General features: G+C 60.3%; 108 protein-coding genes, 1 tRNA gene and 1 riboswitch (1 of these 110 running past the window's edge). Of the genes, 75 read left to right on the top strand and 34 right to left on the bottom strand.

Annotation, left to right across the window (positions count from 1 at the left end):
- The 3 genes from C5P05_RS05310 to C5P05_RS05300 all read right to left on the bottom strand — a co-directional run.
- Positions 1-1,476: the 5' portion of a PhoH family protein gene (locus tag C5P05_RS05310; RefSeq protein WP_114968808.1), read on the bottom strand. It extends 222 nt beyond the left edge of the window; 1,476 of the gene's 1,698 nt are visible here — the first part of the coding sequence; the start codon lies at positions 1,474-1,476; the stop codon falls past the left edge of the window.
- Between the two features lie 175 nt (positions 1,477-1,651).
- Positions 1,652-2,137, bottom strand: a complete 486-nt coding sequence (locus tag C5P05_RS05305) for a peroxiredoxin (protein ID WP_114968807.1) — start codon at positions 2,135-2,137, stop codon at positions 1,652-1,654.
- A 132-nt stretch (positions 2,138-2,269) separates the two neighbouring features.
- Positions 2,270-2,656 carry an Mth938-like domain-containing protein gene (locus C5P05_RS05300; RefSeq protein ID WP_114968806.1) on the bottom strand — a complete coding sequence of 129 codons (387 nt, stop codon included), beginning with the start codon at positions 2,654-2,656 and terminating at the stop codon, positions 2,270-2,272.
- A 109-nt stretch (positions 2,657-2,765) separates the two neighbouring features.
- On the opposite strand from C5P05_RS05300, the gene C5P05_RS05295 reads away from it, so the two are divergent.
- The 6 genes from C5P05_RS05295 (at position 2,766) to C5P05_RS05270 (ending at position 8,839) form a co-directional block, all read left to right on the top strand.
- Positions 2,766-3,992 carry a pyridoxal phosphate-dependent aminotransferase gene (locus C5P05_RS05295; protein WP_114968805.1) on the top strand — a complete coding sequence of 409 codons (1,227 nt, stop codon included), beginning with the start codon at positions 2,766-2,768 and terminating at the stop codon, positions 3,990-3,992.
- A 72-nt stretch (positions 3,993-4,064) separates the two neighbouring features.
- Positions 4,065-5,387, top strand: a complete 1,323-nt coding sequence (locus tag C5P05_RS05290) for a homoserine dehydrogenase (protein ID WP_114968804.1) — start codon at positions 4,065-4,067, stop codon at positions 5,385-5,387.
- Entirely contained in the window at positions 5,387-6,823 is a 1,437-nt protein-coding gene (gene thrC / locus C5P05_RS05285) for a threonine synthase (protein ID WP_114968803.1), read from the top strand. Before C5P05_RS05290 ends, thrC begins: the two co-directional genes overlap by 1 nt.
- Positions 6,820-7,353, top strand: coding sequence for a molybdopterin-guanine dinucleotide biosynthesis protein B (gene mobB / locus C5P05_RS05280; RefSeq protein WP_114968802.1), 534 nt, complete (start codon positions 6,820-6,822; stop codon positions 7,351-7,353). The genes thrC and mobB overlap by 4 nt, the downstream gene beginning before the upstream one ends.
- Positions 7,350-8,591: a gephyrin-like molybdotransferase Glp gene (gene glp / locus C5P05_RS05275; protein WP_114968801.1), complete on the top strand. Its 1,242-nt coding sequence runs from the start codon at positions 7,350-7,352 to the stop codon at positions 8,589-8,591. The genes mobB and glp overlap by 4 nt, the downstream gene beginning before the upstream one ends.
- On the top strand, positions 8,588-8,839 hold the full coding sequence (locus C5P05_RS05270; protein WP_114968800.1) for a MoaD/ThiS family protein: 252 nt from the start codon (positions 8,588-8,590) through the stop codon (positions 8,837-8,839). Before glp ends, C5P05_RS05270 begins: the two co-directional genes overlap by 4 nt.
- Before the next feature lie 19 nt (positions 8,840-8,858).
- Here C5P05_RS05270 and dapA read toward each other — a convergent pair whose 3' ends face one another.
- Entirely contained in the window at positions 8,859-9,740 is an 882-nt protein-coding gene (dapA, locus tag C5P05_RS05265) for a 4-hydroxy-tetrahydrodipicolinate synthase (RefSeq protein WP_232834352.1), read from the bottom strand.
- Positions 9,741-10,005: 265 nt separating this feature from the next.
- On the opposite strand from dapA, the gene C5P05_RS05260 reads away from it, so the two are divergent.
- The 3 genes from C5P05_RS05260 to C5P05_RS05250 all read left to right on the top strand — a co-directional run bounded on the left by C5P05_RS05260 (position 10,006) and on the right by C5P05_RS05250 (position 13,737).
- Entirely contained in the window at positions 10,006-10,503 is a 498-nt protein-coding gene (locus tag C5P05_RS05260) for a molybdenum cofactor biosynthesis protein MoaE (protein ID WP_114968798.1), read from the top strand.
- Between the two features lie 115 nt (positions 10,504-10,618).
- Positions 10,619-13,219, top strand: a complete 2,601-nt coding sequence (clpB, locus tag C5P05_RS05255; RefSeq protein ID WP_114968797.1) for an ATP-dependent chaperone ClpB — start codon at positions 10,619-10,621, stop codon at positions 13,217-13,219.
- Positions 13,220-13,299: 80 nt separating this feature from the next.
- A complete protein-coding gene (locus C5P05_RS05250; RefSeq protein WP_114968796.1) occupies positions 13,300-13,737 on the top strand; it encodes a universal stress protein in 438 nt (145 codons plus the stop codon).
- Positions 13,738-13,778: 41 nt separating this feature from the next.
- Here C5P05_RS05250 and hutH read toward each other — a convergent pair whose 3' ends face one another.
- Positions 13,779-15,329 carry a histidine ammonia-lyase gene (gene hutH / locus C5P05_RS05245; RefSeq protein ID WP_114968795.1) on the bottom strand — a complete coding sequence of 517 codons (1,551 nt, stop codon included), beginning with the start codon at positions 15,327-15,329 and terminating at the stop codon, positions 13,779-13,781.
- Between the two features lie 137 nt (positions 15,330-15,466).
- On the opposite strand from hutH, the gene hutC reads away from it, so the two are divergent.
- Positions 15,467-16,177 (top strand): histidine utilization repressor, encoded by a 711-nt coding sequence (gene hutC, locus C5P05_RS05240; protein ID WP_114968794.1) that lies wholly within the window; start codon positions 15,467-15,469, stop codon positions 16,175-16,177.
- Positions 16,178-16,257: 80 nt separating this feature from the next.
- Here hutC and C5P05_RS05235 read toward each other — a convergent pair whose 3' ends face one another.
- Positions 16,258-17,064: an AraC family transcriptional regulator gene (locus C5P05_RS05235; RefSeq protein WP_114968793.1), complete on the bottom strand. Its 807-nt coding sequence runs from the start codon at positions 17,062-17,064 to the stop codon at positions 16,258-16,260.
- An 86-nt stretch (positions 17,065-17,150) separates the two neighbouring features.
- On the opposite strand from C5P05_RS05235, the gene C5P05_RS05230 reads away from it, so the two are divergent.
- Entirely contained in the window at positions 17,151-18,395 is a 1,245-nt protein-coding gene (locus tag C5P05_RS05230; RefSeq protein ID WP_114968792.1) for an MFS transporter, read from the top strand.
- Between the two features lie 58 nt (positions 18,396-18,453).
- Positions 18,454-20,175 carry a thiamine pyrophosphate-binding protein gene (locus C5P05_RS05225; protein WP_114968791.1) on the top strand — a complete coding sequence of 574 codons (1,722 nt, stop codon included), beginning with the start codon at positions 18,454-18,456 and terminating at the stop codon, positions 20,173-20,175.
- Positions 20,176-20,402: 227 nt separating this feature from the next.
- Here C5P05_RS05225 and C5P05_RS05220 read toward each other — a convergent pair whose 3' ends face one another.
- From C5P05_RS05220 to C5P05_RS05195, 6 genes are all read right to left on the bottom strand, one after another.
- Complete coding sequence (locus C5P05_RS05220; protein WP_114968790.1) at positions 20,403-22,037, bottom strand: ABC transporter substrate-binding protein; 1,635 nt, start codon at positions 22,035-22,037, stop codon at positions 20,403-20,405.
- Between the two features lie 20 nt (positions 22,038-22,057).
- Complete coding sequence (locus C5P05_RS05215; RefSeq protein WP_269813898.1) at positions 22,058-23,083, bottom strand: peptide ABC transporter ATP-binding protein; 1,026 nt, start codon at positions 23,081-23,083, stop codon at positions 22,058-22,060.
- Positions 23,080-24,096 (bottom strand): ABC transporter ATP-binding protein, encoded by a 1,017-nt coding sequence (locus C5P05_RS05210; RefSeq protein ID WP_114968789.1) that lies wholly within the window; start codon positions 24,094-24,096, stop codon positions 23,080-23,082. Before C5P05_RS05210 ends, C5P05_RS05215 begins: the two co-directional genes overlap by 4 nt.
- Before the next feature lie 12 nt (positions 24,097-24,108).
- Positions 24,109-25,002 (bottom strand): ABC transporter permease subunit, encoded by an 894-nt coding sequence (locus C5P05_RS05205; RefSeq protein ID WP_114968788.1) that lies wholly within the window; start codon positions 25,000-25,002, stop codon positions 24,109-24,111.
- Between the two features lie 2 nt (positions 25,003-25,004).
- The gene (locus C5P05_RS05200) at positions 25,005-26,009 is read right to left on the bottom strand and encodes an ABC transporter permease subunit (RefSeq protein ID WP_114968787.1); all 1,005 of its coding nucleotides are present in this window, start codon (positions 26,007-26,009) and stop codon (positions 25,005-25,007) included.
- A 235-nt stretch (positions 26,010-26,244) separates the two neighbouring features.
- Positions 26,245-26,709 (bottom strand): SWIB/MDM2 domain-containing protein, encoded by a 465-nt coding sequence (locus C5P05_RS05195; RefSeq protein ID WP_114968786.1) that lies wholly within the window; start codon positions 26,707-26,709, stop codon positions 26,245-26,247.
- Between the two features lie 321 nt (positions 26,710-27,030).
- Here C5P05_RS05195 and rraA point away from each other — a divergent pair, with 321 nt between their 5' ends.
- Complete coding sequence (gene rraA, locus C5P05_RS05190; RefSeq protein ID WP_114968785.1) at positions 27,031-27,552, top strand: ribonuclease E activity regulator RraA; 522 nt, start codon at positions 27,031-27,033, stop codon at positions 27,550-27,552.
- On the opposite strand, the gene C5P05_RS05185 is transcribed toward rraA, so the two are convergent.
- Positions 27,530-28,516: a DMT family transporter gene (locus C5P05_RS05185; protein ID WP_114968784.1), complete on the bottom strand. Its 987-nt coding sequence runs from the start codon at positions 28,514-28,516 to the stop codon at positions 27,530-27,532. The two genes, rraA and C5P05_RS05185, sit on opposite strands and share 23 nt — an antisense overlap.
- A gap of 172 nt (positions 28,517-28,688) precedes the next feature.
- On the opposite strand from C5P05_RS05185, the gene C5P05_RS05180 reads away from it, so the two are divergent.
- A complete protein-coding gene (locus C5P05_RS05180) occupies positions 28,689-29,990 on the top strand; it encodes an NAD(P)/FAD-dependent oxidoreductase (protein ID WP_114968845.1) in 1,302 nt (433 codons plus the stop codon).
- On the opposite strand, the gene C5P05_RS05175 is transcribed toward C5P05_RS05180, so the two are convergent.
- Positions 29,987-31,453, bottom strand: coding sequence for a PLP-dependent aminotransferase family protein (locus C5P05_RS05175; RefSeq protein ID WP_114968783.1), 1,467 nt, complete (start codon positions 31,451-31,453; stop codon positions 29,987-29,989). The two genes, C5P05_RS05180 and C5P05_RS05175, sit on opposite strands and share 4 nt — an antisense overlap.
- A 404-nt stretch (positions 31,454-31,857) precedes the next feature.
- Between C5P05_RS05175 and C5P05_RS05170 the strand changes: the two genes are divergently transcribed.
- From C5P05_RS05170 to C5P05_RS05080, 19 genes are all read left to right on the top strand, one after another.
- Positions 31,858-33,225 carry a glutamine synthetase family protein gene (locus C5P05_RS05170; RefSeq protein ID WP_114968782.1) on the top strand — a complete coding sequence of 456 codons (1,368 nt, stop codon included), beginning with the start codon at positions 31,858-31,860 and terminating at the stop codon, positions 33,223-33,225.
- A gap of 38 nt (positions 33,226-33,263) precedes the next feature.
- Positions 33,264-34,676: an aspartate aminotransferase family protein gene (locus C5P05_RS05165; RefSeq protein ID WP_198674630.1), complete on the top strand. Its 1,413-nt coding sequence runs from the start codon at positions 33,264-33,266 to the stop codon at positions 34,674-34,676.
- A gap of 85 nt (positions 34,677-34,761) precedes the next feature.
- A complete protein-coding gene (locus tag C5P05_RS05160; protein WP_114968781.1) occupies positions 34,762-35,928 on the top strand; it encodes an extracellular solute-binding protein in 1,167 nt (388 codons plus the stop codon).
- Positions 35,929-35,998: 70 nt separating this feature from the next.
- Positions 35,999-37,120: an ABC transporter ATP-binding protein gene (locus C5P05_RS05155; protein ID WP_420130723.1), complete on the top strand. Its 1,122-nt coding sequence runs from the start codon at positions 35,999-36,001 to the stop codon at positions 37,118-37,120.
- 10 nt (positions 37,121-37,130) lie between these two features.
- The gene (locus tag C5P05_RS05150; protein WP_114968779.1) at positions 37,131-38,048 is read left to right on the top strand and encodes an ABC transporter permease; all 918 of its coding nucleotides are present in this window, start codon (positions 37,131-37,133) and stop codon (positions 38,046-38,048) included.
- A 10-nt stretch (positions 38,049-38,058) separates the two neighbouring features.
- Positions 38,059-38,940: an ABC transporter permease gene (locus C5P05_RS05145; RefSeq protein WP_114968778.1), complete on the top strand. Its 882-nt coding sequence runs from the start codon at positions 38,059-38,061 to the stop codon at positions 38,938-38,940.
- Positions 38,941-38,991: 51 nt separating this feature from the next.
- The gene (locus C5P05_RS05140; protein WP_114968777.1) at positions 38,992-40,461 is read left to right on the top strand and encodes an aldehyde dehydrogenase; all 1,470 of its coding nucleotides are present in this window, start codon (positions 38,992-38,994) and stop codon (positions 40,459-40,461) included.
- Between the two features lie 312 nt (positions 40,462-40,773).
- A complete protein-coding gene (gene aceA, locus C5P05_RS05135; RefSeq protein WP_114968776.1) occupies positions 40,774-42,093 on the top strand; it encodes an isocitrate lyase in 1,320 nt (439 codons plus the stop codon).
- A gap of 264 nt (positions 42,094-42,357) precedes the next feature.
- Positions 42,358-44,283, top strand: a complete 1,926-nt coding sequence (gene thrS, locus C5P05_RS05130; RefSeq protein WP_114968843.1) for a threonine--tRNA ligase — start codon at positions 42,358-42,360, stop codon at positions 44,281-44,283.
- Positions 44,284-44,372: 89 nt separating this feature from the next.
- A complete protein-coding gene (gene infC, locus C5P05_RS05125) occupies positions 44,373-44,966 on the top strand; it encodes a translation initiation factor IF-3 (RefSeq protein WP_114968775.1) in 594 nt (197 codons plus the stop codon).
- 171 nt (positions 44,967-45,137) lie between these two features.
- The gene (gene rpmI / locus C5P05_RS05120) at positions 45,138-45,341 is read left to right on the top strand and encodes a 50S ribosomal protein L35 (RefSeq protein ID WP_114968842.1); all 204 of its coding nucleotides are present in this window, start codon (positions 45,138-45,140) and stop codon (positions 45,339-45,341) included.
- A gap of 25 nt (positions 45,342-45,366) precedes the next feature.
- Positions 45,367-45,726 (top strand): 50S ribosomal protein L20, encoded by a 360-nt coding sequence (rplT, locus tag C5P05_RS05115; protein ID WP_114968774.1) that lies wholly within the window; start codon positions 45,367-45,369, stop codon positions 45,724-45,726.
- Positions 45,727-45,878: 152 nt separating this feature from the next.
- Positions 45,879-46,955, top strand: a complete 1,077-nt coding sequence (gene pheS / locus C5P05_RS05110) for a phenylalanine--tRNA ligase subunit alpha (RefSeq protein WP_114968773.1) — start codon at positions 45,879-45,881, stop codon at positions 46,953-46,955.
- A 21-nt stretch (positions 46,956-46,976) separates the two neighbouring features.
- Positions 46,977-49,415 (top strand): phenylalanine--tRNA ligase subunit beta, encoded by a 2,439-nt coding sequence (gene pheT / locus C5P05_RS05105; protein WP_114968772.1) that lies wholly within the window; start codon positions 46,977-46,979, stop codon positions 49,413-49,415.
- A 35-nt stretch (positions 49,416-49,450) separates the two neighbouring features.
- On the top strand, positions 49,451-49,786 hold the full coding sequence (locus C5P05_RS05100) for an integration host factor subunit alpha (protein WP_114968771.1): 336 nt from the start codon (positions 49,451-49,453) through the stop codon (positions 49,784-49,786).
- Between the two features lie 102 nt (positions 49,787-49,888).
- Positions 49,889-50,338 carry a MerR family transcriptional regulator gene (locus tag C5P05_RS05095; protein ID WP_114968841.1) on the top strand — a complete coding sequence of 150 codons (450 nt, stop codon included), beginning with the start codon at positions 49,889-49,891 and terminating at the stop codon, positions 50,336-50,338.
- 38 nt (positions 50,339-50,376) lie between these two features.
- A tRNA-Pro gene (locus tag C5P05_RS05090) sits at positions 50,377-50,453 on the top strand.
- Between the two features lie 227 nt (positions 50,454-50,680).
- Positions 50,681-51,991 (top strand): HD-GYP domain-containing protein, encoded by a 1,311-nt coding sequence (locus C5P05_RS05085; protein ID WP_114968770.1) that lies wholly within the window; start codon positions 50,681-50,683, stop codon positions 51,989-51,991.
- Positions 51,988-54,396, top strand: coding sequence for an EAL and GGDEF domain-containing protein (locus C5P05_RS05080; protein WP_114968769.1), 2,409 nt, complete (start codon positions 51,988-51,990; stop codon positions 54,394-54,396). Before C5P05_RS05085 ends, C5P05_RS05080 begins: the two co-directional genes overlap by 4 nt.
- Before the next feature lie 3 nt (positions 54,397-54,399).
- Here the strand turns inward: C5P05_RS05080 and C5P05_RS05075 are convergent, their stop codons facing one another.
- The 3 genes from C5P05_RS05075 to C5P05_RS05065 all read right to left on the bottom strand — a co-directional run bounded on the left by C5P05_RS05075 (position 54,400) and on the right by C5P05_RS05065 (position 56,038).
- Positions 54,400-55,218: a sulfite exporter TauE/SafE family protein gene (locus C5P05_RS05075; RefSeq protein ID WP_114968768.1), complete on the bottom strand. Its 819-nt coding sequence runs from the start codon at positions 55,216-55,218 to the stop codon at positions 54,400-54,402.
- A 239-nt stretch (positions 55,219-55,457) separates the two neighbouring features.
- Complete coding sequence (locus tag C5P05_RS05070) at positions 55,458-55,811, bottom strand: cell division protein ZapA (RefSeq protein ID WP_114968767.1); 354 nt, start codon at positions 55,809-55,811, stop codon at positions 55,458-55,460.
- Positions 55,808-56,038: a DUF904 domain-containing protein gene (locus tag C5P05_RS05065; RefSeq protein WP_114968766.1), complete on the bottom strand. Its 231-nt coding sequence runs from the start codon at positions 56,036-56,038 to the stop codon at positions 55,808-55,810. The genes C5P05_RS05070 and C5P05_RS05065 overlap by 4 nt, the downstream gene beginning before the upstream one ends.
- Before the next feature lie 34 nt (positions 56,039-56,072).
- Positions 56,073-56,312: riboswitch (cobalamin riboswitch) on the top strand.
- Between the two features lie 69 nt (positions 56,313-56,381).
- Here C5P05_RS05065 and C5P05_RS05060 point away from each other — a divergent pair.
- The 31 genes from C5P05_RS05060 to C5P05_RS04910 all read left to right on the top strand — a co-directional run bounded on the left by C5P05_RS05060 (position 56,382) and on the right by C5P05_RS04910 (position 83,136).
- Positions 56,382-58,223, top strand: coding sequence for a TonB-dependent receptor domain-containing protein (locus tag C5P05_RS05060; protein ID WP_114968765.1), 1,842 nt, complete (start codon positions 56,382-56,384; stop codon positions 58,221-58,223).
- A gap of 10 nt (positions 58,224-58,233) precedes the next feature.
- Positions 58,234-59,643: a cobyrinate a,c-diamide synthase gene (locus tag C5P05_RS05055; RefSeq protein ID WP_114968764.1), complete on the top strand. Its 1,410-nt coding sequence runs from the start codon at positions 58,234-58,236 to the stop codon at positions 59,641-59,643.
- Positions 59,636-60,541 (top strand): ABC transporter substrate-binding protein, encoded by a 906-nt coding sequence (locus C5P05_RS05050; RefSeq protein ID WP_232834350.1) that lies wholly within the window; start codon positions 59,636-59,638, stop codon positions 60,539-60,541. Before C5P05_RS05055 ends, C5P05_RS05050 begins: the two co-directional genes overlap by 8 nt.
- On the top strand, positions 60,538-61,128 hold the full coding sequence (locus C5P05_RS05045; protein WP_114968763.1) for a bifunctional adenosylcobinamide kinase/adenosylcobinamide-phosphate guanylyltransferase: 591 nt from the start codon (positions 60,538-60,540) through the stop codon (positions 61,126-61,128). Before C5P05_RS05050 ends, C5P05_RS05045 begins: the two co-directional genes overlap by 4 nt.
- Positions 61,125-62,009 (top strand): ABC transporter substrate-binding protein, encoded by an 885-nt coding sequence (locus C5P05_RS05040; protein WP_198674629.1) that lies wholly within the window; start codon positions 61,125-61,127, stop codon positions 62,007-62,009. The genes C5P05_RS05045 and C5P05_RS05040 overlap by 4 nt, the downstream gene beginning before the upstream one ends.
- Positions 62,006-63,028 carry a FecCD family ABC transporter permease gene (locus C5P05_RS05035; protein WP_198674628.1) on the top strand — a complete coding sequence of 341 codons (1,023 nt, stop codon included), beginning with the start codon at positions 62,006-62,008 and terminating at the stop codon, positions 63,026-63,028. The genes C5P05_RS05040 and C5P05_RS05035 overlap by 4 nt, the downstream gene beginning before the upstream one ends.
- 8 nt (positions 63,029-63,036) lie before the next feature.
- Positions 63,037-63,825 (top strand): ABC transporter ATP-binding protein, encoded by a 789-nt coding sequence (locus C5P05_RS05030; protein WP_114968838.1) that lies wholly within the window; start codon positions 63,037-63,039, stop codon positions 63,823-63,825.
- 32 nt (positions 63,826-63,857) lie between these two features.
- A complete protein-coding gene (cobM, locus tag C5P05_RS05025) occupies positions 63,858-64,688 on the top strand; it encodes a precorrin-4 C(11)-methyltransferase (protein ID WP_114968837.1) in 831 nt (276 codons plus the stop codon).
- The gene (locus C5P05_RS05020) at positions 64,685-65,686 is read left to right on the top strand and encodes a sirohydrochlorin chelatase (protein ID WP_114968761.1); all 1,002 of its coding nucleotides are present in this window, start codon (positions 64,685-64,687) and stop codon (positions 65,684-65,686) included. The genes cobM and C5P05_RS05020 overlap by 4 nt, the downstream gene beginning before the upstream one ends.
- A complete protein-coding gene (locus tag C5P05_RS05015; protein WP_114968760.1) occupies positions 65,683-66,363 on the top strand; it encodes a precorrin-8X methylmutase in 681 nt (226 codons plus the stop codon). The genes C5P05_RS05020 and C5P05_RS05015 overlap by 4 nt, the downstream gene beginning before the upstream one ends.
- Entirely contained in the window at positions 66,360-67,457 is a 1,098-nt protein-coding gene (locus C5P05_RS05010) for a cobalt-precorrin-5B (C(1))-methyltransferase (protein ID WP_114968759.1), read from the top strand. The genes C5P05_RS05015 and C5P05_RS05010 overlap by 4 nt, the downstream gene beginning before the upstream one ends.
- The gene (gene cbiE, locus C5P05_RS05005; RefSeq protein WP_114968758.1) at positions 67,454-68,782 is read left to right on the top strand and encodes a precorrin-6y C5,15-methyltransferase (decarboxylating) subunit CbiE; all 1,329 of its coding nucleotides are present in this window, start codon (positions 67,454-67,456) and stop codon (positions 68,780-68,782) included. Before C5P05_RS05010 ends, cbiE begins: the two co-directional genes overlap by 4 nt.
- A complete protein-coding gene (cobI, locus tag C5P05_RS05000; protein WP_232834349.1) occupies positions 68,775-69,641 on the top strand; it encodes a precorrin-2 C(20)-methyltransferase in 867 nt (288 codons plus the stop codon). Before cbiE ends, cobI begins: the two co-directional genes overlap by 8 nt.
- Positions 69,638-70,441: a cobalamin biosynthesis central domain-containing protein gene (locus C5P05_RS04995; protein WP_114968757.1), complete on the top strand. Its 804-nt coding sequence runs from the start codon at positions 69,638-69,640 to the stop codon at positions 70,439-70,441. The genes cobI and C5P05_RS04995 overlap by 4 nt, the downstream gene beginning before the upstream one ends.
- Entirely contained in the window at positions 70,438-70,875 is a 438-nt protein-coding gene (locus tag C5P05_RS04990; RefSeq protein WP_114968756.1) for a cobalamin biosynthesis protein, read from the top strand. The genes C5P05_RS04995 and C5P05_RS04990 overlap by 4 nt, the downstream gene beginning before the upstream one ends.
- Before the next feature lie 38 nt (positions 70,876-70,913).
- On the top strand, positions 70,914-71,105 hold the full coding sequence (locus tag C5P05_RS04985) for a CbtB domain-containing protein (RefSeq protein WP_114968755.1): 192 nt from the start codon (positions 70,914-70,916) through the stop codon (positions 71,103-71,105).
- A gap of 14 nt (positions 71,106-71,119) precedes the next feature.
- Positions 71,120-71,947 (top strand): CbtA family protein, encoded by an 828-nt coding sequence (locus C5P05_RS04980; RefSeq protein ID WP_114968754.1) that lies wholly within the window; start codon positions 71,120-71,122, stop codon positions 71,945-71,947.
- On the top strand, positions 71,944-72,924 hold the full coding sequence (gene cobJ / locus C5P05_RS04975; protein ID WP_114968753.1) for a precorrin-3B C(17)-methyltransferase: 981 nt from the start codon (positions 71,944-71,946) through the stop codon (positions 72,922-72,924). Before C5P05_RS04980 ends, cobJ begins: the two co-directional genes overlap by 4 nt.
- On the top strand, positions 72,921-73,268 hold the full coding sequence (locus C5P05_RS04970; RefSeq protein WP_114968752.1) for a (2Fe-2S) ferredoxin domain-containing protein: 348 nt from the start codon (positions 72,921-72,923) through the stop codon (positions 73,266-73,268). The genes cobJ and C5P05_RS04970 overlap by 4 nt, the downstream gene beginning before the upstream one ends.
- A complete protein-coding gene (cobA, locus tag C5P05_RS04965; RefSeq protein ID WP_114968751.1) occupies positions 73,261-74,016 on the top strand; it encodes a uroporphyrinogen-III C-methyltransferase in 756 nt (251 codons plus the stop codon). Before C5P05_RS04970 ends, cobA begins: the two co-directional genes overlap by 8 nt.
- On the top strand, positions 74,006-74,575 hold the full coding sequence (cobO, locus tag C5P05_RS04960; protein WP_114968750.1) for a cob(I)yrinic acid a,c-diamide adenosyltransferase: 570 nt from the start codon (positions 74,006-74,008) through the stop codon (positions 74,573-74,575). The genes cobA and cobO overlap by 11 nt, the downstream gene beginning before the upstream one ends.
- Positions 74,576-74,656: 81 nt before the next feature.
- Positions 74,657-75,352 (top strand): 5,6-dimethylbenzimidazole synthase, encoded by a 696-nt coding sequence (bluB, locus tag C5P05_RS04955; RefSeq protein WP_114968835.1) that lies wholly within the window; start codon positions 74,657-74,659, stop codon positions 75,350-75,352.
- Positions 75,349-76,446, top strand: a complete 1,098-nt coding sequence (gene cbiB, locus C5P05_RS04950; protein WP_114968749.1) for an adenosylcobinamide-phosphate synthase CbiB — start codon at positions 75,349-75,351, stop codon at positions 76,444-76,446. Before bluB ends, cbiB begins: the two co-directional genes overlap by 4 nt.
- The gene (locus C5P05_RS04945; protein ID WP_114968748.1) at positions 76,443-77,504 is read left to right on the top strand and encodes an aminotransferase class I/II-fold pyridoxal phosphate-dependent enzyme; all 1,062 of its coding nucleotides are present in this window, start codon (positions 76,443-76,445) and stop codon (positions 77,502-77,504) included. The genes cbiB and C5P05_RS04945 overlap by 4 nt, the downstream gene beginning before the upstream one ends.
- A gap of 68 nt (positions 77,505-77,572) precedes the next feature.
- The gene (locus C5P05_RS04940) at positions 77,573-77,770 is read left to right on the top strand and encodes a type II toxin-antitoxin system VapB family antitoxin (protein ID WP_114968834.1); all 198 of its coding nucleotides are present in this window, start codon (positions 77,573-77,575) and stop codon (positions 77,768-77,770) included.
- Entirely contained in the window at positions 77,767-78,138 is a 372-nt protein-coding gene (locus tag C5P05_RS04935) for a type II toxin-antitoxin system VapC family toxin (RefSeq protein WP_114968747.1), read from the top strand. Before C5P05_RS04940 ends, C5P05_RS04935 begins: the two co-directional genes overlap by 4 nt.
- Before the next feature lie 75 nt (positions 78,139-78,213).
- Positions 78,214-78,657, top strand: coding sequence for a 6-carboxytetrahydropterin synthase QueD (gene queD / locus C5P05_RS04930; RefSeq protein WP_114968746.1), 444 nt, complete (start codon positions 78,214-78,216; stop codon positions 78,655-78,657).
- A 54-nt stretch (positions 78,658-78,711) separates the two neighbouring features.
- Positions 78,712-80,373 carry a cobyric acid synthase gene (locus C5P05_RS04925; RefSeq protein WP_114968745.1) on the top strand — a complete coding sequence of 554 codons (1,662 nt, stop codon included), beginning with the start codon at positions 78,712-78,714 and terminating at the stop codon, positions 80,371-80,373.
- Positions 80,374-80,589: 216 nt separating this feature from the next.
- Positions 80,590-81,678 (top strand): nicotinate-nucleotide--dimethylbenzimidazole phosphoribosyltransferase, encoded by a 1,089-nt coding sequence (cobT, locus tag C5P05_RS04920; RefSeq protein ID WP_114968744.1) that lies wholly within the window; start codon positions 80,590-80,592, stop codon positions 81,676-81,678.
- Positions 81,679-81,743: 65 nt separating this feature from the next.
- Entirely contained in the window at positions 81,744-82,586 is an 843-nt protein-coding gene (locus C5P05_RS04915; protein ID WP_114968743.1) for an adenosylcobinamide-GDP ribazoletransferase, read from the top strand.
- 4 nt (positions 82,587-82,590) lie between these two features.
- Complete coding sequence (locus C5P05_RS04910) at positions 82,591-83,136, top strand: histidine phosphatase family protein (protein ID WP_114968742.1); 546 nt, start codon at positions 82,591-82,593, stop codon at positions 83,134-83,136.
- Between the two features lie 10 nt (positions 83,137-83,146).
- Here C5P05_RS04910 and C5P05_RS04905 read toward each other — a convergent pair whose 3' ends face one another.
- Genes C5P05_RS04905 through C5P05_RS04895 form a run of 3 tightly spaced genes read right to left on the bottom strand, consistent with a single transcriptional unit; the run spans position 83,147 to position 85,742 of the window.
- Entirely contained in the window at positions 83,147-84,283 is a 1,137-nt protein-coding gene (locus tag C5P05_RS04905) for a GGDEF domain-containing protein (protein ID WP_114968741.1), read from the bottom strand.
- A gap of 14 nt (positions 84,284-84,297) precedes the next feature.
- On the bottom strand, positions 84,298-84,939 hold the full coding sequence (nth, locus tag C5P05_RS04900; RefSeq protein WP_114968740.1) for an endonuclease III: 642 nt from the start codon (positions 84,937-84,939) through the stop codon (positions 84,298-84,300).
- The gene (locus tag C5P05_RS04895; RefSeq protein WP_114968833.1) at positions 84,936-85,742 is read right to left on the bottom strand and encodes an HDOD domain-containing protein; all 807 of its coding nucleotides are present in this window, start codon (positions 85,740-85,742) and stop codon (positions 84,936-84,938) included. The genes nth and C5P05_RS04895 overlap by 4 nt, the downstream gene beginning before the upstream one ends.
- 486 nt (positions 85,743-86,228) lie before the next feature.
- Between C5P05_RS04895 and C5P05_RS33990 the strand changes: the two genes are divergently transcribed.
- Both C5P05_RS33990 and C5P05_RS04885 read left to right on the top strand, forming a co-directional pair.
- A complete protein-coding gene (locus C5P05_RS33990) occupies positions 86,229-87,407 on the top strand; it encodes an ice-binding family protein (protein ID WP_198674627.1) in 1,179 nt (392 codons plus the stop codon).
- Between the two features lie 148 nt (positions 87,408-87,555).
- Positions 87,556-88,743, top strand: a complete 1,188-nt coding sequence (locus tag C5P05_RS04885; protein WP_114968739.1) for a PLP-dependent aminotransferase family protein — start codon at positions 87,556-87,558, stop codon at positions 88,741-88,743.
- 15 nt (positions 88,744-88,758) lie between these two features.
- Here C5P05_RS04885 and C5P05_RS04880 read toward each other — a convergent pair whose 3' ends face one another.
- Complete coding sequence (locus tag C5P05_RS04880; protein ID WP_114968738.1) at positions 88,759-89,067, bottom strand: EthD family reductase; 309 nt, start codon at positions 89,065-89,067, stop codon at positions 88,759-88,761.
- Between the two features lie 130 nt (positions 89,068-89,197).
- Here C5P05_RS04880 and C5P05_RS04875 point away from each other — a divergent pair, with 130 nt between their 5' ends.
- Positions 89,198-89,803 carry a hypothetical protein gene (locus C5P05_RS04875; protein WP_114968737.1) on the top strand — a complete coding sequence of 202 codons (606 nt, stop codon included), beginning with the start codon at positions 89,198-89,200 and terminating at the stop codon, positions 89,801-89,803.
- 61 nt (positions 89,804-89,864) lie between these two features.
- Here C5P05_RS04875 and C5P05_RS04870 read toward each other — a convergent pair whose 3' ends face one another.
- The gene (locus C5P05_RS04870) at positions 89,865-90,545 is read right to left on the bottom strand and encodes a DNA alkylation repair protein (protein WP_114968736.1); all 681 of its coding nucleotides are present in this window, start codon (positions 90,543-90,545) and stop codon (positions 89,865-89,867) included.
- 70 nt (positions 90,546-90,615) lie between these two features.
- Between C5P05_RS04870 and C5P05_RS04865 the strand changes: the two genes are divergently transcribed.
- The 3 genes from C5P05_RS04865 (at position 90,616) to C5P05_RS04855 (ending at position 93,805) form a co-directional block, all read left to right on the top strand.
- Positions 90,616-91,110 carry a hypothetical protein gene (locus tag C5P05_RS04865; protein WP_157979223.1) on the top strand — a complete coding sequence of 165 codons (495 nt, stop codon included), beginning with the start codon at positions 90,616-90,618 and terminating at the stop codon, positions 91,108-91,110.
- Positions 91,111-91,341: 231 nt separating this feature from the next.
- Positions 91,342-92,724 (top strand): NAD-dependent succinate-semialdehyde dehydrogenase, encoded by a 1,383-nt coding sequence (locus C5P05_RS04860; RefSeq protein WP_114968734.1) that lies wholly within the window; start codon positions 91,342-91,344, stop codon positions 92,722-92,724.
- A gap of 46 nt (positions 92,725-92,770) precedes the next feature.
- Complete coding sequence (locus tag C5P05_RS04855) at positions 92,771-93,805, top strand: zinc-dependent alcohol dehydrogenase (protein ID WP_114968733.1); 1,035 nt, start codon at positions 92,771-92,773, stop codon at positions 93,803-93,805.
- Positions 93,806-93,869: 64 nt separating this feature from the next.
- Here the strand turns inward: C5P05_RS04855 and C5P05_RS04850 are convergent, their stop codons facing one another.
- Both C5P05_RS04850 and C5P05_RS04845 read right to left on the bottom strand, forming a co-directional pair.
- Entirely contained in the window at positions 93,870-94,148 is a 279-nt protein-coding gene (locus tag C5P05_RS04850) for a DUF4389 domain-containing protein (RefSeq protein ID WP_114968732.1), read from the bottom strand.
- Positions 94,149-94,159: 11 nt separating this feature from the next.
- On the bottom strand, positions 94,160-95,161 hold the full coding sequence (locus tag C5P05_RS04845) for an LLM class flavin-dependent oxidoreductase (protein ID WP_114968831.1): 1,002 nt from the start codon (positions 95,159-95,161) through the stop codon (positions 94,160-94,162).
- 131 nt (positions 95,162-95,292) lie between these two features.
- Here C5P05_RS04845 and C5P05_RS04840 point away from each other — a divergent pair, with 131 nt between their 5' ends.
- Positions 95,293-97,716: a Lon protease family protein gene (locus tag C5P05_RS04840; protein ID WP_114968731.1), complete on the top strand. Its 2,424-nt coding sequence runs from the start codon at positions 95,293-95,295 to the stop codon at positions 97,714-97,716.
- A gap of 11 nt (positions 97,717-97,727) precedes the next feature.
- On the opposite strand, the gene C5P05_RS04835 is transcribed toward C5P05_RS04840, so the two are convergent.
- Positions 97,728-98,621, bottom strand: a complete 894-nt coding sequence (locus tag C5P05_RS04835; RefSeq protein ID WP_114968730.1) for a dienelactone hydrolase family protein — start codon at positions 98,619-98,621, stop codon at positions 97,728-97,730.
- Between the two features lie 100 nt (positions 98,622-98,721).
- On the opposite strand from C5P05_RS04835, the gene C5P05_RS04830 reads away from it, so the two are divergent.
- A complete protein-coding gene (locus C5P05_RS04830) occupies positions 98,722-99,894 on the top strand; it encodes an FAD-dependent monooxygenase (RefSeq protein WP_114968729.1) in 1,173 nt (390 codons plus the stop codon).
- Positions 99,895-99,962: 68 nt separating this feature from the next.
- Here C5P05_RS04830 and kynA read toward each other — a convergent pair whose 3' ends face one another.
- The 7 genes from kynA to C5P05_RS04795 all read right to left on the bottom strand — a co-directional run bounded on the left by kynA (position 99,963) and on the right by C5P05_RS04795 (position 106,550).
- Entirely contained in the window at positions 99,963-100,814 is an 852-nt protein-coding gene (gene kynA, locus C5P05_RS04825) for a tryptophan 2,3-dioxygenase (RefSeq protein ID WP_198674626.1), read from the bottom strand.
- A gap of 20 nt (positions 100,815-100,834) precedes the next feature.
- Positions 100,835-102,130: a kynureninase gene (gene kynU, locus C5P05_RS04820; protein ID WP_114968727.1), complete on the bottom strand. Its 1,296-nt coding sequence runs from the start codon at positions 102,128-102,130 to the stop codon at positions 100,835-100,837.
- 7 nt (positions 102,131-102,137) lie between these two features.
- On the bottom strand, positions 102,138-102,758 hold the full coding sequence (gene kynB, locus C5P05_RS04815; protein ID WP_114968726.1) for an arylformamidase: 621 nt from the start codon (positions 102,756-102,758) through the stop codon (positions 102,138-102,140).
- Positions 102,759-102,825: 67 nt separating this feature from the next.
- Positions 102,826-103,671, bottom strand: a complete 846-nt coding sequence (locus tag C5P05_RS04810) for an AraC family transcriptional regulator (protein ID WP_114968725.1) — start codon at positions 103,669-103,671, stop codon at positions 102,826-102,828.
- Between the two features lie 25 nt (positions 103,672-103,696).
- A complete protein-coding gene (locus tag C5P05_RS04805; RefSeq protein ID WP_114968724.1) occupies positions 103,697-104,299 on the bottom strand; it encodes a LysE family translocator in 603 nt (200 codons plus the stop codon).
- Between the two features lie 92 nt (positions 104,300-104,391).
- A complete protein-coding gene (gene argF / locus C5P05_RS04800) occupies positions 104,392-105,336 on the bottom strand; it encodes an ornithine carbamoyltransferase (protein ID WP_114968723.1) in 945 nt (314 codons plus the stop codon).
- Positions 105,333-106,550, bottom strand: a complete 1,218-nt coding sequence (locus tag C5P05_RS04795; protein WP_114968722.1) for an aspartate aminotransferase family protein — start codon at positions 106,548-106,550, stop codon at positions 105,333-105,335. Before C5P05_RS04795 ends, argF begins: the two co-directional genes overlap by 4 nt.
- Before the next feature lie 225 nt (positions 106,551-106,775).
- Between C5P05_RS04795 and C5P05_RS04790 the strand changes: the two genes are divergently transcribed.
- Complete coding sequence (locus tag C5P05_RS04790) at positions 106,776-107,087, top strand: DUF3579 domain-containing protein (protein WP_114968721.1); 312 nt, start codon at positions 106,776-106,778, stop codon at positions 107,085-107,087.
- Between the two features lie 129 nt (positions 107,088-107,216).
- Here the strand turns inward: C5P05_RS04790 and rpsT are convergent, their stop codons facing one another.
- The gene (gene rpsT / locus C5P05_RS04785; RefSeq protein WP_114968720.1) at positions 107,217-107,519 is read right to left on the bottom strand and encodes a 30S ribosomal protein S20; all 303 of its coding nucleotides are present in this window, start codon (positions 107,517-107,519) and stop codon (positions 107,217-107,219) included.
- On the bottom strand, positions 107,467-110,448 hold the full coding sequence (locus C5P05_RS04780) for a PAS-domain containing protein (protein ID WP_198674625.1): 2,982 nt from the start codon (positions 110,446-110,448) through the stop codon (positions 107,467-107,469). Before C5P05_RS04780 ends, rpsT begins: the two co-directional genes overlap by 53 nt.
- Positions 110,449-110,539: 91 nt before the next feature.
- Here C5P05_RS04780 and murJ point away from each other — a divergent pair, with 91 nt between their 5' ends.
- On the top strand, positions 110,540-112,105 hold the full coding sequence (gene murJ, locus C5P05_RS04775) for a murein biosynthesis integral membrane protein MurJ (protein ID WP_114968830.1): 1,566 nt from the start codon (positions 110,540-110,542) through the stop codon (positions 112,103-112,105).
- Positions 112,106-112,143: 38 nt separating this feature from the next.
- Entirely contained in the window at positions 112,144-112,995 is an 852-nt protein-coding gene (locus tag C5P05_RS04770) for a SirB1 family protein (RefSeq protein WP_114968718.1), read from the top strand.
- The last annotated feature ends 269 nt before the right edge of the window (positions 112,996-113,264 follow it).

The raw sequence follows: 113,264 nt of genomic DNA, 5'->3' as shown, positions 1-113,264 counted from the left end.
CAGATTCTGCGCTTCATCGATGATGACGTACTTGTTCAGAAAGGTGCGTCCCCGCATGAAGTTCATGCTCTTGATCTTGATGCGACTGCGAATAAGTTCACTGGTCGCGGCGCGGCCCCATTCGCCGGCGCTGGTGTCGGTCTTGCCCAAGACTTCGAGGTTGTCATCCAGCGCGCCCATCCAGGGGCCCATCTTTTCCTCTTCCGTGCCGGGCAGAAAGCCGATGTCCTCGCCAACGCTTACGGTGGCGCGCGTCACGATGATTTCGGTATAGCGCCGATCGTCCAGGACCTGAGTCAGGCCGGAGGCCAGTGCCATCAGCGTTTTACCGGTGCCCGCCGTGCCCGTCAAAGTGACAAAGTCAATTTCTGGATCCATCAGCAGGTTCATGGCAAAGTTTTGCTCACGGTTTCGCGTGGTGATGCCCCAAACCGAGTTCTTCAGGTGGGTGAAATCCTTCAGTGTTTTGAACACGGCGGTTTTGCCACGAATTTCCGTCACACGGGCATACAGGCTGGGCTCACCGGGGGACTCGAAATAGACAAACTGGTTGATCAGCAGGTTGGGGACGATGGGGCCGGTGATGCGGTAAAAAGTATGTGCCCCTTGCTGCCAGCTTTCCACCGTTTTTCCGTGTGTCGTCCAAAAATTCCCGGGCAAGGCAATGGCGCCCGAATACAGCAAGTCGCCATCTTCCAGGGTCTTGTCGTTCTGGTAATCGTCGGTGGCCAGACCCAAGGCACGCGATTTGACCCGCATGTTGATGTCTTTGGACACCAGTACCACTTCACGCGGGGCATGTTGCTGGCGCAGTGCCTCCACGACGCCCAGAATCTGGTTGTCGGCCTTGCCTTGGGGCAGGCTGGCGGGCAAGGTGTAGTTCAGGAGCTGCGTCTGGAAGAACAACTTGCCGCCCGCTTCCCGGTGGCCCGTGGTGCTCAGAGGCAAACCGGTGGTGATGTCTGCGTCCTGATGGCCGGCCAAGGCGTCCAGCGTGCGGCTGGTTTGTCGTGCGTTGCGGGCAACCTCGGTCATGCCTTTTTTGTGGGCATCCAGTTCTTCCAGAACAATCATGGGAAGAAAGATGTCATGTTCCTCGAAGCGGAAAAGGCACATGGGGTCGTGCAGCAACACGTTGGTGTCCAGCACAAACAGTTTGCTCGGACCATTGTGCTTTGTCTTTTTGCCGCTGACTTCGGCTACGACTTTGATTTCGGGGCGAAGTTTGCGCGCTGATGTGTCCGATCGGGGCGTCTTTGCGCGGCTTTCAGGCGCGCTCTTTTCCATGAAGGCGACGGCTTGTCCGGCAACATCAGTGCGCAGGGGCAGTTCCCGCGCCTGGGGTTTTTCTGAAACAGGGCGCTCAGCCAGCAAGGATTCAGTCTTGCGGGCTTTAGGCTGTGTCCTTGCCGGCACATCGTAGTCTTGCTCGGACAGCAACGCAGCGCGTTTGGCGGGGGCGGTTGGCAATGGCATAGGGATGTTTGCTCGCTAAAAGTGGATTGAATTCAGGCTTTAAAAGCAAAAAAGCCGCCTTGAGGCCAAGGCGGCTTTTTCGGGGAGCACGGTTGCGATTTTCAACGGCATGCGTCCATTATGCATAAACTTTGCATGCGTCAAGGCACGCATTGCGGACACCCGCTATTTATCGTCAAACGAGTGCGGCTGTCTTGTTGAGTGCCTTAACGGCTTTCAGCACGTCGTCCACATGACCGGGCACCTTGAGACCGCGCCATTCTTCCTTGACGAGGCCGTCAGCACCGATCAGGAACGTGCTGCGTTCAATGCCTTTGACCTTTTTGCCGTACATGATCTTGTTCTTGACGACGCCGAACATGTGACACATTTTTTCTTCGGTATCGGCGATCAACTCAAACGGGAGTTCCAGTTTGGCTTTGAACTCGTCGTGGGATTTCATGTTGTCGCGCGACACACCAAACACGGTGGCGCCAGCCTTCACAAAGTCTTTGTATTTGTCCCGGAACTGCATGGCCTCTGTGGTACAGCCAGGGGTGTTGTCCTTCGGATAAAAGTACAAAATAACGACTTTTCCGAGGTGGGACGTGTTGGATACTCTGATGCCACCAGTGGCATTTGATTCAAATTCAGGGATGGGTTTATTGACAACAATCGCCATAGTTCTTAAATCTCGTGTGACAGGATGCGTCGTCGCTCAAGTCGTGGGCACTATCCTGTGACAGCGCTCCGGCGCCCCCGACTGCAACCTGCTATTTTACCCCGAAAACACCCGCGACCCTTCGGGCGCTGCTCAGTGTTCTTCCAAGGTGGGTTCAAGCAGCAGTGCAACGGCAACTACGCGTCCTTCACCCGCCAGAATGTTGTAGGTTCGACAGGCTGCCTGAGTGTCCATGGTCTCAATGCCGGTTTGTTTGTCAATCAGGGGCTTGATCCAGGCGCCTTGGGGGAAGCGGATGCGGTCGCCGCTGCCAAATATGACCAGTTCGGTGTTTAGGGCCGCCAATTGGGCAAAGTGTTCGGCGGTCAATTCGTCGAAGCTGTTGCAGGGCCAATTGAAGCGTTCGCCGCGGGATCCGATGACCACGCTGGTGGTAATTTTTTCGCTTCCAATACCAATCCAGCCGGGACCGTAACCGCTGATGGATTGCACACTGATGCTGTCGGGCTGGAACTTCATATCGTAAGAGCTTGAGTCTGGATGTTGCAGTGCACGAATAACGGGATGCTGCGTTGAAATGTGGTCAAATTATAGGTTTCGCCTTACGTCACCCACGTCCGGAGGGACTTTGAAGACCATTCGCAAATCAGCCAAACTGGCCAACGTCTGCTACGACATTCGCGGCCCCATCATGGATGCTGCCCGTCAGATGGAGGAAGAGGGTCACAAGATCATCAAGCTCAACATCGGCAATCTGGCCGTGTTCGGTTTTGATGCGCCCGAGGAAATCCAGCAGGACATGATCCGTAACCTGCCCAATTCTGCCGGTTACTCCGACAGCAAGGGCATTTTTGCGGCGCGCAAGGCGGTCATGCACTACACCCAGCAGCAGGGCATCAAGGGCGTAACGCTGGACGATATTTACCTGGGCAACGGCGCCAGCGAGTTGATCGTGATGGCAACGAATGCACTGCTCGACAACGGCGACGAGTTGCTGTTGCCGTCGCCCGACTACCCGCTGTGGACGGCGGCAGCCAGTCTGTCGGGCGGCACACCGGTGCACTATCTGTGCGACGAAGCCAACGGCTGGATGCCCGACCTCAACGATATTCGCGCCAAAATCACGCCACGGACCAAGGGCATTGTGGTGATCAACCCCAACAACCCGACCGGTGCGCTGTATTCCGATGAACTGCTCAAGGCCATCGTACTGATTGCGCGTGAGCATGGCCTGGTCATCTTTGCCGACGAGGTGTACGACAAGGTCCTGTACGACGACGCGAGCCACACGGCCATTGGCAGTCTCTCTGACGATGTGCTGACCCTCACCTTCAATTCACTGTCAAAAAGCTACCGCTCCTGCGGCTACCGCTCGGGCTGGATGGTGGTGTCGGGCGACAAGAAACCGGCCAAGGATTACATCGAGGGGCTGAACATGCTCTCGAACATGCGGCTGTGTGCCAATGTGCCCGGCCAGTGGGCGATCCAGACCGCTCTGGGGGGCTATCAGAGCATCAATGACCTGGTGGGCGAGGGCGGCCGCCTTCGCCGTCAGCGCGACCTGGCTTACGAGTTGATCACGGCGATTCCGGGGGTAACCTGCGTCAAGCCGACGGCGGCGCTGTATATGTTTCCCCGTCTGGACCCGACGCTGTACCCGATTGTTGATGACCAGCAGTTCTTTCTGGAGCTGCTTCAGGAAACCCGCGTGATGCTGGTGCAGGGCACCGGCTTCAACTGGGCGGCACCCGACCATTTCCGCATTGTATTTTTGCCGCATGAGGATGATTTGCGCGAGGCCATTGGCCGCGTCGCCAAGTTTCTTGAAATCTACCGCAAGCGGCATAGCAACTAATTTGCTATATATTTAATAGCTACTTGCGCATATTGCACGAGGGCTAGAGGCCAATTTAACCAATAAAACTTTATGAAACCGATTCAAGTAGGCCTGCTGGGCATGGGTGTTGTGGGCTCGGGCACGTTCAACGTGTTGCGTCGCAACCAGGAAGAAATCAAGCGTCGTGCTGGCCGCGGCATCGAGATCACCATGGTGGCCGATCTCGACGTGGCGCGGGCGAAAAGCCTGGCCGGTGACGGTGTCAAGGTGGTGAATGACGCGCGTGCCGTGATTGCCAACCCCGACATTGACATCGTGATCGAGCTGATTGGCGGCTATGGCATTGCCAAAACCCTGGTGCTCGAAGCCATTGCCGCGGGCAAGCATGTGGTAACGGCCAACAAGGCCTTGCTGGCCGTGCACGGTACCGAGATTTTCGCGGCAGCATCAGCCAAAGGCGTGATGGTAGCGTTTGAAGCCGCCGTGGCCGGTGGCATCCCGATCATCAAGGCATTGCGTGAAGGCCTGACCGCCAACAGCATCCAGTGGATTGCCGGCATCATCAACGGCACCACCAATTTCATCCTGTCCGAAATGCGCGACAAGGGTCTTGATTTCGCCGTGGTGCTCAAGCAGGCGCAGGCGCTGGGCTACGCCGAAGCCGACCCGACCTTTGACATCGAAGGCGTGGACGCCGCGCACAAGGCCACCATCATGTCGGCCATTGCGTTCGGCATTCCGGTGCAGTTCGATAAGGCCTACGTCGAGGGCATCACGAAACTCGGCGCCGCCGACATCAAATACGCCGAACAACTGGGCTACCGCATCAAGCTGCTGGGCATCACCAAGCGCACGCCGGCCGGCATCGAGTTGCGCGTGCACCCCAGCCTGGTGCCGACCAAGCGCCTGATCGCGAATGTCGAAGGCGCCATGAACGCGGTCATGGTGCAGGGCGATGCAGTCGGCACCACGCTGTATTACGGCAAGGGCGCGGGCTCCGAGCCGACGGCCAGCGCTGTCATCGCCGATTTGGTGGACATCACGCGCCTGCACACGGCCGATCCGCTCAATCGCGTGCCGCATCTGGCGTTCCAGCCCAATGCCATGAGCGATTTGCCCATCCTGCCGATGAGCGAGGTGGTGACCAGTTATTACCTGCGTTTGCGCATCGCCGACGAGACCGGCGTACTGGCCAAAGTGACCGGCATTTTGGCCGAGGCGGGCATCAGCATCGACGCGGTGCTGCAACGCGAAGCCGACGAAGTGGGCGGCGAGGGCGCCACGTTCACCGACCTGATCATTCTCACGCACGACTGCGTGGAGGCCAAAATGAACGCCGCGCTGGCGCAAATGCAGGCCCTGCCGACCGTGCTGGAGCCCATTACGCGCATACGCAAGGAAGAGTTGGCCTGATGAAATACCTTTCCACCCGCGCTGCCACCGACTCGACCGAGCGCAAACGTTTTTGCGAAATCCTGCTGGAGGGCCTGGCACCGGATGGCGGTCTGTATTTGCCGGAGTCCTACCCCCAGGTCAGCGATGCCACTCTGACGCGCTGGCGCACCGTCTACCACGAGCAGGGCTATGCCGAACTGGCGTTCGAAGTCCTGTCGCTGTTCATCGACGATATTCCGGCCGACGACCTGCGTGCCTTGTGCGAGAAAACCTATACCGCCGCCGTGTTTGGCACCGGCGAAATCGTGCCGCTGCGGCACCTGGAAAACGGTCTCTGGCTTGAAGCCCTGTCCAACGGCCCGACGCTGGCCTTCAAGGACATGGCCATGCAGTTGCTGGGCAACCTGTTCGAGTACGAGCTGGCGCGGCGCGGCGAGGAGCTCAACATCTTGGGCGCGACCAGCGGTGACACGGGTAGCGCGGCCGAGTACGCCATGCGTGGCAAAAAGGGCGTGCGCGTCTTCATGACCAGCCCGTATGGCCGCATGAGCCCGTTCCAGCAGGCCCAGATGTTCAGCCTGATGGACGAGAACATCCACAACATTGCGGTGGATGGGGTTTTCGACGACTGCCAGGACATGGTCAAAGCCGTATCCAACGACCTGGCGTTCAAGCGCAAGTACAAAATTGGCACCGTCAATTCCATCAACTGGGCGCGCTTGATGGCGCAGGTGGTGTATTACTTTGCCGGCTACTTCCAAGCCACCAAAACAAACGCCGAGCAGGTCAGCTTTGCCGTGCCTTCCGGCAATTTTGGCAACGTCTGTGCCGGCCATGTGGCGCGCATGATGGGCCTGCCGATTGACAACTTGGTGGTGGCCACCAACGAGAACGACGTGCTGGACGAGTTTTTCCGCACCGGCGTGTACCGTGTGCGCGGCAGTGCCGATACCCATGAAACTTCCAGCCCGTCGATGGACATTTCCAAGGCCTCCAACTTCGAACGCTTTGTGTTCGATCTGCTGGGCCGGGACGGTGCGCGGGTGAAAGCGCTGTTTGACGATGCACTGGCGCAAGACGGGCGTTTTGATCTGGGTGCCGATCCGGCGTTCGGTCAAGCCGCCACGCGCTATGGTTTTGAAAGCGGCAAGAGCACCCACGCCGATCGTTTGGCCACCATCAAGGCGACTTTCGAGCGCTTTGGCATGATGATAGACACGCACACCGCCGACGCCGTCAAGGTGGCGCGTCAGCACTTGCAGCCGGGCGTGCCGATGATTGTGCTGGAAACCGCCTTGCCCATCAAGTTTGCCGCCACCATTGTGGAAGCACTTGGGCGTGAGCCGGACCGTCCGGCGAAATTTGAAGGCATCGAAGCCCTGCCCAAGCGCGTGACCCGCATGGCGGCCGATGCCGATGCGGTAAAAAACTACATCGCGCAGCATTGCCCATGAAGGTCGTTGGTTTTGCGGGGTATTCCGGCTCCGGCAAGACCACGCTGGTGGAGCGTCTGATCCCGGCCTTGCGCCTCAAGGGTCTGCGTGTGTCGGTCGTCAAACACGCCCATCACCGCTTTGACATCGATCACGTTGGCAAAGACACCTACCGGCACCGTGAGGCGGGTGCATTTGAAGTGGTGGTGGCGTCGGATAAGCGGCTGGCGCTGATGCGCGAGTTTGAGCAACCGGTGCAGCTCTCGGTGCACCAGTTGATTGCCGAGCTATATGAGGGCGTCGACTGGGTGCTGGTGGAAGGCTTCAAGGACTCTGATTTGCTCAAGATCGAGGTCTGGCGAGCACACGCTAACAAGCCCGCTCGTTATATGGATGATGATTTCATCGTGGCCATTGCCACGGATTCACCCACGCAGCTGCCCCAGGCCACGCAGCGGCCCGTGCTGGACCTCAATGATGCCGAGGCGGTCGCGGACTGGTTGACGGCGAATGCGGCCCGTTTTGACTATCGCCAGGAGACTTTTGCATGAATGCGCCACGCCCACCGCTGAAATCACTGGATGATGCCCTCGCTGAATTGCTGGGGTTTGCTGCGGTTTTGGCCGACGTCGAGTCGGTCTCGACCTTTGATGCCGATGGCCGGGTGCTGGCGCAAGACGTGATGTCGGCCCTGCACGTGCCGCCGCAGGACAACAGCGCCATGGATGGCTACGCCGTACGTTGCGCGGATGTTTTGCAGGCGCAGACACAAACCCAAGGGGTTCTGTCGGTCACGCAACGCATTGCCGCCGGCTCTTCTGGCGATGCCCTGGCGCCCATGAGCGCGGCCCGGATATTTACCGGCGCGCCGATTCCTTCGGGAGCCGATGCGGTGGTGATGCAGGAAGACTGCGACGTTTTGGAGGGCGGCGCGGTACGCATCAAGGCCGTGCCCGCGCCGGGCCAGTGGATTCGCCGCGCCGGCGAAGACGTGACGCTAGGCGCCACAGTGCTCTCAAAAGGAGATCGGCTTACGCCCGCTGCATTGGGGCTGGCGGCCAGTATTGGCATGAACCTCCTGCCCGTGGCGCGGCGGCCGCGGGTGGCTTTGTTCTCGACCGGTGACGAGCTGGTGATGCCGGGCGAGGTGGCGCCGGGGCAGATGAAGCCCGGCTCGATATACAACTCCAACCGCTTCTTCTTGAGGGCGCTCTTGCTACGCCTGGGTTGCGAGGTGAGCGACCTGGGCATCGTGCCGGACCGGCTGGACGCCACCGTGGCCGCACTGCAAGGCGCGGCGGAGCAGCACGACCTGATTTTGACCAGTGGCGGTGTTTCGGTCGGTGAAGAAGACCACATCAAACCCGCCGTGCAGTCGCTGGGCTCGCTGGATCTGTGGCAAATCGCCATCAAGCCTGGCAAGCCCTTTGCCTACGGCCGGGTGCAGGACGCCCACTTCATCGGGCTGCCGGGCAACCCGGTGTCGAGCTTTGTCACCTTCTTGCTGCTGGTGCGCCCGTTTTTGCTGAAGTTGCAGGGGGTTACTGTGGTTACTCCTGAATCGATAGCTATGACCGCCCATTTCACGTGGGCTAGAGCCGATAAACGTCGGGAATTCCTGCGCGTGCGGCGCAATGCGGCGGGTGGGCTGGATCTGTTCGCCAACCAAAGTGCCGGCGTCCTGACCTCGGCCGTTTGGGGCGATGGCCTGGTGGACAACCCAAGCGGCCAGACCATCCAGCAGGGCGACGTGGTTCGGTTTATTCCGTTTACGGAGGTGCTGGGATGAAGGTCACAGTCAAGTATTTCGCCTCCATCCGCGAGGCCGTGGGCGTGTCCAGCGAATCGATTGACACCACGGCATCCTCTCTCGCCGCGCTGCGGGACGAGTTGATTGCGTTGGGCGGCCAACATGCCGAGAGCCTGGCGCGCGGCCGGGTCGTGCGCATGGCGCTTAACCAGGTGATGAGCGAGGAATCCGCCGCGTTGGTGGACGGGGCAGAGGTCGCCTTTTTCCCGCCGGTAACGGGTGGGTGAATCCGGTCTCAGTCCCGTTTCATTCGAATGCTGAAATTGCGTCGCTCAGTTGAATGAGACCTTGCGCATGGGCCGATGTGGCGGGCGTCATGGGCGCGCGCAGTTCATTTTCAATTAGGCCCTGGTGCGCCAGTAACGCTTTGAGCGGCCCGGGATTGGGTTCGCCGAACAGCGACTCAATCAAAGGCAGTAACGGCCGCCAGTGGGTTCTGGCCTGCACCAGTTCGTTTTGACCGAACCTCTGCAGCACGCGCACAAAGCGCTCGGTGTGCACATGCGCAGCGGCGGAAATGGCCCCGCTGCCCCCCAGCGCCACGGTATTGAAGATCTGTGCGTCCTCTCCCGCCAGCACCTGCAACTGGCCGTCGGCAATCAGGGCCTGTGTTTTGCCCGCATCACCGCCACAGTCTTTCACGGCCCGGATGTTCGGGTGGCGACTCAGCGCCTGAAAAGTGCCGCGTTCGATGGATACGCCCGTGCGGTACGGAATGTCGTACACGATCAGCGGGTGCGGGCTGGCATCGGCAATCGCATTGAACCAATGCAGCACGCCGCTCTGCGCCGGGCGAATATAGTGGGGCGCAGGCACCAGCAAGCCCGTCAGGGAACGGGTCGCGAGCGTTTTCACCCAAGCCAGCGTTTGAGGCAGGTGATAGCCTGACACGCCCATCACGATCGGCAGGTTAGAGGCCGCTTGCACCACCGTATCGAGCACCGCGAGCTGCTCCGTTTCGTCCAGCGCCGCAGCCTCGCCAGTCGAGCCGCAGACCACGAATCCTGCAATGCCGGTCGAACGCAAATGGTGGACTAGCCTGGTCAGCGCCGGGTGGTCCACTGCACCATTGGAAAAGGGGGTGATCAGGGGAATCCACAGCCCTGAAAAATTGGCAGAAGTTTGCACGTATCTTTCCTTGTCAGAAACTTGACCGATGAATGACCATCGTCGGATATGCGCGGGATACCAAAATGGGAGTGTCTGGCAGTTCCATCGCTCATCCGAGGACGGAACCGCGGCTCCGATCAGATGAGCTTTGGTTTTTTTGATTTGCTGGCGCGCGCGGCAACCCGTAGCTCACCGGCAGGTGAGGCAGAAGGCGTGTTGAACGGGCCAGAAAACATGGTTGTATCTTAGCATCGGCACGCTCAGACGGTGCCACAATGCCGGCATGGACCATCCTCAAGTTCCCGCTTCCCGGGTCTGCATTCAGGCCGCAGATTTCGATGTCAGTAGCGAAATCAAGGCCTTGCGAGCTAATGATCCGCGCGTCGGGGCTGTCTGCAGTTTCGTCGGCACCGTGCGTGACCGAACGGCGGGAACCCCGGGCAGCATCAGCAGCATGGAGCTGGAGCACTACCCCGGCATGACTGAAAAAGCCATTGAAGCCATGATTGACGAGGCGCACCAGCGCTTTGACATCTTGGGCGCCCGCGTCATTCACCGCATCGGCCTGCTGCAACCGCTGGACCAGATCGTGCTGGTGGTCGTGACCTCGGCCCACCGGGGCGAGAGCTTCCAGGCCTGCGAGTTCTTGATGGACTACCTCAAGACCCAGGCCCCGTTCTGGAAAAAAGAGCAGACGCCGGAGGGTGCGCGCTGGGTCGATGCACGGGTCACGGATGACGCGGCCTTGGCCAAATGGGGCATTGAGTCGCGCAACATTTGAGGCTGGGGCAGGGCGCGCAGAGCGCTTAGCTTGATTTATGTCAGCAGACCCGCCGGGTCAAACCCTTGAAAATCATGAATCAGCATCAAGCTGCGATGGAATTCAAAGGAGTGCTATGCGAATCGAAAAACTCACCACCAAGTTTCAGGAAGCCTTGAGCGAGGCCCAGACGCTGGCGCTGGGCAGCGACCACGCCTATATCGAACCTGCCCACGTCCTGGTCGCCATGCTGCGCCAGGAGGACGGCCCCAAGGCCTTGTTGCAGCGCGCCGGAGTGAACGTGCCGGGCTTGCTGGCGGCGGCCGAGACGGCCATGAAGCGCTTGCCCCAGGTGCAGGGCCACGAGCAGGTGCAGGTGGGCCGCGACATGGTCTCGCTGTTGCAGGCGGCCGAGAAGGAGGCCCTCAAGCGCGGTGACCAGTTCGTGGCCGGTGAGCTGTTCCTGCTGGCGCTGACCGACAGCAAGCAGGACATCGGGCGAGTCGTCAGAGAGAACGGCCTGACCCGCAAGTCGCTGGAGTCCGCCATTGACGCCGTGCGCGGCGGCCAGAATGTGGACAGCGCCGATGCTGAAGACCAGCGCGAATCGCTCAAGAAATACTGCGTCGATCTGACTGAGCGCGCCCGCATGGGCAAGCTGGACCCGGTGATTGGGCGCGACGACGAAATCCGCCGTGCCATCCAGGTGCTGCAGCGCCGCACCAAAAACAATCCCGTCCTGATTGGCGAGCCGGGTGTCGGCAAGACCGCGATTGTGGAGGGCCTGGCGCAGCGCATCGTGGCTGGCGAGGTGCCGGATTCGCTCAAGGGCAAGCGCGTGTTGTCGTTGGACATGGCCTCGCTGCTGGCCGGTGCCAAGTTCCGCGGCGAGTTTGAAGAGCGCCTGAAAAACGTGCTCAAAGACCTGGCCAAGGACGAAGGCCAGACCATTGTCTTCATTGACGAACTGCACACCATGGTCGGTGCCGGCAAGGCCGAAGGGGCGATGGACGCCGGCAATATGCTCAAGCCCGCGCTGGCGCGCGGCGAACTGCACTGCGTGGGTGCCACCACGCTGGACGAGTACCGCAAGTACATCGAAAAAGACGCCGCGCTGGAACGCCGTTTCCAGAAAATCCTGGTGGGCGAGCCCTCGGTGGAAGACACCATTGCCATCCTGCGCGGCCTGAAAGAACGCTACGAGTTGCACCACGGCGTGGTCATCACGGACCCGGCTATCGTGGCCGCGGCCGAGCTCAGCCACCGCTACATCACCGACCGATTCCTGCCCGACAAGGCGATTGACCTGATCGACGAGGCCGCCTCCAAGATCAAGATCGAGATCGACTCCAAGCCCGAAGTCATGGACCGGCTGGACCGCCGCCTCATCCAGTTGCAGATCGAGCGCGAAGCCGTGAAGAAGGAAAAGGACGAGGCGTCGAAAAAACGCTTTGAGTTGATTAACGAAGAAATCGGCAAGCTGCAAAAGGAAATTGCAGATCTTGACGAAGTCTGGAAAGCCGAGAAAGCCAGTGCCCAAGGCAGCGCGCAAGTACGTGAGGAAATTGAAAAGCTCAAGTTCCAGATTGAGGAGTTCACCCGCAAGGGCGACTTCAACAAGGTCGCTGAGTTGCAGTACGGCAGGTTGCCCGAACTGGAAAAACGCCTGCAGGAAGTGCAGGCGAAGGAAGCCACCCGAGGTGCAGATGCAGCCCCGCGCCTGTTGCGCACCCAGGTTGGTGCCGAGGAAATCGCCGAGGTGGTGAGCCGTGCCACGGGCATTCCGGTTTCCAAAATGATGCAGGGCGAGCGTGAAAAACTGCTGCAAATGGAAGTCAAGCTGCACCAGCGCGTGGTCGGGCAGGACGAAGCCATCACGGCGGTCGCCAACGCCATTCGCCGCTCGCGTGCCGGTTTGTCGGACCCGAACCGACCCACCGGCTCCTTCCTGTTCCTCGGCCCCACGGGGGTGGGCAAGACCGAGCTGTGCAAGGCTTTGGCTGGTTTCCTGTTTGATTCGGAAGACCATCTGGTGCGCATCGACATGAGCGAGTTCATGGAGAAGCATTCGGTGGCGCGCCTGATCGGGGCACCTCCGGGCTATGTGGGCTACGAGGAGGGCGGTTATCTGACCGAAGCCGTGCGCCGCAAGCCTTACAGCGTGCTGCTGCTCGACGAGGTGGAAAAAGCCCACCCCGATGTGTTTAACGTGCTGTTGCAGGTGCTCGACGATGGCCGCCTGACCGATGGCCAGGGCCGCACCGTGGACTTCAAGAACACGGTGATCGTGATGACCAGCAACATTGGTTCGCACATGATTCAGGCCATGGTCGGCCAGGACCCTGAGGACATCAAGGACGCGGTGACGGCGGAACTGAAGAACCACTTCCGGCCCGAATTTTTGAACCGCATCGACGAGACCGTGGTGTTCCACGCGCTGGACGCAACACACATTGCCAAGATTGCCGGAATCCAGATTCAGGTGCTGCAGGCGCGCCTGGCCAAGATGGACCTGACGCTGGAAGTGTCACCTGCGGCGCTGGCCGAACTGGCCAAGGTCGGTTTCGACCCGGTGTTCGGCGCGCGTCCCTTGAAGCGTGCGATTCAGCAACGTATAGAAAACCCGCTGTCCAAGCTGCTGCTGGAAGGCAAGTTTCTGCCCAAGGATGTGATCCCGGTGGAGGTGGACCCGATCCGATCCCCGGGGCAGTTCAGCTTTGAGCGCGTGGCCCATTGAGCGCCTGTTGCATTCTGTCGGCGTAAGGTTATTCTCGGGCTGTCCCGTAGAACCATTGGTTTTCATAAAGGAGGTGCGCCATGTACAAGCGGATTGTGTTGGCTTATGACGGCTCCGCGCCGGGGCAGCAGGCTTTGCTTGATTGCCATGACATCGCGCAGTGGAGTCAATCCGAGTTGTTTCTTGTTGCGGTGATGCCGTCGCCCGTGAGCGCTGTTGGGCTTGAGGGTTACGTCTACGATCCAAAAATGGACGAACGCACGAAAGCCACCTACCAGTCCACTCTGGACACGGGTGTGAGTCGGCTTGCCGCGTCCGGTCTGACGGTGCACGGCGAAGTGCTGGTCGGAGATGCGGTGGATGAAATTGCCCGCTATGCCAGCCGCATCAACGCGGACTTGATCGTCGTCGGCCACAAGCATCTGGAGGGCTGGGCCGCGCGCTGGTGGCGGGGATCGATTTCGAAGTCCCTGATAGAGCATTCACCCTGCAGCGTGCTGGTCGTCATCACACCCTGAAGGGGGGCGCGGGCGGGTGAAAACCCAAACGCTTGGTTCGCTCAGGTCGGAATCCAGAGCGTGGGCAGACCGGGTAGCGTGCGGAAAATGCGCGACAACGCGCCGTTGCGCACCAGCGTCGTGGCGTGTTCGATATCCGGCGCCAGGAATCGGTCGTGATCCATCGCCGGTATCTGTTGACGCAAAAGCGCATGCGCCTGCTCCAGGGCGACCGAGCTCTGCAGCGGGCGCAAAAACTCGATGCCCTGGGCCGCCGCCAGCAACTCAATTCCTAGAATGTTGGCGGTATTGCTGATCATGGCCTGCAGGCGCCGCGCCGCAAACGTGGCCATCGACACATGGTCTTCCTGGTTGGCGCTGGTGGGCAGGCTGTCCACGCTGGCCGGGTGCGCCAGCGACTTGTTTTCCGACGCCAGTGCCGCGGCCGTGACATGGGCGATCATGAAACCGCTATTGAGGCCCGCATCGCTTGTGAGGAACGGCGGCAGGCGCGACACGCCGCTGTCAATCAGCATGGCGATACGACGTTCGGCAATGGCGCCGACTTCGGCAATCGCCAGGGCCATGCCATCGGCGGCCAGCGCCACCGGCTCGGCGTGAAAGTTGCCACCAGAGATCATGGCGCCGTCTTCGGTGAAAACCAGCGGGTTGTCGGTCACCGCATTGGCCTCGCGCAGCAGCACCAGCGCACCGTGACGCAGCTGATCCAGGCAGGCACCCACCACCTGCGGCTGGCAACGCAAGCTGTACGGGTCTTGCACCCGGTCATCGCCGTCGAGGTGGGAATTGCGGATGGCGCTGCCCTTCAGCAGCGCGCGGTAATACTGGGCCACATCCATCTGTCCCGGCTGGCCACGCAATTCATGAATGCGGGGATCAAACGGCCCATCGCTGCCGCGTGCGGCGTCCACAGTGAGCGCGCCAATCACCAGGGCGGATTCCAACACCGGCTCAAAACTGAGCAGGGCATGCAGCGCCAGGGCGGTAGACGTCTGCGTGCCGTTGATCAAGGCCAGTCCTTCCTTGGCGCCCAGCGCGAGCGCTTCGATGCCGGCCTGCTTCAAGGCGGCACCAGCGGGTACGCGCTTGCCATCTTGCAGCATCTCGCCTTCGCCAATCAGGGCCAGCGTCATGTGCGCCAGCGGCGCCAAGTCGCCGGAGGCGCCGACCGAGCCTTGTGACGGCACGTAGGGCACCAGCCCGGCGTTGTGCACGGCCAGCAAGGTATCGACGACGACCTCGCGCACGCCCGAATAACCGCGCGCCAGGCTGGCGGCCTTAAGGGCCAGCATCAACCGCACGACTTCAGGCGCCAGCGGCTCGCCCACGCCCACGCTGTGGGAGCGGATCAGGTTGAGCTGCAGCGTGTCCAGTTGGGCTTTGCTGATGCGCTGGTTGGCCAGCTTGCCAAAGCCGGTGTTGACGCCGTAGACCGGGGCGTCGCCGTCGGCGGCGCGCTGCACCACTTTCTGGCTGGCACGAATGAGCTCGCGGCTGGAGGCAGGCAAGGTCAACTGCCGGACACCCGCGTGGATGGATTGCAGTTGCTCAAGCGTCAGTTGGCCGGGTTGAATGAGTAAGGTGGGCAGCATGTTATCGAGCTTTCATGGGTGCAGGCTTCGGCGATCCTGGGTGAAACGGGTTGACGGTTAAGGGTTTGTGCGGATAGTTTAGTTGTCTATACAACTTCTAGAATAGCGGGAAAACCCTGATCCACCCGGTGCCTGCTATGCCCCCTACCCAACTGCCTGCCTACGAGCAGGTCAAAGCCTTCGTCAAAGCCCAGATCAACTGCGGCGCCTGGCGTCCGGGCGATGCCGTGCCCAGCGAGGCGGCCTTGCAACAGCAGTTTGGCGTCAGCCGCATGACGGTGAATCGCGCGGTGAAGGAGTTGGCGGTGGAAGGCCTGGTCACCCGGGTGCAGGGCTCCGGCACGGTGGTGGCCCAGTTGCACCGCATCTCAAACACGCTGGCCTTGCGCGACATTCACGAAGAGGTTCTTGAGCGCGGCCATGCGCATACCGCCCGGGTCGTCTTGCTGGAGTCCTTGCGCGCGAATGCGGCGATGGCGCGGACGCTCCAACTGCGAACCGGGGCGAAAGTGTTTCACTCGGTGCTCGTCCACTGCGAGGACGGCGTACCAATTCAGTTCGAAGACCGCCATGTCAACCCGGCCGCGGCGCCGCATTACCTGAGCGCTGATTTTCAGAGCACAACGCCGACCCGCTACCTGCTGGAGCACGCGCCGCTGACCGAGGCCAGCTATTCGATTGAGGCCAGTTTGCCAAGTCTGCACGAGGCCAAATGCCTGGCCGTCAAGCGCAGCGAGCCGTGTCTGGTGATGACGCGGCGCACGGTCAGCGGTGTTCACGTCGCCAGTCTGGCCCGCCTGGTCTACCCCGGCGTGCGTTACAGCTTCAACGGCAAGTTTCAGCTATGAGCTGGCGCGAGTTTCAGGCGCAAGCCGTCGCGTTCCTCATACTCCTAAAATAATAGCTGTCTACGCAATGGATACGGGGGCTAGAGCACATTTTTGTTCTGAAAATGGCTGGGCGAGTGCCCCATGGCCGACTTGAACATGGCCGAGAAGGCGCTGTCGCTGGCATAACCGCTGGCTGCCGCCACTTGGCTAATGGGGGTGCCGCGCGCCAGCATGGGCAGGGCGTGCGCCAGGATGGCCTGCTGGCGCCATTGCTGAAAGCTGGTCGCCAGACCGGTGCGAAACAGGCGTGCCACCGTGCGTTCACTGGCGCCGATGTCCACGGCCCACTCGGACAAGGTGGCGCGCTTGCCCGGGTCGCGCAGCACGGCTTCGCACAGGGTGCGCAGGCGCTTGTCGCGCGGCAAGGGCACGCCCAGTGCCTGGGTGTCGGCGTGGGTGATCTCGAAAAGGGTCAGCGTGATCAGCGCGTCGTCGCGGGCACTTGGCTGCGAGGCTTCGAGTGCGTGAATCAGTTCCCGCAGCAGATTGGAGACGACCAAAACCCGACAGCCGCGCCAGCCTTCGGGCGTGGCCGTGGGGTCCAGGTAGACCGTGCGCAGTTCAGTCGCTTCCAGCACCGTCACGGCGTGCCGGGCACCGGGCGGAATCCACACGGCGCGGGATGGGGGCAGGATAAAGGTGGTTTCCGTGTCGCCGTCAGCGACCGTCACCTGAATCAGCCCGCTGGCGCAATAGGCTACTTGCGCCCAGGGGTGGTGATGCGGCTCAAAGTGGGCGTCCACCACCAGCGGCCGGGCCCGGCTGCGCACCGGTCGGCGCGGCGTGGGCGCGACCGGGTCGGTGTTTTCGATGACCTGGGGTTTGAGAGCGGTAGTGCGTTTCACGCGGAATCCCTTGGCTTGGCAGATATTCGACGATTATTGTCTATTTGTCGTATTTCAGCAGCGCCAGCTGAATTTACCATTCAGCCATGACCAGCACCACACTTCATTCGCCCCTTCCCGTGCCGCTCAGGCAGGACGCCACCATCATCGGCCTGGTGGGCCTGGCCCACGCCAGCTCGCACTTTGCCCACCTCTTGCTGCCGCTAATGTTTCCGGTGTTCATGAAAGAGTTCGGCCTGAACTACTCCGAGCTGGGCCTGCTGATGACCACGTTTTTCGTGGTGTCGGGGCTGGGCCAGGCGTCGGCCGGTTTTGTGGTCGACCGGCTGGGCGCACGACCGCTGCTGTTCGCGGCGCTGGGCATCTTTGTGGTGGCGTGCGGCGCGGCGTCGATGGTCGCGGGTTACACCGGCTTGTTGTTGGTGGCGGCGCTGGCCGGTCTGGGCAACGCCACGTTTCATCCGGTTGACTTCACGATTCTGAACCAGCGGGTCTCGGGCCCGCGGCTGGGTTATGCCTTCAGCGCCCACGGCTTGACGGGCAACCTCGGCTGGGCGGCAGCGCCCTTGTTTTTTGCCACCATCAGCAGCCTGTACAGCTGGCGCACGGCTTATCTGGCGGCTGCGGCCATGTACGTGGGCATTTGGGTGCTGCTGTTTCTGCAGCGCGACAAACTGAGCACCCAGGTGGTGGTGCGCCATGCGGATGCCCCGGCGGAACACGACATGGCCTTCATGAAGCTGCCGGTGGTGTGGTGGTGCTTTGGTTTCTTCTTGTTATCCACCATGACGTTGGCGGTGGTGCAGAGTTTTTCCGTCTCCATTCTCAAGGCCATGCATGGCGTGAGTTTTGAGGCTGCTACCTTGACGCTGACGGCCTACATGCTGTGCGGCGCCGTGGGCATGTTTGCCGGCGGCTTTATCGCGGCCCGCACCGCCAACAGCGACCGCGTGGTCGCTATTTCCATGGCCGTGGCGGCGGTCTTGCTGGCGCTGTGCGGCACCGGTCTGTTCGGCGCGCTGGGCACCATGGTGGTGCTGGCGAGCACCGGCTTTGCGGTGGGCATCGGCGGGCCCTCGCGCGACATGATGATCAAGAAGGCGACGCCCAAGGGCGCCACCGGTCGGGTCTATGGCATGGTGTACTCCGGATTGGATGTGGGTTTTGCCATTTCTCCGATTCTGTTTGGTGCCTTCATGGACCGGGGCTGGTATGGCGCCACCTTGTTCGGCGCCGCGGCGGTGTTGCTGCTCAGCGTGGTGGCGGCGCTGGGGGTCGGCCGGCGTACCGCCGGAGGGCCAAGGCAGGCGCCTCAAGGCCACCGAGCGTAAATTCAACCCGGCGCAGGCGCTGGGTCCGATTGGTTTTGATTCACAACACGGTTAAAAAATGACGACAAAAATTGCTGGCCATCTTCTGGTTGAATGCCTGGTGGCCCAGGGCGTTACCCATGCGTTTGGTGTCCCCGGTGAGAGTTACCTGGCGGTGCTGGATGGCTTTCACCTGCATCAGGACAGGATCAGTTTCGTCATCAATCGTCAGGAAGGCGGCGCGGCCTTCATGGCCGAGGCGCATGGCAAGCTCACCGGGCGACCTGGCGTGTGTTTCGTGACGCGCGGGCCGGGCGCCACCAATGCGTCGATTGGTGTGCATACCGCGTTTCAGGACTCGACACCGATGGTGCTGTTTGTCGGCGACGTGGCCAGTGACACGCGCGACCGCGAGGCGTTTCAGGAGGTCGACTACCTGAGCTTTTTCGGCCCCAGCACCAAAGGCTTTGCGAAACGGGTGGAGCGCATTGACGATGCCCGGCGCATTCCCGAATACGTGGCGCGCGCTTTCGCCACGGCCATGAACGGCCGCCCCGGCCCGGTGGTGCTGGTGCTGCCGGAAGACATGCTGACGCAGGCCGTGACGGCGCATCCGACCACGGGCGTCGTGCCGCAGGCACTGGCACGACTGGAACCGGTGGAGGCCTGGAGTGACCCTGGCTCCTTGCGCACCCTGCGTGAGATGCTATTGAAAGCAGAGCGCCCCTTTGTCATTGCCGGCGGTGGCGGCTGGACGGTGCAGGCGGCACAAGCCCTGCAGCGCTTCGCTGAAAACTGGAAATTGCCGGTCGGCAACGCCTTCCGCTTTCAGGACACGTTTGACAATTTCCATTCGCTGTACGCGGGTGACGTGGGCATCGGCATCAACCCCAAACTGGCTCAGCGCATCAGGAATAGTGACCTGATTCTTGCCATCGGTCCGCGCTTGGGCGAGATGACCAGCGGCGGCTACACCCTGCTGGAAGTGCCCAAGCCCAAGCAAAAACTGGTGCACATCCACGCCAGCGCGGAAGAACTGAATCGCGTGTACCAGGCCGACCTGGCCATCAACGCGAGCATGAACGCCGCCGCCCGCTCGCTGGAAGTGCTGACCGCCCCGGTGACGCTGGCGTGGGAAGCCTGGGCGCAGGACTGCCACTCCGATTACCTGGCCAACCTGGAGCCGCAGACCTTGCCCGGCGATATCGACATGCCGGCGATTGTGGCGACGCTGCAAAAGCATCTGCCCGTGGACGCGGTATTGACCAATGGGGCCGGCAACTTTGCCAGCTGGGTCCACCGTTTTTACCGCCACCACGGACTGGCCAAGGGCTTCAAGACGCAACTCGCGCCGACCAATGGCGCCATGGGCTACGGTGTGCCGGCCGGCATTGCCGCCGCCATTGCGACCGGACGCCTGGCGTTCACCATCGCCGGCGATGGCGACTTTTTGATGAACGGGCAGGAGCTGGCAACGGCTGCGCAATATGGCGCCAAGACCATCATCGTGCTGCTGAACAACAGCATGTTCGGCACCATCCGCATGCACCAGGAGCGCGAGTACCCGCAACACGTGGCCGGGACCCAGCTCAGGAACCCCGATTTTGCGGCGCTGGCGCGCGCCTATGGCTATGCAGGGGTTCGGATCACGCAAACCGCCGAGTTCGAGCCAGCTCTGCTGGCCGCCCTGGCGCGCGCGGAAGGGACGCTGATCGAGGTCACGCTGGACCCCGAAGTCATCAGCACCCGTGGCACTTTGTCGGCCATCACGCAAGCCGCGCAGGCGAAACAAAGCGCCTGATATTTGCTATTAAAAACAGAGCTACTTGCGCACTGACGACGAGGGCTGGAGCCTGATTTGTGGCTATGTCTGCATTAACTGTTGAAATTCAATTCGCCAGAGGGAAGGAGCAAATCGGTTCTACAGGGAAGCGAAGTGTTTCAACAGCTAATTCATACATAGCCTGATTTGTTATAAAAAAAGGCCGGTTTGCACCGGCCTTTTGTTCGGGCTTCGATGGGCGCTTGTTATTTGATGTCTACGCCGTAGAAGCTGTGACGCGCAAATGGGCTGAGTTTGAAGTCGATCACTTCCTTGCGCACCGGTTTGAGCTGCACCGCATGGGCGATGGTGAACCAGGGCGCCTGTTCCTTGAAGATCACCTGCGCTTTTTCATACAGTTTGCTGCGTTCGGCCTGGTTGGACTCCACCTTGGCTTTTTGGATCAGGTCCTCAAACGGCTGGTAACAGAACTTGGCGACGTTGGAACCATTGGACTTGGCCGAGCTGCAGCCCAGCAACGTGTTGAGGAAGTTGTCCGGATCGCCGTTGTCGCCGGTCCAGCCCAGCATGCCCATCTGGTGTTCACCGGCCTGCATGCGCTTGCGGTACTCGCCCCATTCAAAGCTCTTGATCTCGGCCTTGATGCCCACCTTGGCCAGGTCCGCCTGCATCAATTCCGCAATGCGCTTGGCGTTCGGGTTGTACGGGCGCTGCACCGGCATGGCCCACAGGTCGGTCGAGAAGCCATCGGGTAGCCCGGCTGCGGCCAGCAGTTTCTTGGCGGCTGCCGGATCGAACGCGTCGTCCTTGACGGCATTGTTGTAGGACCACTGGGTCGGTGGAATCGGGTTCTTGGCTGCAACACCGGTGCCCAGGTAGACCGCGTCCACGATGGCCTGTTTGTTGATAGCCATGTTGACGGCCTTGCGCACACGCACGTCGTCAAACGGTTTCTTGGTGGTGTTGTAGGCCAGGTAGCCCACATTCAAACCCGGTTGCTCCATCACGACGACGTTGGGGTCCTTGCGGATGGCGGGCATATCGGCCGGGTTGGGGTAGGGCATCACATGGCATTCGCCTTTTTGCAGCTTGGCCCAGCGCACCGATGCATCGGGTGTGATGGCGAAGATCAGATCGTCGATCTTGGCCTTGCCCGCCCAGTACTGCGGGAATGCCTTGTAGCGGATCAGCGAATCTTTCTGGTACTGCACCAGCATGAAGGGTCCGGTGCCGGAAGGCTCCTGGTCCAGCTTTTCGGGGGTGCCCGCCTTGATCATGGCAATGGCGTATTCCTTGGACTGGATACCGGCGTACTGCATGGCCAGGTTGGAGAGGAATGGTGCCTCCGCCTGGTTCAGCGTGATCTTGACGGTGTAGTCGTCCACCTTGTCCACCGACTTCAGCAGCTTGGGCATGCCCATGTCGTTGAAATAGGAGTGGTTCGAACTGGTGACCTTGAAGTAAGGGTCGCTTTCCTTCCACTGGCGTTCAATCGAGAAGATGAAGTCATCGGCGTTGAAATCGCGCGAGGGCTTGAAGTTCTTGTTGCTATGCCACTTGACGCCCTTGCGCAGGAAGAAGGTGTATTCCGTGCCGTCTTTCGAGATCGTCCAGCGTTCCGCCAGGCCTGGTATGACCTTGGTACCGCCCCGTTCGAACTTGACGACGTTGTCGTAGATTTGTTCCGTGGCATCGAAGGAGGTGCCGGTGGTATTGACGCTGGGCACAAAGTTTTCCGGGCTACCCTCAGAGCAGAACACCAGCGTCTTGGCCGCCACCGACACAGGCGCCAGTGCCATCAAGGCTGGCAGCGCCAGTGCGCATAGCACGCTGGGTTTGATATTCAATTTTCGGCGAACGCTTGATTTTGATTGAATCATCTCGTGGACTCCTCTGGGGGTTATTGCTGCACAGCAGCGGGTTGAATAAATTGTTCAGCTTCGTGGCAGGCCACCTGTCGCCCGCCCAGTTCGCGCAGCAGGGGGCGCTCAACATGGCAACGTGCGACGACGTAGGGGCAACGCGTGGAAAAGACACAACCGCTGGGCGGATTCAAAGGCGAGGGCAATTCCCCCTTGAGCACGATGCGCCGCTTCACCACACCGCTGCCGACGATGCCGGGCGTGGAGGCCAGCAGGGCCTGGGTGTAGGGGTGCAGCGGTTGCGCGAAGATGGTTTTCTTTTCGCCCTGTTCCACGGCGTGGCCCAGGTACATCACCAGCACATCATGGGCAATATGACGCACCACGCCCAAATCGTGCGAAATAAACAGGTAGGCCAGACCCAGCTCCTGCTGCAGATCGGCCAGCAGATTGAGCACTTGCGCCTGAATGGACACGTCCAGTGCCGACACCGGCTCGTCGGCCACGATCAGGGACGGGTTGAGCATGAGCGCACGCGCAATGGCGATGCGCTGGCGTTGCCCGCCCGAGAACATGTGCGGATAGCGGTCGTAGTGTTCCGGACGCAGTCCAACCAGCGCCAGCATGGCGCGGGCTTTCTCCGCGCGCTCGGTGGCGGTCAGCGGGGTATTGATCTCCAGCGGCGCTTCCAGAATGGCACCAATTTTCTTGCGCGGATTGAGCGAGCCGTAGGGGTTTTGAAACACCATCTGCACGGTGCGGCGCAGGGCGTGATGCTCGGCGGCGGACGCATGAATCACGTCCACGCCGTTGAGGCGCAACTCACCTTCTGACGGCGTCTCGATCAGGGACACCATGCGCGCCAGCGTGGACTTGCCACAGCCGGACTCGCCCACCACGGCCAGTGTTTTGCCGGAGCGCACCGTGAACGACACGCCGCTGACGGCTTGCAACTGATCCGCGGGGTGAAGAAAGCCCCGGCTGATTTTATAGACCTGCTTCAAGTCCTTGGCGACGATCACCGGCGTGTCGCTCGCCGGATATTTGACGGCCATGGTGATCATGACGTCGTCCCCGCTGGCGATTTTTTCTGCTGGCCAGAGGCTTGGCCGTGCGATTCACCCAAAGGGAACAGGCAGCGCACCATACCCTCTTGCCAGGGCCGCAGCAGCGGCCGTTGCGCGCGGCAGCTGTCGGCGGCATAGGCACAACGTGGTGCGAACAGGCAGCCGCTGGGCCGGTCATACAAACCAGGAACCATGCCGGGGATGGTGGCCAGGCGGGTCAGGCCGTCGCTGCGCTCGGGCAGGGCGGCCATCAGCGCTTCGGTGTAGGGGTGTTGCGGCGCTGCAAACAAGTCGTGGGCGCTGCGCTCTTCCATGATCTGGCCGGCGTACATCACGGCGACGCGCTGGGCCATCTCGGACACCACGCCCATGTTGTGCGTGATCAGCACCAGCGCCATGCCGCGTTCCTTCTGCAGGCTGCGCAGCAAATCCAGAATCTGCGCCTGAATCGTCACATCCAGCGCCGTCGTGGGTTCGTCGGCGATCAGCAGCTTGGGGTTGCAGGCAATCGCCATGGCGATCATGACGCGCTGGTTCATGCCGCCCGACATCTGGTGCGGGTAGACCTTGAGGCGACTCTCGGGTGCAGGAATGCCGACCTGCTCCAGCAGCTCGATGGAGCGGCGTTTGGCGGCCTTGGCGTCCAGGCCCAGGTGCAGCTTGAGTGTCTCGGCCAGCTGGAAGCCCACGGTAAAACAGGGATTCAGACTGGTGGTGGGGTCCTGGAAAATCATCGCCACGTCTTTGCCGGTGAGCTTGCTGCGCTCATTCGGCGTCAAGGCCAGCAGGTCATGGCCGTCAAAGCGCAGTTTGTCGGCCGTGACGCGGCCGGGGTAGGACACCAGGCCCATCAGGGCCATCATGGTGACGCTTTTGCCCGAGCCGGATTCGCCCACGATGCCCAGCACCTCACCGGCTTCCAGCGACAGGCTGACGCCGTCAACGGCATGCATCACGCTGTTTTTCGAGGGAAACTCGACCGACAGGTTTTCAATTTCAAGAAGGGCCATGAGAGATTTCTTTCAGCGCTTCAGCTTGGGGTCGAATGCGTCGCGCAGGCCATCGCCCAGCAAATTGAAGGCCAGCACGGTGATCAGGATCGCCAGGCCGGGGAAGGTCACAACCCACCATGCGCGCAGCACAAACTCGCGCGCGTCGGCCAGCATGGTGCCCCATTCGGGTGAGGGCGGCTGCGCACCCAGGCCCAAAAAGCCCAGCGCGGCCGCATCCAGAATCGCCGTCGAAATACCCAGGGACGCCTGCACGATCAGCGGCGCCGTGCAGTTGGGCAGGACTTCATTGAACATCAGGCGCAGATGGCCGGCGCCATTCATGCGTGCGGCGGTGACGTAGTCTTTCGACGTTTCCGAGATCACGGCGGCACGCGTGATGCGGACATAGTGCGGCAACACCACCACCGCCACCGCCAGCATGGCGTTCATCAGGCCCGGCCCCAGAATGGCCACGATCACAATCGCCAGCAGCAGGCTGGGCAGGGTCAGGATGATGTCCATCAAGCGCATGACCGCAATCTCGAAGAGGCCGCGAAAATAACCCGCGGTCAATCCCAGAATGGTGCCTATCACGACGGAGATGGCCACTACCGCCAGGCCAATCGCCAGCGAGAGACGCGCGCCAAAAATGATGCGCGACAAAATGTCGCGGCCAATGGCATCGGTACCCAGCCAGTGCGCGCTGGAGCCACCTTCCTGCCAGAACGGTGGCGTCAAAAATACACTGGGGTCGGTCAGGTCCGGCGCATAGGGCGCGATGAAGGGGGCAAAAGCCGCCATCAGCAACACCACCGCAACGATCACCAGGCCTGCTACGGCCCCCTTGTTGGCGCTGAAGTAACTCCAGAACTCACGCAGCGGGTGGGGTGGTTCGGCGGCGGGATTCAGAACAGTTGTATTCACCGCTAGTGCCTTATGCGCGGGTTGATGATGCCGTAGGTCACGTCGACCAGCAGGTTGACCGCCATCACGATAGCGCCCAGAAGCAGCATGCCGCCCTGCAACACGGGATAGTCGCGCCGGCCGATGGCTTCAATCAGCCACTTGCCAACCCCGGGCCAGGAGAAGATGGTTTCGGTCAGGATGGCGCCGGTGAATAGCACGCCCACCTGCAGGCCGATAACCGTTACCACCGGAATAAGCGCATTGCGAAATGCATGAAGACCGACTACCCGCAAGTGAGAAAGGCCCTTGGCGCGTGCGGTACGAATGTAGTCCTCGCCCAGCACTTCAAGCATGGCGGAACGGGTCATGCGGGCAATCACGGCCAGCGGATTGGTCCCCAGCACAATCGTGGGCAAGATCAGGTGAGTGAGGGCCGACCAGAACGCCCCCTTGTCACCCGCCAGCAAGGTGTCGATTAATAAAAAGCCCGTGACGGGCTCAATGAAGTACATGACCGATATGCGCCCAGACACCGGCGTCAGGTCCAGTTGCACGGAGAACAGCAGGATCAGCAGCAGACCCCACCAGAAGATGGGCATGGAATAACCGGTGAGCGACACGCCCATGACGCCATGGTCCAGCACGGAGTTGCGCTTTACTGCCGCAAGAATGCCGGCCGGTATGCCCAGCAGGAGTGCGAACAGAATGGCACATACCGCCAGTTCAATCGTCGCGGGGAAGAGCGACATGAATTCATTCAGCACCGGCTCGTGGGTGATGATGGATTTTCCCAAATCACCTTGCAGCACGCGACCGATGTAAATGCCGTATTGAACGATGACCGGTTGGTCCAGCCCGTATTCCTTGAGCAGTGCCGCATGGCGTGTTGCGTCAATGCCGCGCTCGCCGGCCAGGGTCTCGATCGGGTCACCCGGCACCAGACGAATCAGAAAGAACGCGACCAGCGTCATGCCGATGAAAGTCGGAATGATCAGGCTGAAGCGGGTTAAGAGAAAGCGCAGCATTGTTTGGGGGGTGAAGGGCGAACTCGAAGTGCCTTATGAGAAGGGAGATGAAAAAATCTTGACCTGATAGTCAGGATTGCGTCGAATTCTAGCAAGCTCCGGTAGAGCTTATGGTCAGAAAATGGCGCTATTTACCTCGGATAAACCCTCGTGTACCACCCACACCAAAATCCTTGTCCTGAAACAAAAAAAGGCCAACTTGCGCCGGCCTTTTGAAGTAAACAGCAGGGGCTGATTACTTGAGGTGTTTGCCGATCAGGCCAGCCATCTCGAACATGGATACCTGCACCTTGCCGAAGACTTCCTTCAGTTTGGCGTCGGCATTGATCATGCGCTTGTTGATGGCGTCTTGCAGCTTGTTCTTCTTGATGTAAACCCACAGCTGCTTCACCACCTCGGTGCGTGGCAGTGGGCTTGCACCCACTACGGCAGCCAGAGCGGCGCTGGGCGTCAGTGCTTTCATGAACGCGGCGTTGGCAGTCCGCTTCTTGGCGGGTGCTTTGGTCGCAGCGACTTTCTTAGCCGGAGCCGCTTTCTTGGCAGGCACAGCTTTTTTAGCTGGCGCTGCCTTTTTGGCCGGCGCCTTGGCGGCTACGGTCTTGGCAGGTGCGACTTTCTTTGCAGGAGCCGCGCTCTTGACCGGTGCTGCTTTTTTTGCAGGTGCAGCTTTCTTTGCCGGTGCTTTTTTTGCAGTTGCCATGATTTATTGTCCTTCTTGAAGTTGATTAATCACCAGAGAAAAACTGCTTCTTCACTGGCAAACAGGATGCTACTGGAGAATGTGGGTGTTTCCTAGGGGCAAATCGTTTATTTCACTGGAGAATGTTGTTTTTTCATAGGTGATTTGCGTGGTTTTCCCTCTGAGGCACGAATGTGAGTCGCGGGGGGTGCAACAAAATGTTCGCGAAGGGCCGTTGATGCCGCCATCCACACGGCGTTACGAGAGGCTGTTGCATGCCCTTGCGTCTCGCGACGGGCTGGTCTGACGCTCTACAATTTTGCCAACCAAAGGAACCCAACCATGACTTCATCATTTGCCACTTGCGACCTGTGCGACGCCCACAAAAACGATTCGTCCGGCGACTTCCAGGTTTTGCCGCCGGTGTTTCGGGACTTTGGTGCCGTGCGTAGATTTTGCGGTCCTGTCGTGACCCTCAAATGCTTCGAGGACAACACGCTGGTCAAGGCGGCGCTGGATTCGGTGGGTTTCGAGGAGACACCGGCCGGGCGGATTGGCAAAGTGCTGGTGGTCGATGGCGGTGGGTCTTTGCGCCGCGCCTTGCTGGGTGGCAACTTGGGCGCAGCGGCGGCCAAAAACGGCTGGGCTGGCGTGGTGATTGACGGCTGTGTTCGCGACGTGGCCGAACTGGCTGTGCTCGATGTGGGCATTCGTGCCCTGGCGAGCATGCCGCTGCCGACGGAGAAACGCAATGAAGGCCAGACAGACATGGCGGTCCAGCTCCAGGGCGTCTGGGTGCGTCCCGGCAATTGGCTTTATGCGGACGAAGATGGCATCGTGCTCAGTGCGCGCCGTCTGACTTAGCACTGGCAGGTGTGAAGCTGGCGCGGGCGGGCAGGGTGGCCAGCACCACGCCGATCATGGCGATACCGAACGCCAGCAGCTGCACGCCACGCAGCGTCTCGCCCAAGGCGAACACGCCGACCAGTGCCGCCGAGATGGGCAGCATGACGGTGAACACCCCGGCCTTCGCGGCCGGCACGGTTTGCAGGCCCGTCATCCACAACCACACGGTCCACACGCTGGCCGCTAGCGAGTAGAAGACCAGCAGCAGCCAGGTACCTGAGGTCACGGTGCCAAAGTCGAACTGCAAGGCCATGTAGAGGCCCAGGGGCGTCATCAACACAAAGCCCCATAGGTTGATCAGCGCGGTGATCCGTTTTGCGCTCAGGGTGCCTGTGAGCTTCTTGCCGATCACGGCGTATGCGGCTTCGCACAACACGGCGGCAAACACCAGCAGATTGCCCCACAGCATGTTTTTATACGCTAAATCAGCCTCTAGCCCTCGTGTATATTGCGCAGGCAGCTCTGATTTTGATAGCGAAAACAAACCTATGCCGAAGGCTGCGCAGGCAATCGCGGCCCAGACCCGAAGGCCTATGCGCTCACGCAGGAAGAACCAGCTCATCAGCGCGACCGCGGCCGGGATGGAGGCCATGATGACGCCCGCCGAGACCGCGCTGGTCATGCTGACGCCGTAGAGCATGCAGATGGAGAATAAGAAGTTGCCCAGCAAGGACTCCAGAAACACCAGCTTGCGGGTCGCACCGGTCATGGGCGGCTCTCCGACTGGTTTTTTCAGCCAGTGCGGCATGGCGAGTCCGCCGATGCCAAAACGCATCCAGGCCAGCAAAAATACCGGCAGCGCCGCCACCAGCGGTTTTGACAGGGCGACATAACTGCCAACCAGCGACATGCTGAGGGCCAGAAGGCCATAGGCTGTGAGGCGGTGTTTTGTAGTAGTCAAGGCGTTTGAAGCGGGTGCCATGGCAGGCGCTTGCTTGGGTAAATGTCGAAGGATTGCATCATGCCTGACGCCTGCGCATGGGTCGATCAGGCGACAGTGGCTTGCCGCTCACTGCATAAATTGGCACCTGTTGGGGCGTGCAACTGGCGTTAAGGTCAGACATCGCCCATCAAGGGTCTGTGGAATGTTGACCATGCTGCTCAACTCGGATACCCAGCTCAAGCAAAGAAGCTATTACGAGGCCAGTGTGCAGCGACTGCCGTCCGAACCGCCCTTGCAAGGCGCAGTCAACGCCGATGTGCTCGTTGTCGGGGCCGGGTTCGCGGGCTTGTCGGCGGCGATTGAACTCGCACAGCGCGGCTTCAGCGTGGTGCTGCTGGAGGCCGATCGGATTTGCAGCGGTGCCTCGGGGCGCAACGGTGGTCAGGCCCTCGTGGGTTATGCCAGCGGACAAGAGCCGTTTGAGCGGCAACTCGGTCGCGCCGACGCGCGTTTGGCCTGGGACATGTCGCTGGAGGGCATTCAGCTGATGGATGAACGCATCGCCCGGTTCCAGATTGACTGCGATCGCAAGTCGGGCTATCTGCACGTTGCCGACTCGCCGCGCAAGGCTCGTGCGCTGGAAGCCGACGTGCAAGCCATGGAGCGCGACTATGGTTTTGCCTGCGCTTTCGCCCGCGGTGCAGATACCCAACGCCATATCGCGAGCCAGCGCTACTGCGCGGCCGCATTTGAGCTGACCTCCGGTCATCTTCATCCGCTGAAGTATGGCTTGGGGCTGGCCGAGGCGGCACGTTCGCTGGGGGTCCGCATTTACGAGCAGTCGCCGGTGCTGAAAATTCAGCGCGGCGCCACCTTGACCGCCCACACGGCGGCGGGCCTTGTCACGGCACAGTTCGGTGTGCTGGCGGGCAATTGCACGCTGGGCGAATATGGGCCGCGCGTGGCGCCGGACATCGCGTCGCGCATCATGCCGGTGGGCACCTATATGGTGGCAACGGCCCCGCTTGAACCGGGCTTGTGCCAGCGTCTGATCCCCAGCAACGCCGCTGTGTGCGACAACAACTTCGTGCTTGATTACTTCCGGTTCAGTGCCGACCACCGTCTGCTCTTTGGCGGCCGGGTCAGTTACACCACCCGCACGCCGGGCAATCTGGAGGTCGTGATGGGCCAACGCATGCGGCAGGTTTTTCCGGCGTTGCAGGGTGTTCCCATTGAGTACGTATGGGGTGGTTTTGTCGATATCAGCATGAACCGCGCGCCTGACTTTGGGCGCTTGGGCGACAACCTGTATTACCTGCATGGGTTCAGCGGCCATGGCGTCGCTTTGACGGGCCTGGCTGGCCGTCTGGTGGCGGAGGCCGTAGCAGGGCAGGCCGGGCGTTTTGATGTGTTTGCTGCCTTGCAGCATCGCGCGTTTCCGGGTGGCGCTTTTTTGCGCACGCCCAGCCTCGTGCTGGGTACCTTGTTCTTCCGCTTGCGGGACGCGTTTTAAGTTCTTGTCAGCGAGTCTGTCACAGCACGGGCCAGCAGGGGGCCACAGCGTTCAATCTCAGCCAGCGGTGCATAGCCGTAACCGATCACCAGTCCTTTGGCATCCTTGCGCTTCAGGCAGTAGGCCGACAGGGGTCGCACGGTGAGGCCCTGTTGGCTGATGCGATCGGCCAACGCTTTGTCGTCCACAGCGGCAGGCAGGCGCAAACACAGGTGCAGGCCTTGTTCCGCGCCACTGATGTAGGCCTGAGCGCCCAAACAGGGTTTGAGTGCCTCCAGCAGGCAATGGCGGCGTTCGGCGTAGCTCTGGCGGGTACGGCGCAGGGCGCTGGCGAAGTGCCCCATCTCGATGAATTCCGCCAGGGCGGCTTGCAGCGGCATCTGGCCGGGCCGGTTGAGGTCGTAATGCGCCTGTTTAAACGATGCCACGAGACCCTTGGGTACCACCAGATAAGCCAGCTTGAGGCCAGGGTAGAGCACCTTGGAAAACGACCCCATATAGAGCACGCGTTCGTCCGCATCCAGACCAGCCAGGGATGAAATCGGGGGGCCGCTGAAACGGAACTCGCTGTCGTAGTCGTCTTCCAGAATCCAGGCCTTGTGCTTTCGGGCGATCGACAAAATCTGGTGACGGCGCGCCAGCGACATGGCCGCGCCCATGGGGTACTGGTGAGAAGGCGTCAGGTAGATCAGTCGCGGGGGCGTGGCTTCATCCTCTATCCGGGGCGCAATTCCCTGCTGGTCAACCGCCACCGGATGCAGGTTGAGGCCCGTCGCCATAAAAGCCTTGACGGCGCCCCAATAGGCGGGGTCTTCCAGCCAGACGGTGTCGCCATGATCGGCCAGCAGCTGGGCGCACAGTTCCAGCGACTGATGGGTGCCGCTGGTAATAATGACTTGGTCAACCTCCAGCGTCACGCTGCGAAATACCCGCAGGTAATCGGCTACCGCCCGGCGCAGCGGGGCGTAGCCCCCCGAGTAGCTGTAGTCGAGCATGTCGGGGTAGGTCATCCGCCAGTGTTTATTCTGCAGGCGCTGCCACAGCGCCACCGGAAATACGCTGAAGTCGGCGATGCCGGGCGTAAACGGCTGCACTTCGAGCTTGTCCGCACAGAAGGTTGTCGCCAGTGACTGGCCGCGCCGGGATAGTTTTGCGGTTTGGATCGCATGGGGCGGGTGCCGGCAAGGGGCTGACTTCGGGACGCTGTCATTCACATAAGTGCCGCTGCCAACACGGCTCACCAGGTAGCCCTCGACGCCAAGCTGGCTGAGTGCCGCCACCACTGTGTTGCGCGACAAATTCAAGTCCTGCGTCAGTTCACGACTGGAGGGCAGACGATCGCCCGCTGACAGTTTGCCATCCAGAATGGCGCGGCGCAGCGCTTCATACAGCTGCCGGTGCAGAGGCAGCTTGCTTTGCGCGCTCAGCCGCGCTATGTCAGTCAGCAAGAGTTCTGAAAGCATGATGGGCCGACATGCAGGGTCAAGGTGTTGAGAGCAGTCTGGATTTTTTGGTATTCCAAGTGGCACCATGCACTTGGCTTAACTGGCTCCCATTGTGAACCAATTTCGCGGCACAATGAGACAAGTAAAACGGAGACGTTTATGACAAAGCGGCCCTGCCTGGTTTGGCTCCCATGGACCACCGTCCGTTAGGTGATGCCGATCACAAAATGCCCTATCTGGTGCTGGGCGATAAATACGCGCCCCACCATGATGTCAGGCTCATCAAAGGCTCAGCGTTCACCCCATGGGCACGGGGCCGAATCGGCTCAGGTCAACTACCTGCACGGACAGTGCATCGCACGCCTGGCACATGGCTTGCGTCCATGGGCGCAGGCGCAGTCAACCGCAATCGGGAGTAATTCATGAACGAAAAAAAATCAATGAACTTCAACGACCTGGAGCAATGGCTCAATGAGCGCCGGGTCACCGAGGTGGAGTGCCTGGTGCCCGACTTGACCGGTGTGGCCCGCGGCAAAATTTTGCCTCGGGGCAAGTTCACGGAAGACCGCGGCATGCGTTTGCCGCAGGCCATTGTGGCCATGGGTGTCACGGGCGAGTTTCCTGAAAGCGGCCCCTATTACGACGTGATTGATCCCACCGACAAGGACATGCAGCTGCGCCCGGACCCCTCGACGGTGCGCATCGTTCCCTGGGCGACCGACCCGACGGCCCAGGTGATTCATGACTGTTTTGACCACCAGGGCAATCTGGTTCCCTTTGCACCCCGAACCGTGTTGCGCCGGGTGTGTGACTTGTTTGCGGCGGAAGGCTGGCAACCCATCGTCGCACCCGAGTTGGAGTTTTACTTGACCGCCCGCAACACTGACCCCAATACCTTGTTAAAGCCACCTATTGGCCGAAGCGGGCGTGCCGAGACCTCCCGCCAGGCCTACAGCATTGATGCCGTGAATGAATTCGATCCGCTGTTTGAGGAGATTTACGACTACTGCGACAAGATGGAGCTGAATGTCGATACCTTGATTCACGAGGTAGGCGCGGGCCAGATGGAGATCAATTTCTTCCATGCTGAACCGCTGGGGCTGGCGGATGAGGTGTTCTTTTTCAAGCGCACGGTGCGTGAGGCGGCATTGCGGCACGACATGTACGCCACCTTTATGGCCAAGCCAATCGCGGGCGAACCGGGCAGCGCGATGCACGTGCATCAGAGTATCTTGAACACAACAACAGGTAAGAATATCTTCAGCAATGAAAATGGCTCGCCCTCGGAAGCCTTCATGCATTACATCGGCGGCTTGCAGCGCTACATTCCGGCAGCGATGGTGCTGGTGGCGCCTTACGTCAACAGTTATCGCCGCCTGTCGCGCAACACGGCCGCACCCATCAACATTGAGTGGGGCTACGACAACCGCACCGTGGGCATTCGCTCACCGATTTCATCGCCCGAGGCGCGCCGTGTTGAAAACCGGGTGATTGGTGCCGACGCGAACCCTTATGTGGCCATGGCCATGACCCTGGCCTGCGGTTATCTGGGGCTGAAAAACAAGATCAAACCCAAAGCTGAAATGAAAGGGGATGCTTATCTGGCGCCGTATGCGCTTCCGCGCAGCTTGGGGGAGGCCCTGGACTGGCTGCGCCGCGAGTCGGATTTGCACGAGGTCTTGGGCAAGGAGTTCATCACGGTTTACTCCGAAATCAAGGAGCTGGAGTTCGACGAGTTCATGAAGGTGATTTCGCCTTGGGAACGCGAGCACCTGCTTCTGCATGTCTAAACCACCGATCCATTGATACCCAGACGAGGACCCGCGATATGAATGCGATCAACGACAAGCAAACCCTGAGCACCCGCGACATCCAGGCATTGGACAGCGCGCATTTCCTGCACCCCTTCACCGACTTCAAGGACTTGGCTGCCCGCGGTGCGCGTGTCATTACCCGGGGTGAGGGCATCTATGTGTGGGATTCCGAAGGCGACAAGATGCTCGATGCCATGAGTGGCCTGTGGTGTGTCAACGTAGGGTACGGACGCAAAGAGCTGGCGGATGCGGCTTATCAGCAAATGATGACGCTGCCGTTTTACAACAGCTTTTTCCAAACGACCAATGTGCCTGCGGTGAAGCTGGCGGCACGTTTGGCTGCACTCGCACCAAAAGTGGGCGAGCGCAGCTTCGAGCATGTGTTCTATTCGTCCAGCGGCAGTGAAAGCAACGACTCCAATGTGCGCATGGTGCGCCGGTATTGGGATCTGCTGGGTCAACCCCGGCGCAAAGTCATCATCGGCCGCATGAACGCCTACCATGGCAGCACCATGGCCGGCGCGTCGCTGGGCGGCATGACGGGCATGCATGCGCAGGGCGATTTGCCTATACCCAACATCACGCACATCGAGCAACCCTACTTTTTTGAGAAAGGTTTGCCGGGTGAAACCGCGGACGAATTTGGATTTCGCGCGGCCAGATGGCTGGAAGAAAAAATCCTGGCGGTGGGGCCTGAACGCGTGGCCGCCTTTATTGGCGAGCCGGTGCAAGGGGCGGGCGGTGTCATCATTCCGCCTGCCACCTACTGGCCTGAAATCCAGCGGATCGTGGACAAGTACGGTATTTTGTTGATCAGTGACGAGGTCATTTGTGCCTTTGGCCGGGTTGGGCATTGGTTTGCGTATGAGAAGTTTGGCTACAAACCCGATCTGGTGACCTTTGCCAAAGGCGTGACCAGCGGCTACATCCCCTTGGGCGGTGTCATGGTCGGCAACCGTGTGGCTGAGGTTTTGATCGAAAAAGGTGGCGAGTTCAATCACGGCTACACCTACAGTGGCCACCCGGTGGCTTGCGCCGTGGCCCTGGCCAACCTGGACCTCATGGAGCGGGAGCAGTTGCCGCAGCGGGTCAAGGGCGAGCTGGGTGCGTATTTCGCCCGGCGCTATGCCGAGCTCAATGAACATCCGCTGGTCGGCTTGGCCGAGACCTGTGGCTTCATGGCCGGGCTGGTGCTGGTCAAGAACAAGCAGACCCGGGAGCGCTTCGGCTCCGATGCAACGCTTGTGGGTATGGTATGCCGGGGCCATTGTTTCCGCAATGGCCTGATCATGCGTGCCGTGGATGATCGGATGATCATTGCACCACCCTTGGTGATGACGACCTCAGATATTGACGAAATGATGCGCTTGATCCGGCTCGCGCTGGACTTGACGCACAAAGACTTGAAGGAAAAAGGACTTCTTTGAGCATTCCCTTGTCTTTCTGGTCTGTTTTTTGCATGACATGCGCTATAGTTTTTAATTCTCAAATCTTTTAAACGGAGTGCCTGACATGATAAAAAAGTACTTGTGGTCGTTTGCGCTGTCTGCGGTGGTTCTGGCTGCCTGTGGCAAAAAAGAAGAGCCGCCGATGCCTGCGGCTGCGCCAGCACCGGTGGTCAGTGCGCCCGCCGCAGCTCCAGTCAACACCGAAGAAAAAGTGCTCAACATCTACAACTGGCCTGATTACGTTCCCGAGGGAATGATTGCTGCATTCGAGAAAGAATCGGGTATCAAGGTCAACTACGACACCTTTGAGACCAATGAGGCGCTGCACGCGAAACTGGTGGCGGGCAATACAGGTTACGACATCGTGGTGCCCGGCAGCGTATTTGCAAAAGGCCAAATCGAAGGCGGCTTGCTGCAGCCACTGGACAAGTCGAAGATTCCCAACCTGGCCAATCTGGATCCCGCCATCATGGGCACCCTGGTCAAGGCTGATCCCGACAATAAATACCTGGTGCCTTGGGCATGGGGTTTCACCACCGTGGGCATCAACAAAACCAAGGTGGCCAAAGCCCTGGGCAGCATGCCCATGCCTGAAAACGCCTGGGATTTGGTGTTTGATCCCAAGTACACAGCCAAGCTGAAGTCCTGTGGTATCGCCTATCTGGATTCACCCACCGAGATCATCCCGGCGGCGCTGCATTACATTGGCAAGGATGCATACTCCAATGATCCAGCGGACTACAAGGCCGCGACGGCCATGCTGGCCAAAGTGCGCAAGGATGTGCGCCTGTTCAGTGCGACCATGATCGATGACATCGCTGGTGGCAAGGCCTGTGTGGCCGTTGGCTGGTCGGGTGATATCAACATCGCCGCGGGTCGGGCCAAGGACAATGGTTCCAAGGACGTCATCGAGTCGCTGCTGCCCAGCACTGGTGCGCTGATCTTTTTTGACACCATCGCCCTCACGAAGGACGCCAAGCACCCCAACAATGCCCACGCCTTCATCGACTTCTACCTGCGCCCCGAAAATGCCGCACTCATGTCCAACGAGATGAACTACCCCACGGCCAACAAGGCGGCTATTGCGCAGATCAAACCTGAGATTGCCGGCAATAAAACCATCTTTGTTGAACCGGATTACTTCGCGAAGATGATTCCCCCGAGCAGTTTCACCAATGAAGCCCGCGAAGCCATGGCCAACGCCTATAACAGCTTCAAAAAAGGCAAGTAATCACCGGTTCTGACTGAATCAAGGGCTGTTTGTACATGCGGTACAAACAGCCCTTTTTGGTTTTTGATTGATGAAAACAGAGGTTGGCTACATGGCAGACAAGGTTGAAAAAGAGGGCTATCTCGTCACAGAGAAGTTGGTCAAACGCTTCGACGAGGCCGTCGCCGTGGACGAAGTTTCCTTGTCCATCGACAAGGGCGAAATCTTCGCCTTGCTGGGCAGTTCCGGTTGTGGCAAGTCGACCTTGCTGCGCATGTTGGCGGGATTTGAAAAGCCGACTGCGGGGCGCATTTTGCTTGGTGGGCAGGACGTGGCGAACCTGCCGCCCTACGATCGTCCCATCAACATGATGTTTCAGTCCTATGCCTTATTCCCGCATCTTGATATTTGGGAGAACATAGCATTTGGGCTCAAACGCGAAGGTTTGCCCAAAGCCGAGATCACCCAACGGGTGGGTGAGATGCTCGATCTCGTTCAGTTGGGGCCTTACGCCAAGCGCAAACCACATCAACTGTCTGGAGGGCAACAGCAGCGGGTGGCACTGGCGCGCAGTCTGGCAAAACGACCGAAGCTCCTGTTGCTCGACGAACCGCTTGGCGCGCTGGACAAAAAATTGCGTGAACAAACCCAGTTTGAATTGGTGAATATCATCGAGAAAGTGGGCGTGACCTGTGTCATGGTGACGCACGACCAGGAGGAGGCCATGACCATGGCCGGTCGCATCGCGGTCATGAGCAAAGGCCGCGTCTTGCAGGTCGGCACACCGGAGGAGGTCTACGAGCATCCGGCCAATCGTTTCGTTGCCGACTTCATCGGCAACGTCAATCTGTTTGAGGGGCGACTCAGCGTGGATGAGATTGATCACTGCGCCGCCATTACAGGCATAGGTGAGATCCAGGTGGGGCACGGGGTGAGCGGCACGCTCAACATGCCGCTGGCGATTGCGGTGCGGCCTGAAAAAATACAAATCAGCAAGGAGCGGCCGGCTGTTGACAGGAATGTGTTCACAGGCAGAGTCAATGAAATTGCTTATTTCGGTTCCTATAACACCTACATCGTGACTGCCAGCGATGGCTCGCGTGTGAAGATCACCGAGGTCAATACCACACGCCAGGATCTCAGCCATATCACATGGGAAGACAACGTCTTTTTCTGGTGGAGTGATGTCGCCGGCGTCGTACTGCGCGACTGAAAGAAACTCGATGGCCAGACTTTCAATTCCCAAGCCCGGCAGACGTTTCGTTATTGGCGTGCCCTACACGTGGTTGGTTCTTTTCTTCTTTTTGCCCTTCCTGATCCTGCTCTACATCAGCTTCGTGGACATGGGCAACGACATTGCACCTTTCAAACCCATTTGGAATACTGAAACTGGCCTGCTCAAGCTTAAATACGAAAACTACCTGTCAATTTTTCGCACTGCAGACGGCGGCGCCCTGTTCAAGACCATCTACACCGAAGCCTATGTGCGTTCGATCTGGTATGCGCTTTGCACTGCGGTGTTATGTCTCGTTGTTGGCTATCCGTTTTCTTACTTCATTGCACGGTCGCCAGCCAGCGTGCGTCCTGCCTTGTTGATGATGGTGATGCTGCCATTCTGGACCTCGTTTCTGCTGCGTGTTTATGCATGGAAAGGCATTTTGGCGGACCAGGGTGTGCTCAACCGAACGCTAATGTTGCTGGGGCTGACCGATGAGCCAATCCTCATGCTTTACACCGATATCTCCATGCTCGTGGGCATGACCTACGTCTACCTGCCATTTATGATCCTGCCGCTGTATGCCAACCTGGTGAAGATGGATTTCCGCTTGCTGGAAGCGGCCTACGACCTGGGCGCTTCTCCGTTTAAGGCTTTCTGGCTGGTGACGGTGCCGCTGTCCAAGGCCGGCATCATCGCCGGCTTCATGCTGGTCTTTATTCCGTCAGTCGGTGAATTTGTGATTCCATCGCTGCTTGGCGGCCCAGAAAACATCATGATCGGTCGGGTCGTTTGGGACGAAATGTTCACCAGCAACAACTGGCCGCGCGCCACGGCGCTGGCGGTGGTCATGATCGGGCTGATCGTCATTCCTTTGGCCATTTATTACCACTACACCGGCGATTCTGCCGAACCCCGGAACTGATGGGGCAGCCATGAAAAACTACTTCGAAAAGAATTTTGGCAAGTTCTGGCTGGCATTGGTTTATCTGTTTTTGTACTTGCCCTTGTTCTTCATGATCGTGTTCTCGTTCAACAGCACGCGACAGGATGCTGAGTTCACCGGATTCTCGTTGCGCTGGTACGAAGCGCTTACCCGTGACACCAAGCTTGTCGAGGGCTTCTGGCTGTCGGTGAAAGTGGCAACGGTCACTGGCCTGTTGTCGGCCGTGCTGGCCACCTTTGCCGCATTTGTCCTGGTGCGCTACCGCCGCTTTCCGGGACGCACTATCTTTTCTGGCATGGTCAATGCACCACTGGTCATGCCTGAGGTGGTCATTGGCCTGTCGCTTTTGTTGCTGATGGTCGGCACGCAAAATTTCTTCGGCTGGCCGGAACGCGGCATGCTCACCATCGTCTTGGGCCACACCTTGCTCGGCATGGCTTACGGCATGGTGGTCATTCAGTCGCGCCTGCTGGAGATGGATCGCTCTATCGAGGAGGCTGCCATGAACCTGGGCGCAAGACCGCACCAGGTGTTCTTCCTCGTCACGGTGCCGAACATTTTCCAGGCCATTCTTGCCGCGTTTTTGTTGTCATTCACCTTGTCCTTCGACGACGTGGTGATTGCCGAATTTCTCTCCGGTCCGGGTGTCAACACCTTGCCACAGGTCATCTTCGGCTATGCACGCCGCGGCATCAACCCTACCATTTATGCGGCTGCGACTCTGTTGATCGCCGCCGTGACGGTGGCAATCGTAAGCTACAGCATTTGGGTAGCGCGGCAGACCAGCAGGCGTGAGCGGGAGGTCGCTGCAGCAACACGGGCGGAACTGGCGGCCCTGGATGTACGCCAGGCGCCTCGGCTTGGCGGCTAGCTGCCGAATAGCGGCTCCCAATTGTGGATGAGCTGAATTGAGGAGGAACATATGACCGAACTGAAATTCGACGGCCGCGCTTTCATCAATGGCGAGCGCGTTGCCGCACGGGATGCTCAGACCTTCAACTGCATTTCTCCGGTCGATGGCCGCCTGCTCACGGCCGTGGCCCGGTGTGGGGAGGTGGACGTCGACGCCGCAGTGGCGGCTGCCCGCGCCGCCTTTGAAGACCGCCGCTGGCGTGGCCTGAGCCCTGCCCAACGCAAGCGGGTGATGATCAAGTTCGCCGACCAGTTGTTGGCGCATGCCGACGAACTAGCTCTGACCGAAACGCTGGACATGGGCAAACCGGTCAAATACGCTCGCTCGGTGGATGTGAACAGTGCGGCCAACTGCATTCGCTGGTATGGGGAGGCGGTCGACAAGGTCTATGACGAAATTGCGCCCACGGCGTCCACCGCGTTGGCGCTCATCACGCGCGAGCCGGTGGGCGTGGTCGGCGTGATCGTCCCCTGGAACTACCCGATGATCATGGCCGCCTGGAAGATCGCGCCTGCGCTGGCGGCAGGGAACTCGGTGGTTTTGAAACCCAGTGAAAAATCACCGCTGACCGCGCTGCGACTTGCCGAGTTGGCTTTGGCAGCTGGCATTCCACCCGGAGTGTTCAATGTGGTTCCCGGCTACGGCCCTGAAGCGGGATCTCCGCTGGCGCTGCACATGGACGTGGATTGCATTGCCTTCACAGGTTCAACCCGCGTGGGCAAACAGGTCCACGTCATGGCCGGACAGAGCAACTTAAAGCGCGCCTGGACTGAGCTTGGCGGTAAATCGCCCAACATTGTTTTTGCAGACTGCCCGAACCTGGATCGAGCGGTCGAAGCAGCCGTGAGCAGTATCTTTTTCAACCAGGGCGAAAGCTGCAACGCACCTTCGCGCCTGTTCGTTGAGGCGTCCATCAAGGACGCTTTCCTGGAGAAAGCGTTGGCGTTGGTGCCGCAGTACCAGCCGGGCAACCCGCTGAATAAATCGACCGTGATGGGTGCCATCGTGGATCAGACGCAACTCGACAGTGTGTTGCGCTATATTGAGTCGGGCAAGAGAGAGGGCGCCCAACTGATCGCGGGTGGTGAGCAAGCCTTGCGCGAGACCGGTGGCTGCTATGTACAGCCCACCATCTTTGACGGTGTGAAAGCTGACATGACCATCGCGCGCGAGGAAATCTTCGGCCCGGTGCTCTCTGTGCTGTCCTTTACCGATGCGTCAGAGGTGGTGCGTCAGGCCAACCAGAGCGTGTACGGGCTTCAGGCCGCGGTGTGGACGCGTGACCTCAACAAGGCGCACGGTGTTGCCCGTGCATTGCGTGCCGGAACAGTGCATGTGAACCAATATGACGAAGATGACATTACTGTGCCCTTTGGCGGCTTCCGCCAAAGTGGTGTGGGGCGCGACAAGTCGCTGCATGCGTTTGATAAGTACACCGAAACCAAGACAACCTGGATAAGAATCGACAGTCCGGTTTGAAATCGACTGTCTGAGGCCGTAGAAAGTATTGTGAACGTCCCCTTCAGAATATTTTTGCAATATGAAAATTAAATTTTGTATTGCGAAAAGTGGCTACATCAATGCACGAGAATTTTTCTCGTTATGAAAAATGTTTTTTCGTATTGTGATTTTAATATCATAAGCCATTGATTTAATTGAATTTAAATTAACTCTTCTATAAGACATAAGATTGCCTTTAAGTCTTCTATAAGACTTAGAATTGACCGACAGGTACGGAGCTTACGCAGGATCCAGTACCGATTTGTTTTACTTAACCCTAGGAGTGATTCCATGCCACAAACCATCACCGAACAACTGAGCCGAGAACAGCAAATCGCCGCTCTTGAAAAAGATTGGGCCACCAACCCCCGCTGGAAAGGCATCAAGCGCGGGTACAGCGCCGCTGACGTTGTGCGTCTGCGTGGCTCATTTCCTATCGAGCACACCCTGGCTCGCCGTGGCGCTGAGAAGCTCTGGAATCTGGTGAACACTGAGCCCTATGTCAATTGTTTGGGCGCACTGACGGGCGGCCAAGCCATGCAGCAAGTCAAGGCTGGCGTGAAGGCCATTTACCTGTCCGGCTGGCAGGTGGCTGCTGACAACAACTCGTATGCGTCCATGTACCCCGACCAGTCACTGTACCCAGTGGACTCAGTGCCTACGGTTGTTGAACGCATCAACAACACCTTCCGTCGTGCCGACGAAATTCAGCATTCCAGAGGTATTGATGCCGGCGACAAGGGCTACATCGACAACTTCGCACCGATCGTGGCTGACGCTGAAGCCGGTTTCGGTGGCGTCTTGAATGCGTTTGAGCTGATGAAGGCCATGATCAAGGCTGGCGCAGCTGGCGTGCATTGGGAAGACCAGTTGGCTTCGGTCAAGAAATGCGGCCACATGGGCGGCAAAGTGTTGGTGCCAACGGCTGAAGCCTGCCAGAAGCTGATTGCAGCCCGTATGGCGGCCGACGTCTGCGGCGTGCCTACGCTGGTGATCGCTCGTACCGATGCCGAAGCGGCTGACTTGCTGACCAGCGACTATGACGAAAACGACAAGCCATTCCTGACCGGTGAGCGCACCGCAGAAGGCTTCTACAAGACCAACAAGGGCATGGACCAAGCGATCTCCCGCGCCATTGCCTACGCGGATTACGCTGATCTGGTGTGGTGCGAAACCGGCACGCCTGACCTCGAATTTGCCAAGAAGTTTGCTGATGCCGTGCATGCCAAACACCCTGGCAAGATGCTGGCGTACAACTGCTCGCCATCGTTTAACTGGAAGAAAAACCTGGACGATGCCACTATCGCCAAGTTCCAGAAAGAGCTCGGCGCCATGGGTTACAAATACCAGTTCATCACCTTGGCTGGCATCCACTCTATGTGGTACAACATGTTTGACTTGGCGCAAGACTACGTCAAGCGCGGCATGACGGCTTACATTGAGAAGGTGCAAGAACCCGAATTTGCAGCTCGCGATCGTGGCTACACTTTTGTGTCGCACCAGCAGGAAGTCGGCACGGGTTACTTCGACGAAGTCACTACCGTGATTCAAGGCGGCAAGTCCAGCGTGACCGCGTTGACCGGTTCCACTGAAGAAGAACAGTTCCACTAAGCAGCATTGCTGATTCGATCAAGGGCCTGTGCCATCCATTTTTGGATGGCACAGGCCCTTTTTTGTTAAACTCGGCGCCTCATCCCTGCAACAAGAGCGAGAAAGGCAGTCTGGTTATGACACCGCGAACTACATCGGCGAAGTTTATATAGCTTACAGGCCGTTAGCCCGCGCGCCTTGTGCGCTGATAGCTACAAAATTAATAGTAAAGCGCGGCCGGTTCCGCGCTTTTTGTTTTGCTCCACATTCTTTTGGTTTTTCATCATGATTCAAATCACACTTCCTGACGGCTCCCAACGTGACTATCCCGGTCCGGTGACGGTGGCTGAAGTCGCGGCTTCCATTGGTGCGGGTCTGGCCAAAGCGGCGCTGGCGGGCAATGTTCACGGCAAGGTGGTGGATACCAGTTATCTGATTGAGACGAATAGTCGCTTGTCCATCATCACGGCCAAAGATGCCGATGGGCTGGATGTGATTCGTCATTCTGCAGCTCACCTGTTGGCTTACGCTGTCAAGGAGTTGTTCCCGGAAGCCCAAGTCACCATAGGTCCAGTGATTGAGAATGGATTTTTCTACGATTTTTCATACAAGCGACCATTCACCCCGGAAGATCTGATTGCCATCGAAAAGCAGATGGTCGAGTTGGCGGGCAAAGACGAGCCTATTACCCGTCGTGTGTTGCCACGTGATGAAGCTGTGGCGTACTTCAAGGAGTTAGGGGAGCATTACAAGGCAGAGATCATTGCCAGCATTCCTGCCAATGAAGACGTATCCCTGTACCGCGAAGGCAAATTTGAAGACCTGTGCCGTGGGCCACATGTGCCGAGCACGGGCAGGCTGAAATTTTTCAAACTGATGAAGCTCGCTGGTGCGTATTGGCGCGGCGACCATCGCAACGAAATGCTGCAGAGAATCTACGGCACGGCCTGGGCCACGAAGGATGAATTGCAGCAGCACTTGACGATGCTTGAAGAAGCCGAGAAGCGCGATCACCGCAAGCTTGGGCGTGAGCTTGATTTGTTTCACATTGACGACCATGCTCCAGGCTTGGTGTTTTGGCACCCCAAGGGCTGGACGCTGTGGCAAGGAGTTGAACAATACATGCGTCAGGTGTACCGCGACAACGGTTACCAGGAAGTCAAGGGTCCGCAGGTGCTGGACAAGACGCTGTGGGAGAAGACGGGCCACTGGGACAAGTACCGTGAAAACATGTTCACGACTGAGTCGGAAAAGCGTGAATACGCCCTGAAACCGATGAATTGCCCAGGCCATATCCTGATCTTTAAGCAGGGCATCAAGAGCTACCGCGATCTGCCGCTACGTTACGGCGAGTTCGGCCAATGCCACCGTAACGAGCCTTCGGGCGGGCTGCACGGCATCATGCGTGTACGGGGCTTCACGCAGGATGACGGTCACATATTTTGCACCGAAGACCAGATACTTCAGGAGTGTGTAGATTACACGAGCCTGCTCCAAAAGGTCTATACGGACTTTGGTTTCAAGAACATCATTTACAAGATCGCCACCCGTCCGGAGCAGCGCATTGGCTCTGACGAGGTATGGGATAAGGCCGAAGCCGCTTTGATTGAAAGTCTGCGGGCATCCGACTGCGAGTTCGAAATTTCACCCGGAGAGGGTGCATTTTATGGGCCGAAGATCGAATACACACTCAAGGATGCGATTGGACGCCATTGGCAATGCGGAACCATTCAGGTGGATTTTTCGATGCCGGAGCGGTTGGACGCCGAGTATGTGGGAGAAGATGGCGCCCGTCACCGGCCGGTGATGCTTCATCGCGCGATCGTCGGCAGTCTGGAGCGCTTTATCGGAATTTTGATTGAAGAAAGTGCCGGCGCCTTGCCTGTCTGGCTGGCTCCGGTACAGGTTGCGGTGCTCAATATCACGGACGCCCAAGCCAATTATTGTCGCGAAATTGTCGACATATTGAAGAAATCACTGCCAAATCAAGAACTTAGGGTCGTGACGGATTTGCGCAACGAGAAAATAACGTATAAAATACGCGAGCATTCAATGCAAAAGTTGCCATATATCCTTGTCGTGGGCGACAAGGAAAAAGCAGCAGGTACCGTTGCAGTGCGCGTCCGGGGTGGTCAAGACCTCGGTGTGATGTCTCTCGATGCATTCGTGCAAAAAATCGCAAGCGACATCACTAACAAGTCTGTTGTCTAAGCTGGTATCAAGCCAGATTGCAGCTTGTCCGCGTGCATAAATCGGTTTTAGCTACGGTTTTCGTAGCAGAATTTGTGAAGGATTAAACCATCGCTACTGAATTTCGTGATCGCCGTCACCGCGAAGAACGCAAACATCGCCTGAACCGGGAAATTATGGCTCCGGAAGTTCGACTCTCTGGAGTTGAGAATGAGCCGCTTGGCGTGGTCAGCCTGATGGAGGCGCTGCGTATGGCGGGTGAGCTGGATGTTGATCTGGTTGAAATCTCTGCCACGGCGGTTCCGCCGGTTTGTCGCTTGATGGATTATGGCAAGTTCAAGTACCAAGAGCAAAAGAAGGCGGCGGAAGCGAAGGCCAAGCAGACGGTTATCGAAATCAAGGAAATCAAGTTCCGTCCGGGTACTGATGATGGTGATTACAACATCAAGATGCGCAATATCAAGCGCTTTTTGTCTGAAGGCGATAAGTGCAAGATTACATTGCGCTTTCGGGGACGCGAGATTACCCACCAAGAGATCGGTATGGCCTTGCTGAACAGGATTCGGACTGAATTGGGTGATTTGATCTTGATCGAGCAGTTTCCCAAGCTGGAAGGGCGCCAGATGATCATGATGATCGCGCCTGGCAAGAAGAAAATTGCAGTGAAGCCGGTGGTGGATTCCACGCCAGCGGTGACGTCTTAAAAATTTTGTGGCGCTTGGGTTCGTGTGACCCATGCGCTTCGAATGGTGGCGAGGTAACACTCACCACGCAAGTGACGCTATAAAAAGCGCCACTTAAAAGTGGCTCGGGGCCAACAAGGCTGTAAATAGTTTGCAGACGCCTCACGAGCACAATGAAGAAGGAGCATGAATATGCCCAAAATGAAGACCAAGAGCGCGGCGAAAAAACGCTTCCGCGTCCGTCCAGGTGGCACCGTTAAACGCGGTCAAGCCTTCAAGCGTCACATTCTGACCAAGAAGACCACTAAAAATAAACGCCAATTGCGCGGTTCGACGGCTGTACACGAGACCAATATGGGTCACATGTCACAGATGTTGCCCGGCCGTGGTATTTAATTAACGACGAACAAGGAGTAATCACATGCCTCGCGTCAAACGTGGTGTAACGGCTCGCGCCCGCCATAAAAAAGTCTTAGCCCTTGCAAAAGGTTTTCGCGGTCGCCGCGGTAATGTCTACCGCGTCGCCAAAGAAGCGGTAATGAAGGCTGGGCAATATGCCTACCGTGACCGCCGTACCAAGAAGCGCGTCTTCCGTCAGTTGTGGATTGCCCGTATTAATGCGGCTGCGCGTCAGTGCGGCATGACTTACAGCCAATTTGCCAACGGGCTGAAGAAAGCGAATATCGAGATCGACCGTAAGGTTCTGTCTGATATCGCTGTGCATGACATGGCCGCATTTGCCGGTATCGTGGAGCAAGTCAAGGCCAAACTGGCTGCTTGAGTTTACGGCGGTTCGCTATCTTTCGGATAACGTTCTGTGCATTAGAAACAAGGGCTAGAGCTTGAAAAAGCGCTAGCCCTTTTTCATTGAAAAACGCAGTTTCAGAGAAGACTAACTTGTACTCAAGTTATGTCGGAACTACAAGAGAAATTATGAACGAGTTGAACTTCGTCGTTGACAGCGCAAAAGAAGCCTTTGAGAAGGCTCTCACTCCCGCAGACCTGGAAAACGCCAAAGCGTTGTTTCTCGGCAAGTCTGGCCGCATCACTGAGTTAATGAAGGGCATGGCTGCCCTCCCGGTGGATGAGAAGAAGTCACGCGGCGCTGCCATCAACCTCGCAAAACAGGCCATCGAAGCTGCCTTGAATAGTCGCCGTCAAGCGCTCGCTGATGCTGAATTACAGATTCAGCTCCAAGCCGAAGCCCTTGATGTCACCCTACCTGGCCGGCAGCGAGGGCAGGGCGGTTTGCATCCGGTGTCGATCACCTTGGAACGTATCGAAGCCATCTTTGGCTCTATGGGTTTTGAGGTGGCGCAAGGTCCCGAGATCGAAACAGATTGGTTCAACTTCACCGCACTGAATACGCCTGAAGATCACCCCGCGCGTTCGATGCACGACACTTTCTACGTCGAAGGCGGCTCTGTCAGTGCACCCAACCTGCTGCGCACCCACACCAGCCCGATGCAAATTCGTCATGCGGTGCAGCATGTTAAACAGCACCGTGCTGCTGCGGAAGCCGGGCAGCCCTCAGTAGGACTGTTTTCAGGTTCCATGCCTGAAATTCGCGTCATTGCGCCTGGCCGTACCTACCGCGTTGACAGCGATGCCACGCATTCCCCCATGTTCCACCAGTGCGAAGGCTTGTGGATAGGTGAGAACGTCAGCTTCAAAGACCTCAAGTTTGTCTTCACAGATTTTTGCCGCACCTTCTTCGAATCGGACGACTTGGTGCTGCGATTTCGCCCCAGTTTTTTCCCGTTCACCGAGCCGAGTGCCGAGATTGATATCCAGTTCCAGACCGGTCCACTCGCTGGCCGCTGGCTGGAAGTGGCCGGCTCGGGCCAGGTGCATCCCAATGTGATTCGCAACATGGGGTTGGATCCCGAGAAGTACATTGGCTTTGCCTTTGGCATGGGGCCTGACCGGCTCACCATGTTGCGCTATGGTGTAAATGATTTGCGCTTGTTTTTTGACGGTGATATCCGCTTTCTGTCGCAATTCCAATAAAAAAGAAATCGAAGATTCATCATGCAATTCCCCGAATCCTGGTTGCGCGAGTTTTGCAATCCACCCCTTTCCACCGAACAACTTGCCGAGACGCTCACCATGGCGGGTCTTGAGGTTGAAGAACTCAAGACCGTTGCCCCACCGTTCACCAAAATCGTCGTGGGTGAAATCAAAGAAGCAGTGCAGCATCCCAATGCGGATCGCCTGCGCGTGTGCAAGGTGGATGTGGGGCAGTCGACCTTACTTGATATCGTGTGTGGTGCACCCAATGCGCGCGTCGGCATCAAGGTGCCGTGTGCCTTGGTCGGCGCGGAGTTGCCTCCTGGCGACGATGGAAAACCCTTCAAAATCAGCCTGGGCAAGCTGCGTGGCGTTGAGAGCCAGGGCATGCTGTGTTCAGCGCGAGAACTGAAGCTTTCAGACGAACAAGGTGGCCTGTTGGAGCTTGCCGCGGATGCGCCGCTGGGGCAGGACATACGTGAGCATTTGAATTTAGATGACACCTTATTCACCCTCAAACTCACGCCCAATCTGGCTCATTGTCTGAGTGTCTATGGCGTTGCGCGAGAAGTGGCCGCCTTGACGGGCGCACCGTTGAAGTCCTCCAGCTTTCCAGCCGTAAAAGTCGGGAGCGCAGACAAGTTACCGGTGAGGATAAGCGCGCCCGATCTGTGCGGACGTTTCTCTGGCCGCATTGTGCGCCACGTTAACCCCCGGGCCAGTACGCCGCGGTGGATAGTGGACCGATTGGCGCGCTGCGGTCAGCGGAGCGTCACGGCGTTGGTGGATATTTCCAACTACGTGATGTTTGAGTTGGGTCGTCCATCGCATATTTTTGATCTTGACAAGATCCATGGGGGCTTGGACGTGCGCTGGGGCAAGCCGGGTGAACAACTCAAATTATTGAATGGCAACACGGTCACAGTCGACGATAAAGTTGGCGTGATTGCCGACTTGGAGCAGGTCGAGTCGCTCGCCGGCATTATGGGTGGTGACGCTACTGCCGTGTCTGACGACACGCAGCATGTGTATGTGGAAGCCGCTTTCTGGTGGCCTAAAGCTATCGCTGGCCGGTCACGCCGCTTCAACTTCTCTACTGATGCCGGCCACCGGTTTGAGCGCGGAGTGGACCCGAGCCAGACTGTGGAGCACATTGAACGCATCACGCAACTGATCATTGACATTTGCGGTACTGCCAACACGGCATGTGGACCCATCGACGACCTGCAGGTGAATCTGCCCGCGCCCGTTGCGGTCAACCTGCGCGTGGCACGCGCCAGCAAAGTCATTGGCATGCCGTTAACCCAAGCGCAATGTGTTGACGCGCTGACGCGACTGGGGTTGCCGGTCACGCAAGGTGATGGCATCATCTCCGTGGCGCCACCGTCCTACCGTTTTGATCTGCAAATTGAAGAGGATTTGATTGAAGAAGTGGCCCGCATGGTGGGCTACAACAATCTGCCGCAGACACCGCCTTTGGCGCCAATCACTGCCAAAATTCGCACCGAGGCGCAGCGCAGTCCGTTTGCCGTGCGCCGCGCCATTGCTGCGCTGGGGTACCAGGAAACCATCAACTTCAGTTTTGTTGAAGAGCGTTGGGAGCATGAGCTGGCCGGAAATCCCAGTCCCATCAAACTGCTCAATCCAATCGCCAGCCAAATGAGCGTGATGCGCTCGTCTCTATTGGGCTCGCTGCTACAAGTTTTGAAGTTTAACCTCGACAGGAAAGCCCAGCGCGTGCGCGTTTTTGAACTGGGTCGTGTATTTTTACGTGATGCGTCCATCAAAAATACCGACTCCACGGTCGAAGGCTTTCATCAGCCCATGCGTGTCGCGGGCATGGTGTGCGGTAGTGCCGACGCGCTGCAGTGGGGCCGCAAAGAACAGGGTGCTGATTTCTTTGATGTCAAAGGCGATATTGAGGCATTGCTGGCCCCGCTTAAGCCGACCTTTGCACCCGCCGAGCATCCCGCTATGCACCCAGGACGTTGTGCTCGCGTCACATTAGGAGGTATGGCCATTGGATTCGTTGGCGAGTTGCATCCCCAATGGCGTCAGGCCTATGATTTGGCGCAAGCGCCGGTCATGTTTGAGCTGGAACTTGACGCAGTGCTGCAGCGCGAGGTGCCGGTGTTCAAGGTGGTGGCCAAGCATCAGGCCGTGGAGCGCGATATCGCGGTGCTGGTGCACGAAAAAGTCACTCACGCGGCCTTGATAGGGGCTGTTTGGTCTGCGCCTACGGCCGGCCTGCTGCGCGATGCCACCCTGTTCGACGTCTATCGTCCCAAGCCTGCCAAAGATCCAGATGGCACGGCCGTCCCAAGCTTTGAGAAGAGCATGGCAGTGCGCCTGACTCTCAATAGCGAAGACAGCACTTTGACCGAAGATCAAATCGACTCTGCAGTACAAGCGGTGGTGAGTACGCTGGCAGGCACTCTGGGTGCCCGTCAGCGCGGCTGAACCGTCACCCACTGCTAAACGAAATTAAGGACTGAATGGACATCTCGGTTGAAAGCCTGGAAACCCCTGCGCTGACTAAAGCACAGCTGGCTGAATTGCTGTTTGAGCAGATAGGCCTGAATAAGCGCGAATCAAAAGACATGATTGACGCATTTTTTGACTTGATCTCTGACAGTCTGGTTGAGGGAGACGATGTCAAGATTTCAGGCTTTGGTAACTTTCAGATCCGGACCAAGGCGCCCCGCCCAGGGCGCAATCCCCGAACCGGCGAGGCCATTCCCATACAGGCCCGCCGCGTGGTGACCTTTCATGCCAGCCACAAACTCAAGGAACAAATCCAGGACGAAGGCCGTCCATCTTCAAACATTTAGTCCCGGCTACTGTTTATTTGCTGTTCAGGGTTAATTGCGACTTTACATACCGTAGTGGCTTGGAGTAACCTCTGATCTTTATCTCCTACAGCATTGATTTCAATGGAGAAAACCCTTCCTCCCATACCTGCCAAACGCTATTTCACCATCGGTGAAGTTGGTGATTTATGTGGCGTTAAACCTCACGTGCTACGGTATTGGGAGCAGGAGTTTACACAGTTGCGTCCCATGAAGCGGCGTGGTAATCGCCGCTACTACCAGCACCATGAGGTACTGATGATCCGTCGCATCCGCGACCTACTCTATGACCAAGGGTTCACCATCAGCGGCGCGCGCAATAAGATGCAGGAGATCCTGCAGACCGAGCGTGACAATAGGAGCAATGGCGAAGTGCAGTTGAGTGGCGTCGAAGTCATCGAGATCAGTGATTCGGAGTTGAATGACTTTGAAGATAGCCAACCCATCTGGTCATCCGATAGTGTTTCTGATCACTTGTTGTTCGTGCGACGTGAACTGTTTGAAATTCGTGAGCTCCTGTCACTGGCGCTCTGAAATATCGTTTTTCTACCGGTTATAATTCAAGCTTAGTTCGGTGTGTGGCGCAGCCTGGTAGCGCACTTGCATGGGGTGCAAGGGGTCGAAGGTTCGAATCCTTTCACACCGACCATTACGAACGAAAAAAGCCTCTGAGTAGAGATATTCAGAGGCTTTTTTCATTCGTGAATCCATGTCTTGCCCTGCAACGGCTACAAACTCCGCGTATCTCGAATTTCCAGCCATATCGACGGCCCACCTCGGTTCGCTCACATTAATATGATAACGTCTGCAATAAAAAATATGTAGGCTCTTATCACTTGCGGCCATGAAAGGCCCGGGTTCCGTATTGAATTGCACATGAACGAAGCTCAGACCGAATTCATTGAAGTCCATCAATTGCAAATTGGCATGTTTATTGAGCTTGAGCTGGGGTGGATGTCGCACCCGTTTCCCAAAGGCAGTTTCAAAATTTCTTCGGACAAGCAGATTGTGGTTATTCAGGAGCTCGGGCTCAAGCGCATTCGCTACGTCCCCGGAAAAAGCGAATTGGCGGATAGATCGTCGGGTGCAGAGACTATTGAATCCGAATCGGCCAGCATAAGCGGGGAAGCCGACGGGAAGCGGGCTATAGAGGAAACAAATTCAGAAGAACTTCATGCAGGAAAACAGAGCCGTGACCTGCTCGCTGCGCAGCAAAGAAATATGGCCATGTGCGAGCGCCGTTTTGCGGAGACCATTCGTGAGCACAAGCTGATTGTGGCCCTGGTCAGCTCAAAACCACGCGAGGCAATGGAGCAGTGTCTTGGCCTGGTAAATACGGTTGTCGGCGAGATGCTGGGAGAGGGTGACTCTGCCATTCGCTTGCTCTCTGAAGGCATGGGGGACAAAGCCTCCATGCATCCGGTTAACGTGACGATTATTTCATTGCTGCTCGGAAAGGCTCTCCGTTTGTCTCAGGCGGACCTTGTCGATCTGGGCATGGCGGCGTTTTTGCATGACATAGGCAAATCTCAGTTACCCGACAGGGTTCGCTGGTTGGAAGAGAATTTTTCTTCGTCCGAGTACAAGTTATATCAGGATCATGTTGGGCAGAGTATCACTTTGGCCAAGCGCATGGACCTGACGTCGGGCGCTTTGCAGGCCATCGCCCAGCATCATGAACTGGTTGACGGTAGCGGTTTTCCGATCCGACTCAAGGGGGATGGTATGTCCCTGCCCGCAAAGATTCTGGCACTGGTGAATCGCTACGAAAACCTATGCAATCCGAGTCGTCCCGCTGCCGCCATCACGCCCCATGAGGCCCTATCGCTCATCTTTGCTCAACTGAAAACCCGCTATGACGGCGTGGCCCTCAGCGCCTTTATTCGCATGATGGGCGTGTATCCCCCGGGCTCCATCGTGCAACTTGCCGATGAACGATTCGCTCTCGTGGTGTCAGTGAATTCTTCACGCCCGCTGAAACCCCGAGTCCTTGTGCATGATCCGCATGTTTCAAGGCATGAGGCCCTGATTCTGGATCTTGAGCATGCGCCCAACATCGGTATTCGGCGCAGCCTCAAACCCGCAAGTTTGCCTAAGGCCGCCATGGAATACCTGTCGCCCCGTCAGCGGGTTTGTTATTTTTTCGAACAAGAGATTGAGCCTCCGCTTGCAGAGGTGGGGATTTGACGCCCTCCGACTGGGGGCCTTTGATTGAAAGCTTGCTGGAGGCTGTCTGGCTGGTGGATCCGGTCAACCTGCGAATTCTCGCGGTCAATCGCGCTGCGGGTGATTTGCTTGGTCTTGCGCCGGCAGATCTGATCGGCAAACCCGCCATTGAATTAACCGCCACGCCGGAAGACCAGTTTTTCTGGGAAGATATTGCTGCAGGTCTTATCGATGGCATTCACTCGGAAACCTTGTTGCGCGGTGCAGATGGTATTGCCGTGCCGGTGGAGCGTCGTGTCAGCCGGGTTTGGCCCCAGCCTGATCGCGCAGTGTATGTGGTGGGCATACGTGATTTGCGCATACAACGCAGCGCCGAAGATGAGCTTGAGCGACTGGTGGCTGAACTGCGTGCCACACTTGAGTCAACCGCTGATGGCATTCTGGTCAGCGATCTGAATGGCGGCGTCCGGAACTACAACCGGCACTTTGCCGCATTGTGGGACGTACCCGAACACCTGCTACTGAACAGAAACGACAAGGCTTTGCATGGACACCTTACGAGCCGTGTATTGGATTGCGTGCCTTATGAGAAGCGGCTTCTGGAGATCGCCAACAACCCCTTACTGGAAACCTCCGATGTTCTGGTACTTGTTTCGGGACGCGTTCTGGAGCGGGTGACACGACCACAATACAGCAGAGGTCAACCGACAGGGCGGGTATTTTCCTTTCGGGACATCACACAAAGCATTGATGCCGAGTCCAGGCTGCGCTTGGCTGCCAAGGTTTTTGAATCGAGCCTGGACGCCATCTTTATCACAGGCCCCGACTTTGTCATCCTTGCCGTCAATCCGGTATGCGAACAGCTGACGAAAAGACCCCAGGCTCAATTTATAGGCGTTTCGCCCAACGAACTGTTCCATGACCCGCATGACCCCGAGTTGATTTCCCGTACCCTGCAGAAGTTGGCTGAAGAAGGTTTCTGGAAGGGGCAGGTTTCGCTCAAAAGAAAAAATAGAGCAGATTGCGCCGTGCAGGTTTCATGGGCCCTGTTGCGTGATGAACAGGGAGCTGTGTCGCACACCATAGGTTTCTTCAAAGACATGACGGAAGAACTGGCGGCCCAAAAGCGCATTGAACAGCTGGCATACAGCGATGTGCTAACCGGTTTGCCCAACCGCTTGTTGCTTTCGCAACGGGTTGATTTTGCCCTGCGCATGGCCGAGCGAAATGGTGCGGAGTTTGGGGTATTCTTTATTGACCTTGATCGTTTCAAGAATATCAACGATTCGATGGGCCACACTTTCGGCGACCGCGTTTTGATCGAGGTAGCCGAGCGCATCAAGCGGTGTTTGCGTGACGTCGATACCCTGTGCCGACTCGGTGGCGACGAGTTTGTCATTTTCTTTCAGGAGATTGGCGCCCATGGTGCTGAAGTGTTGGCGCGTCGCATCCTTGACATCATGGGGCGACCGTTTCAGATCGATGAACTGAGTTTTTCTGTGGGCTGCAGTATTGGTATCGCCTTGTATCCCGAAGATGGCAGGTCACTGGATGAGTTGATCAAATGTGCTGATACGGCGATGTACTTGGTCAAGGAGCGGGGGCGCGCAAGCTTTCGGTTCTATCAGCCGCAGATGAATGTCGATTTACTGTCCCGCATGAAGATGGACCACGCCATGCGCCAGGCCATGGAGCGGGGTTTGTTTCGACTGCATTACCAGCCGCAGATTTCCCTTGCCAACGGCCGCTTGTTGGGTGCAGAAGCCTTGATTCGCTGGTCTGACGCTGAACTTGGCAATGTGTCGCCGGCGCTGTTTATTCCATTGGCAGAAGAGTCCGGCTTCATTATTACCATTGGCAATTGGGTGCTGGAGGAGGCTGTACGACAAGCCGTGGTGTGGCAAAACCGCGGCACACCGGTGATTGTGTCGATCAACGTGTCAGCGCTGCAGTTTCAGCAGTCTGATTTTGTGGAAATTGTCGCTGCGGTGCTCAAAGGTGCGGGACTGGCCCCCCGCCTTCTGGAGCTGGAATTGACTGAGTCCATTCTGGTCAAGGACGCCAACGAAGCCTTGGGTCGCTTGCATGCACTGGCAGCACTCGGCGTGGTCATGTCCATTGACGACTTTGGCACCGGTTACTCCAGTCTGGCTTACTTGAAAAAATTTCCTATCTCCAAGCTCAAGATTGATCGCTCGTTTGTCATGGGATTGCCCGAAGACGAGAGCGACCGAGCGATTGTGAGTGCCACCATTGGCATGGCGCGAGGTCTTAAATTGAAAGTGGTCGCCGAGGGGGTGGAAACCATTGCGCAAAGAAACTACCTTGCGGGCCTGGATTGTGAGTCTTTTCAAGGCTACCTGTGCTCACCCGGACTGCCGGCGGACGAGTTTGAAGTGCTGATGGCGACCCTGCCGCCAGAATAGCGTTCAGAAACTGATAAGACCTTTGTAGAGCATGTAGGCCGCCAGCAAGTACAAAATGCTCGCAAACACACGCTTGAGCTGTTTCACCGGAAGCTGGTGTGCGGCCCGCGCGCCCAGTGGCGCGGTCATAACGCTGCAAACCGCAATGACGCCCAGCGCGGGGAGCCAAATATAGCCAAACGAATGGGGTGGCAGATGCTTCAGTCCCTGGCCGCTGATGACATAACCTACCACGTTGGCCAGTGCAATCGGAAACCCGAGCGCAGCAGAGGTCGCCACCGCGTTATGAATGGCCACGTTGCACCAGGTCATGAAGGGCACACTCACAAAACCACCGCCGGCACCCACCAACCCTGAAAGAAAACCGATCACGCCGCCGGCACCTACGAGGCCGGCCGTGCCGGGCACCTGCCGGGCCGGTGCGGGCTTCTTGTTCAGAAACATTTGGGTCGCGGAGAAACTCACAAAGGCGGCAAAAAACAGGGCCAGCCATGAACCCTTGAGGATGGCAAAGACGCCGAGGCTGGCCACGGCACCGCCCAGCACAATGCCGGGCGCCAGACCTTTGACCAGATCCCAGCGCACCAAGCCGCGCTTGTGGTGAGCGCGCACGCTGGAAATCGAGGTGAAGATGATCGTGGCCATGGAGGTGGCGATCGCCATCTTGACCGCCAAGTCAGGTCCCACCCCACGCCCGGACAAGATGATGGTTATGAAAGGCACCATCATCATGCCGCCACCAATGCCCAGCAAGCCTGCCAAAAAACCGGTACCGAGGCCCAGTAGGGCCAGCTCAATAATCAGCAGGGGTTCAAGGTTCATCAAGGGGGAGAAAAAAGGTGTCTGCAAATGCCACCGGACCGGCATCCTGAACCGGGGTTCAGGTGGGCGAGGTCAACTGGACATTGGGTTCATCTAACGCGAGATGATCACGCTTGACCAGCAATGTTCCAAGCCCGGGCTCTAAGAGCATTGGTTCAAGGAAATATAAAGCCCGATGAGCACTGCAGACAATGAAGATTGTAGAGCTTGACGGGCCCGCTTTCAGCAAAATTATTCGTTCAAATCAGTTGGCCGTCGTCACCCAGCGCCACATCCAGGCGTTCCAGCAAAGAGGTCAGCAGGTGGTCGTTGTTTTCTGGCAGCGTGCCGTGCGGGTCTGCAGTTGGTAAGTGGCGCGGGGGCGCGTGGGCCGTCGCCTGCGCGGAGGGCCGTGTCTGGTCGGCCAGGTCAAAAGCCAGATTCAGTGCCGCCAGTACGGCAATGCGGTCACGGGCCCGGACTTTGCCACTATCACGGATTTTGCACATGGCGGTATCCACGCGTTCGACGGCTTCCAGCAGGCGGGAATCGCCGCCATCGGGGCAGCCCAGCAGATAGCTTTGCCCCATGATTTGTACTTCAAGTTGTTTCATACCTTACCTTTTTGCGTACCGGTAGCCACGGCGTCAGGCAAGCGTTCCAGCAGCGCATCGACGCGTGCGCGCGCGGCGCCGAGGCGGGATTTGAGGGAATCGCGTTCTTGGGCAAGGGAGTCGACCTGCGCGCTGAGCAAAGCGTTGGTACGCTGCAACTCCTCGTAACGTAGGAGCAAACGCTCCACACGTGCGGCAATTTGGTCGATTTGAGAGGGGTTCGACATAGCCTTGCATTGTAGGGTTACCCAACGCATTCGGCGGTAGAATCCGCCCGTTGGTGCTCGCGGTGTGGTTCACATGCCGCAGTTCAACGGGAAGCAGGAGGGCGATTGCCGTCAACGGCAAACCTAACCTGCGCTGCCCCCGCAACGGTAAGTGGACGAATCCTTCGCGATTCCGCTTCCATCACGGCCACTGAGTGTTTTGAACAAGCGCTTGGGAAGGCGATGGAGGTTGCTTCCACCAGCCCGGATACCGGCCAACACGGTGGTTGCACGCTTGCGTGTTGCCGTGACGCTCATGCACTGTCGGGGACGACGGTGAGGGCATTTGTTGAAATTTTCTCTCATGAAAACTTGTTTTTTTTCCGTGCAGGTACGTGCATTTGTGTCGTTTCGTGCGTCCACATTTTCCCTCGCGGTGGTCGCAGCCTTCCCCTCTTTCGCGCAGACGCAACTCAAGGAAACAGTTGTGACGGCCACGCGTTCCGAGTCGCGTGCCGATGCCGTCATCAGCGATGTCAGCGTGATCAGCCGGGAGGACATTGAACGCGGCACCGGGCGCACCTTGCCAGAGCTGCTCGCCCGCGTCAGCGGCGTACAAATGTGGGCCAATGGGGGGCTGGGCAAAAACTCCAGCGTCTCCATTCGTGGCTCTGAAAATCGCCAGGTACTTTTGCTGGTGGATGGTGTGCGATATGGCTCAGCCACGGCGGGCGCGGCTAATTTTGACAATATCCCACTCGAAAGCATAGAACGCATTGAAGTGCTCAAGGGCCCGGCGTCTGCCCTGTATGGCAGTGACGCGGTGGGCGGGGTGATCCAGATCTTCACGCGCAAAGGCACGCCAGGTTTGCATCCCTATGCCAGCGTCACGGTTGGCAGCGACGATCGGCATGACGTTGCGGCGGGCCTGTCGGGTGGGACGGCCGAGGTGACTTACAGCATCGGCCTGCAGACTATGCGCGAAAAAGGCTTTTCGGCGACCAACCCGCTTGTGGCCTTCGGCGGCTTCAACGCCGATAACGATGCGTTTTCCCAGAACACGGTCAACGCGGCCCTCGACTGGAAACTCGCGCCAGGCTGGAAAGTCGACGCGCGGGTGCTCAAGTCGGACGGTGTGAGCCATTTTGACAATGGTCCAGGCGCGTTTGACGCGCGTACGGATAGCGTGACCAGCGTGTATGGACTGGGTGTCGAAGGACAGCTTCTGTCCAACGTGAAGACGCGCCTGGCAATTGGCACCAGTGAGGACCGGTCTACCAGCTGGACCAGCACCAACCCCGCCGAATTCAATACCCAGCAGGATCAATGGACCTGGCTGAACGAAATTGGCACCCCCCTTGGCAAGGTCATGCTGGGCTACGAGCAGGTCGTCCAAAAGGTGAGCGGCACCCAGGTTTATGCCGTTGATCAGCGCACGACAAATTCGTGGCTGGCGGGCTTGACTGGCGCGGCAGGCCCGCACAGCTGGCAGCTCAATCTGCGGCGCGACCAGGAGTCCCAGTTCGGCGACGCCACCACCGGTCTGGCTGGCTACGGCTTCAAATTCAGCCCCAACTGGCGTGCCTTTGGCTCGTATGGCACCTCGTTCAAAGCGCCGTCATTCAATACGCTTTACTTTGTATCGCCCTTCTTCGTGGGCAACCCCACCACGCAACCGGAGTACGGCCGCAATTCTGAATTGGGCATGGCATACAACGCAGGTGCCCATGAAGTCAAGCTGACCTATTTTGTGAATCGCATCAAGGGCTTCATCACGACCGTGCCGGTCGTCACCAATGTTCCCTACGCCCGCATAGAAGGCTGGACACTGGCCTACGAAGGGCAAATTGATGCATTCACCTACAGGGCGGCGCTGGACTTGCTCGATGCCCGCAATGAAGCCAATAACCTGAAGCTCCCGCGTCGGGCCGATCAACAGCTGACCGCCGGCTTTGACTACGCACTTGGGGCATGGAAATTGGGCGCATCGGTCTTGGCGGCGTCGGACCGATTCGACAATGCCACCAACACCCAACCGTTGGCCGGCTATGCAACGGTGGACCTTCATGCCGATTACGCGGTGTCAAAAGACTGGTCCGTCGAAGGCCGCGTGAACAATATTGGCGACAAGGCGTACATGACCGCCTACGGCTACAACCAGGCGGGCCGTAGCGCCTACATCACCTTACGCTACCAGCCCAAGTAAGGGCAGGGCCATGTCCTTCACCCACTGCCCGGCGATTCTCATCGCCGCCCCGGCCTCCGGTCAGGGCAAGACCACCGTCGCTGCCGCCCTGGCGCGCTTGCATACGCGTCAAGGCCGCAACGTGCGGGTCTTCAAGTGCGGGCCGGATTTTCTGGACCCGTATTGGCACACCCTGGCCAGCGGCTCGCCGGTGCACCAGATGGACTTGTGGATGACGGGCGAGGCCGATTGCCGGGCGCGTCTGGCTGCGGCCGCTCAAGAGGCGGACTTGATCATCGTCGAGGGTGTGATGGGTTTGTTTGACGGCGAGCCCAGTGCCGCCGATCTGGCGCAGCGCTTCGGTTTGCCGGTGCTGGCGGTGATTGACGCGTCGGCCATGGCTGGTACCTTTGGCGCGCTGGCTTTTGGCCTGCAGCATTACCGGCCGGGTTTGCCCTGGGCCGGGGTGCTGGCGAACCGGGTGGCAAGCGAACGCCATGCGGGCATGCTTCGGTTAAGTGTGCGCGAGCCAGAACAGTGGCTGGGTGTCTTGATGCGCAACCCGGCCATGAGTTTGCCGGAGCGTCACCTCGGGCTTACGGTGGCCAGCGAGGTCGTGGACGCGCTGGATCGACTCGATGCCGCGGCCGATGCGCTGGCGGCAACACCGCTGGGGCAGATGTCCTTGGCTGATCTGAAGCGCTGGGACGTGACGTTTTCTGTTGAGAACGGGATGGATGCTGGTGCGCAGACTGCGCCAGGGACGGGGCAGGGCGACGAGCCGTCAAACAGCCAGCCCCTGGCGGGCCGCACCGTGGCCATTGCCCGCGATGCCGCCTTTTGTTTTATCTACGTCGCCAACCTGGACTGCCTGCAGGAGCTGGGTGCCGAGTTGGTGTTTTTCTCCCCGCTGGCGGACAGCGCCCTGCCCGAATGTGATGCGGTCTGGCTGCCGGGCGGTTATCCCGAACTGCACGCCGCGCGACTGGCCTCCAACACGGCCATGCGGGACAGTCTCGCAAACCATGTGGCGCAACACAAACCGGTCTGGGCCGAGTGCGGCGGCATGATGGTGCTGTTTGATGCACTGGTCACGGTTGATGGCCAGATTCACGCCCAGTGGGGTTTACTGCCCGGAACCGTCACCATGCAAAAACGGCTGGTGGCGTTGGGGCCTCAGCAGTTGCTGATGGACGGTGGCGTGCTGCGCGGCCACACTTTTCATTACTCCACCTGCGCGACACCGATGACAGCCCGTTGTCGTACGGCGCGACCCGGCTGCGAACCGGCGCCAGACGTCGGAGAGGCGCTGTACCAAGTCGGTCCGATTCGGGCTAGCTATTTTCATGCCTGGTTCGCTTCCAGCCCGACCGCCACGGCGGAACTTTTTGTAGCACCGGCCAACTCACCTTTTACGCCAGCAGGAGTGTTGAATGATTGAACGTTTTGCCTTTCCCCACGGCCCGCAGCGTATCGTCTGCATGACCGAAGAGACCACTGAATGGCTGTATCTATTGGGTGAAGAGCAGCGGATTGTCGGCATTTCGGGCTACACCGTGCGTCCACCGCGTGCCCGGGCCGAAAAACCCCGCGTCAGCGCCTTCACCAGTGCCAAGATCGACAAGATTCTGGAACTGCAGCCCGACTGTGTCTTCGGCTTTTCCGACATGCAGGCCGACATCGCGGCGGCGCTGATTCGTCAGGGTGTGCAGGTCACGGTGTTCAACCAGCGCAGCGTGGCCGAGATTTTTTCCATGCTGTACCAGGTGGCGGCCATGGTGGGGCAGAGCGAGCAGGGGCTGGCGCTGATTGAGGCGATGCAGCAGCAACTGCTAGCCATTGCGAGCGCCGCCGCCTGCCTGCCGCGCCGGCCCAGAATTTTCTTCGAGGAATGGGACGTTCCCCACATCAGCGCCATTCGCTGGGTGTCCGAGCTGATGGGCATTGCCGGTGGCGATGACTGTTTTCCCGAGCTGGCGGCCCAATCTCTGGGCAAAAACCGCATCATTGCCGACAGCGACGAGATCGTGCGGCGCAACCCCGACATCATTATTGGTTCCTGGTGCGGCAAAAAATTCCGGCCCGAAAAAGTGGCGGCGCGCCCGGGTTGGGAAAACGTCAACGCCGTCAAACACCGGCAGTTGTTCGAAATCAAATCCGCCGACATCCTGCAACCCGGCCCGGCGGCTCTGACGGATGGCGTGGCGCAGCTGCACCGCATCGTCATGGACTGGAGTCGAAACGTCGCCCCCACGCTTGCCACTTCGTGTGCTGCGCTGCCCTCCGAGGGGGCCGTTCGCGCCTTGAGGCGGCCCGGCGGCGCGGAGGATGAGAAATGACAAGTCCGATCGTGGCCCGCAGCGAACTGATTCTGGGCGGCCAGAAAAGTGGCAAGTCGCGCCGGGCCGAGTTGCTGGCGCGCGACTGGCTGGCCGTATCACCCAGTCACCGCGCGGTGCTGATTGCCACGGCCCAGCCTTGGGACGAGGAGATGCGCGAGCGTATTGCCCGCCATCAGGTGGACCGGGCCGCGCGGGTGCCCGGCATGACGACGGTGGAAGAACCTTTGGCTCTCGCGGAAAAAATAACGCAGCACAGCCGCCCGGACACGCTGCTGGTGGTCGACTGCCTGACCCTGTGGTTGACCAACTGCCTGATGCCGGTGCAGCAAGTTTATGAGTCAAATAGGCCTCTAGCGCCCGTCCCTCTTGCGCAGACAGCTATTCTTTTAGAAGCAATCGCCGCCGCGCCTGGCCCTGTCGTGCTGGTGGGGAACGAGATTGGCCTGGGCGTGATTCCAATGGGCGCCGAGGTGCGCGCCTTTGTCGACGCCCTGGGCACGCTGAACCAGAACGTGGCGCGCGTGTGCCAGCGCGTCACCCTGATGGCGGCAGGTTTGCCACTGACTTTGAAAGACGCCGGATGAAGAAGTTGTACCAACAGTTGCTGCTGTGCCTGGCCGTCGCCGGTGCACTGATGGGTGCCGGCGCAGCGCAGGCCTTGCAAGTCACCGACGACCGGGGCGTGGTTGTGAACTTTGCCCAGACGCCACAGCGCATCGTCAGCCTGCTGCCCTCGCTGACCGAGACCGTGTGCGAACTCGGCCAATGCCAGCGGCTGGTGGGGGTGGACCGCTTTTCCAACTATCCTGAGAGCGTGCGGACCTTGCCGCAGGTCGGTGGCGGGTTGGACCCGAATATTGAAGCCATCGTCGCGCTAAAGCCCGACGTGGTCCTGATGGCCACCTCGTCCCGCGTCGGTGAGCGACTGCAGTCGCTGGGCATCAAGGTGGTCGCGCTGGAGCCCAAAAGCCACGCCGATGTGAAGCGTGTGCTGGAGAAGATTGGCCAGGTGCTGGAGGTGCCCGATGCACAACGCGTCTGGCGCGTCATCGACGCCGGTGTACTGGCGGCCGCGCAATCCCTGCCTGCCAGCGTCAAAAACACGCGGGTGTACTTTGAAGTCAACCGCGCACCGTATGCCGCCGGCGCAACCTCGTTCATCGGCGAAACCCTGACGCGCCTGGGTGCCCAAAACATAGTCCCTGCCAGCCTGGGCCCGTTCCCCAAACTCAACCCGGAATATGTGGTGCGCGCCAACCCGGACGTGATCATGGTCGGCGACCGCAATTACGCGGGCATGGAGGGGCGCCCCGGCTGGTCCGGCATCCGCGCCGTTAAGGAGCGCCGGCTGTGCGTGTTTACCGTGGCGCAGTCCGATGTCGTGGTGCGGCCCGGCCCGCGCATGGCGGAGGGCGCCCGCATCATGGCGCAATGCCTGCAAGCCATGCAAGGCAAGGCACCATGACCGATATTTCCCGCCAACAACGCATCGCCTATTTGCTGGGCACTGGCTTGTTGCTGGCCAGCGTGGCTTTGCTGCTGATGGGCACCAGCGTCGGCAGCACCGGGTTTGAGAGCGTTCTCAATGCCTGGCGCGACCCGGTGGCGCTGCAGATCGTGTGGGACATCCGCCTGCCGCGCACCCTGGGCGCCTGGACGGCAGGGGCCTTGCTGGGCCTGGCCGGTGCCGTGGCGCAAGGGCTGTTTCGCAATCCGCTGGCGGACCCTTATTTGCTGGGCAGCGCCTCGGGCGCCTCCTTGGGCGTGGCCCTGGCGCTGGTGTTTTTTGGCGTGTCACCGTTTGCGACCCACTGGCTGGTGCGCCTCGGCCTGACCGGCGCCGCGTTTGCCGGGGCCGTCGGTGCGGTGTTCCTGACACTCGTGCTGGCTAAAGGTGTGCAGCACACGCTGCGCCTGTTGCTGGCCGGGGTGATTGTGGGTGTGGTGCTGGGCGCTTGTGCGTCGCTGGCCATGCTGATGGTGCCCGAAGTGATGCAGGCGATGCAGGTTTTCATGCTGGGCAGTACCGGCTTTGTCGGCTGGACCGCCTGTGGCCTGATGGCCGCCGTCTGGCTGGTCTGCATGGTGGTGGCCTGGATGCTCAGCCATGTGCTGGACGGCCTGTCGCTGGGCGAAGCCACCGCCGCCAGCCTCGGCTTGCCCTTGCCGCAAATGCGCGGCGCGCTGGTGGCGGTGCTGGCGCTGGCCACCGGTACGGCGGTGGGGCAAACCGGACTGATTGCTTTCGTCGGTCTGGCCGCGCCGCATCTGGTGCGCTCGGTGGTCAAGACCACCCATGGCCGTCTGATCCTGCTGTCCAGCCTGATGGGCGGCGTCTTGCTGATGGCTGCCGACATGCTGGCGCGCTGGCTGATTGCGCCGCAAGAGTTGCCAGTGGGCGTGCTCACTGCCGTGCTGGGCGGCGGCTATCTGCTGTGGCTGATGCACCGCAACACGCGCGTCTCGTCGGGGGCAAGCCTGTGAATAACGCTATAAATTCAATAGCTATCGGCGCACGTTCCATAAGCGCTAGCCTCGGAAATGTTCAAGTATTGCATGACATCGACCTGGCCTTGCCAGCGGGCCGCTGGACCAGCATCGTGGGGCCCAACGGCGCCGGCAAATCGACCTTGCTGAAAGTGCTGGCCGGCCTGCTGCAACATGCCGGTGCGGTCACGCTGCTGGGCCAGCCGCTTGAGCGTTTGCCGGGGCGCGTGCGCGCACGGCAACTGGCCTGGCTGGGGCAAAACGAAAGCACCGGCGACGATTTGACCGTGTGGGATGTCGCCATGCTGGGCCGCCTGCCACACCAGGCCTGGCTGGCCGCTCCCAGCGCCGCAGATCTCGCCGCCGTCGAGCAGGCCTTGCGCGCCACCCAGGCCTGGGAATGGCGCGGCCGCACGCTGGGCCAACTCTCGGGCGGCGAGCGTCAGCGCGTGCTGCTGGCCCGCGTGCTCGCGGTGCAGGCGCAGGTGCTGCTGATGGACGAACCGCTGGCCAATCTGGACCCGCCGCACCAGGCCGACTGGCTGGTCATGGTGCGTGAGCTGGTTCAGCAGGGACGCACGGTGGTCAGTGTCCTGCATGAAATATCGATGGCGCTGCATGCCGACGAACTGGTCATCATGGCCCAAGGCCGCATCACCCACCAAGGCCCGTGCGCCGACCTCGTCACCCACCGCGCGCTAGAAGACGTGTTCGAGCGGCGCATCGCCATTCATGCCGTGGGTGATGAGTGGGTCGCCTTGCCACGGGCCGTCATGGCGGCTGCAAAACCATGACGACGGAAATCAAGAACTCAAGAAAGGCATTGATGCACATCGAATCCTCAAGTAGCCCCGGCACCGTCTGGTTCGTGGGCGCCGGTCCCGGTGACCCGGACCTCATCACCGTCAAGGGCCGGGGACTGATCGAGCGCGCCGGCGCCATCCTGTTCGCCGGCTCCCTGGTCAGCGAGGCCGCCACGCGCTGGGCGCCCGCCGGTTGCACAGTAGCCGACAGCAAGGACATGACGCTCGAGCAGATGTCGGCCTGGTTGATCGAACAAGCCGGGCGCTGCGACACCGTGGTGCGCCTGCAGACCGGTGACCCCGGTTTGTATGGCGCCTTGATTGAACTGGTGCAACCGCTGGACGCTGCCGGCGTGGCGGTGCAGGTGGTGCCGGGAGTCTCTTCCGCCATGGCATCTGCCGCCGCGGCGGTCGAGAGTCTGACCCTGCCCGAGGTGACGCAAACGGTGATTTTCACCCGGGTCGAAGGGCGCACGCCCATGCCCGAGGGCGAGTCGCTGGAAGCGCTGGCGTCGCACCACAGCACGCTGTGCATCTTCTTGAGCATCACCCTGCTGGGTCGCGTCACGGCGGCCTTGACGGCGGCGGGTTGGTCTTCGGACGCGCCTGTCGTGGTGGTGCACAAAGCCAGCTGGCCGGGTGAAGAAAAAATCATTCGCGGCACCGTCGCCACCATTCAGGGCCTGTGCCGCGAGGCCAAAATCGTCAGTCAGTCCATGATCATCGCCAGCCCCACGCTGGGCGCGCGGCAGTGGACGATCCTGGCTAAATCCAAACTCTACGACACCAGTTTCACGCACCGCTTTCGGCGTGCCAGTGTCCCTGCCTCGAACCTCACTTTGGAGTCCCCATGACCCTTGAGACCATTTTGCTGGTGGGCCACGGCTCGCGCGAAAAATCGGGCAACGACGAGATTCTTGCCTTTGCCGAGCAGTGGCGCCAGCGCCAATCGGGCTGGCGCATCGAGGTCTGCTTCATCGAATTTTCCGAGATCACCATGAGCGAGGGCCTGCGCCGGGCCGCCACCGGTGCGCAGCGCGTGATGGTGGTGCCGCTGATTTTGAATGCAGCCGGCCACGTGAAAATGGACATTCCGCAGGCCATTGATGGCGCGCGGCTGAAGTTCCCGCTGGTGCAGTTCGTGTACGCGCCGCACCTGTCAGCGGGTGAGCCGCTCCTGGCCATCATGAAGCGCCGTCTGAAAGGTGCCATGCAGGCGCTGGACATGCCGGACCCCACGACCACAGGCGTCGTGATGTTGGGGCGCGGCTCGTCGGATCGCCATGCCAATGGCGAGATGGCCAAGATGGCGCGCTGGCTGATGGAGGAAACCGACCACGAACTGGTGGACCTGGCCTTCACCGGCATCACCTATCCGCGCCTGGAAAAAGTGGTGCAGCGCCAGAGCCTGCTGGGCATGACGCAGGTGGTGGTGCTGTCGTATTACCTGTTCAACGGCACGCTCGTGGAACGCATCAAGCGCCAGGTGGACAACCTGAAAACCCAGTACCCGACGATCCGTTTCAGCTTGACCACGTATTTTGGTTTTGAGCGCGAGATTTTTGAAGTGCTGGAGCAGCGCGTGGACGACATGAAGCGTGGGGCGCCTGAAGCCCTGATGCCTTGCGATGGCTGCAAATTCAGGGAGTTTGCCGTCGAACACGGGCAGGGCGGGCACCACCATGATGACGCGGTGGCGCTCACGCATGACCACGACCATCCGCATGACCACGACCATCCGCATGATCACGCACACGACCATGCGCACGAGCATGCCCCTGGTCACGAGCACCTGCCCGGCCATGACCATGAACACGATCATGTGCACGCGCATGTCGGAGTCCCGTCATGACGACATCTGCCGCCAATGTGGTAACCGAGCAACTCACCGCCGCCGGGCGCGCCATTGAGCACGACTCGTTTGCCGTGATCGACCGCGAAGTCGGTCCCTATACCTACACCCCCGAACAATGGCCGATCGTGCGCCGCATGATTCACGCCAACGCGGATTTTGATTTCAACGGTCTGACCGACTTTCATCCCAATGCCGTGGCTGACGGGATGGCCGCCATTTTGTCGCGAGCCACCCGCGTGGTGGCCGATGTGGAAATGATTTGTGTCGGTTTGTCGGCGCCGCGCCTGGGACACTTTGGCATGTCCACGCACCAGTTCATCAGCGACCCGGATGTGATCGAACTGGCCAAGGCAGAGGGCACAACCCGCGCCGTGCAGGCCATGCGCAAGGCGCATCGGCTCGGGCTGATCGATGGCGCCATCGTCGGCATCGGCAATGCGCCCACGGCCTTGATCGAAATCGTGCGCCTGATCCGCGAGGAGGGCGCCCGCCCGGCGCTGGTGGTCGGCATGCCGGTGGGCTTTGTCTCTGCCGCTGAATCCAAGGATTTGATGGCGCTGGAGACGGCTGTGCCCTGGGTCGTGATCCGTGGCCGCAAGGGTGGCTCCACGCTGGTGGTCGCTGCTATCCATGCGCTGCTCGGGCTGGCCGAGGCCAGGGAACTGGCCGCATGATGGAAAAAGACGCGTCGCGCGGCACCCGCACCGGTTTCACCACCGGCGCGTGTTCGGCGGCGGCGGCGCGGGCGGCGGTCATCGGCTTGATGACCGGCCAGGTGCCCGACGTCGTGGAATGCCTGTTGCCCAATGGCGACCTGGTGAGCTTTGCCGTGCAGGACGGCCGCGTTGATGGTCAAACGGCCCACGCCATGGTCATCAAGGATGCGGGCGATGACCCGGATTGCACCGATAAAGCCCACCTCACCGCCGATGTGCGCTTGCTGCCCGAGCAACCGGGCCAGGTGCTGTTGGCCGGTGGTTTCGGCGTCGGCACGGTCACCATGCAAGGCCTGGGGCTGACCGTGGGCGGCCCGGCCATCAACCCGGTGCCGCGCCGCAACATCGAGGCCAATGTGCGCGCCGCAGGTAGCCCGCTGCTCGACGAGGCCGGGTTTGAGGTCACGATTTCCGTGCCGCAAGGCGAGGAAATGGCCAAAAAAACCACAAATGCGCGTCTGGGCATTCTGGGTGGCATTTCCATTTTGGGCACCACCGGCATCGTCAAGCCTTACTCGACTGCAGCCTACCGCGCCAGCGTGGTGCAGGGTGTGCACGTGGCGGGCACCTTGTCCCATGGCGTGGTGGTGCTCACCACCGGCGGGCGCACTGAAAAGTTCGTCATGGAAGAAATGCCCCACCTGCCCGAGGCCGTGTTTGTACAAATGGGCGACTTTTTGCGCTACGCCATGGGCGCGGCGGTCAAGGCCGGCCTGAAGAAGGTTGTAATTGGCGGCATGGTGGGCAAACTCACCAAGATCGCCCAGGGCGAAACCATCACCCATGCCGGCCGCGCCGATGTGAACACCGGTTTGCTGGCGGATCTGGCCGCAGAACTCGGTGCGGCGCCGGAAGTGTGTGAGGACATTCGCAATGCCAAAACCGCCCGCTACGCCGGCGAACGCATGGACGAACTGGGCCTGGGCGCCGCCTTCCACGCCGCGCTGGCCCAGCGCGTGGTGAAAACCTTGCGTGAACGTTACCCCGATCAGTTCGATTTGAAAGTGCTGGTCTGCGACTTTGACGGTCGCAAGATAGCGGAGTCCTCATGAATTCTGAATCGATTGAAAAATGCCGCGTCCTCGGCGTGCTGGACGACGGCATCAACAGCCTGAGCCAGAGCGCCCTGGCGCACCTGGCACAAGCCCAGTTGGTGATTGGGGGCGAACGCACGCTGGCGCTGTTTGCCGTGCACATTGCGCCTACTGCCCAGCAACGCGACCTCAGCGGCGCCTTGTCGCAAGTCCCCGAGTGGATTCGCGCCGCACAGGCTGAGGGACAACGCGTGGTGGTGCTGGCCACCGGCGATCCGCTGTGCCACGGCATCGCGGCTTACCTGGCATCGCGTTTGTGCATCGAAGCGATTGAGGTCATCCCGAATGTCTCGACCCTGCAGCTAGCCTGCGCCCGCCTGGGTCTGCCATGGCAGGAGATGAAGTTTTCCTCCGTGCACAGCAAGGACGCGGGCGACTGGGTGGCCGGGTCTGAGCCCAGCCACGGCCTTTACGCACTGCTGCGCGACATTCGCCAAAACGACCGTCTGGCCGTGCTCACCAGCCCGTTAAACACACCGGATCGTATTGCCCGCATGCTGGTCACAGAAGGCTTGGCCGATGATTTCGAGATGGCCGTGGCCGAGCGCTTGTGCCAGCCCGAGGAGCGCATCGTCAGCGGCATCAGCATCCGGGCCGCGACGCACATACCGTTCGCCGACCCCAATGTGCTGCTGTTGTGGCGCAGCACCTTGCGCGCGCCGCAAGTGCTGTTTGGCCTGCCCGACGTCAGCTTTGAGCAGCGCCACCCTGAAAAAGGCCTGATCACCAAAAACGAGGTGCGCGCCGTCTCGCTGGCGCGCATGCAGCTACGTACCGACAGCGTGGTCTGGGACATTGGCGCCGGTTCCGGCTCGGTCGGGCTGGAGGCCGCGCGCCTGTGCCGGCAAGGCCACGTCTACGCGATTGAAAAAAATGTGGATGACAGCGCCATCGTGCAGCGCAACCGCCAAGCCATGGGCATTAGCAACCACAGCCTGGTGCACGGCAAGGCCCCGGAAGGCCTGCAACACTGGCCTGACCCGGACGCGGTCTTTGTCGGCGGCTCGGGGGGGGAGTTGGCCGAGCTGATTCGCCTGATCCTGCAGCGACTCAAAGCCGACGGCTGGCTGGTGATGAACTTTGTGACGATCGAGAACCTCGGCCTCGCGGTCGAAACCCTGAAGTCGCTGGGTGTGGCGTGGGACGTGCTGCAACTGCAAGCCTCCCGCAGCAAACCCATTCTGCACATGAACCGCATGGCGGCGGAAAACCCGGTCTGGCTCGTGTGCGCCCAAAAGGTGGCGGTGCAAAAGACCGCCAAACTGGAAAAAAACGATGACTGAACTTCACGCCGTGCAGCCCACGACCGTTCGGGCCGAGCTTGTTGAAGCGCTTGGACCGGCTCAGGGCGACCGGGGAAAAGGGCGATTGTTCGGCGTCTCCTTGGGCCCCGGCGACCCCGGCCTGATCACGCGCCGCGCCTGGGCCCTGCTGGAACGCCCGGACGCCGTCTGGACCTACCCGGTGCGCAGCCTGCGCAAGGAAAGCTACGTGCTCGACATCGCCCTGCGCGCCGGTCTGGCCTTGCCTGAAAAACACCAGGCCCTGTTGTTCCCCATGACCCACGACGTGGAAAAGCTGGCCCGCCACTGGCTCAAAGCCGCCGAGACCGTGCGCGACCTGCTGGCTACGGGTAAGGACGTGCTGTTTCTGGTCGAAGGCGACGCCTCCACTTACGCCAGTTTTTGTTATCTGGCGCGCGTGCTGCGCGAGTTAGACAGCGAGGCGCGGATCGACATCGTGCCCGGCGTCACCTCGTTCAATGCCGCCTGCGCCCGGTTGCAAATGCCACTCTCGGAGCAGGACGACACCATCGCCATCGTGCCGGCGGCCTACGGCATTGCCGCCGTGGAGAAGATGCTGGACGACTTCGACACCCTGGTGCTGATGAAGGTCAAGCCGCTGCTCGATGACTTGATCGACCTGCTGGACCGTCGCGGCCTGCTGGCGCACAGCCGCTTTATCGAGAAAGCCGGCTCGCCGGTGGAGCGCATCGTGCATGACGTGGCCGAGCTCAAGGGCACCAAGGTCAATTATTTGTCTCTGCTATTGGTGAAAAACCCGAATCGCGAGCGCGGCGAAATGATTCGCGGCTGCCGCAAGAAAACCACCATCGAACTCGAAGAGGAAAACCAGGAATGAGCCATAACACCTTGCCCGATGCCAGTGCTATTTCAGCGCCCGTTTTGGACCCCGCTGCGGACCCGGCCGTGCGCGTGGTGCTGATCGCCATCACCAAGCATGGCGCGCAGCAAGCTGCGGATCTGGCGCGCCAATTGCCCGCCGCCAGTCTGTGCGTGGCCGACAAGTTTGCCCCGCTGGTGGCCGGTCTGGCCAACCCGGTGCGCGCCTACAGCGGTCCGTTCCGCGATGAAATTGCGACCTTGTTCTCGGACTTTGACCAACTGGTGTTCTTCGTCTCGCTGGGCGCGGTGGTGCGCCTGATGGCCCCGCACATGAAGACCAAGGACGAAGACCCGGGCGTGCTGGTGGTGGATGACGCCGGGCAGTTTGTCATCCCCGTGTTGTCGGGCCATGTCGGCGGGGCCAACGCCATGGCGGAACAGATCGCCGCGCTGCTGGGCGCGACGGCGGTGCTGACCACCGCTTCCGACGTGGGCAAGACCATTCCGGTCGATATTCTGGGCCGCGAACTGGGCTGGAAGGTGGAGTGTCCCAAGATCAACATCACACGCGTGTCGGCTGCCGTGGTCAACGAGGAGCCGGTGGCCGTGGTGCAGGAAGCCGGTAGCCCGCACTGGTGGACCCGGCCCACGCCGCTGCCCGCCAGCATCCATAAGTTCACCCGTTTTGAAGACGTGGATTTAAACCACTTCAAGGCCGTGTTGTGGATCACCCACGCCGAGGTCACGCCGGAGCGCTGGCAGCAACTCCATGAGCGCCTGGTGGTGTACCGCCCGCCGCAAGCGCAACTGGCATGAACAACACCCCGATGCAGGTCGCTGTGGGCCTGGGCTGCGACCGCGGCACGCCGCTGGCCACGCTGCAGCAGGCGTTGGACGAAGCACTGGCCCTGGCCGGTGCCCGGCTCGGTGACGTGGCAGCGGCGGCCAGCATTGACCTCAAGGCTGACGAGCCGGGCCTGCTCGCGCTGGCCGAACAGCACGGCTGGACCCTGACTTTCTACACGCCTGAACAACTGGCCGCCATACCCGTGCCCAACCCGTCCGAGACGGTGCGCAAATACACCGGCAGCCCGTCCGTCAGCGAGGCTGCGGCCCTGTTGTCGGCCTCGGCCGTAGCAGGCCATGCCTTGCAGATGACTGCGCTGCTGGTCGAGAAGCACAAACACCGGGGTCCGGATGGGCGCAACGCCACGGTGTCATTGGCCCGATGTGACAGTTTCCCTTTGTAAATATTTTTTGTTTTCTCAACCCTGAAATGGAGCAACCCATGAATGCATCTTCTGTAACTTCCACTACATTGCCCACCAGTACCAGCGCAAGCCGTAGCGTGTTGCTGCAACTCGCCGCCGGTGCCGCCTTGGGCATGGTGCTTCTCTATGGGGTGGCTTTCGCCGAGAGTCCGCTGATGCATAACGCCGCCCATGACGTGCGCCACGTCACCGTCAAACCCTGCCATTGAAGCAGGAGCCAGCCATGATTTTTCAACGATTGATTTGGGCCGGTTTGGCCGCGGCCGTGGTGGTCGGTAGCGTGCAGTCGGGCGTGCAGCAGTGGCAAGCGGTGCCCATTATTCTTGCGGCCGAGGTCTATGAGGGACAAAAAATCGAGGCGCCGGCAGCCCCGGTTGCCGCAGCGCCGCATGTCCATGCCGAAGGGCTGGCGACAGAACAAGCGCATGAGCATGGCGCAGCCGAGGAATGGGCACCGGCTGATGGTGCCGAGCGCATGTTCTGGACCTGGACGGCCAATGTCCTGCATGCCTTCAGCATGGCGCTGCTGGTGTTTGCCGTGATGGGTGTCTGCCTGTGGCGCGGCACGGCGCTGCGTTCGTTGCCCCTGGGTTTGCTGGTGGCCGTCGCTGGTTGGCTCAGCTTTCATTTCTGGCCATCGTTAGGTCTGCACGCCGAGATTCCGGGCATGGATGCGGCTCGTTTAGGTTCGCGTCAGGGCTGGTGGGTACTGGCTGCAGGCAGCGCCGCACTGGCATGCACGTCGCTGGCCGGCTTGCGCAGCCCGCTGCGCTGGGCGGCTGCGGTGGCCTGGCTGGCTTTGCCTTTTGTCGTCGGTGCGCCGCACATCACAGCCGACCCGCTGGCCGGTTTTAGCGGCGCGGCGCAGCTGCAGTTGCGCGAGCTCGGTGCGCAGTTTATTTGGGCTACGACCTGGGTATCGCTGTCTTTCTGGGCAACGACCGGCCTGGCCTGTGGCGCCGCGTTTCAGCGCTGGCTGCGCCCGGTGCTGGCTGCAACGTTCGAGCGCGCCAAGCCGGTGACGGCAGCTTCTGCCGGCCTGACCTCATGAGCAGCGCCGCAGGCAAGATCATGCTGGTGGGCATTGGCCCGGGCAGCGTTGATCACATGACGCACCGGGCGCGCGCCGCCATTGCCGAGGCCGATGTGGTGGTGGGTTATGTCACCTACATCAAGCTGGTGGCCGACCTGCTGGAGGGCAAGGAGGTGGTGCGCAAGGGCATGACCGAGGAGCTGGACCGCGCGGTGCACGCGCTGGCCAGCGCCCGCGAAGGCAAAAAAGTGGCGCTGATCTCCAGTGGCGACGCCGGTGTCTACGGCATGGCCGGGCCGACCTACGAGGTGCTGTTCCAGGCCGGCTGGACGCCCGAGTCCGATGTCGAAGTCGAGGTGATCCCCGGTGCCTCGGCCATCAACGCCTGCGCCGCGCTGGTGGGGGCACCGCTGACGCACGACTTCTGCTCGATCTCGCTGTCCGACCTGCTGACGCCCTGGCCGGTGATTGCGCGTCGTCTGGACGCCGTGGCCGCCGCCGACTTTGTGGTTGCGCTGTACAACCCCAAGAGCGGGCGCCGCACGCAGCAGATCGTGCAGGCGCAACAGCTGTTTTTGCGCCATCGCCGTCCCGACACGCCGGTGGCGGTGGTCAAGTCGGCCTACCGGCGCCGGGAACGCATTGAGTTCACGACCTTAGACCACATGAGCGAGTGCGACATCGGCATGCTGACCACGGTGCTGATCGGCAACAGCCACACCTTCGTGCGCCATGGCCTGATGGTCACGCCGCGCGGTTACGCCAACAAGTACGAATTGCACGGCGACGGCAGCACGCGTGAAGGCGAAAAACGCGGGCGTTCACTGTCCACCGGCCTGTTGGGCTGGACGGAAAATCTGCGCATCGACCATGCCGAAGGTGAAACGGTTGCCGCGCTGGCGCTACGCCACAAACTGCCTGCCGACTACATCGAGATGGTGTTGACCGCGCCGGTCGAGGAGGAAGCTGTCAGCGTGGAGGAATCCGAAGAATGAGTGCCGTCGAAAAACCGAAGATTGGGGCCTACAAGCGCCATTTGCTGATCTGCACCGGCCCGCGTTGCACGCAGGATGGCGCCTCGCAAGCGCTGTTTGACAGCCTGGGCGACAAGTTCAAGGCGGCCGGTGTGCATGACGGCGAGCTGCGCGTCAAACGCAGCCGCGTCGGTTGTTTCGCCGCCTGCAAGGGCGGGCCAGTGATGTGCGTGCAACCCGACGGCACCTGGTACTACGACGTGACCCCCGCCAATATGGACCGCATCATCGAGCAGCATCTGGTCGGCGGCACGCCGGTGGCTGATCTCGTTTTTCACCAGGGACCAGGAGGCTGCGATGCTTGAGGCGGATGTTCACAGCGGACAGGGCTTTGTGTCCATCGTCGGCGCCGGCCCCGGCCCGGTCGATTTGATGACCCTGCGCGCGCTCGACCGGCTGCAGCGGGCCGAGGTGGTGGTGCATGACCGCCTGATCACGCCGGAAGTGCTGGCGCAGATTCCGTCGACGGCCCTGCGCCTATACGTCGGCAAGGCTTTGGGCAATCACTCCGTGCCGCAAGAGGGCATCCACGCGCTGCTGGTCCAGCAAGCGCAGTTGGGCAAGCGCGTGGTCCGGCTCAAGGGCGGCGACCCCTATGTGTTTGGACGCGGGGGCGAAGAAGTGCAAGCGCTGCAGGCGGCCGGCATCAGCTTTGAAGTCGTGCCCGGCGTCACCGCTGCCAGCGGCTGCTCGGCGGCGGCTGGCATTCCCTTGACCCACCGTGACCTGGCCAGCAGCTGCGTCTTTTTGCCGGGCCATCTGGCGGACGACAAGACGCCGACGGATTGGGCGGCGCTGGCCCGGCCCGGCCAAACCCGCGTCTTTTATATGGGGGTTCAGCGCCTGGCGCAAATCGCGCAGCAGCTGATTGCGCACGGTTTGCCGCCTGACACGCCAGCCGCCATCGTGCGCGACGGCACGCGGGCGACGCAAACCGTCATCGCCACCGGCTTGAGCGACCTGGTCGCCCAGGCGCCAGCCTATGGCGCGCAGCCCGGCCTGCTCATCATTGGCGAAACCGTACAACTGAGTCCTGACTACCATGCACATTGAAACCCCGCCCTCTGAAAAGCCCTACGAGAAACCCGAGGGCGAGCGCCGCGGCATCGTCATCGTCAACACCGGCGACGGCAAAGGCAAAAGCACCGCCGCCTTCGGGCTGGCGCTGCGGGCGCACGGGCGCGGCAAGGCGGTCAAGATTTTCCAGTTCATGAAAGTGCCCAGCGCCCGCTTTGGCGAACACCGCATGTTCGAGCAGATCGGCATTGCCATCGAAGGATTGGGCGACGGTTTCAGCTGGAAGAGTCAGGACCTGGAACACTCGGCGCAACTGGCGCGCGACGGCTGGCAAAAGGCCAAAGCGGCCATTTTGAGCGGCGACTACTTCATGGTGATACTTGATGAGCTGACCTACCCGCTGATTTACGGCTGGCTGCCGCTGGACGATGTGCTGCAAACCCTGCGCGAACGTCCCAGCCAGGTGCATGTGGTGCTCACCGGCCGGCGCTGCCCGCCCGAGCTCATCGAACTGGCCGACACGGTGACCGAGATGAGCAAGGTCAAACATGCGTTTAACGCGGGCATTCCGGCCCAGCGCGGCATCGAGGACTGAGGCCCCATGACCTCCACGCTTCCAGCCAACGCCAATCTGGAAGGCCCGGCTCCGGACGCCGCACCAGACAAGGCCGCCAACATGGCTTTTTCCGCCGCCGAGCGCGAAGCGGTATACCGGGCCATCTTCGAGCGGCGCGACATGCGTCACTTCGCCGGTGGCACGGTGGCGCCCGAGCTGATGCGGCGCCTGCTTACCGCCGCGCACCACGCTCCCAGCGTCGGCTTCATGCAGCCCTGGCGCTTTGTGCGCGTGGCATCAAGCACCCTGCGTACCCAGTTGCATGCGTTGGTCGAGCAGGAGCGGGTCTTGACTGCCCAGGCGCTGGGCGAGCGCGAAGAAGCCTTCATGCGGCTCAAGGTCGAGGGCCTGCGCGAAGCGGCCGAGCTGTGGGTGGTAGCGCTGGCCGACGGGCGCGAAAAGCATGTCTTTGGCCGCCGCACGCTGCCGCAAATGGACCTGGCCTCTGCCGCCTGCGCGATCCAGAACCTGTGGCTGGCGGCCCGTGCCGAGGGGCTGGGCGTAGGCTGGGTGTCCCTGTTCGACCCCGTTGCCGTTGCGTCTCTGCTGCACATGCCGCCCGGCGCCGAGCCTATTGCCCTGTTGTGCATCGGGCCGGTGCAAGCTTTTTATGACGAGCCCATGCTGCAGCAGGAACGCTGGGCGAAGCGTTGCGCGCTGGATGACTTGATATTTGAAGACGCCTGGGGCCAACCGCTGCGCGCTGCCGAGGCCAGTGGGTGCCATGACGACCTGCCGCTGGGGACGCTGGGGTGAACGCCTTGGCCCTGCTGGTAGCACTGGCGCTTGACCGCTGGTGGGGCGAGCCGCGTGCGCGCTTGCATCCTGTGGTGTGGATGGGGAACTACCTGGGCTGGGTGGGCCAGCATTTGCAGCGCGTGGCCCGGCAGGAGTCACAGACTTCTGGCCAACAAGTGCCTGCACCCAGCTCGCTGCGGTTGACCTCAGATTTCAAGATTTTTTGGCTCGGAGCCCTTTACTGGATTGCGGGGGCAGCTATTGTTTTAGTAGTAGCCTGGATACTGCAGCACGGTGTGATGGCCTTGCCCCAGTGGCTGGGGCCGGTGCCGGGCGGCTTGCTGGCAGCACTGCTGCTGGGACTTTTGCTCAAACCTATGCTGGCGTGGGCGATGCTCAAGAGTGAAGTGCTGGCGGTTGAAAATGCCTTGGACTCCGAGTGCGGTGGTTCGCTGGCGGCCGGACGTGAACGCCTGCGCTGGCTGGTCAGCCGCGATGTGACGCAATTGACCGAAACCCAGGTACGCGAGAGTGCCATCGAGACGCTGGCGGAAAACCTCAACGACTCGGTGGTGGCGCCCATTTTCTGGTTCGTGTTACTGGGCCTGCCCGGCGCGGCCCTGTACCGTTTTGCGAATACCGCCGACGCCATGTGGGGCTACCACGGTGTCTACAAAGGCCAGAACTGGGAATGGGCCGGCAAGTGGGCGGCGCGGGCCGATGACGTGTTGTCCTGGCTGCCGGCGCGCATCACCGCTTATTTACTGGTCGTGGTGTGCTGGATGCAGAGCCTGGCCAGCAATCAGCCGCAGCCCATCGCCGTCGCAAGCACAGACCAGAGCGGCGCGGATGCAGCCTTCGTCATGGCCCTCCTGCCGCAAGAGGCGGCACGCACGCCGTCGCCCAACAGCGGCTGGCCGATGGCGGCTATGGCGCTGGTGCTGGGTGTTTGTCTGCACAAACCGGGCGTTTATGCCCTCAATCCGGCAGGCCGTTTGCCGCAGGCGCAGGACACGCAAAACGCCATTTCTTATGCATCAAAATCGCTTGTGGCCCTCTTATTCATCGCGCAAGCCGCTATGTTATTTGTAGTGATAAGAGGCTGGGCATGACGTTGCAGCGCATTCACGGCGGCCCCGACGCACTGGGTGTGCCGCGTTTTGATTTTTCCACCAACAGCAATGCCTGTGGTCCGTGCCCCATTGCCTTGAGTGCGGTGCAACAGGCCGACGCCGCGCACTACCCCGATGCCAGTTACGCAACGCTGCGCCAGCAGTTGGCGGTTTTTCATGGCGTGGAGACGTCGCGCGTACTGTTGGCCGGCAGCGCCAGCGAGTTCATCTTTCGCGTCACGGCGTGGGTTGCGCAGCAGGACGCAAAAACGGGCAAGGCCAATAGGGGCAAGGTGTGCCTGCCGCCGCACAGCTATGGCGACTACGGGCAGGCCGCGCAGGCCTGGGGTCTGGGTCAGACAACGCAGCCCGATGCGGCCCAACTGGTGTGGGCCTGTGAGCCGTCGAGTCCGCTGGGTGGCTTGCACGCACGGTGGCCGTGTTGGCTCACCGAGGCAGCCCCCAGCACTGACACACGCTCTATGACCGTTCGCCCTGAACTTGCCCAAGGACTGGCAGATGTTCTACCCGCGCCGCTGGTGCTGGACCGAGCTTACGAACCGCTGCGTTTGAGTGGCACGCCAACTTTGGGCGACACCCAGCTGGCGCAAGTCTGGCAGCTGTGGACACCCAACAAAGCGCTCGGCTTAACCGGCGTGCGCGCTGCCTACGCCATCGCGCCGCAGGGCGCGAGTGACAGTGTGGCTGCGCTGGAGCGCCTGTGCGCTTCGTGGCCGGTGGGCGCCCATGGCGTGGCGATGCTGCAGGCTTGGGTACAGCCCGAGGTGCAGGTCTGGCTGGCCGCGAGTTTGCACATTTTGCGTGACTGGAAAGCCCGCCAGAGTGCCCTGCTGGAGCGTCTGGGCTGGGTCTGTCTGCCCAGCGACACTCCGTTTTTTTGCGCCCGACCAGCGCCGGGCTGTAATTTGATCCAACTCCGCGCCGCCGGCATCAAGCTGCGCGACACCGCATCATTCGGTTTGCCTGGCTTTGTGCGGGTGAGCGTGCAAGCACCACAGGCGCAGGAGGCGTTGGCAGTGGCATTGCAAGGTCATTGACGCCATGACGGCACTGTTAATGGCATTGTTAGGTGCTACTATTGATGCTTAAATTAAAGGGGATTGCTATGCGTACCACCATTGCACTTGATGATGATTTGCTTGCAAAAGCGGAAGCATTAACCGGTGTTTCCGAAAAAGCCGCGTTGGTGCGAGAGGCTCTGCGAGCTTTAATACAGCGCGAAAGCGCCAAGCGACTCGCCCTCTTGGGCGGTTCTGAGCCGATGTTGAAAGATGTGCCAAGACGCCAAACGGAGCCTGCATGATTTTGGTCGATACCTCTGTTTGGATTGATCATTTGCGAGCGCGTGATGAAAGGCTGGTTCGACTGCTTGGCGAGAGTCAGGTGCTGGCCCATCCTTTCGTTATCGGAGAGTTGGCCTTGGGCAATCTTCGCAACCGTGACGCGGTGCTAGTTGCGTTGCAGGACTTGCCGCAAGCTGGTGTGGCCACCGAGTCAGAAGTTCTTGGCTTTATTGGGGGAAAGAGGCTTTTTGGCCTGGGTATTGGCTACATTGATGCACACCTTTTGGCTGCGGTACTTCTCACACCGGGCTCCATGCTCTGGACACGCGATAAGCGCTTATTGGTGGCCAGCGCTCAATTAGGCATCGCCGCCAACACAACACATTAACGACACTGGTGAAGCGGCTGCCCGCCACCCCAGATCCCAAGTCCCCATAACCCTTCCCAAGTCCATCAGGCCCCCATGCTCACCATCACCCGAAAACTGGAATTCGATGCCGGGCATCGCATCCCTGACCACAACAGCCAATGCCGTAATTTGCATGGGCATCGCTATACCTTGCTCATCACCCTGACCGGCGATGTCGTCCAAAAAGAGGGCGAGTCGGACAACGGCATGATCATGGATTTCGGCGACATCAAGGCGCTGGCAAGCCAGTACCTGGTCAACCTCTGGGACCACGCCTTCATCGTCTACGACCGCGATACGGTGGTGCGCGAATTCCTGGACAGCATGCCGAACCATAAGACGGTGGTTATTGATCGCGTCCCCACGGTTGAAAATCTGGCCAAGATTGCCTTCGATATCTTGAAGGACGTCTATCACGACCGCTACGGCAGGCATCTGTCACTGGCCAAGGTCACCCTCTATGAAACGCCCAATTGCTGGGCCGAGATTGACGGCTAGCGCCGGCTGCAAAAAGATGACTGATCCCCGCCAAAACCACATGAGCCTGCCCCAATGACCGCCAAATGCGTGATGGTGCTCGGCACCACCAGCGGCGCCGGCAAAAGCTGGCTGACCACGGCCCTGTGCCGTTACTACGCCCGTCAGGGTCTGAAAGTGGCGCCGTTCAAGGCCCAGAACATGAGCAACAACGCAAGAGTTGTTGCCCCCACGCTTGCCGCTGCGCGTGCTGCGCTGCCCCCCGAGGGGGCCGTGCCTTGCTTGGGGCGGCCCGGCGCTGTGGCCTCTCCACTCGGCGGCGAAATCGGCAGCGCGCAATACTTCCAGTCCCTGGCCGCCCGCGCGGTGCCCGATGTGCGCATGAACCCGCTCTTGCTCAAGCCCGAGCGCGACACCCACAGCCAGGTGGTGTTGATGGGGCAGGTGGACGAAGCCTTGTCCAAAATGGCGTGGCGCGGCCGCAGCGCCAGCGTCTGGCCGGTGATCGCCCAGGCGCTTGATGAATTGATCGCCGAGAACGACGTGGTGGTGATTGAAGGCGCGGGCTCGCCCGCCGAGATCAACCTGCACAGCAGCGACATCGTCAACATGCGCGTGGCCCTGCATTGCCAGGCCGCCTGTCTGCTGGTCACCGACATCGACCGCGGCGGCGCCTTTGCCCACTTGTACGGCACCTGGGCGCTGCTGCCTGAAGAGGAACGGGCGCTGATCAAGGGCTACGTGCTGAACAAGTTTCGCGGCGACGCCAGCCTGCTGGCCCCGGCGCCCCAGATGCTGCAGGACCTCACCGGCGTGCCGACGGTGGCGACGCTGCCGATGTGGTGGCAGCACGGCTTGCCGGAAGAAGACGGTGTGTTTGACGACCGCAGCACAGCGGCCGGCGTGGTGACGAAGACCGTGGCCGTCATCGCCTACCCGCGCATCAGCAACCTGGATGAGTTCCAGCCGCTGAAAAACATCCCCGGCGTGCGCCTGCAATGGGTGCGCAGCCCATCCGAGCTAGCGGGCCTGTCGCCCACCACGGACTGGATCATCCTGCCCGGCTCCAAACACACCAGTGGCGACCTGGCCTGGCTGCGCGCGCAAGGGCTGGACGCAGCAATAGCCCGCCACGCCGGGCAGGGCGGGGCGGTGCTGGGCATTTGCGGCGGCCTGCAGATGCTGGGCGAGGCGTTGATCGACCCGCATGGCATCGAACACGCCTACCTCGGCAACGCGCCCGGTCTGGGCCTGTTGCCCTTGGTGACGGTGTTCGAGGCCGATAAAACCGTGCAGCACACGCAAGCCCGCTTTGACGCCGAGATGGCCCGACCTGATTCTTCGGCTGACGTTGACATATCGCGGCCCGGCAGTCTGGCTGTTTCGGGAATATCACCACCCCGTGCTTCAAGCAGCAACCCATGGGCCGCATTGGTTGGCGTCCAGGTCGCCGGCTACGAAATCCACCACGGCCAAACGCAGCAGCATCCCGCCATGGCCAAAGCCGGCGATGTGGCGCGTGCTGTCATGCCCGGCGGCCTGGCCTGGCAGAACGGCGCCGGCAATGTGCTGGGTCTGTACCTGCACGGTCTCTTCGAAGACCCTGCGGCCCTGCAAGCCTTGTTCGGCGCCAGCCAGAGTGGCCCGGTGCCCACGCTGGACTCGGTCTTTGACGGCCTGGCCGATTACATTGAACAGCATTTCGAGCCTGGCGTTTTGCAGGCCTTGATCGTTTGATCCCTAGAAATAGCCGCAGTGAATTCATTGTCGGGATGGCCACTTCACCGTCACTGCGAGCGGAGCGCAGCAGTCCATACTGCATGGATTGCTTCACTGTGTTCGCAATGACGGCTTTGCCAGTGGATTGCCGCGCTGCGCTCGGAACGACGAATCTGTAGCTTCCCTGGTCTTGACCTCGGCACGCTTTTGTCTCACCTCACCAAATCACCCACCATGACCAACACTTTGCCCACCCTCAGCAACATCCGCACCCCCGCGCTGACCCAAGCGCTACAGCACAAACTCGACAACAAAACCAAACCGCTGGGTTCGCTGGGTCGGCTTGAAGCGCTGGCGCTGCAATTGGGCGAAATCCTGGGCACCGAGTCGCCGACGCTGGATGCACCTCAGCTGGTGGTGTTTGCCGGTGACCACGGCCTGACAGCGCGCGGTATCTCGGCCTTTCCCAGCGATGTGAGCTGGCAGATGGTGGAGAACTTTCTGGCCGGTGGCGCGGCGGTGAGCGTGCTGGCACGCCAGAACGGCATCAGCCTCACAGTGGTCGATTGCGGCGTGAAGCACGACTTTCTGGCCGGTCTGCCTGCAGACACGCAACGCCCCGGTCTGTTGGTGCGCAAGGTGGCTGGTGGTGAACAGGGCACGGCAGACTCCTCCGTGCAGCCGGCCATGACCGCCGCGCAGTGTCAGCAGGCGTTGCACAACGGACAAGAGATCATCAAAGGCCTGCCCGGCAATGCGCTGCTGCTGGGTGAAATGGGCATTGGCAACACCTCGGCTGCGTCGCTTTTGCTGGCCCGTCTGACTGGGCTAAACATTGAAGTCTGCACCGGCGCCGGCACCGGGCTGGACGCGCCCGCTGTGCAACGCAAGACGGCGGTCTTGCGCGAAGTACTGGCCTTGCATGCACAAGCCACCGCGCCGCTGGACGTGCTGGCCGCCTTCGGTGGATTCGAGATCGCCACCATGGTCGGCGCCGTGATGCAAGCCGCACATGAGCGCCGCGTGGTGGTGGTGGATGGCTTTATTGCCACCTCCGCCGTGCTGGTCGCGCACGCCCTGCAGCCGCTGGTGTTGCAACGTTGCGTGTTCGCGCACCGCTCCGGCGAGCGCGGCCACGAGTTCATGCTGCAACACCTGGGCGTGCAGGCGTTGCTGGATTTGGGGCTGCGTCTGGGCGAAGGCTCGGGCGGCGCGCTGGCTTGGCCGCTGCTGCAATCGGCCTGCGCCATCCTGCGTGACATGGCCAGTTTCGAGGCAGCCGGGGTGTCCGAGAAATCGGCCACTGAAGCCCGCACCGTTTAAGCCTGCTGCCATCATCAATTCACACCTTGCCCAGCAATTGGCGAGGGTGCCAACGCCTTGACCCCATGACTCAGTTCCTCCGCCACTACCTGCTGGCCGTCCAGTTCTTCACCCGTATTCCCGTCACTGGTCGGCTGGCCGATTGGGTTGGCTTCAGCCCGGCCATGCTGCGCGCCAGCGCCGCGCATTTTCCCGGTGTCGGCTGGCTGGTGGGCGCCTTGGTGGCGGGTTTCAGCGCTTTGTTGTTGGCGGGTCTGCCCGATGGCGGGTTTTCTCCGTTGGTGGTGGCGGTGTGGGGAACGGCGTTCGGGATCCTGATCACCGGCGCCTTCCATGAAGACGGCCTGGCCGATGTGGCCGACGGGCTGGGCGGCAGCCCGGACCGGGAGCGTGCCCTGATCATCATGAAGGATTCACGCGTCGGCGCTTTCGGCGCCATTGCCGTTGTGCTGGCGCTGCTGGCCAAAGTGTCCTTGCTCGCCCTGCTGGGCTCGGTCACCAGCCTGCTGCTGTGCCCAGCCTTGTTCATGGCGCATGTGGTGTCGCGCACCTGGCCGCTGCTGCTGATTCGTTTGATGCCGCACGTCGGCGATGCGGCAGGGTCCAAGTCCAAACCCCTGGCCGATCAGATCAGCAAAACCAGCTTGTTAATCGCATTTATATGGTGTTTTACGGCGCTAGCCCTCGTGTTTCATGCGCTAATAGCTATTGAATTCATAGCGTTTGATGACGATGCCCTGGCCTGGATCACTTCACTGGCGACAGCGCTGGCCGCGTCTGGCATTGCTTTTTTTGTGATGTGGCGCTGGTTCTGGAAGCGCTTGCAGGGCTTTACCGGCGACTGCCTGGGCGCCACCCAGCAGGCGTGCGAATTGGCGTTTTACCTGGGTCTGGCGCTGAGCCTGTGATGTCGTGAAGCTGTGGTTGGTGCGCCACGCGCAACCCCTGATCGCACCCGGCATCTGTTACGGCGCCACCGATGTGGCGGCAGATGCACAGGCCACGCTGCAGGCGGCCCAGGCCTTGGCGCAAACCTTGCCGCCCGGGCTCGTGCTGGTCTCGTCAACGCTACAAAGATGTGAGCGACTTGCGCACTGTTTACGTGGGCTACGGGCCGATTTAATCTATAAAACAGATGCACGTCTGGTTGAGATGGATTTTGGCTGCTGGGAAGGCCGGCGCTGGGACACGATTCCACAAACCGACTTTGACCGCTGGGTCGCCGACTTTGGCGCGCATCGCTTTGGTGGTCGCGAGAGCGTGCACGAGTTCATGCAGCGTGTGGCCGGTGCCTGGGACGAGAACCAACAGACCGGGCGTGATGCGGTGTGGATCACCCATGCCGGCGTGATACGGGCCGCAACGCTCTTGGCGCAGGGCGTGCGCCGGATCGAACAGGCGGCGCAGTGGCCGCAGGATGCGCCAGCCTTTGGCGGCTGGTGTGAACTCGAGGCCTGATCAGCTCAGATCAGGCCGTTTCCACCCGGTTACGTCCGCTAGCCTTGGCGCGGTACATGGCGGCGTCGGCACGGGCGAGCAGTGTATCCACCGTGTCCTTGTCTTTTTGGTTGGTGGTGACGCCAATGCTCACGGTACACGCGGGCGGGTGCTCGGCCAGGGCGCAGGCTGCGCGAATCCGCTCGGCCACCAGAATGGCCTCATCCAGTGAGGTGTCCGGCAGGAGCGCCACAAATTCCTCGCCGCCGAAGCGTCCCAACTGGTCAGGCTGGCGCAACAGGGCATTGACCATGCTCACAAAATTGACCAGGACCAGATCACCCGCCTGATGGCCGTAGGAGTCGTTGATCGACTTGAAATGGTCCAGGTCCATGACCAGCAGCGCCATGCTGCGGCCGTGGCGGCGGCAGCGTTCCAGCTCCTGGGCGCAGGCCTCGTTCATGTGCCGGCGCGTCAGGGCATTGGTGAGCGAATCGTGCTTGGCGAGGTGCTCCAACTTGGTACGCAAGCGCTCGGTGGCCATCAGCACCATGCTGACAGAGAGCAGCAAAATGCAGAATACCAGGCTGGTCACGTAAACCACGTGGTGGGGTGCCGTCTCGAAAACATCTTGCCCCATCGGCCAGATGAAGGAGGTCACCAGCCGCATCCACTGGATAGCTGACATCGCCGCCAGCACGCCAAGGGTCAACCCCCTGGCAAAGGTTGACGCGCCTTGCTTGAACACCAGAAGCGCATGCACCGCGAACAGGTAACCGGCCAGTATATTGGCCAGTGCCAGGCGTGCGTGGTAATTGGGCTGGACGAAGGTGAACCACATCTGAATCAGCGCCACTCCCGTGATCAATGTCATCCATGCCCGTACGCGGGGTTTGACACCAAAGAAGCGCTGGCTGCCAACGTAAGCCAGATAGAGCCCCGACACGATCAGAAATCGGGCGATCGAGACACTGAAGAAGTCATGCAGTCTGCCGTGTCCGGTAGCCAGCCCGGTGCCGACAAACACCAACAGCAGCGCTGCCGCCCATTCGCCTATGCCCTTGATGGACGCGGGGTAGCTGCGTTTGAGCGAGTACAGCACCAGCGACATCAAGCCACTCTGGACGCCACCTAACAGAATGACCGTACGGGGGTCAATTTGAATCATTGTGATCGCGGGTTTTAACCCGGTGCGGGCGTTTTGGGTTTGAAGTCGCAGTATTGGCTGACCGCGCATTGCCAGCACAAAGGCTTGCGCGCCTGGCATATATAGCGCCCATGCAGAATCAGCCAATGGTGCGCGTCCACCATGTAGATGGGCGGGATGCGTTTGAGCAGTTTGTGCTCCACTTCCAGCGGCGTTTTTCCGGGTGCCAGACCGGTGCGATTGGCGACCCGAAAGAGGTGCGTATCCACCGCCATGGTGGGCTCGCCGAAGGCGACATTGAGAATGACATTGGCGGTTTTTCGCCCCACGCCGGGCAGCGCCTCCAGTGCCTCGCGCGTGCGTGGCACCACGCCGTCATGCTGATCCACCAGCATCCGGCAGGTTTGCATCAGGTGTTTGGCTTTGGAGCGATACAGGCCAATGGTCTTGATGTAGCCCTCCAGGCCCTCCAGACCGAGATCGAGGATTTTTTGCGGCGTATTGGCGACAGGAAACAGCCGGCGCGTCGCCTTATTCACGCCGACGTCGGTCGCCTGGGCCGACAGCAGCACGGCGGTCAGCAGCTCAAACGTCGAGCTGTACTCCAGCTCGGTCACGGGCGTGGGATTGGCCGCCTTGAGGGTGCCGAAAAATGATTCGATCGCTGCGGCCTTCATGGTGCAGTGATGTCAATAAATGAGTCGACCAACGGAAACTTGGCCGTCCTCCATTGAACATCCGTCTGGAAAGAATCCACCACGTCCAGGGGCAAGGAGTCAAGCATGTCAGGGCCGGTGTAGGGCGTGTCCGCGAGCAGCGCAGCCAGATGAACGACCGCGCCCAGACGCGAAAACGCCTGCTCGGTCAGCGGGGCTGCGGAACGCTGCAAGGCCTGCACAATTTGCATCGGAAAATTCCAGCGGCGGGCCAGTTCGGCGGTGATTTGTCCTTCGGTAAAACCCACCAGGCGCTTTTCGCGTTCCCAGCGGCTGCCCGGCAAGTGGGGCAGTTTTTCGATTTCCAGCAGTGTCTTGGGCTCTACTTGGCCGATCAGCAGTTCGCCCAGGCGCAGCATCATGCCGGTCAACCAGGCTTGCTGGGTGTCCATGTGCAGGCAGTCAGCCAGCCATTGCGCGTACCCGGCGCAGGCCATGCTGTTTTTCCAGTAATCGTTACGGTTCAGGCCCGGCAGCGCAGGGAAGGCGCCATCCATGTAGGTACCCAGGGACAAGGTGCGGATTTTGGACAGACCCACCATGGCCATGGCATCGTCCAGCGTGCCCACGCCGCGCGGCAGGCCAAACTGCGCGCTGTTAGCCAGGCGCAATAGCTTGGCGCACAGGGCCGGGTCCTGGGCGATGATGTTGCGCAACTCTATGAAGGACACTTCGGGATTGTTAAGCGTCTTGATCAGGGCGTGTGCCACCTCTGGAATGGAGGGGAGCTTGACTGACTCAAAGAACGAATCTAGGCTGGACATGGGTTCTGTATGTAATTGTTTTTTTGCGATCGGCGAGAATTTAACCCAGTCGCGGGCTGTCAAAGCCAATTCATGCACCATTCGTGCCCCGCACAACAGTTATTTTGTGATTCAGGTCCATTGAATGCTCCGATGCACGTCACCGGCTCGTCATGTGCCGGGAATTTTGTGCTGCTATTTGTAACGCAGAAGTTACGCTGCAATGCAGCATATGTAACGCATCTATTACATCTGTAACGATTGGACAGTTCAATAATGACCAGGTCCCACCCAGCGTGATTGTCTCCGACATGCGTGTCGCCTGGTTCAGCAAATCCTAGAACCACCTCGTCGTCAGAGACGTTCTCCACACGGAACCCAGACTGGGGACTCCCCATCGTCGCGAAGCATATCAACGGCGAAATCCGGAACACAACATCCATGGCCGCATCCACAAGGGATCGGCTCTACACCCGTCTATGGCGGGTTCAAATGAAGAACGAAAAAATGTACAGACTCGAAAGCTTATTCAAGCCACTGATGTGGCTTTTGGCATTGCTGCTGGCCACGCTGGTCACCGGATGCGGCGGTGCAAGCGATGGCGGCTCCACGGCGGAAAGCGCAAGCAAAAGTGCGTTGGCGTCAGTCGCTGGTCCCACGGTGATTTCCACCAACCCCAGTGACGACGCCATCTATATACCGACCAGCACCCATGGCAGCAACAACATCGTGACCGGCACGGTGGTCAGCGCCACTTTCAGCGAGCCCATGGATCCGGCAACGCTCAACTCGTCCCCGGCTGGCACGCAACTCACCTTCACGCTCAAGGAGACCAGCGGAAACAGCGTGGCCGGCACCGTCACCATGAACGCCGCCAACACGGTGGCCAGCTTCACGCCAAGCGGGTCCGCACTCAATACCAATACCAGCTATACCGCTACGATCACCACCGCAGCCAGGAACGCTGGCGGCACGGCCTTGGCCGTGCCCGTTGTCTGGCACTTCACGACCAGTGCCATCGCATTTGCCGCACAAGCGCCGGTCAGCCTGGGAACGGCCGGTACGTTCGCGATTCTGACCAAAACCGGTGTCACCGACGTTTACGCTTCGGCCATCAATGGGGATGTGGGGGCCAGCCCGATCACCGGTGCGGCCATCGGCCTGACCTGTCCGGAAGTCATGACCGGGCTGATTTACTCGGTCGATGCGGCCGGTCCGCCCTGCAAGGTGACCAACGCCACCTTGCTGACCACGGCGATAGGCGACATGGAAATTGCCTACACCAACGCCGCCGGACGGACATTCCCTGATTTCGTCAATCTGGGCGCGGGCGAGATTGGCGGACTCACCCTGTCCCCGGGCCTTTACAAATGGGGTACCGATGTCTTGATCTCCACCGATGTCACGCTTACAGGTGGCCCGAACGACGTCTGGATCTTCCAGATCGCGGGTGGCATTACCCAGGCCAATGGCACGCGTGTGACCATGGCCGGCGGCGCATTGCCCAAGAATGTTTTCTGGCAGTCCGCTGGCGAAGTGTCCATTGGAACGACGGCGCACTTTGAAGGCATCGTTCTGGCCAAGACACTGATCGCCGTGAAAACGGGCGCCTCGGTCAACGGCCGACTGCTGGCACAGACGGCAGTCACGCTCCAGCAGAACTCGGTGACACAACCGGCCCCGTAAAGACGCGGATAGCTGCATCGCTGACAACAGGAACGGCCCCACGGGGCCGTTCCTGTTCCCAGCTCTTCAGTCGTGCGATCTCTGAACAATAATAGGAAGTTAATGCAACCTATCCCCCGTTTGTTTGAGGGGGAAATGAAAGACTTCCATGCAATTTGCCGATCGCCTGAAAAACGTCGAAACCTCCGCCATCCGTGAACTCTTCAAGCTGCTGGGCAAGCCCGGCATCATCAGCTTTGCCGGCGGTTTTCCCGACCCGGCGTTGTTTGACGCGGAAGGCATCAAGGAATCGAGCAACGCCGTGCTCACCAACAGCCCCGGCCCGGTGCTGCAGTACGGCGCCACCGAGGGCTACCAGCCTTTGCGCGAAGGCATCAGCCGTTTCATGGCCAATAAGGGTGCGACCGTCACGCCAGAAGGTCTGATCGTCACCACCGGCAGTCAGCAGGCGCTCGATCTGATCGGCAAGACCATGATCTCGCCCGGCGACAAAGTCATTGTGGAGGCGCCCACCTTTCTGGCCACCATCCAGTGCTTTCGCCTGTATGGCGCGCACATCATCGGCGCGCCGATTGACGCCGACGGCGTGGACGTGGACCAGCTCGAAAAACTCATTGAAGAACACAAGCCGAAGCTGGTCTACCTGATCCCCACCTTCGGCAACCCCAGCGGCGCCACGCTCAGCCTGGCGCGGCGCAAGCGCATTCTCGAAATTGCAGTGCGCACCCGGACGCTGGTGGTGGAAGACGATCCCTACGGTGAGCTGTATTTTGACCAGCCACCGCCGCAGAGCATGCTGGCCCTGAGTGACGGTATTCCCGGCAGCCGCGACTGGCTGGCCCATTGCGGGTCTTTCAGCAAAATCCTGAGCCCGGGTTTGCGCGTCGGCTGGATGATTGCACCGCCGGCCCTGTTGGTCAATGCCACCATGTGCAAACAGTTCAGCGACGCCCACACCAGCAACCTGACCCAGGCCATTGCTGCGCACTATCTCACCTTGAACCGCCTGGACGGTGCGCTGGCCGTGGTGCGCAAGACCTACGCCGAGCGCGCCCGCGTCATGGCCGAATCCTTGCGCCGCGAGTTGGGCAGCGCCATTGAGTTCAACGCGCCTCAAGGCGGCATGTTTTTCTGGGCCAGACTCACGGGCGCTGAGGGCAGGGGCCACTCGGCCCCCGACTTTGCCAAACGCGCCATCGACAAAGGAGTGGCCTTTGTGCCTGGCGCGCCCTTCTTTGCCCATGACCCTGATCTGTCTGCTTTGCGACTGAGCTTCGCGACGGTCGGGCTGGAGAAGATCGAGGAGGGGATTGCACGCTTGGGGCAGGCGCTTTGATTTGATACGGGTCTGTCAGACCAACCGCGTCTCGCTCATCATCAAGTCCACCCCGGCACCGGCAAAGTTGGCCAGATCGGCGGCCACCGCCTGCCCTTGCGGTGATGTCAAGGCCGCCTGAATCGCGGACATGGATTCAAACTCCAGGATGGCGACCAGGTAGGCGCCGTGTTTGCCAGCCATGCCCATCACATCACCGCGTGTGACCTCATAGCTGCGCAAGCCGGGAATGGTCTTGGCCAGCGGCACATGTTTGTTGAAGTAGTAGTCGTCGAATACAGCGGCGTCAGCAGGCTGCTGGTAGATCGCAATAATTTTGGCCATGTGTTCTCTCCTTTTTGTATCGCGACCAGCAAGCGGTTGGCCAGCCATGCAATATAGCAAGGCGCGCCCGCAATTGCCAGTCCCGCGACACTACACTCACGTACCTTGCTCAATCGTTCCCGCACGCCCCATGGAAATATTTATTCTGCTGATGCTGACCGCCGCTGGCGCGTACACGCTCAAGTCAAGAGATCAGAACAGACGCATTGCCTTGCTGGGGAGCCACCTCGGCAAACACCAGATTGAAAAGCTGATGGAAAGCCTGACGGAGGGCTATCTGCGAACGCTGGGTGAGCCTGACCCAGATCGCCGGGCACAAATCTGGAGCCTGTTGAGCACCGCCGAGATGGAGCTGTGTGAGCAGTTCAACCGTTTCGTTGCCGAGTTTTCCGGGGTTGATGAGGCAGACGCACGCGTGAGCAAACTCCCATTGTCTGTACCGTATGCCGACAAGCTATTTTCAAACGCCACATTTGACCTGCGCAAGGCGCTGAGTATTCATGCGCAAGGGATCACGAACGCCGCAAAAAACAGCCTCAATCAGACCGACAAAGCCAAGGCATTCACCCTGTCAGCCGAACTGTTCCTGATGCAGCACACCTGCCATTGGTTTTGCAGGTCCAAAACCGTGGCTTCGGCACGGATGCTGGCACGGCACAAGACATCCTATGCGCAGCTGCTTGAGTCTGTGGCGCCTGATACACGTCGTGCTTATCGTGCCTTGATTGGCGACTGAGCAACGGTATCAGTTCGGAGCGTCCGTAGCAATTTAGCGATACATTCGCCCGCGTGCGGCGTTACTCCCGCAACCGTTTTTGTACCGCGTCGCTTGTGAGTTCGCGCAATGCATCGGCTGCAATCCAGCGGGCAGAACGGGTATCTTGTTGTTGAATACGCCGTGCTGCCGCGATGGCCGCGGCGTTGAGTACCAGGTTGCGCTTGCCAATGTTGCGCAGTGCCCAGTTCACCGCTTTTTTCACGAAGTTGCGCTCGTCTGCTGCCGTGCCCTCGATCAGGGGCAGTGCCGCTACAAAGCGCTCGTCAGTGGCTGCCTTGTCGTGTACGGCCAGAGTGGCTAGTAAGGCGAATGCCGCGCGACGGACAAATTCGCCTTTCTGTGCAGCCCACACCGTCACCTTGCCCCATGCCAACGGAGACGCCAGAAAGGCACTGCCGCAGACCTGATCGCAAACATCCCAGGAGGTGAAGCTTTTGGCCCAGGCGTCCATCTGCCGCGAGGTCAACTTGGCGGGATCGGCCACCATGCCGGCCACGATCCGGGCATCGGGTATGCCGGTGTCCCACAGCGCAATGGCCAGGGCGTGATCATGGCCCAGAGTCCTGGCGGCACGGCGCATGGCTGGCATTGACAAGCCGAGGCGGTGGTCGATGTCGATGCCAAATCGTGCCATGCCCGTCAGCTCGGCGGGACGGGCGTCCTGTTGCAGCAGGGCAAGGGCATGTTTGATGTCGTGCATGGTGGCGTCAGATGAACAACGGATAATCGCCGTGCGGCATGATTTCAAGACACAGATGATGAACCCAGGCATGAAATACATCAAGACAGAGAAGGGCAGGGCAGAGATTGCCGGGCGCAGCGGTTCATTGAGTGCCCTGCAACGGCGTGTATTGATCGTGGTGGACGGTAAGAAAACGGTCAACGATCTGGGCGCTTTTGTGCGAGTTGGAGAATTGGACAGTGTGCTGGATCACCTGCTGCGGGCAGGATTGATCGCCTTCACCGACGACATCACGCTCTTGCAGCAACCCGCCGCACCGGGTTTTGCTGCTGCCGAAGCCACCGACCTTCCCCGACCTGCCACCAGCCCGCAAGAGTTTGAGAAAGTGCGCCAGCAAGCGTCGGATTTTGTCCTCGACAAACTGGGTGCCTCGGGCGCCCCTATTTGCGACGCCATCAATCGGTGTGACAGCCCGGCCGAACTGCGTAAATTGTTACGCGGCGTAGAGATTTTTATCGGTCAACGAATGAGCGCTGAGACCACACAGGCGTTTGCGCGCCATTTTGGCTCCTTGCTGCTTTAACCATCCAAAGACAGCCCGGGCGCTAGCGACCGGGGTCATGCCGGGGTTGTACGCCAGGATGTGTCAGCGCCGTCCATGCCCAACAGCCAGTTACTCTTTTCTTAGCCGAATTTCAGCCTGTCTGTGCGACGATGCACAGACGGGCGCTACGTGTGCGCGCATCGTACGGCTTTGGTGCTCACCGCATCAAGCCCACCTCGCCCCCCAACGTAACCCGGAGAGTTGAAAACCATGACCTACCAAAGCGTCAACCCCAACGACGGCAAAGTTATGAAAAGCTTTGAACACCTGAGCAATCCACAGCTCGAACAATCGCTCGCTACCGCCGAGGCCTGCTTCCAGACCTGGAAGCAGACCAGCTACGCTGATCGGGCCGCGATTCTGAACAAGGCTGCAGCGCTCATGCTGGCCCATGTCCACGATTTCGCCCGACTGGCAACACTGGAGATGGGCAAGCGCATCAATGAGGCCCGCGGTGAAGTCAAGTTCAGCGCAGCCATCCTCGCCTACTACGCCCAGCACGCGGAAACCTTTCTGGCACCGGTGAAACTGAATCCGAAGGTGGGGGAAGCGCACATGGAGAGCAGCCCCTTTGGCGTACTTTTTTGCGTGGAGCCCTGGAATTTTCCGTTCTACCAGCTGGCCCGCGTCGCCGGTCCGCAACTGATGGCGGGCAACGTGCTGGTGGTCAAGCACGCGGGCTGCGTGCCGCAGTGTGCCATCGCTTTTGAGAAGCTCCTGATCGACGCCGGTGCGCCGATCGGTGCCTACACCAACCTGCTGATCTCGCACGAACAATCGGATCGCGTCGTCGACGACCCGCGCGTCAAGGGTGTGGCCCTGACCGGCAGCGTCGCAGCCGGACGCAGCATTGCCGCACGCGCCGGGCAAAACCTGAAAAAATCATCAATGGAACTCGGTGGCAGCGACGCCTTCATCGTGCTCGACGATGCCGATCTCGACAAGACCATTCCCTGGGCCGTATGGGGACGCATGTACAACGCCGGCCAAACCTGCTGTGCTGCCAAGCGCTTCATCGTCCTCGAATCGATTGCCGACAAATTCCTTGAAAGGTTCACGCTGGCCCTGTCTGCCCTGAAGCCGGGTGACCCGATGGACGAGAAGACCACGCATGGCCCGCTCTCCACCGAGGCTGCTCTGGTGCAACTGATCGCGCAGGTGGACGTGGCGGTGACACACGGCGCCACGCTGTTGCTGGGCGGCAAGCGTATCGAGCGACCCGGCTCGTTCATGCAAACGACGATTCTCACTGACATCGAGCCCGACAATCCGGCGTTCAGGGATGAGTTTTTTGGCCCGGTCGTCAGTTTCTTCCGGGTCAAGGATGAGGACGCGGCCATCGCGCTCGCCAACGACTCCGACTTCGGCCTGGGCGGCTCGGTCTGGACGAAGGACCTTGAGCGTGGCAGAAAAGTAGCCAGCCGTGTTGACACCGGCATGATGTTCATCAACAACATCGACTGGACCGATGCCGAACTGCCGTTCGGCGGCATCAAGGACTCCGGCTACGGGCGCGAGCTCGGCAACATGGGCATTCAGGAGTTCGTCAACAAGAAACTGGTTCGCCTGGCCACGCTGGACGCACCGGCTTAAGCCTCGACGCCTTTTTCAGGCAGGTATTTAAACCAAGGAGCCAATCATGACAAGCAAAATGCAAGCGGCGATGGTCGAGCAATTCGGCCAGCCGCTGGTGATCAGGGAACTCGATATTCCCACCCCCGGGCCCGGCCAGATTCTGGTCAAGACCGAGGCCTGCGGCGTGTGCCACACCGACCTGCATGCCGCCAATGGCGACTGGCCGCTCAAGCCCACGCTGCCGTTCACACCGGGTCATGAGGGCATTGGCATCGTCACGGCTCTGGGCGCGGGAGTGACGGCGGTCAAGGAGGGCGACCGCGTCGGCGTGCCTTGGCTGTATTCCGCTTGCGGGCATTGCGAGTTTTGCCTTGCCGCGCGCGAGCCGGTCTGTGCGGAGGCGCAGTTCGGTGGCTACACGAAGAACGGCGGCTTTGCCGAGTACATCGTGGCTGACCCGAATTACGTGGCCCACATACCGGCCCACCTGGCGCCCCGCGATGCGGCGCCGCTGATCTGCGCCGGTGTCACCACGTACAAGGGCATTAAAGAAACGAAAGCCCGGCCGGGTGAATGGGTGGTCATCTCTGGTGTGGGGGGCTTGGGCCATCTGGCCGTTCAGTACGCCAAGGCCATGGGCCTGTTCGTCTGTGCGGTGGACATTGACGACGGCAAACTCGAACACGCGAAGCGCCTGGGTGCCGATGTCATGGTGAACGCAAAAAACGGTGACCCCGCTGCCGCAGTGAAAAAGGCCACGGGAGGCGGTGCCCATGGCGTGCTGATCACTGCGCCCTCGCTGAGCGCCTTCAAGCAGGGCGTGGGCATGACGCGCAAATGGGGTACCTGCGTGCTGGTGGGCCTGCCGCCTGGCGAATTCCCCACACCCTTGTTCGATGTGGTCGCCAACTGCATCACGATTCGCGGCTCTTTCGTCGGCAACCGCAGCGACATGGCCGAAGCGCTGGCGTTTGCGGCCGCAGGCAAGGTTAAAGCCGACATTGAGTTGCAGCCCTTGTCGGCCATCAACCAGGTGTTCGAGCGGCTGGCGCGGGGCGATGTGCCTTCCCGCGTGGTACTGGATCTCTCGGCTGCCTGAGTCGGGTAGCGCGGCCGTTGAACTGGCGAAGGTCCGTCCGGCGGCGGGTGATGGTTCGATTTAACTAGTCGATCGATGGCCAGTCGGCAAATGGGAAGGGCGGCTCATCGACAGCGAAACTGACGAAGTTGGCGACCTGACCCTGATAGCGCCCCAGGCTGCGACCAAACGCCATCAGGCGCGAATTGGGCCCGTCGCTGACCAGCGCCAGTACAAACTGGATGACGGCAACGCAAAGCAGCAGGGCGCTGACCAGTTGGTAGGTCACGGCCATCAGGATCATCAGCAGGCCCCGCATCCAGATGCTGCGCCCGGCCTTGGATTCGATGGATTCGTCATTCATGGGTTCTCCTTTTAAAAACTGCTGGCAGGTTTTGCGGAAAATATGCCAGAGGTGAGCTCGTAAGAACGCAGCCGATGCGTATGATCAAAAATCTGCGAGGTAATCATCAACTCATCGGCCCCGGTTTGCTCGATGAATGCGCTCAGGCTGGCGCGCACGGTAGCCGGTGCGCCAATGGCCGAGCAGGACAAAACACTGTCGAGCAAAGCGCGTTCCGCCGGGCCGACCCGGTTCGGGTAATCGGCCACGGGGGGCGGCAGGCGCGCCGGACGACCGCTGCGCAGGTTGACAAAAGCCTGCTGCATCGAGGTGGCCCGAAACGCCGCTTCTTCGTCGCTGTCGGCGGCGAACACATTAAAGCCCAGCATGACATACGGCTTGGCCAGTTGGGCCGAGGGCCGAAAACTGGCGCGGTACAGCGTGATCGCTTGCATCATCTGCTGCGGCGCAAAGTGGGAGGCAAAGGCATAGGGCAACCCCAGTGCGGCCGCCAACTGCGCGCCGAACAGGCTGGAGCCCAGAATCCAGATCGGCAGGTTCAAGCCCTGACCGGGGACCGCGTGCACCGGGTTTTTGGAGCCGCTGGAAAAATAATCCATCAACTCAACCACATCGCGCGGAAATTCGTCGGCGTCTGAGGCCAGGTTGCGGCGCAGTGCGTGCGCGGTGATCTGGTCCGAACCGGGCGCACGGCCCAGCCCGAGGTCGATGCGGCCGGGGTAAAGCGACTCCAGCGTGCCGAACTGCTCGGCAATGACCAGCGGCGAATGGTTGGGCAACATGATGCCGCCCGCACCCACCCGAATCTTTGTCGTGCCGCCCGCCACATGCCCGATAAGCACCGCGGTGGCGGCACTGGCAATGCCCGGCATGCCGTGGTGTTCGGCCAGCCAATAACGCTGGTAACCCCAGCGCTCCGCATGCTGGGCCAGGTCAAGCGTGTTGCGAAAAGACTGCGCCGCGTCGCCGCCTTGCACGATGGGGGAGAGGTCTAGGACTGAAAAAGGAATCATCTGGTACATATTAGGCCAATCAAGGGAAGGACAAGCTTGTGTCCAGTCAAAACCAATATTGCGAATAAGGCAAAACTGGTTAACACTGCCCCCAGTCATTCCAGTGTCACTTCCCTAGCGAACAAAGAACAATGCCCATTTCCAGCCTGACGCCCGAGCTTCTTCGCCTCACCATCGCGCCCGACTCGCTCGGGTTTTTTGATACATCCGAGTTGGTGCACCTCCCCCTGCCCTGGATCGGACAGGCGCGCGCCGAGGGCGCGGCGCGCTTCGGTCTTGGCATGGAGCAGCCCGACTACAACCTGTTTGTGCTGGGGGAGGTCGGCAGCGGCCGGTCTTCCCTGTTGCAACAGGTGATGCAGGCGGTGGCCGTCAACAAGGCGGTGCCGCCTGACTTGTGCTACCTGCACAACTTTGATACCCCGGAAAAACCGCGGGCGCTGCGCCTGCCACCCGGCCAGGGGCGCTTGCTGCGCCAGCTCATGGCGCAGATGAGCAAGACGCTGGAGCGGGAAATCCCCAAGCGGCTGGATGGCCCCGATTTCAAGGTCGAGAGTGAGCGCCTTGAAAAAACCTTCAAGGTCGAGGAAGCCAAGGCCTATGCCGAGCTCGATGCCTTTGCCGAGGTCCGCAGCTTCACCCTGTACCGCGAAAGCGGGCATTTGGTTTTCACGCTGTTGGGTGACAAAGGCAAGGCGCTGACCGAGAGCGAGGCACGCTCTTTGCCGAAGGATCGCCGGCTCCAGATCGACCAGGCCGAGGAGGAGTTGCGCACCGAGATCACCCGCTATCTGGATAAAACGAGGCCGATGGAGCGGGTCATGAATGAGGGCCTGGCCGTCTTGCGGCGCCAGGTCATCAAGCCGCTGCTAGAGCATGAACTGCAGGAGATTCGTGTTGGTTTGAGGAAGCAGATCAAGGACTCCGTCAAGCTCGGCACGTATCTGGACGAGGTCATGCACGACGTGCTGGACAACCTGGACGTGTTTCGGGTGTCCGAGGTGGATGAAGAACTGCGCCAGGAGGAATTGGCTGCGGTGTTGTCCTGCTACCGCGTGAACCTGCTGGTGGACAACGAGGGCCTGGCCGGCGCGCCGGTGATTGTCGAAGACAACCCCTCGTTCCACAGCCTGTTTGGCAGCATCGAGTACCAGCCGGAAGAAGACGCGCTGTTGACGGATTTTTCCCGCATCCGGGCCGGCAGTCTGCTCAAGGCCCATGGCGGCTTTTTGATGCTGCATTTGCGTGACCTGCTGACCGACGAAGTGGTGTGGGAAAAGCTGCGTCGCTTTTTCCGCAGCGGCCGCTTGCAGATTGAAGAACCCGGCGCCATGCTGGCGCCGATGGCGGCGGTATCGCTGGAACCTGAAGCCGTGGATGTGGACGTCAAGATCGTACTGATCGGCTCCACCGAGCAGTACTACGAGTTGCAGGAAGGCGACCCCGAGTTTGCCCGGCGTTTTCGCGTCAAGGTGGACTTTGCCGAGAGCTTTGCGGCTAATGCCCAAACCTATGGTGAGTCTGCAATTTTTGTGGCCCACACCTGCAAAAGACTGGGTTTGCCACATTTTTCCGCTGCCGCCGTGGCGCGCTTGCTGGAGGACTCACACCGCGAGGTGGACGACCAAGCACGCCAGAGCGCCATTTTTGCCCACACCGAGGCGGTGGTGATGGAAGGCGCGGCGTTGTGCCGGGCGCGCGCCGGCAGCCTGGTCGAAGCGCTCGACATCGAGGCGGCTTTGCAGGCGCGCAATTTACGCCACGACTACCCGGACCAGCGCCTGCAAGAATCCATCACCGACGGCGACCGCCTGATCACCTTGCATGGCGAGAAAGTCGGCCAGCTCAACGGGCTAAGCCAGATTGATCTGGGCGACTACCGCTTTGGCTTTCCGGTGCGGGTGACGGCGCGCACCCATGCCGGCGAGGAGGGTTTGCTCAACATCGAGCGCGAGGTGGAAATGTCCGGCCCCATCCACGACAAGGGCGTGCTGATACTGCATAGCTATCTGTCGGCGCTGTTCGCTCACATCGCGCCGCTGGCGCTGAATGCGTCCGTCGTGTTCGAGCAGGAATACCACGGGGTGGAGGGCGATTCAGCCTCTTGCGCCGAGTTGTATGTGCTGCTGTCGTCGCTGTCAGGCCTGCCGCTGCGGCAAGGCATTGCGGTGACCGGCGCGCTCAATCAGCATGGCGAGGTGTTGCCGGTGGGCGGTATCAACGAGAAGATCGAAGGCTACTTTCGCATCTGCGAAACAGCTGGCCTGGATGGCAGGCAGGGGGTGCTGATTCCGCAGCGCAACCGGCGCCACCTGATGCTGGAGCGCAAGGTGCTGGACGCGGTGAGTCAGGGTTTGTTCCACATTTACACCGCCGAGCATGTGGGCGAAGGTATGGCGCTGCTGACCGGCTGTGTGTCCGGAATGGGCGCGGTGGCGGCGGGCGGTTACCCCCATGACAGCGTGCTGGGCCGGGCCCAGAAAACCTTGCAGGCCTATCGCCGCGCCTGCCAGCAGGCCGATCACCCGAAGGCAAAACGCAAGAACTCCCGCTGACGATCAAGCGGTCAAGCGCCTTTGATGTTTTGCTTGAAGAATGCCAGCGTCCGCTCCCAGGCCAGTTTGGCGCTGGCGGCGTCATAGCGGGGCGTGGTGTCGTTGTTGAACCCGTGTTGGGTGCCGGGATAGTGGTGCGCCGTGTACTGGACACCGGCGGCCTTGAGTGCGGCTTCGTAGACAGGCCAGGACGCATTGATACGCTCATCGACTCCGGCAAAGTGGATAAGGAGGGGTGCCTTGACCTTGGCCGCATCTTCAGCGGCTGGATGGTTACCGTAAAAGGACACGGCGGCGTCGAGGTCGGGCAGACGCGTGGACAGCATATGCACCACGCCGCCGCCGTAGCAAAAACCAACGGTACCGAGGACGCCATTGCTGTCAGGGCGGTTTTTCAGGTAACCGGCTGCTGCCACGAAATCTTCACGGGTTTTGGCCTGGTCGAGCTTGGCAAAGAGGTCGCGTGCTTTGTCTTCATCGCCGGGGTAGCCTCCCAGCGGCGCCAACGCATCAGGGGCAAAGGCCATGAAGTTGTCCAGCGCCAGCCGCCGCACGATGTCCTCGATATGCGGGTTGAGTCCGCGGTTTTCATGAATCACCAGCACGCAAGGCAGCCGGCCGGCACCATTGGCCGGGCGGGCCAGATAGCCCTTGACGGTGCCATAGCCTGCCGGCGAGGGAAACGCCACGCGCTCGGTTTTGAGCCGCGCGTCGTCCGCAGGCACCTGCTGCGCCTGCGCAAAGTTCGGGCTGAGCGCGGTGAGCAGCATGCCGGCGCTCATGCCAGCCACGGCAAATTTTTGAGCCCCTTGCAGAAATCCGCGCCGGTCGATGATGCCGTGCACATAGGCATCAAACAGAATCAGCAGTTCCTGGTCAAAGTCTTGCGCTGTTTTTCGTTCCATAGGGGGAGCCTCCAAAAAACCCAGCATACCGACAGACCGGAGTGCCCACAAGGATTGCGGACAATACGGGTTCGATTGTGGGGTTAAGGGGAAAAACAGAATGAGCAGTGTTTTGATCAGCGGTGGTGGCATTGGCGGCATGGCGGCGGCGCTGGCCTGCGCCCGGGCGGGTTCACGGGTTGAATTGTTCGAGCGAGCGGCAGAGTTCAGCGAGGTGGGGGCAGGCATTCAGCTCGGTCCCAATGTGGTGGGCGTGCTCCATGGCTGGGGTCTGCAAGACGCCCTGGCGGGCGTTGCCGCATTTCCGGAGCGCTTGCAGGTGCGCTGTGCGACTTCGGGGGCGGAGCTGGGCGTCTCGCGTCTGGGGGCGGTCACCTTGGCGCGTTACGGATCGCCTTATGTGACGATTCACCGGGCCGATATGCATGCTTTGCTGTTGGCGGCGGTGCAGCAGCAAAGCAATGTGCAGATCAACGTGGCCAGCGCGGTCACACGTTTTGAGCAGCACGACGACGGGGTGACACTGCACACCGACGACGGACGCGAAACGCAGGGCGATGTCCTGGTGGGTGCGGACGGTCTGTGGAGCCGGGTGCGCCAGCAGTTGTTGCACGACGGCTCGCCCCACGCCACCGGCCATCTGGCCTACCGGGCGATGGTGGCGCAGCACGACTTGCCCGCGCGTTTGCGCTCCCAGCAAATCACCGCCTGGCTTGGCCCGAAATTGCATGTGGTTCAGTACCCGGTCCGCGGCGGCGAGTGGCTCAATGTCGTGGCGATCGTGCACGGCCGCACGCAAGGCGATCCGCAGAACTGGGACCACAGCGCCAACGCTGCGGAGTTGCGTCGCGCCATGGCGGCCACCTGCGCGCCCTTGCAGGATCTGATTCACGCCATTGAGCATTGGCGTTTGTGGGCCCTGAGCATCCGTCCCCCGATGCGCGGCGCCCATGAGCAGGCGCAGGGCCGGGTGGCGCTGCTGGGCGACGCGGCCCACCCGATGGTGCCGTATCTGGCGCAGGGTGCGGGCATGGCGATTGAAGACGCCCACTGCCTGGGGCAGGCCTTGGCGAGCCAAGAGCTGGAGGTGCCGGCTGCGCTGCAGCACTACGCGGCACGCCGCTGGCAGCGCAACGCGCGAGTGCAGGCCGGCGCGATTCGCAATGGCCGGGTATTTCACGCCACCGGACTGGTCCGCTGGGGCCGTGATGCCGCGATGAAGCTATTGGGCGAGCGGCTGCTGGACATGCCCTGGCTTTATCGCGGGGCGTGACATGCCCTCGTTTACTATCTAAATAATAGCCGCTTACGCACTATGGACGAGGGCTAGAAGCTTATTTCTTATAAATCCGTGCGCAGCGTCCAGATCTCGGGGAACAGCACCACATCGAGCATTTTGCGCAGGTAGCTGACGCCCCCGGTGCCGCCGGTGCCGCGTTTGAAGCCGATGACACGTTCCACCGTGGTGACGTGGCGAAAGCGCCAGAGGCGAAAGGCGTCTTCCAGATCGGTCAGCTCTTCGCCCAGTTGGTACAGGTCCCAATGCACTTTGGGATTGCGGTAGACGACGAGCCAGGCTTGCTCCACCTCGGCACTGGCCTGGTAAGGCTGGGTCCAGTCGCGCTCGGTATGGCTGGCGGGCACCGCCAGGCCACGGCGTGCCAGCAGGCGCAGCGATTCGTCGTACAGCGAGGGCGCCTCAAACGCGGCTTGGACCTGGGCCAGCAGGTCGGGTCGGTGAGCGTGGGGCTTGAGCATGGCAGCATTTTTGTTGCCCAAGGCGAACTCGATGCAGCGGTACTGGTGGCTCTGAAAACCGCTGGAACTGGCCAGGTAGGGCCGGATGGCGCTGTACTCCGGTGGTGTCATGGTGGCCAGCACGTCCCAGGCGTGCACCAGCTGCTCCATGATTTTGCTGACGCGGGCCAGCATCTTGAAGGCGGTGCCCAGTTCGTCGCTGGCGATGCAGCGGATGGCCGCGCCCAGTTCGTGCAGCATCAGCTTCATCCACAGCTCGCTGGTCTGGTGCTGAACGATGAACAGCATCTCGTTGTGGTCGGGTGAGCGGGGCACTTGCGCGCTGAGGATGGCGTCCAGGTGCAGGTAGTCGCCATAGCTCATGGACTGGCTGAAGTCGAGCTTGGCTTTTTCGTCCAGCACGATGTTTTCGGGGAGATTGGCAGCGGTGTTCATGTTCGATATTCGGGTTCGGTTCAGGTGACGGCGTGTTTTTGGTTGAACTCGGGGCGCTTCCATTCGCCACTCTCAAGTACCTGTTTCAAGTGCTCGACGGCGATCCAGACCTCTTCAAAACCGATGTACAGCGGCGTGAAGCCAAAGCGCAGGATGTCTTTGTGCTGTTGGCCGTCGCCAGCGCGGAAGTCGCCAATCACGCCGCGCGCAATCAGGGCCTGCACGATGGCAAAAGCGCCGGAGGATGAGCCGTCCTTGCCGTGTTCCCGGGTCAGGCAGACTTGGGAGCCGCGTTGGGCGTGTTCCACCGGCGTGGCCAGTCCCAGACCATGGCCGCCACAACGCTGCGCGACCAATTCAATGAACAGATCGGTGAGTGCCAGTGACTTGGTGCGCAGCGCCGCCATGCCACCCAGGGCCTCGGCGGCGACAAAAACGTCCAGCCCGCACTCCAGCGCCGCCATGCTCAGAATGGGCTGCGTGCCGCACAGGTAGCGGGTGATGCCGGCTGCGGGGCGGTAGTCAGGCGTGAACTCAAACGGCGCCGCGTGGCCCCACCAGCCGGCCAGCGGTTGCCAAAATCGGTCGGCGTGTTTCGGATTGACCCAGACAAAGGCCGGTGCGCCGGGGCCGCCGTTGAGGTATTTGTAACCGCAGCCCACGGCAAAGTCAGCTTGCGCGGCGTTCAGCGCCACTGGCACGGCACCGGCGCTGTGGGCCAGGTCCCAGACCGCGAGGATGCCGGCCTGGTGCGCCAGCGCCGTGAGCGCCGCCATGTCATGCATGGCGCCGGTGCGGTAGTTCACATGGGTCAGCATCAGCACGGCGACCTCGGCCGTCAGGCTGGCGGCGATCTGATTCGGCTCCACCAGTTGCAGCTGGTAGCCACGCTCCTTGCACAGCCCCTCGGCAATGTAGAGGTCGGTGGGAAAGTTGCTGCGCTCGCTGACGATGCGTTTGCGGCCCGGCGCGTCCTGCGCCGCCAGGGTGAGCGCCGCGCTCAGCACCTTGAACAGATTGATGGAGGTGCTGTCGGTGGCCACCACTTCGCCGGGCTCGGCGCCGATCAGCGTCGCAATCTTGTCGCCCAGGCGCTGCGGCAGGCTGAACCAGCCGGCGCTGTTCCAGGCGCGGATCAGGTCCTGCCCCCATTCCCGGGTCACGACATCGGCCACGCGCGCGGCAGCGGTTTTGGGCAGCACGCCGAGCGAGTTGCCGTCCAGATAGATCACGTCTTCGGGCAGGCTGAACTGCTCGCGCAGCGGGCGCAAGCGGTCTTGCGCGTCAAGTTGTTGGCAGTCAAACAGTGTTTTCATGGGGTTGTTACAGCTCTCTCAAAATGGCTCGAACAGGGGAGGCGTCAGCCTGCATCAGCTTCAGGGGCAGGGCGATGAGTTCGTAGTCGCCTTCCGGCACGTCATCGAGCACCAGGTTTTCCAGAACCCTCAAGCGGTGGCGCAGCAGTTGCTGGTGCGAGGGCAGGGCCTGGCTGGTGGACGGGTCCACGCTGGGGGTATCAATGCCGATAAGTACTACGTTTTTAGTAGCTAGTAGCGCAATAGTATCGGGGGCTAGCGCCTTAAATGATGCCCAATCCTGGCTGGCCACGCGGGCGGTACGGATAAGCACGCGCTCGGGCAGGTTTTCCAGCGCATGGGCGATATGATGAATTTGCACCAGCGGCCCGCAGTCCAGGCAGTGAATGACACGGCACGGTCCCAGGTAAGGGTGCAGGTCCAGCGCCCCGGCGGCTGCACCATCGGCCGCGTAATGCAGCGGGGCATCGGCGTGCGCGCCGGTGTGGGGCGACAGCGTGATGGCATTGACGTTCACCGGGCAGTCCGGGCCCAGGGCGAAATGCAGGCGTTGCGAATACGCCGTGTCGCCCGGAAAAACGGCGGCGTGTTCGTCAACCGGTGGAGAGATATCCCAGATCTTTTTCATAAGACCGAGACGGTAGCACCATCAAAAAATCCGTGGTGTCGGTAATTTCCAACAGCGTGGAAATTCTTTATTGACTTGCGTTTGCCTCAGGCCAGCAGCCCAGCGAGCGTTGGTAGACCCTTGGTGTCACAGCATGTCGTTTCATGAAATTCCGTTGGAAGTGACTTTGATCGGCAAACCCGAGCTCGTGTGCGACTTCCACGATGGCATTGCCCCGCTTCAACAACTGTTTGGCCCGGTTGATTCGCTGGTCCAGTTGAAAAGCATGCGGCGTCTGCCCATAGGCCTGCTTGAAGCTGCGGATCAGGTGGTACGGACTCAGCCCCGAAACATCTGCAATGGCCGCCAGCGTAACCTTGTCTGTCAGCTGGTCCATGATCAGTTCCCGTACCCTCGCCAACGGGCCTTCCGGCCGGCTCCTGGCCAGTCCGAAGTCACGCTGGTCGAAGCAGTTCTGCATCAGAAAACAGATCAGTTTTTCGTCGGCTTCCAGCGGATTCTCTTCCTGCTCAAGGGCGTCAAACAGATCATCAAACTGGTGGTAGAGCACCGCTGCGTCGCTGGCCGTCACGGCAAACGGGGTGTAGTCGCCGACGGCAAAGCCGGGGATGTCAGCCTGCAGGCGTCCGACCCAGCCCGCATCAATAAACAGCATGCGGTAGGACCATCGCAGCCCGGCGTCAGGGTTGCACGAGTGGGCATCGCCGGGGTTGAACATGACGGTCATGCCTTGATAAATGCTTTTCTGCCGGTGGCGGTTGCGATAGGTCGCGCTACCGGCATCAATCACGCCGAGTGAAAACTCGTCATGGGTGTGGGTGTGATAACAGGCAGAAGACCGGTCCGCCCGACGCATTTCCACATGCGCCAACACAGCGCTGCGCCGGAAATACAGTGAAGTAGCCTGAGGCATGTCTAGCGCTTCCATTCGTAAAACATCAGGTACCCAACAGCATGGAAACCACTGCAGCCGCCAGCAACGAGGCCATGACCCGGTTAAACAGCAGCTGATAAGTGGCGTTGGCCAGCCACTTTCCGATCAGTTTACCCAGAGCCGCCCAAGTGGCAATCGAGAAAAAGCAGACCACCCCGGACATGCCGCAAAAAACCAGCAGTAACACGGATGCATTCTGAGCGGCCGTGACAAACAGACTGACACCGGACATCGCAACCAGCCAGGCCTTGGGGTTCAGGCTCTGGGACAGCACGCCTTGCATCATTCCGGCAGACCGTGTTTGCGGGCATTGCAAATTAGTAGCCGGTTTGGCCGTTGCAATTCTGGCTGCGAGATAGAGCAGATATGCGCCACCCAGATACTTCAGCAGGCCGGTGATTTCGGGGTAGGCCAGCAAGACGTTCTGGAGACCGCTGCCCACGAGCCAGACAATCGCCAAATAACTGACGCTCGCGCCGGTTACATGCGGCAAGGCCCTGAAAAAACCGGCGTTGGCTCCGATGCTGGCCGCAATCAGATTGACAGGCCCGGGGGAGATCGCTCCGGCAAGGGAGAAAAGAAACATGGAAAACAGAATTGGCGACATGGGACTCCTGAGCTGGACTGCTTGTTCCAGCCCAGTGTCGGGCGTATGTCCGTTGGGGTATTGAACGAAATTGCGCTCTGCCCCGCACGCACTCAAAGTTTTCCCAGAAGCAGAAACTCCATCAACGCCTTTTGCGCGTGCAGCCGGTTCTCGGCTTCGTCCCAGACCACCGACTGGGCGCCGTCGATGACCTCGGCTTGCACCTCTTCACCACGGTGCGCCGGCAGGCAGTGCATGAACAGCGCGTCGGGTTTGGCCGCGCGCATCATTTCGGCATCCACGCACCAGTCGGCAAACGCCAGTTTGCGGGCCTCGTTCTCGGCCTCATAGCCCATGCTGGTCCAGACATCGGTCGTCACCAGATCAGCCCCGGCGCAAGCCTGCATCGGATCACTGAACACCTGGTAGCTCTCAGCCGAACGCAGGCCGGCGATGGACTGGTCCACCTCGTAGCCACCCGGCGTGCTGACATGCACCTTGAAGCCCAAAATCTCGCTGGCCTGCAGCCAGGTATTGGCCATGTTGTTGCCATCGCCAACCCAGGCCACGGTCTTGCCCGCAATCGAGCCCCGGTGTTCGATGTAGGTGAAGATGTCGGCCAAAATCTGGCAGGGATGGAATTCGTTGGTCAGGCCGTTGATCACCGGCACGCGCGAATGCGCCGCAAAACTCTCGATTTTGGTTTGCTCGTAGGTGCGGATCATCACCAGATCGACCATGCGGCTGATGACTTTGGCGCTGTCTTCAATCGGCTCGGCCCGCCCCAGCTGGCTGTCGCCGGTGGTCAGGTGCACCACGCTTCCGCCCAGCTGGTACATGCCGGCCTCGAAGCTCACCCGGGTGCGGGTCGAGGCTTTCTCGAAAATCATGGCCAGGGTTCGATCAAGCAATGAGTGGTGCTTTTCGTAGGCTTTGAACTTCTTCTTGATCAAGGCAGCCCGCTCAAACAGGTAGGCGTAGTCGCTGGCGTCAAGGTCGCTGAATTGCAGGTAATGCCGGACTCCCGCGCTTGCTACTGGTTGTGTTGGTTGATTCATGGTTGCTCCAAAACAAGCTGCTTGATCAGCGGACACAAAATGCTGACCACTTCGTCGGCCTCGGCCGTGGTCATGATCAGCGGCGGCACCAGGCGGATGACGGTGTCGGCGGTGACACTGATCAACAGGCCATTGGCCGCACATTGCCCGACCAGCGCCGAGCAGGGCTTGGCCAGTTCGATGCCCAGCATCAGGCCCTGGCCACGTATCTCCTTGACGGTTTTTGTCGCCAATTCGGCAGAGAGTGCTTTTGCCAGCGCCGCGGCGAGGTGGGCACCGACCGTTGCCGCGTTGGCCAACAGACCTTCTTCTTCCATGATCCGAATAGTCTCGACCCCGGCACGCATGGCCAGTGGGTTGCCGCCAAAGGTGGTGCCGTGGTTGCCGGGCTGGAAAATGTTGGCCGCCTTGGGGCCGGCCACAACCGCGCCAATCGGCACGCCCGAGCCCAGGCCCTTGGCCAGCGGCATCACATCGGCCTTGATGCCCGCCCATTGATGGGCAAACCATTTGCCGGTGCGGCCCATGCCGCATTGCACTTCGTCAATCATCAGCAACCAGTCGCGCTCGTCGCAGAGCTGGCGCACTTCTTTCAGGTAGTCCATGTGCATGGGGTTGACGCCGCCTTCACCCTGGATGGCCTCGAAAAATACCGCCACCACATTCGGATTGCCCTCGGTGGCCTGCTTCAGGCTGTCAATGTTGTTAAGCGGCACCCGGATGAATCCTTCCACCAGGGGCCCAAAGCCGGCCTGGATCTTGGGGTTGCCGGTGGCGCTCAGGGTGGCGATGGAGCGACCGTGAAAGGCCTTGTCATAGACCACAATCTCGGGTCGTTCGATACCCTTGTCATGGCCAAATTTGCGCGCCAGTTTTAATGCCGCTTCGTTGGCTTCCAGACCTGTGGAGCAGAAGAACACATTACTCATACCCGACAACTCGACCAGCTTTTTCGCCAGCACCTCCTGATTCGGCACATGGTAGTAGTTGGAGCTGTGGATGATTTTGGCAATCTGGTCCTGCAGGGCCGGCACCAGCTTGGGGTGGTTGTGTCCGAGGGTGTTGACGGCAATGCCACCGAGCGCGTCCAGATACGACTTGCCGTTAACGTCCCACACGCGGCAGCCCTGGCCATGCGACAGGGCGATCGGCACGCGACCATAGGTGTTCATCACATGGGGGGAAGACGCTTCAATGAAAGGGGCGGCGCTCATGGTGTTCAAACTCCAGTGTCTTAATCACAAAAACAAAGCGGCCCAACGCAGGTTGGGCCGTTGAAGCGTGATTCTAGGCGCATCACGCTGCCTGTCTTTTGACAATTTGACATCACTGCGATGCGCTGGCGCCTTCAGGTTTAAGTCTTCTATAAGACATAAGATAGGATAGAATCATGGTGCGCCGCACCATCCCGACGGCGCCTACTGATCAACATCTACCCGATGGTTTCCAACTCTGCCAAAGAAGTCTTTATCCTGGGTCTGACCCGCAGCGGACGCCCCTTTCGCCCTAGCGACTGGGCTGAGCGTCTGGCCGGTGTCATGAGCCAGTTTCGTCCCGGTGGACCGCAACCTGGCAGTCATCTGGGTTATTCGCCCTGGTGCATTCCCACCACGGTCAATGGCGTGCGGTGTGTGGTGGTCCATCACGATTTGCGCGACTACGATGTCATGGCCTGGGACTTCTGCCTGAACTTTGCCAAAGACAACGACTTGCAAATCTCCGAGGGTGCGCCCGCGCCAAAGGCGCTCTGAGATATCCGTCATTGCAATGACACAGACAACAAAAAAGCCGTCTTTCGACGGCTTTTTTGCTTTTACTGACAGCGCACCCGTTACAAACGGCGTTTACTCAATCTGAGTAAACGTGCGATTTGCCTGAAATCAGGCAGCGGTTGCGGCCAGGGCTTTCACCTTGGTCGACAGACGGCTCTTATCGCGAGCAGCCTTGTTTTTGTGGAAGATGCCCTTGTCGGCCACGGTGTCCACCACGGCTTGCATCTTGGCAAACAGCTCAGTCGCTTTGACTTTGTCGCCAGCGATCACTGCTTTTTCCACGTTCTTCACCGCAGTGCGGTATTTGGAACGCAGCGAAGTGTTCGCAGCGTTGATTTTGACGTCCTGACGGACGCGCTTACGGCCCGACGCCAGGCGTGGGTTCTTTTTCTTGGGTTTGGTAGATGCCATATGAATAATTCCTTGAGTCTGTGGATGTTGTCAGCAAAGCCTGCGATTCTAGCAGTTCGCGCGCTTGTGATAAGAGCCAGTCGCGAGCGGCGGCTTCTGGGAGCGCGCGGCTGAAGTAGTAGCCTTGAAAGGTATCACAACCCAGGTTGGCCAGATAGTTGCGCTGACCCCGTGTTTCGACGCCTTCCGCGATGACCGCGAAACCCAGGTTGTGGGCCAGTCCGATGGTGGCGGCGCTGATGGCGGCATCGTTGCTGTCGGTCTCCAGCTCTTGCACAAAGGCCCGGTCGAGCTTGATGTAGTCCAGCGGCAGGCGTTTGAGATAGGCCAGGGACGAATAGCCGGTGCCAAAGTCGTCCAGCGCCAGACGCACACCCAGCGCACGGATCAGCCCCAGGCGTTCGATGGACGCCTGCGGGTCTTGCATGGCCACGGATTCGGTGATCTCCAGCGTCAGCGCATGACCGGGCAGGCCGCTACCGTGCAAGGCGTCGGCAATGCACTGCGGCAGGGTCGGGTTGCGCAACTGGATGGCACTGAGATTGACCGCCATGGTCAGATCGATCAGACCAAGCTGGCGCCAGCGAGCCAACGTGCCACAGGCGGTGCGCAGCGCCCAGTCACCTATCTCGTTGATCAGGCCGAGTTCCTCCGCCAGCGGGATGAACTCCCCCGGAGGAACCAGTTCGCCGGACGGTTTTTGCCAGCGGATCAAGGCTTCCACGCCAGTGGCACGCTGGCTGGCCGCATCCAGCTGCGGCTGGTAGTGCAGCACAAATTGCCGCTGCCCAACCGCTTCACGCAGGGCATGTTCCATTTCAAGGCGCCTGGCCGCAGCCGTCATCATGGCTGTATCGAAGAAATGAAACACACCCTTGCCGGCACTTTTGGCGTGGTACATCGCAATGTCCGCGCTTTGCATGAGCGCGCCCCGATTGAGCCCGTCCTGCGGGTAGAAGCAAATGCCGATAGAGGCCGAGGCAGGCAGTGCATGAGGGCCAAGCGCGATGGGTTGACTCAGCGACTCAATGATCTTGGCGGCCACACCGGTGGCGTCCTGGGTATCGACGAGGTCGGCCAGCACCACCACGAATTCGTCGCCGCCGAGTCGGGCCACGATGTCGTTGTCACGCACGGTGGCGCTCAGGCGCCGGGCGACTTCGCACAAGAACTGGTCGCCGGTGCTGTGGCCCAGCGTGTCGTTGATGGCCTTGAAGTTGTCCATGTCTAGGAACATGACGGCCAGGCGCCGGTCGTGCCGGCGGGCGTCCGCGACCAGCTGATCCAGCCGGGCTTCGAGTGTGTAGCGGTTGGCCAGTCCGGTGAGCGGGTCTCGATGCGCCAGGCGTTCAATGGCTTCGGCCGCGCGGTGCTGTTCGGTTACGTCGGTGTAGATCGTGACAAAGCTGCCGTCAGCCAGCGGCAGACCGCGTACTTCGAGAATGCGGCCGTTCGGGCGTGTGCGTTTGAACAGGTGTGCCTGCCCGAGACGCGCGCGTGCCATCAATTGTTGAACCTGGGCCTCGGCGTCGCCGATGCCGTATTCACCGCGCTCGGCATTGAAGCGGAAGAAGCGTTCCAGCGTGGGTTTGCCCTCAAACAACTCAGGCGGAAAATCGAGCAAACGGGCGTATTCCTTGTTGTAGACCAGTAGTTGAAGGTCCGAGCCAAACAGCGTGACGCCACCGGGGATGTTGTCTACCAGCGTCTGAAACACCTCGCTTTGCTGACGAAGTTCACGCTCAACGCTTTTTTGCTCCGTGATGTCGGAATAGATGGTTACAAAGCCGCCGTGCGGCATGGGGGCACGGCGAGCGTCAATCACGATTCCGTTGGGGCGTATGCGTTCCAACCGGTGTGGCACCAGATTTGCAATCTTGGGCATCAAGTTCGCCACAAAACGATCAACGTCAACGTCTCCGAATTCCCCACGCCGGGCATTCCATCGAGTCAGTTCGGCGAAGTCCGGGTATTGATCCAGCACTTCCCGGGTAAAACCCAGCAGTCGGACGGCTTGCTCGTTCATCAGCACCAGCTTGTGGTCCTTGTCATAAACGCTGACGCCACTGGGCAGGTTGTCAATCAGCGTTTGCAGTAGTTCAGTCTTTTCCAGTAGCGCGGCCTCGCGCTGCTGGCTGTCGGTGATGTCGGTATAACTGGTGACGAAACCCACGGTATGCCCGTCCATCAGCATGGGGCGGCCTTCCACCAGGTGCGTGCGCCCATTGGGTCGGGTGCGTTCAAACCGGTGTGCCTGGAATTGAAGCGCCATCGCGCGCCGTTGCGCCACCTGTTCGAGCGGGTCGCCAGGCCCATATTCACCCCGCAGCGCCGGGTACATGATCAGGTCCTCAAACAGAACATCGGGGTAGGCGCTCTCGGGCGGGAGATTGAGCACATCGAGAAAGGTTGCGTTCCAGCACTTGAGGCGAAGTTGTTCGTCAAATACCGAGATGCCTTGCGGCAGGTGGTCCACCACACTGCTTAGATACAGCGCTTGCTCCCGGAGCTCGGTCTCGACGTGCTGGTGCTCGGTGATGTCGGTATAGATGCTGATGAAGCCCCCGTTGGGCAGGGGGGCGCCAATGATCTCAAATGCACGACCGTTGGGCCGGGTGCGTTGAAAACGGTGTGCCAGCCTTTGGTGTGCCAACGCCATGCGCTCCATCGTTTGCTGCTGCGGGTCTCCCGCACCGTACTCGCCGCGCATGGCGTTGAAAAGCGTCAAGTCTTCCAGTGATGGCAGATCGGCTTCGAACATGCCAACGGGGAAATCAAGCATGTCAACCAGCAAGCGGTTGATGGCCAGAAGCCTGAACTCCCTGTCAAAGACGGCGATGCCGACCGGCAGATGATTGAGCATGGCACGGTACATCGCCAACTCATCGCTTGCGACAAGTGCAGAGGAGAAGTGGCCACTCAGACTCATGTGTATTCTTTGGATTAGCGAAGAACAAATGAGACATTGTGCATCGTGGAGGCTTACAGGAAGGCCCGCGCCGACGGCTACACTCTGCGCGGTGTCACTGATCAAATCTGCCTCCATCGTTTCCCTTTTCACCCTGGTGTCGCGCATTACCGGCTTGGTGCGCGAACTCCTGATTGCCTCGACTTTTGGCGCCAGCGCCCTGACCGATGCGTTCAATGTGGCGTTTCGCATTCCCAATCTGTTTCGCCGCTTTTTTGGCGAAGGCGCCTTCAGCCAGGCTTTTGTGCCAGTGCTGGCGGCCACCAAGGCGCAGCAGGGTGAGGCGGTCACCAAGGTTTTGATCGATGACGCGGCCACGGTGCTGACCTGGGCTTTGCTGGGGATCAGCATCCTCGGTGTGGCGGCGTCGCCCGCCCTGGTCTGGGCGATGGCCAGCGGCTTGCAGCAGAATCCCCAGGGCTTTGAAGTGGCGGTCGTCATGACGCGCTGGATGTTTCCCTACATCGCCTTCATGTCGCTGGTGGCGCTGGCTGCCGGCGTGCTCAATACGTGGCGACGTTTTGCGGTGCCTGCGGCCACGCCGGTGCTTTTGAATGTCTGCATGATCGCCGCGGCCTGGCTGGGCGCCCCGTGGTTCAAGACCCTGGGCGTGGAGCCGATCTATGCGCTGGCGGGTGGCGTGCTGCTGGGTGGCGTGCTGCAGCTGGCCGTGCAAATGCTGGCCTTGAAGCAACTGGGACTCCATCCCCGTATCGCGCTGCGCTGGAGCGGGCTTCGCGCTGCCTGGGCCGACCCAGGCACCAAGAACATTCTCAAACTGATGGGCCCCGCCTTGTTGGGCGTGAGCGTGGCGCACATTTCGATGCTGATCAACACGCAGATCGCCTCGCATCTGGCGACCGGCAGCGTGAGCTGGATCACCTATGCCGACCGGCTGATGGAATTCCCCACCGCGCTGCTCGGTGTGGCCATGGGTGTGGTGCTGATGCCCCAGCTCGCGGGTGCGCGCGCGGCGGGCGACACGGCCAAATATTCCGCCATGCTGGACTGGGGTTTGCGGCTGGTCGTGTTGCTGGCCGTGCCGTGCGCCGTCGCCTTGATCGCCTTTGCCAAACCCCTTGTGGCGGTGCTGTACCACTACGGCGCGATGACCGAAGTTGACGTGCAGAAAATCAGTTATGCCCTGATGGGCTGGGGTGTCGGCTTGATCGGGATTGTCGCCATCAAGGTGCTGGCGCCGGGTTATTACGCCAACCAGGACACCAAGACACCGGTGTACATCGCCATTGCGGTGCTGATCATCACGCAGCTGCTCAATATTTGGCTGGTGCCCCTGTTTGCGCATGCCGCCCTGACGCTTTCCATCGGCATCGGCGCCATGATCAATGCCGTCTGGCTGCTCGTGGGCTTGCTGCGGCGCGGCAGTTACAAGCCCGAGCCCGGCTGGGGCGTCTTCGTGCTGCAGGTGGTGGCGGCCTGTGCTTTGCTGATGGTTTTCCTGATGTGGGCCAACGGGGCTTTCGCGTGGACCGAGATGCGCAGCGAGAGCATCAAGAGAATTGGGCTTCTAGCGCTCATCCTGACTGCCTCAGCAGCTATCTATTTTGGAGCACTCTGGGCTGCTGGCCTGAAACTTCGGCAGTTTCTGCGCCGCTGAGCCGAGCCAACTCAAATCTGTTCGGGTAGGATATTCGTATGAAACTGTCGCTGGCTGTGCCGACCCCGCTGGAGTACTTCACCTCCCTGGTGCAAAGTGATGCCGACTTCCCGCTGCTGGAGGCCGCTGTCAGTCTGGCGCAGGACGAATACCCAGAACTGGATGTTCAACAGGTGCTGGGCGAGGTTGATCAATTGCTGGCCCGGTTAAAGCACCGCCTGCCCGCCGATGCCGGCCCGCTGCAGAAGCTGCGCGCGGTGAACCAGTTTTTCTTCCGCGATCTGAGTTTTGCGGGCAACGTCAACCATTACTACGACCCCGACAACAGTTATGTGAATGTCATTCTGCGCACGCGCCGGGCCATTCCCATCACCCTGGCTGTTTTGTGGATGGAATTGGCGCAGGGCCTGGGGCTGGCGGCGCGGGGTGTCGGGTTTCCCGGTCACTTCATGCTGAAAGTGAATTTGCCCAATGGGCAGGTGGTGATCGATCCATTGAACGGGCAGTCGCTCAGTCGCGAGGCCCTGGCCGAACGCCTGGAACCCTTCCGGCACAGCAGTGGCTTGCTGGACGAGTTCGAAGTACCGCTGGGCTTGTATCTGCAAGTGGCTTCACCGCGCGACATCATTGCGCGCATGTTGCGCAATCTGAAAGAAATCCACAAAACCCAGGAAGACTGGCCGCGCCTGGTCGCGGTGCAGGACCGGCTGATTGTGTTGTTGCCGCAAGCTTGGGCCGAGTACCGCGACCGTGGCCTGGCGCAGGCCGAAGTGGGCCATTCCGGACGGGCGCTGGAAGATCTGGAAACCTATCTGGTCAACGCGCCCGCTGGCGTTGACACCGAGGCCATCGCCTTGCGAGTGGCTGAATTGCGACGCGCGAATAGCTGACAGCCCCTGGTTTACGGCCCATCCGCCCACGCTGGCGTAACGGGCGTTCTCTTGCTAAATTTATAAGAGAAATAAGGCTCTAGCCCCCGTGTAATAAGCGTAAATAGCTATGTATTTGATAGTGAATCAGGGCTGGATGGCGGTAAGCGTCTGCTGAAGGCATATTGAATCGATGACCAATCGAAACGATAGTGTGCATCATGAAGATCGTGCACACCAGTTCGAACGAGGTCGATAGCCCTCGCCCCACAAGACGTTATTACAGCCCG

It is taken from the genome of Rhodoferax ferrireducens, assembly GCF_003347515.1.
GTDB lineage: Bacteria > Pseudomonadota > Gammaproteobacteria > Burkholderiales > Burkholderiaceae_C > Rhodoferax.
This window is presented reverse-complemented; position numbering and strand designations above follow the sequence as displayed.

What these genes read in the sequence shown, in the direction of transcription:
- C5P05_RS05195 (WP_114968786.1), bottom strand. Translation starts at nt 26,709, where the DNA reads ATGGCAACTGCAAAAAAAGCACCGGCAAAGAAAGCTGCACCTGCAAAA.
- C5P05_RS05015 (WP_114968760.1), top strand. Translation starts at nt 65,683, where the DNA reads ATGACGACATCTGCCGCCAATGTGGTAACCGAGCAACTCACCGCCGCC.
- C5P05_RS05140 (WP_114968777.1), top strand. Translation starts at nt 38,992, where the DNA reads ATGACCGAACTGAAATTCGACGGCCGCGCTTTCATCAATGGCGAGCGC.
- C5P05_RS05215 (WP_269813898.1), bottom strand. Translation starts at nt 23,083, where the DNA reads ATGATCACCATGGCCGTCAAATATCCGGCGAGCGACACGCCGGTGATC.
- C5P05_RS05170 (WP_114968782.1), top strand. Translation starts at nt 31,858, where the DNA reads ATGAACGAAAAAAAATCAATGAACTTCAACGACCTGGAGCAATGGCTC.
- C5P05_RS05060 (WP_114968765.1), top strand. Translation starts at nt 56,382, where the DNA reads ATGAAAACTTGTTTTTTTTCCGTGCAGGTACGTGCATTTGTGTCGTTT.
- rpsT (WP_114968720.1), bottom strand. Translation starts at nt 107,519, where the DNA reads ATGGCATCTACCAAACCCAAGAAAAAGAACCCACGCCTGGCGTCGGGC.
- bluB (WP_114968835.1), top strand. Translation starts at nt 74,657, where the DNA reads ATGGCTTTTTCCGCCGCCGAGCGCGAAGCGGTATACCGGGCCATCTTC.
- C5P05_RS05045 (WP_114968763.1), top strand. Translation starts at nt 60,538, where the DNA reads ATGACAAGTCCGATCGTGGCCCGCAGCGAACTGATTCTGGGCGGCCAG.
- C5P05_RS04885 (WP_114968739.1), top strand. Translation starts at nt 87,556, where the DNA reads ATGCAATTTGCCGATCGCCTGAAAAACGTCGAAACCTCCGCCATCCGT.
- C5P05_RS04980 (WP_114968754.1), top strand. Translation starts at nt 71,120, where the DNA reads ATGATTTTTCAACGATTGATTTGGGCCGGTTTGGCCGCGGCCGTGGTG.
- C5P05_RS05230 (WP_114968792.1), top strand. Translation starts at nt 17,151, where the DNA reads ATGACCAGCACCACACTTCATTCGCCCCTTCCCGTGCCGCTCAGGCAG.
- C5P05_RS05155 (WP_420130723.1), top strand. Translation starts at nt 35,999, where the DNA reads ATGAAAACAGAGGTTGGCTACATGGCAGACAAGGTTGAAAAAGAGGGC.
- kynU (WP_114968727.1), bottom strand. Translation starts at nt 102,130, where the DNA reads ATGAAAACACTGTTTGACTGCCAACAACTTGACGCGCAAGACCGCTTG.
- C5P05_RS04835 (WP_114968730.1), bottom strand. Translation starts at nt 98,621, where the DNA reads ATGGAACGAAAAACAGCGCAAGACTTTGACCAGGAACTGCTGATTCTG.
- C5P05_RS05040 (WP_198674629.1), top strand. Translation starts at nt 61,125, where the DNA reads ATGAAGAAGTTGTACCAACAGTTGCTGCTGTGCCTGGCCGTCGCCGGT.
- C5P05_RS05210 (WP_114968789.1), bottom strand. Translation starts at nt 24,096, where the DNA reads ATGGCCCTTCTTGAAATTGAAAACCTGTCGGTCGAGTTTCCCTCGAAA.
- C5P05_RS04845 (WP_114968831.1), bottom strand. Translation starts at nt 95,161, where the DNA reads ATGATTCCTTTTTCAGTCCTAGACCTCTCCCCCATCGTGCAAGGCGGC.
- rraA (WP_114968785.1), top strand. Translation starts at nt 27,031, where the DNA reads ATGACTTCATCATTTGCCACTTGCGACCTGTGCGACGCCCACAAAAAC.
- C5P05_RS05180 (WP_114968845.1), top strand. Translation starts at nt 28,689, where the DNA reads ATGCTGCTCAACTCGGATACCCAGCTCAAGCAAAGAAGCTATTACGAG.
- C5P05_RS05075 (WP_114968768.1), bottom strand. Translation starts at nt 55,218, where the DNA reads ATGAACCTTGAACCCCTGCTGATTATTGAGCTGGCCCTACTGGGCCTC.
- hutC (WP_114968794.1), top strand. Translation starts at nt 15,467, where the DNA reads ATGCCCCCTACCCAACTGCCTGCCTACGAGCAGGTCAAAGCCTTCGTC.
- C5P05_RS05250 (WP_114968796.1), top strand. Translation starts at nt 13,300, where the DNA reads ATGTACAAGCGGATTGTGTTGGCTTATGACGGCTCCGCGCCGGGGCAG.
- C5P05_RS04985 (WP_114968755.1), top strand. Translation starts at nt 70,914, where the DNA reads ATGAATGCATCTTCTGTAACTTCCACTACATTGCCCACCAGTACCAGC.
- C5P05_RS04875 (WP_114968737.1), top strand. Translation starts at nt 89,198, where the DNA reads ATGGAAATATTTATTCTGCTGATGCTGACCGCCGCTGGCGCGTACACG.
- cobO (WP_114968750.1), top strand. Translation starts at nt 74,006, where the DNA reads ATGCACATTGAAACCCCGCCCTCTGAAAAGCCCTACGAGAAACCCGAG.
- C5P05_RS04855 (WP_114968733.1), top strand. Translation starts at nt 92,771, where the DNA reads ATGACAAGCAAAATGCAAGCGGCGATGGTCGAGCAATTCGGCCAGCCG.
- C5P05_RS04940 (WP_114968834.1), top strand. Translation starts at nt 77,573, where the DNA reads ATGCGTACCACCATTGCACTTGATGATGATTTGCTTGCAAAAGCGGAA.
- rpmI (WP_114968842.1), top strand. Translation starts at nt 45,138, where the DNA reads ATGCCCAAAATGAAGACCAAGAGCGCGGCGAAAAAACGCTTCCGCGTC.
- C5P05_RS05145 (WP_114968778.1), top strand. Translation starts at nt 38,059, where the DNA reads ATGAAAAACTACTTCGAAAAGAATTTTGGCAAGTTCTGGCTGGCATTG.
- C5P05_RS04840 (WP_114968731.1), top strand. Translation starts at nt 95,293, where the DNA reads ATGCCCATTTCCAGCCTGACGCCCGAGCTTCTTCGCCTCACCATCGCG.
- C5P05_RS04860 (WP_114968734.1), top strand. Translation starts at nt 91,342, where the DNA reads ATGACCTACCAAAGCGTCAACCCCAACGACGGCAAAGTTATGAAAAGC.
- C5P05_RS04865 (WP_157979223.1), top strand. Translation starts at nt 90,616, where the DNA reads ATGAAATACATCAAGACAGAGAAGGGCAGGGCAGAGATTGCCGGGCGC.
- C5P05_RS05065 (WP_114968766.1), bottom strand. Translation starts at nt 56,038, where the DNA reads ATGTCGAACCCCTCTCAAATCGACCAAATTGCCGCACGTGTGGAGCGT.
- C5P05_RS04945 (WP_114968748.1), top strand. Translation starts at nt 76,443, where the DNA reads ATGACGTTGCAGCGCATTCACGGCGGCCCCGACGCACTGGGTGTGCCG.
- C5P05_RS04870 (WP_114968736.1), bottom strand. Translation starts at nt 90,545, where the DNA reads ATGCACGACATCAAACATGCCCTTGCCCTGCTGCAACAGGACGCCCGT.
- aceA (WP_114968776.1), top strand. Translation starts at nt 40,774, where the DNA reads ATGCCACAAACCATCACCGAACAACTGAGCCGAGAACAGCAAATCGCC.
- C5P05_RS04935 (WP_114968747.1), top strand. Translation starts at nt 77,767, where the DNA reads ATGATTTTGGTCGATACCTCTGTTTGGATTGATCATTTGCGAGCGCGT.
- cobA (WP_114968751.1), top strand. Translation starts at nt 73,261, where the DNA reads ATGCTTGAGGCGGATGTTCACAGCGGACAGGGCTTTGTGTCCATCGTC.
- clpB (WP_114968797.1), top strand. Translation starts at nt 10,619, where the DNA reads ATGCGAATCGAAAAACTCACCACCAAGTTTCAGGAAGCCTTGAGCGAG.
- C5P05_RS05305 (WP_114968807.1), bottom strand. Translation starts at nt 2,137, where the DNA reads ATGGCGATTGTTGTCAATAAACCCATCCCTGAATTTGAATCAAATGCC.
- C5P05_RS05085 (WP_114968770.1), top strand. Translation starts at nt 50,681, where the DNA reads ATGAACGAAGCTCAGACCGAATTCATTGAAGTCCATCAATTGCAAATT.
- C5P05_RS04830 (WP_114968729.1), top strand. Translation starts at nt 98,722, where the DNA reads ATGAGCAGTGTTTTGATCAGCGGTGGTGGCATTGGCGGCATGGCGGCG.
- C5P05_RS05185 (WP_114968784.1), bottom strand. Translation starts at nt 28,516, where the DNA reads ATGGCACCCGCTTCAAACGCCTTGACTACTACAAAACACCGCCTCACA.
- cobM (WP_114968837.1), top strand. Translation starts at nt 63,858, where the DNA reads ATGCACATCGAATCCTCAAGTAGCCCCGGCACCGTCTGGTTCGTGGGC.
- C5P05_RS04810 (WP_114968725.1), bottom strand. Translation starts at nt 103,671, where the DNA reads ATGCCTCAGGCTACTTCACTGTATTTCCGGCGCAGCGCTGTGTTGGCG.
- C5P05_RS05095 (WP_114968841.1), top strand. Translation starts at nt 49,889, where the DNA reads ATGGAGAAAACCCTTCCTCCCATACCTGCCAAACGCTATTTCACCATC.
- C5P05_RS05260 (WP_114968798.1), top strand. Translation starts at nt 10,006, where the DNA reads ATGGACCATCCTCAAGTTCCCGCTTCCCGGGTCTGCATTCAGGCCGCA.
- C5P05_RS04970 (WP_114968752.1), top strand. Translation starts at nt 72,921, where the DNA reads ATGAGTGCCGTCGAAAAACCGAAGATTGGGGCCTACAAGCGCCATTTG.
- C5P05_RS05010 (WP_114968759.1), top strand. Translation starts at nt 66,360, where the DNA reads ATGATGGAAAAAGACGCGTCGCGCGGCACCCGCACCGGTTTCACCACC.
- thrS (WP_114968843.1), top strand. Translation starts at nt 42,358, where the DNA reads ATGATTCAAATCACACTTCCTGACGGCTCCCAACGTGACTATCCCGGT.
- C5P05_RS05300 (WP_114968806.1), bottom strand. Translation starts at nt 2,656, where the DNA reads ATGAAGTTCCAGCCCGACAGCATCAGTGTGCAATCCATCAGCGGTTAC.
- C5P05_RS05055 (WP_114968764.1), top strand. Translation starts at nt 58,234, where the DNA reads ATGTCCTTCACCCACTGCCCGGCGATTCTCATCGCCGCCCCGGCCTCC.
- cobT (WP_114968744.1), top strand. Translation starts at nt 80,590, where the DNA reads ATGACCAACACTTTGCCCACCCTCAGCAACATCCGCACCCCCGCGCTG.
- C5P05_RS04805 (WP_114968724.1), bottom strand. Translation starts at nt 104,299, where the DNA reads ATGTCGCCAATTCTGTTTTCCATGTTTCTTTTCTCCCTTGCCGGAGCG.
- C5P05_RS04995 (WP_114968757.1), top strand. Translation starts at nt 69,638, where the DNA reads ATGAGCCATAACACCTTGCCCGATGCCAGTGCTATTTCAGCGCCCGTT.
- C5P05_RS04850 (WP_114968732.1), bottom strand. Translation starts at nt 94,148, where the DNA reads ATGAATGACGAATCCATCGAATCCAAGGCCGGGCGCAGCATCTGGATG.
- C5P05_RS05100 (WP_114968771.1), top strand. Translation starts at nt 49,451, where the DNA reads ATGGACATCTCGGTTGAAAGCCTGGAAACCCCTGCGCTGACTAAAGCA.
- argF (WP_114968723.1), bottom strand. Translation starts at nt 105,336, where the DNA reads ATGAATCAACCAACACAACCAGTAGCAAGCGCGGGAGTCCGGCATTAC.
- kynB (WP_114968726.1), bottom strand. Translation starts at nt 102,758, where the DNA reads ATGAAAAAGATCTGGGATATCTCTCCACCGGTTGACGAACACGCCGCC.
- C5P05_RS05020 (WP_114968761.1), top strand. Translation starts at nt 64,685, where the DNA reads ATGACCCTTGAGACCATTTTGCTGGTGGGCCACGGCTCGCGCGAAAAA.
- thrC (WP_114968803.1), top strand. Translation starts at nt 5,387, where the DNA reads ATGAAATACCTTTCCACCCGCGCTGCCACCGACTCGACCGAGCGCAAA.
- C5P05_RS05270 (WP_114968800.1), top strand. Translation starts at nt 8,588, where the DNA reads ATGAAGGTCACAGTCAAGTATTTCGCCTCCATCCGCGAGGCCGTGGGC.
- C5P05_RS33990 (WP_198674627.1), top strand. Translation starts at nt 86,229, where the DNA reads ATGTACAGACTCGAAAGCTTATTCAAGCCACTGATGTGGCTTTTGGCA.
- C5P05_RS04905 (WP_114968741.1), bottom strand. Translation starts at nt 84,283, where the DNA reads ATGATTCAAATTGACCCCCGTACGGTCATTCTGTTAGGTGGCGTCCAG.
- C5P05_RS05175 (WP_114968783.1), bottom strand. Translation starts at nt 31,453, where the DNA reads ATGCTTTCAGAACTCTTGCTGACTGACATAGCGCGGCTGAGCGCGCAA.
- hutH (WP_114968795.1), bottom strand. Translation starts at nt 15,329, where the DNA reads ATGCTGCCCACCTTACTCATTCAACCCGGCCAACTGACGCTTGAGCAA.
- kynA (WP_198674626.1), bottom strand. Translation starts at nt 100,814, where the DNA reads ATGAACACCGCTGCCAATCTCCCCGAAAACATCGTGCTGGACGAAAAA.
- C5P05_RS05050 (WP_232834350.1), top strand. Translation starts at nt 59,636, where the DNA reads ATGATTGAACGTTTTGCCTTTCCCCACGGCCCGCAGCGTATCGTCTGC.
- C5P05_RS05200 (WP_114968787.1), bottom strand. Translation starts at nt 26,009, where the DNA reads ATGCTGCGCTTTCTCTTAACCCGCTTCAGCCTGATCATTCCGACTTTC.
- C5P05_RS04780 (WP_198674625.1), bottom strand. Translation starts at nt 110,448, where the DNA reads ATGAGTCTGAGTGGCCACTTCTCCTCTGCACTTGTCGCAAGCGATGAG.
- queD (WP_114968746.1), top strand. Translation starts at nt 78,214, where the DNA reads ATGCTCACCATCACCCGAAAACTGGAATTCGATGCCGGGCATCGCATC.
- C5P05_RS04990 (WP_114968756.1), top strand. Translation starts at nt 70,438, where the DNA reads ATGAACAACACCCCGATGCAGGTCGCTGTGGGCCTGGGCTGCGACCGC.
- cbiE (WP_114968758.1), top strand. Translation starts at nt 67,454, where the DNA reads ATGAATTCTGAATCGATTGAAAAATGCCGCGTCCTCGGCGTGCTGGAC.
- C5P05_RS05160 (WP_114968781.1), top strand. Translation starts at nt 34,762, where the DNA reads ATGATAAAAAAGTACTTGTGGTCGTTTGCGCTGTCTGCGGTGGTTCTG.
- C5P05_RS05290 (WP_114968804.1), top strand. Translation starts at nt 4,065, where the DNA reads ATGAAACCGATTCAAGTAGGCCTGCTGGGCATGGGTGTTGTGGGCTCG.
- cobI (WP_232834349.1), top strand. Translation starts at nt 68,775, where the DNA reads ATGACTGAACTTCACGCCGTGCAGCCCACGACCGTTCGGGCCGAGCTT.
- C5P05_RS04795 (WP_114968722.1), bottom strand. Translation starts at nt 106,550, where the DNA reads ATGAGCGCCGCCCCTTTCATTGAAGCGTCTTCCCCCCATGTGATGAAC.
- cobJ (WP_114968753.1), top strand. Translation starts at nt 71,944, where the DNA reads ATGAGCAGCGCCGCAGGCAAGATCATGCTGGTGGGCATTGGCCCGGGC.
- pheT (WP_114968772.1), top strand. Translation starts at nt 46,977, where the DNA reads ATGCAATTCCCCGAATCCTGGTTGCGCGAGTTTTGCAATCCACCCCTT.
- nth (WP_114968740.1), bottom strand. Translation starts at nt 84,939, where the DNA reads ATGAAGGCCGCAGCGATCGAATCATTTTTCGGCACCCTCAAGGCGGCC.
- C5P05_RS05150 (WP_114968779.1), top strand. Translation starts at nt 37,131, where the DNA reads ATGGCCAGACTTTCAATTCCCAAGCCCGGCAGACGTTTCGTTATTGGC.
- mobB (WP_114968802.1), top strand. Translation starts at nt 6,820, where the DNA reads ATGAAGGTCGTTGGTTTTGCGGGGTATTCCGGCTCCGGCAAGACCACG.
- C5P05_RS05165 (WP_198674630.1), top strand. Translation starts at nt 33,264, where the DNA reads ATGAATGCGATCAACGACAAGCAAACCCTGAGCACCCGCGACATCCAG.
- pheS (WP_114968773.1), top strand. Translation starts at nt 45,879, where the DNA reads ATGAACGAGTTGAACTTCGTCGTTGACAGCGCAAAAGAAGCCTTTGAG.
- C5P05_RS05220 (WP_114968790.1), bottom strand. Translation starts at nt 22,037, where the DNA reads ATGATTCAATCAAAATCAAGCGTTCGCCGAAAATTGAATATCAAACCC.
- glp (WP_114968801.1), top strand. Translation starts at nt 7,350, where the DNA reads ATGAATGCGCCACGCCCACCGCTGAAATCACTGGATGATGCCCTCGCT.
- C5P05_RS04790 (WP_114968721.1), top strand. Translation starts at nt 106,776, where the DNA reads ATGGTTTCCAACTCTGCCAAAGAAGTCTTTATCCTGGGTCTGACCCGC.
- C5P05_RS04770 (WP_114968718.1), top strand. Translation starts at nt 112,144, where the DNA reads ATGAAACTGTCGCTGGCTGTGCCGACCCCGCTGGAGTACTTCACCTCC.
- C5P05_RS05035 (WP_198674628.1), top strand. Translation starts at nt 62,006, where the DNA reads ATGACCGATATTTCCCGCCAACAACGCATCGCCTATTTGCTGGGCACT.
- C5P05_RS05070 (WP_114968767.1), bottom strand. Translation starts at nt 55,811, where the DNA reads ATGAAACAACTTGAAGTACAAATCATGGGGCAAAGCTATCTGCTGGGC.
- C5P05_RS04915 (WP_114968743.1), top strand. Translation starts at nt 81,744, where the DNA reads ATGACTCAGTTCCTCCGCCACTACCTGCTGGCCGTCCAGTTCTTCACC.
- rplT (WP_114968774.1), top strand. Translation starts at nt 45,367, where the DNA reads ATGCCTCGCGTCAAACGTGGTGTAACGGCTCGCGCCCGCCATAAAAAA.
- C5P05_RS04895 (WP_114968833.1), bottom strand. Translation starts at nt 85,742, where the DNA reads ATGTCCAGCCTAGATTCGTTCTTTGAGTCAGTCAAGCTCCCCTCCATT.
- C5P05_RS05225 (WP_114968791.1), top strand. Translation starts at nt 18,454, where the DNA reads ATGACGACAAAAATTGCTGGCCATCTTCTGGTTGAATGCCTGGTGGCC.
- C5P05_RS04925 (WP_114968745.1), top strand. Translation starts at nt 78,712, where the DNA reads ATGACCGCCAAATGCGTGATGGTGCTCGGCACCACCAGCGGCGCCGGC.
- C5P05_RS04880 (WP_114968738.1), bottom strand. Translation starts at nt 89,067, where the DNA reads ATGGCCAAAATTATTGCGATCTACCAGCAGCCTGCTGACGCCGCTGTA.